Origin of the sequence: Kribbella sp. NPDC000426, assembly GCF_040300265.1 — a bacterium.
Taxonomy (GTDB): Bacteria; Actinomycetota; Actinomycetes; order Propionibacteriales; family Kribbellaceae; genus Kribbella.
The window spans coordinates 1-109,749 of the sequence record NZ_JBEPDK010000006.1; the positions used below are offsets into that span (position 1 = coordinate 1).

A 109,749-nucleotide genomic window follows, 5' to 3' on the forward strand; every position below is an offset into this window, starting at 1 on the left:
CCGGTATTAGACCCCGTTTCCGAGGCTTATCCCAAAGTTGAGGGTAGGTTGCTCACGTGTTACTCACCCGTTCGCCGCTCGTGTACCCCCGAAGGAGCCTTACCGCTCGACTTGCATGTGTTAAGCACGCCGCCAGCGTTCGTCCTGAGCCAGGATCAAACTCTCCGTTGAAATCTATATGTCAACCACAACCCCAAAAGGCCATGGAAAACAGACTACTTTGAGTGATCCTTTGAATCAGAAACAAAACCATTACTGGCTTGTCATCCGTTATATTTCAAAGGAATCCGCCATAGACATTGAATGCCTATAGACGGGGTTAATGCATCTTTCGGCATTGACTTTCGGCACGCTGTTGAGTTCTCAAGAATCGGACGCACACCGCGCTTCAGACTTTCGTTTGAAGCTCCGGGGCAACTCGCCCAACTTTACTGTTTCGCTTCCAGCCGGTCAAATCGGCCTTTTTCGATCCAGCCTCCCTGCGTGACTCAGTGTCCGAAACCCGCCGAGGCGTGTTTCGGCTTCCGAGACCTTCAGGGAGTTTGTTGAAGGGCCGGCCGCTTTCGCGTCCTGCGCCTCGCTCCAACAAGAAGAACATTACTGACATTCATGGTGCGGATGCAAATCGGGGTCCCGGACCCTCGTCCGAGCTCCTCGGCACCCGTCCTCGACCCCGGCGAACCGGCGTCGAGGGAAGCAGTGCTGGTCCCTCTGGTCACATCACTCACTCACGTCTCCGCGAGCGACGCTTCCATCATGCCGCACCCACACAAGTCGTTTTCGTGGGGGTGACGACGAGGTGGGAGCCGGTCAGCCGGCTCCCACCTCGTCAAGTACCGCACCGTCCAGCAGACGCCTCTCGGCGAGTGGCCGCTCGTAGCGGCTTAGGTTGAGGCCCGGGGTCACGAACCGGACGGCACCAGGTGTAACCCGGCGGCCTCAGCACCTATTCCCGGACGCAGTCGAACACGACGCCCTCCTGCTCGAAGACCAGCGCGCCGTCGCGCACCTCGAACCCCGACTCGGTCTCCATCGCTGTGAACGTCGTCGCCGACCGCGCCATGAACAGCTGCGCGGGCTGGCGATCGAACCTCACCTCGAGCCCGCTCCCCCAGCGCTCAACGGTGAACGGCAGCCGGCCCGCTAGCCGATAACCACCGGCCAACTCCGCAAGTACCTCGTCGCTCGGCAGATCCAGGGTGTTCACCTCAGCTGGGTACCCCTCCCAGCCGTACTCCGCAGCCACCGCGGCGAAAACTCTCTGCACAACCCAGCCACCGTTGTCGCTGTTCGTCATGACCACGGCGCCCTGCCCAGTGTCGCGATCTGCCAGCAGGTGGCAGCTGAACCCGGCGTTGCCCCCGCTGTGCCCGAACCGTTGGCCGGAGTCATCCAGGAAGAACCCGAGTCCCAGGTGCCCCAGCCCACCGATCCGCTGCCCCGCGGGGATCTGGTGCGTCAACATCTCCCGGGCGAGCTCCTGCGGCAGCAGCGCGTCCTCGGCACCGGCGTACATCCTCTGTACGCCGATAGCGGCCTTGGCGAGGTCTGTTGGAGTCGTCCAGAGTCCGGCTGCCGCCAGCTCGGGGTACGCATGCCAGCGGCCTTCGATGGGCCGACCACGTTCGTCGTGCGCGACGGCGGCTCTGCCGTGGAGCTCTGGCGGCAGTGGTTGGGCGTAGTCGCTGTCGGACATGCCGAGAGGTTCCAGGACGAGTTCACGAGCCAGTTGACGGAACGGCGTACCCGTCACGTCCTCCAGGAGTTGCTGCATGACGATCGTGCCGCCGCCGGCGTACCGGAACTGGGTGCCGGGCACGAGGTCGACGCGTACGCCGAAGGTGTTGGTCGGTCGAACGCCGTCGAGGATCTGCACCGTTGTGGGCAGCGAGGCGCCCTCGGCGTACCCGGGGAAGCCATGCACGGTCAGCCCGGCACTGTGGCTCGCCAACTGCCGCAATGTCACGACAGGTTGCCACGCCCCTGTCGGTGGGACCTGCCACGACGTGAGCTTCTCGTTGACATCCTCGTCGAGGTCGAGCAGGCCGCGATCGACCAGCCGCAGCATCGCCAGTACGGCGATCGGCTTGCTGATCGACGCGGCCTGGAACAACGTGTCCGGTGCGATAGCGCGCGATCCTCCGGCCTCCACAAGCCCCGCCGTACCGGTCTCCTGGATCACGCCGTTCTCGATCACGACCCAGCTCACGCCAGGCACGTTGAATTGCTCGAGGTCGGCCTTGACGCCCTCATCCAGCATGTCCGTGTCCCCTCCCGTTCCAGTCCTGTGGCTGGAACGGTACGGCGGGCACGGTTCGCCGGCTCGGGATTATCGCGACGGCTGCGGGGCGTTGCAGTCGATCTTCGGGTTGGCGCCGACGTAGTTCAGTGGGCCGGCGACAATCGTCACGAGCACCGTCCCGACCTTGGCACACGAGGTGCGCGAACTTTCGAAGTAGTGACGCTGGGCCGCAGCTGCCAAGCCGATCAGCAGCCAGATGACGACGAGGATCGAGATTGCGCGGGAACGGGTGGCAGAAGCTCTCCGGGTAGCCATGTCCATCTCCTGGTTCGGCGTGCCCCCGTGCTGCGCTCCCCCGGTGCCCGCCGCCAAACTGACAGAAACTCAGATCTCGCGGAACTCGTAGTTCGGCTTGATGTGTCTGTTGATGTACGCGCCGATGCTGGACGCGGCCAGGAGCGCGGCGTATGTCGGCTGTGGGACGTCGAAGTACTGGTAGACGTAGCCGTTCACGTACTCGAGCTCCAATGTGCCGTCGGACCATCCGACCGACCGCACACTCGACGAATTCACCGGGCGTCGCCTCATGCGTCGCTCCTTCCGCACCTCGCGCTGCGGCGCCCAGTCTGCCGGTTGTGTCAAGCGGTGCGAGATCGCTCCGGATCATCGGTCTGCAGCCGTGCCAGGGCGCGGGCGAGGTCGCCGAGAGCCGTGTTGAGCTGGGTCAGCACGGTGTCGTCGATCGGCAGCTGTCGCTGGTCGAGGCCGAGGTTGGCGGCGAACCGGAGATGGGCGTCGGGCGGCGCCTGTTTGAGGAACGTGTCGAGTGCCTCCTGGAGGAAGGGACTCGGCACCACCTCGGGTCTCTCCCGCCATTTCGTCAATGTGCGCGGCGAGATGCCGAGGTGCTCGGCGAAGGCTTCGTTGGTCATGCGCAGCGCCGTACGCAAGGCGTGTGCGTGCCGACCGGTCCACTCGTCGATGATTGTCATGCCTGTCGCTCCCTTGCGTGTCGTTACTCCCTGCTATCAGAATATGGCGATTCGGTGACCGCCGGTGGGCAGAATTTGTTCGCTGTGGATACCGGTTGAGTTCCTGGTGAGGACACCCGGTCACGCGTTGACTTGGCGCATGGACGAGATCAGCGGAAGAACCGCAACGCTGCCGCGAGCCAGACGGCGGCGCCATCTGAAGGTCGCGAGCACGACCGGGCCACGCTGCTTCGTGCTGGACCGCCACTCCGACCCGTCCGGCGTCAGCGGGACGGGCGTGGTCGCCGAAGGCGTCGAGTGGAGCGACGGGACGGTCGCACTGCATTGGGGCGGCAAGTACGCAACGACGACTGTGTGGCCGGACGGGATCGAGGCCCTTCTGACGATCCACGGCCACAGCGGATCGAGCACGATCCGTTGGCTGGACGAGTAGCTATGCGTAGCCGATCTCGGTGGGGCGGGCCAACCCTGCAGCCGGCCCGCCTCACCGGCCTACTCCGAGTAGAACTGCTCTCGGTAGGGCGCGTGCCGTGGGACAGGACGCTGGTGCGACTCATCCGTGGGGCTCTTCGCGCCGTTCTGTTCCGGCTCCGGGCCACCCGAGTCGTCCAGGTCGGTCAGATCGTCGACTGCCGTGCTGAAGGCGAGTTCGGCACGGGTCGGCCGCCGGCGTTCGATCTCCTCCGCCGAGGTACGGATGGGGAGATCGTTCGCCGCGGCCGACAACTCGGCGAGCGTGTCGAGGAGACCGAGCGCCGTCTCGACGTCGCCCGGGTGGTTGACCAGCCACCAGACTGCGGCCGAACCAGGCGTGGCGAAGACGTCGTCCTTCAAGTAGGCGCGTTTGTCCTGCTCCATGCGGCGTTCGAGCAGGGTGGTCTGCTCCCGCCGATGCAAGGCAGCCAGATGCAGGAGGTGCTTGTGGTCCGCATCCGGCAGTCGCAGTCGCACCTCGGTCGCCCAGCTGCGCACCTGCCCTTTCTCGTCGAGCGCGGGCTCGCCGAGAAGCGCGGCCAGGCGGTGCTGGTTGAGCGACTCCTCCGTCACCTGTTGCCTCGCGGTCAGCGACCGCGCCCGCTCCAGCAATGCATCGACAGCCACCGCGCCGAGGTCCGCGTGGCGCGAGCCCGACAGGACGGTCGACCACTGGACGACGGCCGAGAAGCTGAATTGGAAGTCGGGCGAAGCAGACGGCAGGCGTACGTCGCTCACCGTCCGCGACGGCGGACCGGTGAAGACGGGATCGGGATCCGGCAGCACAACCGAGGGCGGCGCCGGCTTGGTGACGACTGGACGGGGTTCGTCGGGCTGCTTCCAGACGACGGCCAGGAGGACCAGGAGCACCACGGTGAGGACCACGGCCGACCAATCCGGCAGGCCGATCACCAGCGACACGAGGTACAGCACCAGCACAATCGCGGCAGCAGTCAGGAGGGAGTTCCGGTGGAGCTTCATGGGCGCGTTCCTTCACCGCGTCGGGCGGAGGTCAGCAGGTCGGCCACTGCGGATCAGACGGCTTCCCCGTCCTCACACCATCCGAGCCACCGGCAACCCAGACCACAGACTGCGCCACACGACGAGTCCACAAAAAGTCTTCCATGCCTCACCCAAAGTAGTCGCCGAAAGCGTGTCGCCGCCCACGACCTGGACGCGCCGGCGCCTGACCGACGGCGAGGGACAACCGGGTCAGCCGGTCAGGGAGCGGAGGGCTTGACGGGACGGGGTGAGGAGGACCGGCTTGTAGGGGCACCGTTGGTCGGTGAGGGTCTCGTAGGCCCGGATGGCTCGGTTGGCGGCGTCCCAGCCCTGCTCGGCCGGCGTGCGGCCGAGGCCCCGGTTGCGGACCAGGGCGCCGTAGAACGCCGAGCAGAAGACGGTCGCTTCGTACCAGCCGATGACGGTGCTGGTGCCGATGTAGGTGATGTCGTCCTGCAGGCAGTCGCGGATCGCGCGTTGCCACTTGCCGATGCCGGTCTTGCAGCCGTCGGCGATGACGACACCGCTGGCGATTCCCCATTGGCGATCCAGGAACCAGTCGGCCAGGGATCGGAGCGAAACCTGGGTCTGGCCGTCGGTGGAGAGAAACGAGGGCTCCTCGCTGTGGTCACCGTGTGCCATCACGTGCAGGACCGAGGACGGGGTGGTCAGGGCGGAGAAGGCGGTCTCGTGATCGCGGCTGCGGATGAAGTTCACGTCGATCACCGGCCGGTTCCAGCCTGCGTTGATGTTCCCGGTGATGCCCTGGACGAACGTCATCGACGCGTCGAACGAGCTGTCCAGACCGAGGTCCACCAGAGTGATCAGACGGTTCTTCATTTGCCCACCCCTCCAACGTGTTTCGAGGCCCCACGGGACCATCATGAACCACGGCTCCGACAGTTCGCAGGGTGGTTTCCCGGGGCTGAGACAGGTCGTCCCGGCCGTACGGCGTACGGCCGATCCGGATGGTTCCGGACGGTCTGCACGGAGGGTGCGGACTGTGATCGGCGTACGGTGTCGGGGCAGCGTCAGCCGAAGGAGGAGTTGGATGAGCCAGGCCCCAACCGTCACTTTGAGTCACGGATCTGCGATGCCGCGGATCGGGCTCGGGACGTCGCCGATGAACGATGCGGATGCCGAGCGGGCCGTGAGTACGGCGCTCGAGCTCGGGTATCGGCTGATCGACACGGCGGAGAACTACCGCAACGAGGTCGGCGTCGGGCGGGCACTGAAGGGCGTGCCACGCGACCAGGTGTTCGTGACCTCGAAGTTCAACAAGAAGTGGCACAGCGTCGAGGGCGCGCGTACGGCGTTCGAGGCGAGCGCGGAGAAACTCGGCGTCGACTATCTGGATCTGCTCCTGATCCACTGGCCGAATCCGGACCAGGATCGGTACGTCGAAGCCTGGCAGGGGCTGATCGCGCTCCGGGACGCCGGACTGGTGCGCGCGATCGGTACGTCGAACTTCAAGCCGGCGCACTTGCAGCGGCTGATCGACGAGACCGGTGTGGCACCGGAGGTGAACCAGGTACAGCTGAGCCCGGTCTGGGCGAAGGTGGCCGAGCGCGAGTTCCATGCCAAGCACGGGATCGTTACGGAGGCGTGGAGCCCGCTGGGCAAGGGCACCGACCTGCTGAGCCAGCCCACGGTGCAGCAGCTCGCGAAGAAGTACGAGCGGACGCCGGGTCAGGTCGTACTGCGATGGGAGACCCAGCAGGACGTCGTACCCATCCCGAAGTCAGCCGACCGCGGCCGGCTCGCGGACAACCTGGCCGCGTTCGACTTCGACCTCACCGCCGACGAGCTGGCTGCGCTGTCGGACCTCGACGGTACGGCGAAAGCCGCCGCCGACTCCGATCGTGCCGGCCACTGATCAGGTGGTGAAGGAGCCTGTGACGACCGAGTAGGACTCGACGCCGCCCTTGGAGGACCACAGCCGGATCCGCACGAGGGTGCCGTCGGGCACCGAGAAGTTGCAGAAGCTCCAGCCCTGGTAGTCGGCGACGGTGGTGTCGTCGAAGCACTCGTGCGCGTCGTACCAGAAGCCGACCTGGCTTTGGTACAGCTGGATCGCGGCGCGGGCGCTGTAGCCGTCTGCCTGGTCGTCGTGGACGCCGAGCCATTCGCCGTCCGTGCAGTAGACCGCGGCGCTCAGGCGCGAGTTGAGCAGTTCCTTGGTGTGGTTGGCGTAACAGTTGGCGGCCGAGTTCGCGTACGCCGGAGCCGCGGTCAGCACGCCCGCGAGCATGAGCCCGGCCGCTGCGGCCGCAAGCACGCGTCGAAGCGAGGACAGAAACAGCACAGGGCGGCTCCAGGCTCGATGTGGTCGCGGATGCGGTTGCCAGTGAGCCTAGGGAGAGGGCGGGTGCGCTTCGAGCCCTCCAGCTGAGCAACACGTGAGCAGACGCACCTCGGCCCCCGGGGAAAGTGGGAAGTTCCCGGAGGCCGTGGCGCTATCAGCTAGTGAGGCCAACTTCTGAGGCCAGCTACAGAGCCGCCGCCGACTGGTGAGTCGGCGGCGGCCGTTGGAGATCAGCTGCAGCCGGAGGTGCTGCCGCAGCCTTCGCAGACGTAGCAGGAGCCGCTCGGGCGCATCTTGGTGCCGCAGGTGAAGCAGAGCGGGGCGTCGACCGAAGTGCCGGTGATCAGCTCGAGCATCTCCGCGGTGGTGTGGGCCTCGCCCTTGACCGGCTTGGCCGCGGCCGCGTCGACCGACTTGTCGCTGATCTCGGTGACCTCAGCGGCCTCGGTCGGCTCGACCGACTTCAGGGACTCGGCCTCGGAGACCTCGACCGGGGCCGGCTCGTAGGAACCGGTGTCGAGCTGCCGGGACCGCTCCTCCGCCGAATAGATGCCCAGTGCGGCCCGCTCGTCGAACGGCAGGTAGTCCAGGGCCAGGCGGCGGAAGATGTAGTCCATGATCGACTGCGCCATCCGGACGTCCGGGTCGTCGGTCAGACCGGCCGGCTCGAACTTCAGGTTGGTGAACTTCTGGACGTAGGTCTCCAGCGGCACGCCGTGCTGCAGGGCGATCGAGATCGCGATCGAGAAGGCGTCCATCACACCGGCAAGCGTCGAGCCCTGCTTGCCCATCTTCAGGAAGACCTCACCGAGACCGTCGTCCGGGTAGGAGCCGGCGGTCATGTAGCCCTCGGCGCCGCCGACCGAGAAGGACGTGGTGCGCGACGGACGCGACTTCGGCAGACGCTTGCGGGTCGGCCGGTACTCGATGACCTTCTCGACGATCTTCTCGGCGACCGCGGCTTCGGCAGCTACCGCAGCCTCGGCCGCAGCAGCCTTCTTCGCCTTCGCGTCCGCCAGCGGCTGACCGACCTTGCAGTTGTCGCGGTAGACCGCGAGCGCCTTCAGGCCGAGCTTCCAGCCCTGGAAGTAGACGTCGGCGATCTCCTCGACCGTCGCGGTCTCCGGCAGGTTCACCGTCTTCGAGATCGCGCCGGACAGGAACGGCTGCGCCGCCGCCATCATCCGAACGTGGCCCATCGGCTTGATGGCCCGCTCGCCCATCGCGGTGTCGAAGATCTCGTAGTGCTCCGGCTTCAGGCCCGGGGCGTCGACGACGTGGCCGTTCTCCGCGATGTACTCGACGATCGCCTCGATCGTCTCCTCGGTGTAGCCGTACTGCCGCAGCGCCCGCGGGACGGTCTGGTTGACGATCTGCATCGAGCCGCCGCCGACCAGCTTCTTGAACTTGACCAGCGAGAAGTCCGGCTCGATACCGGTCGTGTCGCAGTCCATCATGAAGCCGATGGTGCCGGTCGGTGCGAGCACCGAGGCCTGCGCGTTCCGCCAGCCGTTCTTCGCGCCGACCTTCAGGACGCCGTCCCAGGCCGCGGCCGCGTGCTTGTGGACGTCCTTGTCGATCTCGTGGATCGTCCGGATCGCGTCGTTGGCCGCCGCGTGCTTGCGCATCACCCGGGTGTGGGCGTCCTTGTTCCGCTCGAAGCCGTCGTACGCGCCGACGATGCCGGCCAGCTCGGCGGACCGCTTGTACGACGTACCGGTCATCAGCGAGGTGATAGCGCCCGCCAGTGCGCGACCACCGTCGGAGTCGTATGCGTGACCGGTTGCCATCAGCAGCGCACCGAGGTTTGCGTAGCCGATACCGAGCTGCCGGTACGCGCGGGTGGTGACGCCGATCGCCTCGGTCGGGAAGTCCGCGAAGCAGATCGAGATGTCCATCGCGGTGATGATCAGCTCGACCGCCTTGACGAACCGCTCCGAATCGAAGAGGTCGTCGTCGCGGAGGAACTTCATCAGGTTCAGCGAGGCCAGGTTGCAGGACGAGTTGTCCAGGTGCATGTACTCCGAGCACGGGTTGGACGCGGTGATCCGGCCCGTCTCCGGCGTGGTGTGCCAGTCGTTGATCGTGTCGTCGTACTGCAGGCCCGGGTCGGCGCAGGCCCACGCGGCCTGGGCGATCTTGTCGAACAGGTTCCGCGCGTCGACGGTCTCGATCACCGAGTTGTCGAGCCGCGCCCGCAGCCCGAAGTCGCCCTTCTCCTCGACCGCGCGCATGAACTCGTCCGAGACCCGGACCGAGTTGTTCGCGTTCTGGTACTGCACGGAGGTGATGTCGCGACCGCCGAGGTCCATGTCGAAGCCCGCGTCACGCAGGATGCGGATCTTCTCCTCCTCGCGCATCTTGGTGTCGACGAACTCCTCGATGTCGGGGTGGTCGACGTCGAGCACGACCATCTTCGCCGCGCGCCGGGTGGCGCCGCCGGACTTGATCGTGCCTGCCGACGCGTCCGCGCCGCGCATGAACGAGACCGGGCCGGAGGCCGTACCGCCGCTGGACTGCAGCAGCTCCTTCGACGAGCGGATCCGGGACAGGTTCAGGCCGGCGCCCGAGCCGCCCTTGAAGATCAGGCCCTCTTCCTTGTACCAGTTCAGGATCGACTCCATCGAGTCGTCCACGGCGAGGATGAAGCAGGCCGACACCTGCTGCGGCGAGGACGTCCCGACGTTGAACCAGACCGGCGAGTTGAAGCTGAAGTACTGGTGCAGGAGCAGCCAGGTGATCTCCTGCTCGAAGACCTCCGCGTCGGCGGGCGAGGTGAAGTAGCCGTGCTCCTCGCCGGCCCGGCGGTAGGTCTTCACGACCCGGTCGAGCAGCTGCTTGAGGCTCCACTCCCGGTTGTCGTGGCTGACCGCGCCACGGAAGTACTTCGTGGTGACGATGGTCGAGGCGTTGACGCTCCAGAAGTCGGGGAACTCGACCCCGCGCTGCTCGAAGACCGTCTCACCCGTCTTCCAGTTCTGCTGCACGACGTCGCGACGCTCCCACGTCACCTCGTCGTACGGGTGGACGCCTTCGGTGCTGAAGACGCGCTCGATGGTGAGTCCCGCGGGCGCGTTCTTCCGCCCGCGGAACCCGGCCGCCGACCGCTTGGTCGACCCCGAGTGGCCGGTCACCGTCTCTGTCATGGTTGCTCCTCGCCCTGTGTCTACTACCGCGGTCTGTCGGGACCGCCCCGTTGGAGTACTGCGTGAACGCCACATACCGCCTGTACTTCGTGGAACTACCGTTCCCCCGGTTTACGTCTGTTGGGTCGGCTTGAGCTGGCCCGGCTCGGTGCCCTGCGGCTCCTTCTCGGCCCGCAGCAGCGCGATCTCGGTCTCGAAATCGTCCGCGGACTCGAACTGCCGGTACACGCTCGCGAACCGCAGGTAGGCGACCTCGTCCAGCTCCCGCAGCGGCCCGAGGATCGCGAGTCCGACCTCGTGCGCGGGAACCTCCGGCGAGCCGCTGCCCTTCAGCGCGTCCTCGACCTTCTGACCCAGGCGGGCGAGCTGGTCGGCGTTCACCGGCCGGCCCTTGCACGCCTTGCCGACCCCGTTGATGACCTTCTCCCGGCTGAACGGCTCGGTCGCGCCGGAGCGCTTCACGACCGTGAGCTGCATCTGCTCGACAGTGGTGAACCGCTTCTCGCAGACCGGGCACTGACGCCGGCGGCGGATCGCTCCGCCGTCCTCGGCCACCCGGCTGTCGACCACCCGTGAGTCGGCGTGCCGGCAATACGGACAGTGCACGACGAATCACTCCTCCCGTGACCACCCCCGAGGGGGCAGGTTGTGGATCAGCCTGGGGACAACTTGTGTAGAACCTGTGTGCAACCAACCACTACCTGTGGAAAATTACACCCGTGTAACCACTACATCTAGGGATCCTAGATCGCTGCTCCGACAGTTTGCAAGCACGCCCCGATCGCCCGCGCGTGTCTAGGTTCCAACACTCGCGCGGGCTCGTGTACTCCCGCGTGGCGTCGCCCGAATGACCCTTTCGAGGAGCAAACTACGGCCTCCGCAGCGGGCCGATCCGAGAGAGGTTCGGAGGCGGTTCGAGGGCGGCGGGCAGCCCGGATCCGTCAGCCGGCGAGCGCGAACCGGCCGGCGTTCCAGCCGGCGAGTTCGGCCGGGCAGTTGGTGATGATGCCGTCCACGCCGGCCCGCTCGAGCGCGTCCCATCGGTTCGGGTCGTCGACGGTCCAGACGTTGACCGCGATGCCGGCCGCGTGCAGTTCGCGGACGATCCCGGGCCGGGTCTGCAGTGCCGCGTCGGACGGGTGGTACGACGTCAGTTCGAGGTCCTTCGCGACCGCGACCGGATCCGGGTCGAGTGCGAAGCGGAGCAGGCCGAGCGGCAGTTCGGGCGCGAGTTCGCGGACCCAGCGCAGGTGCTGCGGCTCGAAACTCTGCACGAACACCCGGCCACTCATCCGGTGCACCTGGATCTCCTGCACGATCCGTACCACGGAAGCTCGTGCGTGCTCGCCTTTGATCTCGAGTAACAGCTTGCCGCCGCGGGTCTTCAACCCGTCGAGCTGAGCCGCCAAAGTCCGCACCCGCTGCCCCGCGAACGCCGGTGCGAACCACGAGCCTGCATCCAGCTGCGCAACCTCGGCAGCCGTGAGCGACTGGATCGGACCGGTCCCATCGGTGGTGCGGTCGACGGTCTCGTCGTGCAACACGACCGGTACGCCGTCCTTCGTCGTGCGTACGTCGTTCTCGATCCACTCGACGCCGGCGCGACGGGCGGCCTCGTCCGAGGCAGCGGTGTTCTCGGGGGCGGCGGACGAATTGCCGCGGTGTGCCCAGATCCGCAACTGCGTGCCGGGCGCGCGGAGGAACGACTCGGTCCGAGACATCACCACGCAGGTAAACCGGCCGAGACGAACGGCGCCCGAGCCGACGATGAAGCGACGGCCAACGCCGGATGTGAGGATGTCGGCATGAAGCCGGTGATTCTCGACGTCGACACGGGTCTGGACGACGCCTGTGCGCTGCTGCTCGCCGCTCGGCACCCCGAGCTCGACCTCAAGGCCGTGACGTGTGCCGGCGGCAATGTCGGACTTGATGACGTCGTCCGGAACACGCTCACGGTTCTCGATGCCGCGGGCCGTCCGGACGTGCCGGTCGCGCGCGGGGCCGCCGTACCGCTGCTTCAGCCGGTGCGGATGGCGCGGCACGTCCACGGGGCCGACGGGCTCGGGGACCTCGACTGGCCGCGTTCGACGCGGACCACGGATCCGCGGCATGCGGTCGAGTTGCTGCGCGACGTGCTGCGGGAGGCCGCGGCCACCGGTGAGTTGATCACGCTGATTCCGCTGGCGCCGCTGACGAATATCGCGTTGCTGCTCCGGACGTACCCGGATGCGGCGGCCGGATTGCGCGAGATCGTATTCATGGGCGGCGCCGCGGGCATCGGGAACGCGACCGCATCGGCGGAGTTCAACATCTGGACCGATCCGGAGGCGGCCGCGGTCGTGCTGACGGCGGCCGGCGAGCTCGGCGTACCGACGACGATGTACGGGCTGGATGTCTTCTACGACGTGGTGGTCACGTTGGAGCAGGCGCACGGATTGAGCGGATCGCCGTCGGCCGACCTGGCGCGGAAGCTGATCGAGAAGCGGAGCAGCCTGTACCAGTCCGACGGAGCGAGCATCGGCGACGGCGGCGCGGTCTGTGCGGTGATTGACCCGTCGGGCCTGACGACGCAGTCGTTCCCGGTGCGGATCGAGCTGTCGGGAAGCTGGTCACGGGGACGGACAATCGTCGACACGCGGGACTGGTCGGCTGATCTGACCAGCGATCCGCATGGACTGTCGCCAACCACGGTTCAGGTCGCGACCGCGGTGGACAGCAAGCGGTACGCCGAGATGTGGCTCGCGACCGTCAGCTGACCAGATCGACCAGGCGGGCGCGTACGCCGTACAGGAACAGGTCGAGGCCGTCGGTGAAGACATCGGGCCTGTCGGCCGACTCCGCGACGACGGCGGCCAGGCTCCAGCGAGCCGTGACCTCGAACAGGTGACGCGCTTCGGGCCCCGGTACGCCGAGGCGGACGAGGGCGTCGATCTGGGCACGGATGAGTTCGGCGCGGGACCCGTCGCCCTGGTCGCGATCCGGCGTGGCCTTTGACTGGATCAGTCCGGCCAGACCGGGGTGGTCGGCGTAGAAGGCGCGCAGCTCGAGCGAGCCTGATCTCGTCAGCGCGATCCATTCGTCGATGGTCCGCAGCTTCTCGTACGCCGCGTTGTCCGCGGTGAACTGGTCGAACGCGTTGCGCGCCACCAGGTCGAGCAGGTCGGACTTGTTCTGGACGTGGTGATAGAGCGTCGGCGCACGGACGTGGAGGCGTTCGGCGACGGCTCGCATCGTGAGGCCGTCGACGCCGTTCGTGCGGATGACGGCCAAGGCGGCGTCGGCGATCGCCGCGACGGTGATGCCGGCCGCGGCGTGGGACGACGGGTCGCGTCTGGTCATGAAATCTCGTTGTCGGAGTGGTCGGGGCGCGGGTACTGTCTAACGTTATTAGACAGCGTAGCCGAGGATGGTGCCGTGACTGGATTCCGACCCGCGTACCCACTGCGGACCGAGCGGCTGGAGTTGCGTCCGCATCGGATGGACGACCTGGACGACCTGTACGCGTTCCACTCCCGGCCGGAGGTGGTGCGGTACACGCCGTGGCCGGTGCGCGATCGCGAGGAGACGCGGGTTGCGTTGGAGAAGAAGCTCTCGCAGGGCGAGCTGACGGAGTCGGGTCAGTGGCTGGTGCTCGCGATCGAGCTTCACGAGACCGGGACCGTGATCGGCGAGGTCCTGCTGAAGTGGGAGAGCGAGATCGATCGTCAGGGCGAGATCGGGTTCGCGCTGCACACGGCGTACCAGGGGAAGGGGCTGGCAGCGGAGGCGGCGCGGGAGATGTTGCGGGTCGGGTTCGAGGAGCTCGGGCTGCATCGGATCGTCGCGGTCCTGGACGATCGGAACGACGCGTCGGCCCGGTTGCTCGAGCGGCTGGGGATGCGTCGGGAGGCGCATTTCATCGACGCGCTCCAGTTCAAGGGCGAATGGGCGAACGAGTACGTGTACGCATTGCTGGAGGACGATTGGCGTGATGCCGATTGACAACGCGATCTACGACCGGCTGGGCAGCGGCTGGTGGGACGAGTCGAATCCACTGAATGCGCTGAACGGCAGCTTCACGCCTGCGCGGTTCGCGTACTTCCGCGACATCCTCGACCGGCTCGGGCTCGATCCGGCCGGTCTGCGGGCGATCGACATCGGCTGCGGCGGCGGTTTCCTGGCCGAGGAGTTCGCGCGGATCGGATGCCGGGTCGTCGGCGTCGATCCCTCGGAGGTCTCGATCCGCACCGCGCGGCAGCACGCTTCGGCGTACGCCCTGAAGATCGGGTACGTCGTGAATGCGGGCGAGCGGCTTGCCCTGAAGGACGAGAGCGTCGATATCGCCTACTGCTGTGATGTGCTCGAGCATGTAGCCGACCTGGAGCGAGTGATCGCGGAGACGGCCCGGGTGCTGAAGCCCGGCGGGGTCTACCTGTTCGACACGATCAACCGGACGCGGGCGTCGAAGCTGTTCTTCGTGAAGCTGCTGCAGGAGTGGCGGTTGACGCGGGTCGTCGACACCGGCGTCCACTCGTGGGCGATGTTCATCAAGCCGCTCGAGCTCGAGGAGCTCCTGCGACGGCACGGGCTGCGGCTGCGCGAAATCGCCGGGCTCGGTCCGCGAGCGGGTCTGACGTCGCTGGGGTTGAACTTCGTGCGGATGCGACTCGGACAGCTGTCGTTCGGCGAGGTGAGTCTGCGAATGGATATCGGTCAGGTGCGGCGGACCGACCTGTCCTATCTGGGCTACGCGACGAAGCTCAGCCGGCGATCGGGATCTGGAGCGTCTCGCCAGGGGTGATGTCGGCCGGGCTGGAGAGCTTGTTGAGGTCCGCGATCTTCTCGACGATCGTCGCCGGGTCCTCGGTCGGGTTGGTGTTCTGCGCGATCGACCAGAGGGTCTGACCGGGCGCCACCTGGACCGGGACGGTATGGGTGAAGCGCGGGCCAGGCTCGAGGACGCCGGTGACGCGGAGACCGAGGACGACGATCGCCGCGCCGAAGATCAGGACCGACACGGCGGTCAGCAGCACGCGGCCGCGGCGGGTCAGGCGGAGGGCGGACGGCTCGACCTCGGGGCGCCGACGGATCGGCGTCACGTGCCGCCCGAGCGCCTCGCCGGAGCATGCCCGGACCGGAAGCGAGTCGGTGGCACCCTCGATCCGCGGCCGGCGGCGCGGCGCGGTCACCGGTGCGGTCACCGGCGCCACGGCGGGCTCGGGTGAACGTCGTGCCAGTGGGTTTGCCGCCAGAGCTGCTGTGCTCATCGGGTCCTCCAGACCTCGGTCAGTGCGTGTCCTGCGGTGTTGAGTCCTGTCTACCGGCCGCCTCCGACAGTTTCTGCAGAGCGGCCCGTCCAATCTCGACCGAACACCTGTTCGATCGAACGTCTGTACGAATGATTAACCGACAGGTACCCGTCGCGCAACCACTTCCAACCAGGACACGCCAGTGAAATTCCCTGACGCCAAAGTTGCCCGCGTGCGGCTTATAACCTGACACACGAACAGATGTGCGAACCGACACGCCTTCGAACAGATGTTTGAAGAATCTCAGGATTCGGTCTACGGTCATGACTGTCGAGCAAGCTTCGGCCGGTGGTGCGATCGCCGGCCCGACCTGAGGAGCAATCACCGATGGCCAGGACGCCGAGCGGTTCCAGCAAAGACAACCGGGGCGGCGGGGCGGGTCCGGATGCGGCGGACCGGACCGTGACCGAGCTGCCCGACGGGCCGGCCGACGCGACCGGACTGACCCCGCGCCAGCGCCGTGTGCTGGACGTGATCCGCGATTCGGTGGACAGCCGCGGTTACCCGCCCTCGATGCGCGAGATCGGCGAGCGGGTCGGCCTGACCAGTTCCTCCTCGGTGTCGCACCAGCTGCGCGTGCTCGAGCAGAAGGGCCTGCTCCGCCGCGATCCCAACCGGCCAAGGGCGATCGAGGTGCGCTACCCGGGTGAGGTCGACGCGGCGGCCCGCCGTTCCGCGCTCGGCTCGGTGCGCCAGACGACGTACGACGAGACCGGTGCCGGCGACGCGCATCCGGACGCGGTCTACGTGCCGGTAGTCGGCCAGATCGCCGCCGGTAACCCGATCCTGGCCGAGCAGGAGATCGAAGAGGTCTTCCCGTTGCCCAAGGCAATGGTCGGCGAGGGCACGCTGTTCATGCTGAAGGTCAAGGGCGAGTCGATGATCGAAGCGGCGATCTGCGACGGCGACTGGGTCGTCGTCCGGCAGGAGCAGACCGCGGAGAACGGCGACATCGTGGCCGCGATGATCGACGGCGAGGCCACCGTGAAGACGTTCAAGAAGACCAAGACCGAGATCCTGCTGCTGCCGCACAACCCGGCCTTCGAGCCGATCGACGGTAAGGACGCCGTCATTCTCGGAAAGGTCGTAACAGTTCTGCGCCGAGTCTGACATGTCAGACGGCGAGCGAAGTCCGGCGTGTCGTGTCAGCATTGAGCTATGACGACTGTCTATGACTTCAGCGCCACGCGGATCGAAGGCAATGAACAGTCTCTTGCCGATTTCCGCGACCAGGTGCTCCTGGTGGTGAACACGGCGTCGCAGTGTGCCCAGACTCCGCAGTACACCGGTCTTCAGAAGCTCTACCGGACCTACCGCCGGCAGGGCTTCTCGGTGCTCGGCTTCCCCTGCGACCAGTTCGGCCACCAGGAGCCTGGTGACGAGAACGAGATCGCGAACTTCTGCTCGACGATCTACCACGTCACGTTCCCGATGTTCGCCAAGATCGACGTCAACGGATCGAGGACGATCCCGTTGTACAACTGGCTGAAACGCGAGCAGGGCGGCCTGCTCGGCGGCCGGATCAAGTGGAACTTCACCAAGTTCCTGGTCGGCCGCGACGGTGGGGTGATCGCGCGCTACGCGCCCACCCATTCGCCCGAGAAGCTGGCCGACAAGATCGAGGCCGCACTGGCGGTGCCGGCACCGTCGAGGGAAACGAACGACTGACCCTGACCCTGCGACGACCGGGATTCGGGGCCGTACGCAACTGTCGGTTTGCTGAATTCCTGCGACAGGTGAACAGACGGCGTCGCAGCACCTCAGATTCTTCTCCGCATTTCGAACATTTCCTGCTGCTGTCTGCATGTCGCGAGGTCCTGCAAATGCAGCTGCACAGTCAGTTTCGTGCGACGAGAACCGTTTCCGGGTCGATGTCGAGGCGCAATCCACGCCAGACCGGATGCCGGAGCCGGCCGTCGCCGCCCCAGCCGGAGAAGGTGACCTCGGCGACCAGGACGGGATCGAGCCAGTGCGCCCGCCGCCGGTCGGTCATCGGGATGCTCGACGGGTCGAACGACGGGCGGTCGATCTCGAGACCCGCCAGCTCGGCACTCAGCATGTCGAGGGTGGCGAAGTCCAGGCCGGATCCGACCTTGCCGATCAGCACGAGCTCGCCGCCGGGTTCGGCGTACGCGCCGCAGTAGAAGGAGCCGATCGTCCCTTCGCGGTTGCCCTCCCCCGGATGCCAGCCGCACAGCACTACGTCCCTGGTCTGCACCGGCTTGATCTTGATCCAGTCGGAGCTGCGCCGGCCGGGAAGGTACCGGGATTTGCGCCGCTTCGCCACGACGCCTTCGAGTCCTTGCGCGGCGGACTGGTCCAGGGCTTCCGAGCCGTCCTGGAGCGCGGGCGGGACCTCCCAGAACGGGTCGCCGATGTCGAGCGAGTCGAGCAGTCCGCGCCGGTCGTCGTACGTTGCCTCCAGCAACCACTCGCCGTCGAAGCGGAGTACGTCGAAGAGCCGGACCGAGACCGGCACCTCGGTGATCAGATGCCTGAGCTGCCGTGGATCGCGGACATGCATCCGCCGCTGCAGCAGACCGAACGACGGTGCGCCCTTCTCGTCCAGCGTGACGATCTCACCGTCGAGCACGGCGGGCAGGCGCAGGCCCGGCGCTTCGGCGAGACCGATGAGCTCCGGGTACCCGCCGGAGACGTCGTGGCTGTTGCGTGACCAGAGCCGGCACACGCCGTCGTCGACCTCGGCGATGACGCGGATGCCGTCCCACTTCAGTTCGTACGACCAGCCTGAACCGGACGGCATCTGCCCCAGCGACGCCATCATCGGCAGCACGGGCGGACCGGCCGGACTCATGTGGACTGCAGTCGTTTCAAGGCACCGAGCACCTTCTCACGATCGGCGGTCGGCCACATCGGGGGCAAGGAGGCGCGCAGGAACGCGCCGTACCGCTGGGTGACGATGCGGGGGTCGAGGATCGCGACGACGCCTCGATCGGTACTGCGGCGGATCAGCCGGCCGGTCCCCTGCGCGAGCAACAGCCCGGCGTGGGTGGCGGCGACGGCCATGAACCCGTTGCCGCCGGCTTCGTCGACCGCGCGCTGACGGGCCGCCATCAGGGGCTCGTCCGGCCGCGGGAACGGGACGCGGTCGATGATCACCAGGTTGCAGGTCGAGCCCGGCACGTCGATCCCCTGCCACAGCGAGAGCGTGCCGAACAGGGAGGTCTCCGGGTCGTCGACGAACTCGCGGGCGAGCTCCCCGAGCTGCGCATCACCCTGGCACAGCACCTTGAGGTCGGTGGCCTCACGGACCGCGGCTGTCGCTGCCTCGGCGGCGCGGCGGGACGAAAACAGGCCGAGGGTCCGGCCGCCCGCCGCGGTGATCAGGTCGATGATCTCGTCGAACTGCTTCTTGCCCAGCCCGTCACGGTGCGGCGGCGGCAGGTGCTTCGCGACGTACAGAATCGCCTGCTTCTCGTACTCGAACGGGGAACCGACGTCGAGACCGCGCCACGGCAGCGGGGCGGTCTCGTCGTCGGAGTCGAGCTCCGGCATCTCGTCGTCGTCCGCGAGTTTGTCCGCGGGCCGGAGACCGACCTGGCGGGCGATCGCGTCGAAGTCACCGCCGAGCGTCAGCGTCGCGGACGTCAGGATCGCGGTGCGGTCGCGCAGCACCAGCTCGCGGAGCAGACCGGCCACGGTCAGCGGGGCGATCCGGAGCTCGCGGCCGAACCGGTCGCGGTCGATCATCCAGACGACGTCGAGGTCGCTCAGCGCGGCGACCCGCTCGGCGACGTCGAAGATCTCCTTGACCGCGCCCTTGGACTGCCGTTTGGCGCCGTCGGGGTCGTCGTCCTTGTCGTCGGACTTCTTGTTGAGATCGGAGTACATCCCGCGGGCGGCGTCGCGGACCAGGGCGGCGGCCTCGAGGACCGGCCCGTTCGACGCCTCGATCCGGCCCTCGCGGGTGCCGTCGAGGGCGGCGCGGAGGGCGTCGGAGGCGTCGATCAGGTCGTCGGCCTTGTCGTCGTCGACGAACCGGCGGGCGCGCTTGGCGGCGCGCTCGACCATCTGCGGCGACAACTCGTCACCCGCGGCACCGGTGACCCGGGCAGGCAGCTCGTGCGCCTCGTCGACGATGACGACGTCGTGCTCGGGCAGGACGGTGCGGTTCTCGAAGGCGTCGATCGAGAGCAGCGCGTGGTTGGTGATGACGATGTCGGCCTTGCGGGCGTGCTCCTTGGCCTTCTCGGCGAAGCACTCCTCGCCGTACGGGCACTTCTGCGCGCCGAGGCACTCCCGCGCCGCGATCGCGACCTGCTGCCAGGCCTGGTACTGATGTGAGGGCGCGTGGTCGCGGTCGCCGGCCGCCCCGTCGGCCAGCTGCTGTTCGGCCCAGTCGCGCAGCTCGAGGACCTGGCGACCGACCTCACCGGGCGGCGGCACGTCGACGAGCATCCCGTCGTCGTCCGGCGCGCCCTCGCGGATCCGGTGCAGGCAGGCGTAGTTGTTCCGCCCCTTCTGGATCGCGTACTTCGGTCTGCGCGGCAGCAGCTTCTCGGTCGCGTCGAGGAGCGCGGGGACGTCGCGGTCGACGAGCTGCGACTGCAGCGCGAGGGTCGCAGTTGAGACGACCACGCGGCGGTCCTCGATCGCGTGCAGCAGCGCGGGCACGAGGTACCCGAGGGACTTGCCGGTGCCGGTGCCGGCCTGCACGAGCAGATGCGATCCGTCGTGCATCGCGGTGTCCACGGCTTGCGCCATCTCCACCTGCCCCGGCCTGGTCTGACCGGCGATCCCGGCCACGGCAGCTTCCAGCAGATCCCGCACATCAACACCCACCGCCACACCCTAGCCCGCCGGGCCGACAGATTTCCGGTCCGGCGGGCAGGGTGTGGATAACCCTGCCAGTACGTCGGCTCAGACGACGGCGCCGCGATCGGGCTGGGCGTCGCGGTCGACCTGGGGACGCTTGGGACGCGGTGGCGGGGCCGGGTAGCGGCGCTCGAGCTCGAGCAGCAGGGGCGCTGCGGTGAGGTTCGAGGAGTAGGTGCCGACCAGGATGCCGAGCAGCAGCGCGAGGGCGAAGTCGGCCAGCGAGTCACCGCCCAGGAACAGCAGTGCGCTGAGGATGAACAGTGTGGAGATTCCGGTGTTGATCGTCCTCGGCAGGACGTTGATGATCGCGGTGTCGATGACCTTGCCGAGGTTGTCGGTCGCGCGGGCACTGCGGGTCTCGCGGATGCGGTCGAAGACGACGACCGAGTCGTTCACCGTGTAGCCGATGATCGTCAGGATCGCGGCGAGGAAGATGCCGTCGATCGGCTTCCCGGTCCAGGCGAAGACGCCGACGACCACCGCGACGTTCTGCACCAGCGCGAGCACTGCGCCGGCGCCGAAGGTCGAGCGGAAGCGTGCGGCCAGGTACGCCAGTTGGGCGAGCAGGGCGATGCCGAGCGCGATCAGGCCCTTGTTGCGCAGCTCCTCACCGAGCGACGGGCCGATGCTCTCGTTGCGGAGCACCTCCGCGCCGCCGCCGATGCGCCCGATCGACTCCTTGATCTTCTCGGCTTCGTCGTCGCTGATAGTCCCGGTGCGGACGGTGATGTCGTCGGTCCCGGACGCCTGGACGACCGCGGTCGGGTACCCGGCCTCGCCGACGGCGGCACGCGCCTGGTCGGGAGTGACGGGTTGCGTCGTACTGACCTCGATCAGCCGGCCGCCGGTGAACTCGATGCCGAGGTTCAGGCCGCGTACGGCGACGCCGGCCACGCTCACGATGATGGCGACGGCTGTGATCACCAGCCAGCGGCGGCTGTGCTTCATCAGCGCCGGCTGCTTCGACTCCAGCCAGGTGCGGACCCGGCCGTGACCGGCGATGCCGCTGAGGGCGGGGCGGCGCAGGACGAAGCCACGCGATACGGCGAACTCCGCGAAGACCCTGGTGACGACCAGCGCGGACAGCATCGAGGCCAGGACACCGATCGACAGCGTGACGCCGAAGCCGCGGACCGGGCCAGCGGCCAGGAAGAAGAGCAGACCAGCGGCAAGGAGCGTGGTGATGTTGGAGTCGGCGATCGCGGACAGGGCGTTCTGGAAGCCGCTGCGGAGTGATCTTCGGAGTCCGTCCGTGCGGCCGGCTGTGTAGTCCTCGCGGGCGCGTTCGAAGACCAGGACGTTCGCGTCGACCGCCATACCGATCGCCAGCACGAACCCGGCCAGGCCGGGCAGAGTCAGGGTCGCGCCGAGCGCGGTCAGGGCGGCGTACGACATCGCGGCGTACCCGAGGAGGCCGAGGACTGCCATCAGGCCGACGAGGCGGTAGACCACGATGATGAACAGCGCGGTCAGCGCGAGGCCGATGATCGCGGCGAGGGCGCTGGCCTGGATCGCGTCCTGGCCGAGCGAGGGGCCGACCGTCCGCTGGTCGATCACCTGCACCGGCACGGGCAGCGCGCCGCCGGAGATCAGCGCGGCGAGGTCCTTCGCCTCTTCTTCGGTGAAGGCGCCGGAGATCGTCGTGGTACCGCCGGTGATGCCGATGTTGCAGAGCTGGTTGCCGCCGTTCGGGTCGACCTGCGGCGAGCTGATGATCTCGTTGTCCAGCACGATCGCGATCAGCCGCGGCGGGGTGTTGACCGGGTTGCAGGCGGCCTTGCCGGTGATGTTCGACCAGATCTTGCCGCCGTCGCCCTTGAAGTTCATCTCGACGAACCAGCCCTGCGCGACCTGCTGCGGATCCAGCCGGCCCTCCGCGCCGCTGACCAGCTCGCCGGTCATTGCAGGTTTGGCGAGCTTCAGGAAGCCCTGACCGCTCTCGCTGGGCAGGTAGAGGTCGCCGGCCGCGGGCTTCGCCGGCTTCTCCGCGACCTGGTCGAGGACCTCATGGAAGGTGAGCTGCGCGGTCTTGCCGATCACCTTCGCCGCCTCGCGCGGATCCTGCACGCCGGGCAGCTCGACGATGATCCGGTTCTCGCCCTGGCGGGTCACGTTCGGCTCGCTGACCCCGAGCGCGTCGATCCGCCGGTGCAGCACCTGGGTGGCCTTGTCGGTGGTCTCCCTGGTCGCCTTCACGGTCGGGGAGTCCTTGGCCTCGAGCACGATCTGCGTCCCGCCGCGCAGGTCGAGACCGAGCTGTGGTTTCGCGGTCAGCGTGACGTACGTCGACGCCGCCAGGACCAGGAACGCGAGGACTACGCGGACAAGGGACGACCGGTTCACCGAAGCCTCCGGAGGTGGGCACCCGCGGTGCGGATGTCGTGACAGAGAGCACCCACGCGAGCGTGGACGCACAGTGTACGAAGCCATTCAAGCCACGAACGAACAAATGCACAAGCGACCGGGTCGCGGGTGCGGCCGTCCCCGCGGCGAGACCTCCGGGTCATCGTTGCCCAGGGCATCCGTTTCGCAAACGGGATTCGGTTGGGATCGAATCGATTGCCCGGCTGCCGAAAGCGGTACTAGCGTGACGGAGAGTTGCATTGGGCAACGATCTATATCAACCCGAAAGGCGGATGCTTGATGAGATCGATCGGGCGAATGGTTGCGATGGGCGCGGCCGCGGTGGCTGTCGTCGCCGGTGGGGCGACGGTGGCTCAGGCGCAGACCGAGGCCGTCCACACCGTCACCTGCGCGACCCAGGACGAATGCATCCAGAAGCAGAACATGTACCGGCACTACGGGTACGCCGTGTCCGACGTCTGGTACCACGATCCGAACTCGACCTGCGCACCGGAGTGGCCCTGCGCTCCGGGCTGGCAGTTCCAGTGGGAGGAATGAGTTGGCCGAGTAGGCCACTGTGACATGGCGGGTGGCATCCCCTCTCGGAGGTGGGATGCCACCCGCTTCTCAGTTGTGCGGGGTGGGGCGGTAGATCAGTTCCTGCGTGTGACCGTCGAGGGTGTTGCTCTCGATCAGCTCCAGATCGAAGTCGCCGGTGCCGTCGAAGATCCGGTCCTCTGCGCTCTGGCCGCGGCTGTTGATCACCGGGAAGATCGTCACCTGGACACGGTCGACCAGGCCGGCGGCGAGCAGTGCCCGGTTCAGCGTCAGGCTGCCGTGGGAACGCAGCGGCAGGTCCGACTCCTCCTTCAGACGCGCGACGGCCTCGATCGGATCGCCGCTCAGAACGGTCGCATCCGGCCAGTCGAGCGGTCCTTGGAGGCTGTTCGACACCACGGTCGTCGGCAGGCTCGTCATCCGGCTGACCCAGGAGTCGTGCACCTCGGCTCCTGCCGGGTGCGAGGCCAGCATCGACGCCATCAGCCGGTAGGTGTTGGCACCGAGGACCATCCGCTGCTTCTCGCCGAACTGCTCGAGACGGTGCGCGAGGAACTCCGGCCCTTGCTTGCCCCAGTAGCCGCCGAACGTGCCGGTGGGGGAGCCGTAACCGTCGAAGCTGGAGAAGATGTCGAAGGTGAAGGTGGCGCTCATTGTGCTCTCCTGGAGTTCGGTGGGCGCCGTTGTCGGCGGCCTTTCACATCTACCACGAACCCGTTGCGCTCGATCCGACATTGAGTCCGACAGGTTTTGACGGCCCGTTGTTGATGGCCCGTTGTTGTTGGTGGTCGGGCTCGGGTGCAGACTCGGACCGGGGGTACTTCGTGGCGTAAGGCGGACGTCGGTGCCTGCAGCCGGGCCTCGACGGGGAGGCGGGATGGACGAGTCACGGGCGCTGCGGCGCGCGGGGTGGGCGGGGGTTGGTTCGCTCGTACTGCTTGCTGGTGCGGTGGCGTTGGGGTACTTGGTCGGCGTTGACGACCCGAGCATGTCGGACGCGGACATCATCGCTCGGTTGAACGACGACACGCGGCAGGCCGCTGCCGGCTTCGCGCCGCCGGTGCTTGCTGCGGGGGTTGCGTTGCTGCTGTGGTTCGCTGCTGGGCTGCGGCGGGTGCTGGATCGGCTGTCGGGCGGGGATCCGCTGGCGCATGTGATCGTGCCGGCGGTGGCGATGTTCGGTGGGCTGATGGTTACGGGTGTTTCGCTTGATGTGTCTAGCGCGTTCGCGGCGTGGTCGGCGGAGTTCACGCCTGATCCGAATACTGTGCGGGCGCTTGGGATGGCGGGCCAGGTGCTGGCGCTTACTGGGTTGATCGGTGGCGGTGTGGTGATTGCCGTTACGACTCGGATCGCCCGGCAAGCCGGTGTGTTGCCGGCGTGGGCGATGTGGGCTTCGTGGGTGGTTGTTGTGTTGTGTCTGTCTGGGTTCTGGAGTGGAGGGATAGCGTCTGTTGCGTTCGGGTTGTGGTTGATCGGCGCGGTCGTCGGCGTACTGCGGGCCGCGCGGGGTGCTGCAGCTACGGAGGACGGGGTCGCGGCGACGGCGCCACCTACTCCGACCAACAACTGACGAAGCACGCCGGCGCGGTGACGAAGAAGGCGGCCGCGAGCACGGGTTTCGCTGCCCCACTCCCCCAGCACCACCTCCTCGCCGCCACGCGCACCCCCGCTCGCAGCCGACCCGCGGGCGCCAGCAGACAACACACCCGGCGACAGCCCGCAGTACGGCGAGAGCCGGAAAGATCCGGCGATAGCCGCCAAGTACGGCTATCGCCGGCGCACACCTGGCTCACGCCGCCAGGCCCGCCTCGCCGTCGCTGGCGGCAGCTGCAACATCCGGCGGCAGCACGCGCCGTACTGGCCACCCCCGAGCAGCACAATTGGCTCACCCCGCCATGCCAGCCCACCGCCGACCGCGGGCAGCAGCATCCACCGATAGCAGGAAGTTCCGGCGACAGCGGGAAGCTCCGCCGGTAGCCGCGAAATAAGGCGTTAGCCGTGGGCGGCAGCCCGCAGCATCCAGCGACAGCCGGCAAGTACGGCGATCAGCCCAGGGCCGGCCTGGCTCATCGCCGCCAGGCCCGCCGCGCCGTCGGCTGCGGGCGGCAGTCGCAACATCCGGCAGCACGCGCGGTACGGCCACTCCCCTAGCAGCACCGTCGGATCACGCCGCCACGCCCAGACCCCGCCGAAGTCGACCGCGGCCGGCAGCCCGCCACACCAGCGACAGCGGGAGGAGCCCGCGGCAGCCGGCAGTACGGCGGCAGCCGGAGCACCCGGCGATAGCCGGCAAGTACGGCGATGAGCCGGGGGCGGGTGGGAGCGTGCGGAGCGGACGCGCTGAGGAGCGCAGCGACGAAGGAAGCGGCTGCGCAGCACGCGTGGGGACGAACCCCACTCCCCAGCAGCACACCCGGCGATAGCCGGCCAGTACGGCGGCAGCTGGAACACCCGGCGATAACCGGGAAGTACGGCGATGAGCCGGGGCGGGTGGGAGCGTGCGGAGCGGATGCGCTGAGGAGTGCGGCGGCGAAGGAAGTGGCTGCGCGGCACGCGTGGGACGGACTTCGCCAGGCGCCTGGGCTAGCTGTCGAGGCCGTGTTCTATGGCGTAGCGGACGAGTTCGGCTCGGTTGTGGAGTTGGAGTTTGCGGAGGGTGTTTTGGACGTGGTTCTCGACGGTGCGGTGCGAGAGGACCAGGCGGGTGGCGATCTGTTTGGCGGTGAGGCCGCGGGCTACCAGGCGGAGGACTTCGGTTTCGCGGTCGGTGAGTTGCGGGACCTCGGGCCCGGTCGCACCCAAGCGGCGATACTCGCCCAGCAACAGCCCGGCCAGGCCGGCGCTGAAGATCGCGTCCCCTTCGGCAGTACGCCGTACTGCGTCGTCGAACTCGTCGAGCGACGCGGACTTCACCAAATACCCCGACGCCCCGTTCTTCACAGCCGCGAGTACGTCGTCCTGCTCCGCGCTCGCCGACAGCACCAACACGCGCGTATCAGGCAAGGCCGTAGTGATCTCACGCGTCGCGTCCACGCCTGACCCGGAGCCCAGCTGCAGATCCATCACCACCACATCCGGACGGGTCGCCAGCGCAATCTTCACCGCGCTCGCAACATCCGACGCGGTCGCGCAGACGTCGTACCCGCGACTTCCCAGGTCCCGGGCGACGCCTTCGCGCCACATGGGATGGTCGTCGACGATCATCACCCGTGTCATACCTTCAGCTCCCATTCGGTCCCCTCACCGGGGGCGGTGCGGACGGTGACGGTGCCGCCCAGATCGGCGATCCGTCCGCGGATCGACTGGCTGACGCCGAGATGCCCGTCGACGCGGGCCTGCTCGAGCCGGGCAGGCGTCGTACCGACTCCGTCGTCACGGATCGACACGACTACCTCCTCGCCGAGGTCCTCCACGGCAACCCAGCTGCGGGCGTCGGGGCCGGCGTGCTTGGACACGTTGCTCAGCGCTTCCTTGACCGCAGCAACCAGTTCGCCGGCTGTGGCTGCCGGCAACAGTACTTGCGCGGCTGGTACGACGACATCTACCCGCGTCGTGGCCAGCGGCAACAACAACCCGCACAGATCAACGCGATCTCCATCGGCAACGGCCGGACGTGTAGACATCAAGGTGCGGAGGGCAACTTCTTGCTCGGCCGCGAGGTGAGCCAACTCCAGCGCGTCGCCGCCGATCGCCGTACCGCGGCGCTGGACCTGCGCCAGCACCTGCAGTACGCCGTCGTGGATGGACCGACTCAGCCGCAAACGCTCGGCGGTAGCGCTCTCCGCCGCGATCGCCGACCGGAGCCGTTCACCCGCCCGCCGCATGGTCGAGGCGGCGTACCCGACGACCAGTCCGGCCACCAGCAGCAGCTGGACGTTACTGAGGATCTTCGACGCGTTGTCGACGCCGCGGAGGGACAGCAGCGCGAGGCTGATCGTCGCCGCGCCCAGCAGACCGCCGTCGCGGCCGCGGGAGATTGCCAGCGCCAGGACCGGGCCGGCCACCCAGAGCGAGGTCAGCACGGACGCTCCCCCGCGGATGTCGATCAGCGGCTGCGCCCACAGGGTCGCGTACATGCAGCCGACCGTGACGACCAGGTCCGCAAAGGCGAGCCGGGTGTTGCGGCGGCCCCAGCGCCGGCTGTAGCCGAGCGAGGAGATCAGCGTCCAGATTCCCATCACGGCCAGCTGGAGCAGCGCACCAGACGGCCGCGCGATGCCGTCCCAGCGGGTCCACACGCCGAGGCAGGCGAAGCCCCAGGTGATGACGCGGAACACCACCAGCGCACGCCACAGCGGCTGCAGCAGGTCGACCGTCTCGCGCTCCACGCGTCACAGTCTGCCAAGGACCGCGACCGCGCGGCGTGAGCCCTACTACTCAAACCGAAAGGTGCAGGTTTCCCCGCACCTTCACAGCTTTTCCTCAGTTTCTCCTTCAGCTGAGCGGATTTTCCCCGTACTCTCGCGCAAAACACGCTCGGGGGAGCTTCGATCACACTGCGTTACCAAGACACGGAGGGGAATCGTGCGCAAGCTACCCGCCGGGCTGTTCAGCCTGGCTCTGGCGGCGACGACCGGGCTCGGCTTGGCCGCCGCCTCGGCAACCAACGCCGCCACACCGCCCAAGCAAGGGTCGGCGCCGATCGCCAGCGAGGCCGCGCCGGGGCCGGACGAACTGTCCAGCCCGCAGGAGGACAAGCGTCGCGAGCTGCGGCAGGAAGCCCTGACCCAGGTCATCAACGGACAGGCCAAGCCCGAGCAACGCAACGGCAGCACTGTCGTCAAGGTCGGTACCAAGGCCGCCGGCGCCAAGGGCACCAAGAACGCCAAGGGCAAGGTCGACCAGTACGTCGAGCTCAGCCGGGAGAAGACCGACCGGATCTTCGTCGTACTCGCGGAGTTCGGCAACGAGCGCGACCCGAGGTACCCGGACCAGGACACGGCACCGGCCGTCCCGGGCCCGGCGCGCTTCGACGGCCCGCTGCACAACCAGATCCCGGCACCGGACCGCTCGGTCGACAACTCGACCGTCTGGCAGGCCGACTACACCCAGAAGCACTTCCAGGACCTGTACTTCGGCAACGGCAACTCGGTGAAGAAGTACTACGAGAAGCAGTCGTCCGGCCGGTACTCGGTCTCCGGCGAGGTCACCGACTGGGTGAAGGTGAAGTACAACGAGGCGCGGTACGGCCGCTCGAACGGCTACCCGTGCGCCGGGAACGTCTGCAACAACACCTGGAACCTGATCCAGGACGCGGTCAACCAGTGGGTCACCGACCAGGAGGCCAAGGGCCGGACCAAGGCGCAGATCACCGCGGACCTGAAGACGTTCGACCAGTGGGACCGCTACGACTACGACGGTGACGGCAACTTCAACGAGCCGGACGGCTACATCGACCACTTCCAGATCGTGCACGCCGGCGGCGACCAGGCCGACGGCGACCCGTGGCAGGGCGAGGACGCGATCTGGTCGCACCGCTGGTACGCGGGCTTCCCCGGTGGTCCGGTGAACCAGCCGAACCGCGGCGGCGCCCAGATCGGCGACACCGGCGTCTACGTCGGTGACTACACGATCCAGCCGGAGAACGGCGGCATCAGCGTCTTCGCGCACGAGTACGGTCACGACCTCGGTCTGCCAGACGAGTACGACACCTCCGGCGCAGCGGTCGAGAACGGCGTGAACTGGTGGACGATCATGTCCCAGAGCCGCGTCAGCAAGCCCACCGACGGCGGTATCGGCGAGCAGGCGGCCGACTTCAACGCGTGGGACAAGCTGCAGCTCGGCTGGCTGGACTACGAGATCGTCAACGCCGGCCAGAACCGGACCGTCGACCTCGGCCCGCACGAGTACAACTCGAAGAAGGCCCAGGGGCTGGTGGTGACACTGCCGAAGAAGCAGGTCGAGCACCAACTCGTCCAGCCGCCCGTCGGGACCAAGGACTGGTGGAGCGGACAGGGCAACAACTTCACCCACACGATGAGCCGGCAGGTCACACTCCCGGCCGGTCAGCCCGCGAGCCTGACTTTCCAGGCCAACTGGGACATCGAGGACTGCGGTCCGGACCCGTGTGACTACGCCTACGTCGACGTCAACGACGGCAGCGGGTTCAAGACGATCAAGGGCAGTATCACGAAGGATGCCGAAGGCAACGGTATCGACGGGACCAGCAACGGCTGGGTGCCGGCGACCTTCGACCTGTCGGCGTACGCCGGCAAGACGATCACGCTGCAGTTCCGCTACGCCACCGACCCGGCGGCCGGCGGGATCGGGTTCTTCGCCGACGACATCAAGGTGACCTCGGGCTCCACCACGGTGGTCGCCTCCGGTGCGGAGACGTCGCCGGACGGCTGGACGCTGAACGGCTTCGCTTCGGCGGGTCCGTCCTTCACCACCCAGCACGACAACTACTACCTGGCGTCGAACATCAACTACGTCGACTACGACAAGAACCTGCAGACCGGCCCGTACAACTTCGGGTGGGCCAGCACGCTCGGCGACAAGGTCGAGCACTTCCCGTACCAGGACGGTCTGCTGATCTGGTACTGGGACACGTCGCAGGAGGACAACAACACCAACGAGCACCCGGGTGAGGGCCTGATCCTTCCGATCGACTCGCATCCGGTGCCGATCAACCGGCTCGACGGACAGATCTGGCGCCCGCGGGTGGCGGCGTACGACGCTCCGTTCAGCCTGGAGAAGGCGGACTCGTTCAGCCTGCACGTCAACGGGCAGGCCAGCTACATCCGTGGTCAGAACGCCGTTCCGACGTTCAACGACAGCAAGTCGTACTGGACCGCGGACCAGCCGACGAGCAGCGTCAAGGTCCCGAACAACGGGGTCAACATCAAGGTCATTTCCAAGACCGGCACCTCGATGAAGGTCCAGGTCTCGAAGCGTAAGTGAACGAGAAGAGCCCCCGAGGTCAACCGACCTCGGGGGCTCTTCTACGCGTTAGGCCGTCTGGTACGGCGTCAGGTCGCCGGCCAGCGCCGGATGGACCCGGGCCGTGACCCGCGTGCCGTCGGCGGTGTGCTCGAGTTGCTCGACCGAGCCCTCGGAGTGGATCCGGGAGACCAGGTCACCGCGGTCGTACGGCAGCAGGACGTCGAGTGCGACGTGCGGCTGCGGCAGGCCGCCTTCGATCAGCTCGCGGAGCTTGTCGATGCCTTCACCGGTGCGGGCCGACACGACGATCGCGTGCGGCTCACGGTGCAGGATCGGCGCCAGCGTCATCGGGTCGGCCAGGTCGGCCTTGTTGATGACGATGATCTCCGGTACGCCGAGCGCGTTGATCTCGGCCAGCACCTCGCGCACGGCCTGGATCTGCGCCATCGGGTCGGGGTGCGAACCGTCGACCACGTGCAGCAGCAGGTCCGCGTCCGCGACCTCCTCCAGCGTCGAGCGGAACGCCTCGACGATGTCGTGCGGCAGGTGCCGGACGAACCCGACGGTGTCGGTCAGCGTGTACACGCGCCCGTCCGCGGCCGTCGTCCGGCGGGTGGTCGGGTCCAGGGTCGCGAACAGCGCGTCCTCGACCAGCACGCCCGCGCCGGTGATCTTGTTCAGCAGCGAGGACTTGCCGGCGTTGGTGTACCCGGCGATCGCGACCGACGGGACCAGGTTGCGGTGCCGCTCCTGGCGCAAGGTCGAACGCTTGCCCTTGAGGCTCTTCAGCTCGCGGCGCAGCTTGGCGATCTTGGTGTTGATCCGGCGCCGGTCGGTCTCGATCTTGGTCTCACCGGGACCACGGCCACCGATACCGCCACCGGCCGCGCCGACGCGTCCACCGGCCTGGCGGGACAGGTTGCCACCCCAACCACGCAGGCGCTGCTTCATGTACTGCAGCTGCGCCAGCTCGACCTGGGCCTTGCCTTCCTTGCTCTTCGCGTGCTGGGCGAAGATGTCCAGGATCAGCGCCGTCCGGTCGACCACCTTGACCTTGAGCTTGTCCTCCAGGTTGCGCAGCTGCGCAGGGGCCAGCTCACCGTCGGCGATCACCGTGTCCGCGCCGAGCGACGCGACCAGGTTGCGCAGGTCGGCCACCTTGCCGGAGCCGATGAACGTCGCGGGATCCGGCTTCTTCCGCCGCTGGATCACGCCGTCCAGCACCTCGGAACCGGCGGTCTCGGCCAGCAGCTTCAGCTCGGCCAGCGAGTTCTCCGCGTCGTCGGCGCTGCCCTCGGTCCAGACGCCGACCAGCAGCACCCGCTCGAGCAGCAGCTTGCGGTACTCGACCTCGCTGATGTCGGTCAGCTCGGTGGACATCCCGACCACGCGGCGAAGCGCTTGGCGCTCCTCCAGGTCGAGGCCCTCGGTGCTCAGCTCGTGGTCATACTCATCGTGACCCGTCAACGAATCGCCGGAGTCCTCGCCCTCGATGAGGTCAAGTTCGACGTCGGTGGTCTCGTCGTATGCATGTGAATGGGTCGTCATATACCTTCCATGGTGGCACGGGCCTCCAGTACAGGCGACCCGTTTACCTACGTCAACGCCCCACGCGCGAGCAGGATTCCCGCGCTAGACCGGAAGCCACGAGCGGTCGAACTCCCCGCGGGCGTGCAGAACGGCCGGTCCGGTCAGTTCCAGGTGGTTGTCCGCACGCCACGTCACGCTCACTTCACCGCCTGGTACGCCGACGCGGTAGGTGACCGGCAGCTCGTCGCGGGCCTGCCGCGCCGCGGCCACGGTCACCGCGCAGGTGCCGGTCCCGCAGGACCGGGTCTCCCCCGAACCGCGCTCGTGGACGCGCATCTGCACGTCGTGGGCGTCGCGGCGTACGACGAACTCGACGTTGACGCCGTGCGGGAATGCACCGTCGGGTGACCAGGTCGGCTGGTCGCAGAGGTTGCCGGGCTCGTCCAGGTTGTCGACGAACGCGACGGCGTGCGGATTGCCCATGTCGACGTGAACGGCCGGCCACTGGTGACCGTTGGCCTCGACCACGATTCCGGCCGGACCGGGTAGCGTCGGCTCGCCCATGTCGACGGTGAGCGTGCCGTCGTCGTTCTGGGAGACCGCCTTGATCCCGGCGCGGGTGCCGACGCGGACGGGCTTGTCGTCGATCAGCCCGGCGTCCGCGAGGTACTTCACGAAGACGCGGACGCCGTTCCCGCACATTTCCGCGATCGAGCCGTCCGCATTCCGGTAGTCCATGAACCAGTCGCCGCCGTCCTCGACGTACGCCTGCTTGTCGCCCCGGATCACCCGCAGTACGCCGTCCGCGCCGAGGCCGGCGTGGCGGTCGCACAGGAACCGCACCAGGTCCGCACCCAGCTCACCGTGCAGGGAACCGTCGGGATCGGGCAGGATCACGAAGTCGTTCTCCGTGCCATGACCCTTCAACCAGGGAAACGTGCTCATGGGAGCAGCGTACGGCGCGGACCTCCACCACTCACCAAGCATCCGCCGAGCGGGCACCACACGCTAAGCAGTCAGCCTGCGGCGCCGTTGGTGAGTGGTGGGCGTCCGCGCCGTACCGTGTGGGCATGATCGCCTACTTCTGGGAGCGGGAGGACGCCGCCGCGGTGGCCTCGCGGCTGGGTGGGGACGTTCGGCGTGGGCGGTTCCACGGGGAGGACGACGACGAGGACCATCCGTGGGTTCTCGAGCTCCAGGACGTGGATCGGGGAGCGCTGGACCAGCTGTTGGGTGAATACGGCGGCTGGCTGGAGGTCGAGGTCGATGAAGAGCCGCCCGCCCCTGCTCCGTTGCCGCAGGAACCGAAGCGGTTCAAGCGATAACGCGGCCCGCGAAGCTCCCGGTAGGTCTGCCGTCCGAGAGGGCTGGTTGGCCGGCGACCAGGACGTGCTGGACGCCGACAGACAGCTGCCAGGGGTCGTCGTACGTCGATTTGTCGGCGATCGCCCTGGGATCGAGGACCACCAGGTCGGCGATCGCGCCCGGCCTGATGACGCCGCGGTCGGTGAGGCCCAGGCGGGAGGCGGGGAGGGAGGTCATTCGGCGGATGGCCTCCGACAGGGACATCAGGCCGAGGTCTCGGCTGTAGTGGCCCAGGACTCGGGGGAAGGTGCCGAAGTTGCGGGGATGGGGGTGGCCGGGACCGGTCGCGTCCATGATCCAGCCGTCGCTGGCGATCGCTGTGCGTGGGTGCTCCAGGACCGTGATGACGTCGTCCTCGCTCATGGCGTGGTTGACGACGCTGACCGCGGCCTGATGGTTCTCGAGGATGCGCAGGACGATCTCGGCGGCATCTACCCCGTCGCGCCGGGCGATCTCGGTGAGGCTGAGGCCGCGGCTGTCCTCGTACGGACCAGGTGGGAGCGAGGCGATGACGACCGAGTCCGGTGACAGGAGGTTGTCGGAGCGGAGTGCCTCGGCGATCCGCTTGCGTTCGGTCGGATCCGCCAGGCGGTCGAGCAGCGCGCCGTCGGCCAAGGCCCAGGTGGGCAGGCGGGTGGTGAGCGTGGTGCTGGTCGCTGTGTACGGGTAGGCGTCCCAGCCGATGTCCAGATCGTCGGCCTGTTCCAGGCGCTCGAGCGCCGCGGAGACCAGTCCGTGGTTGGCCTTGCCGACTGCCTTCAGGTGGGAGATCTCGAGGCGCGCTCCCCCGGCACGGGCCGCGGAGATCGCCTCGTCCAGCGCCGCGAGCAGGCCGGAGCCTTCGTTGCGGATGTGGGTCGAGTACAGCAAGTCGCACTCAGCGGCGGTGGCGACGAGCGCGGCCACCTCTTCCGGCGAAGCGTAGGCGCCAGGCGCATAGATCAGCCCGGTCGAGAACCCGACCGCGCCTTGGTCGGCGGCCGCCCGGAGCAGATCCTGCATCTGCCGCAGCTCCGCCGGCGACGGCGCCCGCCGCGCGTTCCCCATCACCGCGATCCGCAGCGTGCAGTGACCGACCTGGAGAGCCAGGTTCACCGCGGATTCCAGGGTTGCACCGAAGCCGGCGAGATCGGTCCAGGACCAGTCGTGCAACGGCGCGAGGAACGCCGTACCCGCCCGGAGGGTTTCGAGGTCGGTGATCGGGAACGGGGACCAGCCGCAGTTGCCCGCGACCAGCGTCGTCACGCCCTGCGCGAGTTGCGACTCGGCGGCCGGACTTGTGCGCAGACTGAAATCCGCATGTGAGTGAAGATCGACGAACCCCGGTGCGACAATGTTGCCTGTGGCATCGATGACCTCTGCCCCGGACGGCATCGGACCGGGTGGCAGTACCGCGGTGATGCGATCGCCGTCGATCAGCACGGTCCCGGGCACCGGGTCCGTGCCGGTGCCGTCGGCAACGAGGCCGCCGGTCAGTGCCACCCGCATCCAATCACTCCTGTTCTGGCCCGAGGGCGAGCTCGGCGACAGTGTTCGCCTCGATCAGCGCCCGGTCCACGGCATGGCCGAGGCCAGCCCCCGCAGGCACCTGTACGACGCCTTCGACGGCGACCACGGCGGGTTCGACGACGTCCCGGGCGTAGTACTTCTCCGAGGCGGACACATCCGATGGGAGGGTGAAGCCGGCGAGACTGGAGAGTGCGACGTTCGCGAGCCGGCCGATGCCGAACTCGTGCATGCCGCCGCACCAGACCGGGATGCCGGCGGCCCGGGCCCGGTCGTGCGCTTCACGCGCTGGGGTCAGCCCACCCATCCGCGACACCTTGATGTTGAGGACCTGCAACGCTTCTAGCTCGAGCGCCGTCTGCAGGTCGTCGACCGTTTCGATGCTCTCGTCCAGGCAGATCGGTGTCTCGATCATCCGCTGCAGTCGCGCATGGGTCAGCAGGTCGCGAGGGGCGAACGGCTGCTCGATCATCGTCAGGCCGAACTCGTCCAGCTCCTGCAAGAGCTTGAGGTCGTCGGCGGTATAGATGCCGTTGGCATCCACATGGAGATCGAGATCGGGGTACGCCGTACGCACCGCGCGGACCGGTTCGACGTGCCAGCCGGGAGCGATCTTCAACTTCACCCGTGGATAGCCGGCGGCCACCTGACTGGCGACCTGGGTGAGGAGATCGTCGATCGTCGGCTCGATTCCCAGCGAAACACCTGCGACGACCGCGGTCCGCGTTCCGCCCAGAACCGTTGCCAATGGCATTGATCGGGCCTCGGCCCAGAGGACCCAGGCGGCGGTGTCCACGCCGGCCTTCGCGAAGTAGTTGCCACGAACCTTCGACCAGATCGCCGCCAGCTGGTCGGGATGCGTCCACGGACGACCGAGGATGGCGGGCAGCAGGTACTGCGAGGCGATGTGCCAGCAGGACTCGACGGTCTCGGGCGCGTAGTACGGATCGGAGGACGAGGCGATCTCGCCCCAGCCGATCGCGCCGGACGCGTCCTCCAGCTCGACCAGGATGTGGTCGAGGAACGCCTTGCGGTGCGAGCTGGTCTGGAACTCGTGCACCAACGGCATCCGCACCCGGTGCAGCCGGGCGGCGACGATCTTCAGCTCAGTTGACATACAAACCCAGCTCCGTGTTGAGCCGGTCGCGCTCGAGCAGCCGTCGCCGCGCGCCCTTCGCGCTCGCCGTCGTCAGCGTCGCGAGCACGTGCAGGACGGACGCGACGACGGTCGGCGAATCGACGTACGACGCGCTCCCGGTGGCGACGTAGATGCACTGGTCGGCGATCTCGGCCAGCGGCGCGTCCTCGAAATCCGTGACCGCGACCAGCTCACCGCCGGCCTCGACGAACCGGCGCGCGATCTCGACCGTGTCGCGACGGTACCGGCGGAACGAGAACGCGACCATCAGATCGTTCGACCGGACGTCTGACAGTACGTCGACACCGCGGACGACCGTGCCGTCGATCAGCGTCACCTGCGACAGGCCGGCGCCGAGGTCGAACGCGAGCAAGGACGCGTACGAGAAGGACTTCGCCGAACCGACGATGAACCGCCGCCGGGCGGCGACGATCCGCGCGGCGGCCTGCGCGATCGACTCGTCGGCGAGGATCTGGTCGAGGGCCTCGTCGATCGAGGCGCGCTCCTGCTCGACCACGCGACGCTGCAGGAGCGTCGACGATCGCCGTTGCAGGCGAGCGTCGTACCGCTCGTGAGGGCTGGTGAGCTCGCGGTTGCGCGGATCGTCAGGCATCGTCGGCCGGCCCGAAGTAGTACGCGCCGTTGCCGTCCGGAAGGCGGCGGCACGAGACGGCGACGAGTCCTTGCGCGAGCAGACCTTCGAACGAGCTGCGGAGCTCGGCCGGGTCGCTCGGCACGACCAACTCGGTCATGTCGGCGGGGACAGCGGGCTGATCGCGGGTCAGGTCCCACTCGACGATCACGCGGTCGGTGCCCGGACCGTACATGTCCGGGGCGAACCAGCGGCCGCGGGCGCCGAGCACGTCGAGGTTGAAGTGCGCATTGCGGACCTGCATCGGGTCGTAGGTCCAGCGCATCCGCGACATACCGTGGCTGAGGGCAACTTCTCGCTGGGCGTGCTTGAGCATCCGGCCGAGGCCGTGCCCCTGCTGGTCGGCGGCGACCACGGCCGACTGCGAGTAGTGGTAGAAACCGCGCCGGTCGGTGCCGCAGAAGCCGTACGCGAACGCGACCAGTTTGTCGGTCTCGTCGAGGATGCCGACCACCGATCCGCCGTTGCTCGCCAACGCGCCGAGCAGTCGCGGATTCAGCCCGTATGCCGGGTCGAGGTAGCCGAAGACCGCGCGGTACAGCTCCGAGGCCTCGGCGAACCTGGCGGCCGTGGTGAGCGAGACCGCACGGAAGCTCACCTCGGAGATACGATTCATATCTTGAGTAGATCTCATGGTTCTCAAGGCAGTCAAACGGTGATCAGATGATGATACGTTGACTATCCATGATCATCGAGCGACTCCAGGAGTACGTCGGCGCCGAGACCCCGACCGGTGACGCGGCCGCGCTGAACGCCTTCGCCGACCGCCTCGCCGAGCGGTACGCCGCCCTCGGCGCGACCGTCCGCCGGGTGCCGGCGCCGACCGGCGATCACCTGGTCGCGGACTTCCCGGGCCGGGCCGATCAGGCTCCCCTGCTGTTCCTCGCTCACCACGACACCGTCTGGCCGATCGGCCAACTGGACGATGCGATGCCGTGGCGCGAAGAGAACGGTGTCATCTACGGCCCGGGCGTCTTCGACATGAAAGGCGGACTGGTCGTCCTCGAAACCGCCCTGGAGCAAGTGCAGGACCGCCGACCGGTGCGCGTGATCGTGGTCGCCGACGAAGAAGTCGGTTCACCCTCAGCCCGCGAACTCGTCACGGCCGAGTCGGCCGGCGTGTACGCCGCCTTCGGGCTCGAGCCGCCGCATCCGAACGGCGACCTGAAGACGTCGCGCTGGGGCAGCACCCGGGTCCGCATCGAGGTCACCGGACGCGAGGCGCATGCCGCGCTGGATCCGGACAGCGGAGTCTCAGCGATCGACGAGCTCGTCGACCAGCTGATCGCGGTGCGGGGCATCGTCGCGCAGTACGACGAGGTGTTGTGCAACGTCGGCACGATCACAGGTGGCGGGCGGACGAACGTCGTACCGGGGTCGGCGTCGGCCGATATCGGGTTCCGTTTTGTCGATCCGTCCACAGAGCAGGCCGTGCTGAAGGCGGTTGGCGAGTTGCAGCCGGTGCGGGACGCCCAGCTGCAGGTGCGCGTGATGTCGAATCGCCCGGCGTGGCAGCCGTCGGCGGCGACGGACGAGCTGTTGGCAAAGGTGATCGAGGCCGGGCGATCTGTCGGTCAGGAGGTCGGCGGTGCGGCCGCGTCCGGTGCGGCCGACACCAATCTGACCGGCTGGCTCGGCGTACCGACCCTGGACGGCCTGGGGCCGGTCGGCAAGGGCGCGCACGCCGTCCACGAACAGGTGATCGCGGCGAGCCTGGCCGAGCGGGTCGCCCTGGTCGCCGCGATCATCAGCACCATCTAGAAGCTATCTGGGCCACACGACTCCGGCCGATCCGCCGCCGCGTCGCGTCGGTTCTGCGGCGGCGAGGATTGCGCCGCCAGGCAGGAATTCCAGACCTTCCAGAGCACCGATCTCAGCGGCCGACGATCCCGGAGCACCGGCGGGCGTGAACGTATGGCCGTAGGCCCCCAGCGCCGCGCCGTACTTGTCGATGAACGACTGCTCCGCCGTCACCGACGCGGTGTTGCGCTGGGATGCCCGCGGTGCGGCGATCGCCTCGGGCAGCGTCATACCGCGATCGAGGCGGTTCGTCAGCGTCTGCAGGACGGTCGTGATGATCGTCGAGCCACCCGGCGAACCGAGCGCCAGCAACGGCTTGCCGCTGTGCAGCACGATCGTCGGCGAGATCGACGACCGCGGCCGCTTGCCGGGCTGGATCCGGTTCGGGTCGGCGGGGTCGTAGACCGCGGAGAAGTCGGTCAGCTCGTTGTTCAGAATGAATCCACGGCCCGGAACGGTGATGCCGCTGCCGCCGGTCTGCTCGATGGTCAACGTGTACGAGACGACATTGCCCCACTTGTCCGCTGTCACCAAGTGCGTGGTCGACTTGCCCTCGGTGTCCGGCCGCTGCGCCGTCGCAGCGCCCTTCGCGCAGTGCTGGTACTTGCCGTCCGGCGATCCGGCCGGCACCGGCTTGACCGCCGCCTTCGCCGGGTCGATCTGGCAGGACCGCTCGGCGCCGAACCCGCGCGACGTGAGCTCCTTCGTCGGCACGTTCACGAAGCCGGGATCACCGACGTACGCTGCTCTGTCCGCGAACGCGAGCGCGGACGCCTCGAGGTAGCTGTGCAGGTACTGCGGGGTGCTCAGCTGCTTGAGGTGCAACGGCTGGAGGATGTTCAGTGCCTCGCCGACTGTGGTGCCGCCGGACGACGACGGGGCCATGCCGTAAACGTCCAGACCGTCGTACCGAACCTTCGTCGGGACGCGGTCCAACGGCTTGTACTTCTGCAGGTCGCCGGTGGTCATGTAGCCCGGCATCACCGGCAGAGTGGTCGTCGCGGTCTTCGGCGGGTTCTTGACCACCGCGGTCATCTCCGCGCCGAGCTCTCCGCCGTAGAACGTCGAAAGGCCCTTCTTGCCGAGCATCCGGTAGGTGTCGGCGAGCTCCGGGTTCTTGAACACCGTGCCGACCTTCGGCGCGTCACCGCCGGGCAGGAACAGCTTGGCAGTCGGGACGATCGCCGAGAACCGGGCCTTGTTCTCCTGCGTCTGCAGGTTGAACGTGCTGTCCACGACGAAGCCGCGGTCGGCCAGATCGGCGGCCGGGGTCAGCGCCTTGCCCAGCGACAGCGAACCCCATTGGCGCAGGGCCGAGTCCCAGGTCGCCAGCGTGCCGGGGATACCGACGGACACACCCGACGTGACGAGCTCGGGCGTGAAGTTGTAGGGCTTGCCGGTCGCCGGGTCGATGAACGCGTCCGACGGCATCGCCGCGGGCGCGGTCTCGCGGCCGTCGATCGTGTAGACCTTGTGGTTCTTGGCGCTGTAGTAGACGAAGTACCCGCCGCCGCCGAGACCTGCGGAGTACGGCTCGGTCACGCCGAGGGCGGCGGCCGTTGCGACCGCTGCGTCGACCGCGTTGCCGCCGCGCCGCAGTACGCCGAGACCGGCGGCCGTCGCGTCCGCGTCGACCGAGGACACCGCTCCGCCGTACCCGATCGCGGTCGGTTGCTTCACCGGAGGCTTCGGTGGGTTGGCGGCGGCGCTCGAACTCAGGCCAGCCAGAACAAGGGCACCTGCAGACAGCGATGCGACCAGTTTCTTCACCAGTACTCCGCGGGGCGTCGGCGACAGGGACATGCCCTTGTTATCCCACCTACAGTCCGAACGCCAGTGCTAACGAACCGTGCAAGAGTCCATGAAGCGTCGCAGTACGTCGTCCGGCCACTCGACCGTGCCGGTCGGGAGCTCGACCAGCAGCCACTGGTCGGACAGCTTCACCTGACCGGTCAGGCGGCCGTCGAGAGTGCCGATGTGGAAGGTCTTGCCGCTGCCGTCGGTGACCCGGACCGCGGACAGGCTGCGCGCGTCCGGGGCTGCCTGCAGGACCACCTTCGCGGCGGCGTCCGCCGTACGCATCGTCGGCTGGGAGAGCACGACGCGGTTGGCGGCGATCGGAGTCTCGGCGCTCCAGCCCTTCGGGGTGAGGGTGCAGTCGATCGTCCGCCACGGCTGGTTGTTCGCGACCAGCTCGACGACGGACGCCCCGAACATCGACATCGTCTCGCCGCTCGACGGCTTGGCGGCGGGTGCGGTCGCGGGGGTGGCCGCGGTCTTCTCCGGCTCGCTCGTGCCGCCGGCGACCTCGCTGGTGTTCCCCCACCACTTCACCTGGTTGCCGATCGCGAGCGCGAGAGCCGAGACAGCGGCAACGCACAACACACCGGTGACGCGACGCCGGCGCTTGATCCGGCGCAGCGCGCGGCGGCCGCGGCTGACATCGGCCTCGATGTCGGCATCCGGCAGCGCCTCGGCCGCGCGGTCCGCGAAGCCCTCCAACAGCCTCTTCACGTCATCCATTGGTGTTCTCAACCACTCCCCGTCGTACGATCCGTCTCTTCCGTCATCAGGTCCTTCAGCCGCTTCAGCGCCTTCGCTGTCTGGCTCTTCACCGTGCCCTCGGTGCATTCCAGGATCCGGGCGCAGGTCGCGACATCCAGGTCCTGGAAGTACCGCAGGACCAGCACCGCCCGCTGCCGCGGCGCGAGATCCAGCAACGCGTCCCGGATGGCGAGGGTGTCGGCCTGATCAGGTACGTCGGTCAGGCGCGGCTCGAGCGTCTCCGCGGTCACCACCTCGGGGTGGCGGCCGGCCCGGCGGCGCTCGTCCAGGAAGGCGTTGACCAGGATGCGGTGCGCATACGGGCCCGCGCCTTCGTGCTTGATCCGGTGCCAGTGCACGTAAACCCGCGTGCAGGCGGTCTGGACCAGATCTTCGGCAGTGTGCACGTCACCGGCGGTGAGCAGCAACGCCGTTCTCATCAGCCTGGTGCGGTCCGCGAGCAGGTACTCACGGAACTCGGCCTCACGGTCACCCCCTCGCATTCGATTCCACCCCGACTACGCCGCCGGTCCCCCTGCGGTTGCCCTGGGCTATCACTCGAATTGCCTTCTCCACCAGATCGGGTGCGTCGTACGGGAGCCAAGTAATGCGTTGGTCCTTACGGAACCACGAGTCCTGCCGCCGCGCGAACCGGCGCGTGGCTTGGGCGGTCCGTTCCCGGGCCTGCGTTTCGTCGATCTCACCGTTCAGCAACGCGATCACCTGCGAGTACCCGAGTGCGCGGTTGGCCGTCCTCCCCTCAATCAAACCCTTGTCCAGCAGTCCGCGCACCTCGGCGACGAAACCCGCGTCGAACATCCGGTCCACCCGGAGGTCGATCCGCGCGTCGAGTTCGGGCCGCGGTACGTCGAGACCTAGCTGGATCGCGCCCGGATACACATAGCGGTGCTCGGGCAGCGTGGCGACGTACGGGCCGCCGGTGATCTCGACGACCTCGAGCGCACGCACGATCCGCCGGCCGTTGCTCGGCAGGATCTGTTCGGCCGCCTTCGGGTCGATCGCCTGCAGCCTGCTGTGCAGTACGCCGGAGCCGTGCGCTTCGAGCTCGGCCTCCAGGCGGGCGCGGACGACCGGGTCGGTGCCGGGGAAGACGAAGTCGTCGAGGATCGCGCGAATGTAGAGGGCGGAGCCGCCGGCGAGGATCGGCGTACGGTACCTGCCGATGCAGTCGTCGATGGCCGCTCGGGCCAGTTGCTGGAACTCGGCCACGGTCGCGGTCTCGGTGACGTCGAGGATGTCGAGCAGATGGTGCGGTATGCCAGCGCGCTCCGCGGTGCTGATCTTCGCCGTACCGATGTCCATGCCGCGGTAGACCTGCATGGCGTCCGCGTTCACCACCTCGCCGTCCAGGCGCTCGGACAGCGCGACGGCCAGGTCGGACTTCCCGGCCGCGGTGGGACCGACGACCGCGACGACGAGTGGTTCAGGCATCGGTCCAGTCTGGCAGTTGCTGTTCCAAGACTTCGCCAAGAGGTACCAGCCGGCCTTGTGGATGACCCTGAGTATTCGGTAGGAACGCCTGGGAGTTGGAAACATTTCTACGGGAGGAAACCACGTGACGAATGGGTTCGAAGAAGAGTCGGACGCGGCCAAGGACGCGCTCGGCCTGGGGGAAGAAGTCGACGACCTGGCGGCCGCGAAGCGCAGCGGCGGCGATGTCGAGGCGAAGAAGAGCGGCGGCGACGTCGAGTTCAGCGGTGGAGACGTCGAATCCACCGGTGACGAGAGTGAAGACAGCGGCGGCGACGTAGAGTCGGAACCGTCGGGCGACGGCGTCTGAATGGTTGTCTGACACCCGTTCGACGCGCGTCAGCATGGCGCTCGCGGAGATCCCACAGTTCCGGCGTTGCAGGTGCGAAGATCACCGCTAGCTGTCTGTAAGCACTCAACTACGCAGGAATGGGAGCCCCCGAGATGGGCATCTTCGACAAGTTCAAGGGCAAGGCCGAGGACCTGAAGGACAAGGCCACTGACCTGGTCAACGAGCACGGCGACAAGGTCGGTGAAGGTCTGGACAAGGCCGGTGACTTCGTCGACGAGAAGACGGGCGGCAAGTACGGCGACAAGATCGACACCGGCGTCGAGAAGGCCAAGGAAGGGTTGGACAACCTGGACGGCCAGAACGACGACATCCCGGACAAGCCGAACCAGTCCGCCTGATCCCCCGAAGGGCCGCAAGCACCAGCTTGCGGCCCTTCGCCATGCCCGGACATTGATCGAGTTCCGGAGGCGGATCGTCCGGATAGCGTCGTACGCTCAGCTCATGGTCAAGGTGGACGTGGGGCAGTTGACGGTTCGGGCGCTCGGGCCCGACACGTGGGATGCGTTCGCGGCGCTGGCGGAACGCCACAACGGGGTGTGGGGCGGGTGCTGGTGCACGTACTTCCACACCATGCACGAGGAGAAGACGTTCGAGGCCGACAGCAACCGCGAACTCAAGCACCGCCTCGTGATGGAGGGGCGCGCGCATGCGGCGCTCGTGTTCGACGGTGAGCTCGCGGTGTGCTGGCTCGAGTACGGCCCACCGGTCGAGCTGCCGAACATCAACCACCGCAAGGAGTACGAGGCCGGCATGGACCGTCCGCCGGACTACCGCCTCACCTGCTTCTTCACCGATCGCAACTACCGTCGCCAAGGCGTCTCAGCCCTGGCCCTCCAGGGCGCCCTCGACCTGATCGCCCAGGCCGGCGGCGGAGTCGTCGAGGCCTACCCGCAGGACACTGCGGGCAAGAAGATCACCGCGTCCTTCCTCTACAACGGCACCCGGTCCCTCTTCGAGCAGGCCGGCTTCACCTACCTCCGCCCCAAGGGCAAGAACCACACTGTCATGAGCAAGACCGTCAAAGCGGTCTGAGTCCTCAACCGAGGGTGAGGCCGAGGCCGCGGCGGCCGGTGGTGTTGAGATCGGCCGGCTGGAAGCGGTTCGGCCACGTGCGTTCGTAGTGTTCGGCCGGGAAGTCGCTCGGACTCGAACCGGTGCTGAACGCATCGCGGACGTTGGCGGCGTACCGCTCGTTGCGCGGGCACCAGGGCGCGGCGGGGATGTAGATGACGTTGCCCCAGCCCTTCTGATCGGTGACCGGCGCGACGCTGTGGATCATGTCGCAGTGCCACCAGACCGAGTCGCCGGCCTGGACGTCCGGGATGCCGGTGAGTGCCTCGAGCAACAACGGGTGCCATCTCTCACTGACAGGGAACACCTGGTTCACCATCACGCCGCACATGTCGTCGTCGGGTACGTCGGACAGCAGCGGCCGCAGCAACAGGTACGCCATCGCCTTGGCGATCGGCACCGTATGGAGAACGCCCTGGTCGTGCTCCATGTCCGACAACGCCGTCCAGCCCTGGAAGGTGCGGAACGCCGAGCACATCGTCGTACCTGGGTACTGCTCCCCCGCGGTCCGATGGGCCGCCTGCCACGGGTCGTACTCCTCGACACTGCCGTCGAACAGATGCGAGAACGCCTGCTGGTTGAACCGCGTCATCCACAGGTCGAGCGTGCCGGGGTCCAGGTGCGCGCCGAGGCCGCCAGAGTCGGTGCCGGGCGGACGGCGCCGGATGCGGTCCGGGTACAACGAGTCGCGATCGGGGTCGAACCACTCGACGCCGCCGGAGCTGTACGTCCATCGATGGTTCAGGAAGGACTGCACGCGCGCCATCCGGTCGCTCTGCCGGGCCTGCATCTGCGCGGGCGACCAATAGATCGGGTAGATCTCGGGCTTCGAGCCGACACTGCCGAAGAAGTCGTCCCCGGGACCACGGTACGTCGCGGCGAAGTCGTTGCTGTCGACGTACTCGACGACATCGCGGTCCCAGGACAGCGCCTGCTCGCGGTCGAAATGTCCGCGGATGACGACGCAGCCCCGGCGCTGTAGCAGGGCGAGCTGCCCCGCTGGGACGGTGCCGGCGGCGATATCGGCGTACTCGATCACCGGCCAGACCTGCTCGCCGTTCTTCTTGACCCTCGCGATGTCGTCGACCTCGGCGCGGATCTCGGGTTCGACGACCGCGAAGACCTCCTCGACGGTCCGCCCGGACTCTGCGATGCGAGCGCGGAGGGCGGCCTTGACCTGCCGGATCGCAGCCGGCAGATCGTCGGGCGTGTGGTCCCAGTACGGCAGCTCGGACATGGCGACTCCTTCTAGTCACGACTCCTTACTTGTATCGGACTCTAGGCGTTGCGCCGCCTTCTAGGCAAGACTCCTGACTAGAATGCTGGGCGTGGAACCGGTGAAGCCTTCGCTCGAGCTGCTGCGCGGCCTGACCGATGAGCACGTGCTGTCGGCCTTGATGCGGCAACATCGGATGACGCGGGCCGAGCTGGCCACGGAGACCGGGTTGTCCAAGCCGACCACCGGCGAGAGCGTGCGGCGGCTGTCGGAGTCGGGCATCGTCGTCGACACCGGCGAACGTAGCGCCGGCGGTCGTGGCCGCGGGCGGGTCGCGTCGTACTACGCGCTCGCTGCCGACACCGGCGTGGCGTTGGCGCTGAGCATCGCGCCCGAGGGGATCGTCGCGGAGTGCGTGGACGCGTACGGCGACGTCGTGGCCCGCGCGGAACAGAAGGTCGAGCGCCCGGCCCGCCCACAGGCAGCCGCGACCGCGGTCAGCCGCGCGCTCGTCGGCGTACGTCGACAGGTCACCCAACCGATCCGCCTGGCCGTGGTCAGCGCAGCCGGTCCGGTCGATCGCACCACCGATCGCCTCATCGAGGTCCCCGACCAGGCCTTCCTGCTGGGCGAGCTCGATCCGGCCGAACTGCTCGCGGCGGACGTCGCCGGCCCGATCGCGGTCGACAACGACGTGAACTGGGCCGCCCGGGCCGAACGGGACAACGCGCCGGAACTGCGGGATTTCGCGTACGTGTTCCTCGGCGAGGGTCTCGGCTGCGCGATCGTCAGCGACCGCCAGGTCCGCCAGGGGTACGCCGGGATGGCGGGCGAGATCTCCCATCTCATCACCACCGGACCGGACGGCTCCGCGACCCGCCTGATCGAGGTCTTCGCACAACTGGGGCTCCGTCAGCCGGACTCCACCGCCATCGACGTCGACCGTCTCCTCAGTCGGATCCGCGCAGATGAACCGGCCGGCTCCGAGCTGCGTCGCGCGCTGGGCGACGCCGTCCGCGGGACCCTCGCGGCGATCGTCGCGCTGACCGACCCCGAGACGGTGATCGTCGGTGGGCCGTGGGGATCCGATCCAGTTGTGCTCGAAGCGATCGTCGATGCCGCGAGTGATCTCCCCCGGCCGGTGCCGGTCCGCGCCGCCGCGCTGACCGCCGAGCCGGCCCTCACCGGCGCCCGATCCGAAGCCCTGCAGCAACTCCGCGCGGCAATCATCGCCGGCGCGACCCCCACCTCCACGTAGTCGCGCCGCCGATGGTTGTCGGCGGGGGTGGCTAGGGTTTGGGGATGGATCGGTTTCGGGTGGTGCCGGCGGCTTATGTGGTGGTGCGGCGGGGGGACGAGGTGTTGTTGTTGCTGCGGGCCAATACCGGATACATGGACGGGCATTGGGCGGTGCCGGCGGGGCATGTCGAGCAGGGCGAGTCGGTGATCGCGGCGGCGGTGCGGGAGTTGAAGGAAGAGGTCGGGATCGACGTCGACCCGGCCGAGCTCGTGCCGGTGACGGCGATGCATCGGACGGGCGGGAACGGGGATCCGATCGACGAGCGGGTGGACTTCTTCTTCATGGCGTCGAAGTGGTCGGGCGAGCCGCGGTTGATGGAGCCGGAGAAGGCGGCCGGCCTGGAGTGGTACTCGCTGGACAAGCTGCCGGAGCCGCTGGTCCCGCACGAGGCGCGGGTGCTGGCGGCGGTCGCCGACGGGCGTGGGCTTCCTGCGGTGATCGCCCAGGGTTTCGCCTGAGTTCACCGTTGTTAGCCTCGCTTCGCTCTAGTGTTCGCTGCGGTGTCAGCGAGCTTGGGAGCGTGGGCGATGAACGAGCGATACGACGGGACGAGCCGGCGGAAGCTGTTGCAGGCAGGAGCGCTCGGCGCGGGCGCGGTGTTCACCTCGGGTGCCCTGAGCGCGGGGAACGCGGCGGCCACGGGCAGTACCGGCAACACGAGCGAAGCAGCCGGCAGCAGGGCGGCCGGGCGGATCGACACGGAGCACCCGCGGTTCACGCTCGCGGTGGTGCCGGACACGCAGTACCAGTTCGATGAGGACCGGGGCGATCCCGCGCCGTTGACCGCGACGTTCGACTGGCTGATCGACCACCGGACCGACGAGAACATCGTCTTCATCGCGCATCTCGGCGACGTGGTGCAGAACGCGCTGGCGTCGGAGTTCGCGCAGGCCGACCCGGTCTTCAAGATCCTCGACCGTGCCCGCTTCCCGTACTCCGTGCTGGCCGGCAACCACGACATCGACGGGTCGAAGGACGACACCCGCGGCGCCTCGCCGTACCTCGACACGTTCAACCCGCGGCGGTTCCGCTGGATGCCGACGTACGGCGGGTCGACGGCGAACGGGTACAACTCGTACCACGTGTTCCGCGCGGCCGGCCGGCAATGGTTGCTGCTGGCAATGGACTGGCGCCCGTCGGACGCGAGCTTCGCCTGGGCCCGCGACGTGATAGCCAAGCACCCGAAGCTGCCGGTGATCCTGACCACGCACGAGATCGTGTACGCCGACGCGGGCGACCCGACCGCCTACTTCAGCGACCAGGGCAACCGCGTCTGGGACCAGCTGATCGACGGCAACGACCAGATCTTCATCACGATGAACGGCCACTACTGGCCGCCCGGCCGGGTGACGCGGAAGAACGCGGCCGGCAACGACGTACACCTGCACATCACCAACTACCAGGACCGGTACTACGGCGGGTCGGGCATGGTCCGGCTGTACCACTTCGACCTGGCCCGGAACACGATCGACGTCGAGACGATCTCGCCGTGGATCATGGGCCAGAACCCGGCCCGGCGCAACGAACTCGAAGAGCTCGAGATCGAGCTGACCGACGACGTCAACCGCTTCAGCATTCCGATCGACTTCGACGAGCGGTTCGCCGGATTCGCGCCGGTGGCGGTCCGCCCGGCGCGGCCAGCGTCCCAGCTCGTCATTCCGGGTACTGCGGCGTACTGGCGCTTCGACGGACCGGTCACGGATCAGGTGATCGACCAGTCGGGCAAGGGCAACCACCTCACCCGCAGGCAACTGTCGGCCGACGCACCGACGGCGAGCAGCGAGTTCCACCCGGACCAGCCGGGGCACGCGAGCTGGCTGTTCCCGGGCAACAAGAACCCGGCCCGCGGCGGATACCTGCAGACCGCAGACAACGCGCCGCTCAACGCGCTGACGTTCAAGGGCGGCTACACGATCGAGGCGTTCGTGAAGCTGGCCGACGACGGGCAGGACCACTCGTGGGAAGGGCTGTTCACCCGGCTCGGCACCGGCCGCGACGCGGGCAAGACCGGCAGCGACCCCGACGAGCCGACGGTGAAGCTCGGGTTCTCCGGCGGGCGCGAGCTGCAGTGGGCGGTCTACCCGTTCGACAAGAACGACACCTTCACGAACTGGGGCCACGAGATGGTCGCCGGCCGCTGGTTCCACCTGGCCATCGTGAACGACGGCCGCCACACCATCGTGTACGTCGACTCGTCGGAACTCCTACGCAACCCCGCAACCCCGTCCAACGGCCTAGCAACCGCCGGCAAACCCTGGCTCGTCGGCGCCGGCCACTACGCCAACACAGTCGACCAAGGCTTCGCCGGCCACATCGGCGAACTCCGCATCGTCACCCACCCCCTCAAACCCACCCAGTTCCTCAACGCCTAGAGGTACGAGCGGATCAGCTTTTCCTGGGCGGGGAGGAGTGATAGTTCCTCGGGGGTGAGGGTTGGGTTGTTGCCGCGGTATTCGAGGGCGTCGGGTAGGCCGGGGGTTGGGTCGATGGAGTTGGCCAGGTAGACGGCGAGGGACTCGCGGAGGAGGGTGGCGAGGTCGGCGTACGCCGGGTCCAGGGCTACCTGGGCGAAGATGATTGCGGTCAGGGCGACGTCGAACTCCGCCATGCCCTCGCGGGCGTTGCGCCAGTCGATGACGACCGGGCCGTCGGCGGTGGCCATCACGTTGAGCGGGTGCAGGTCGCCGTGGACGACGACGAGGCCGGGTGTGCCGCTGGGGACCGGGATCGCCTGCAGCCGGTGGTGGAGGTCGGCGTGGATGCGGCCGATCTCGTCCGCGCTGAGGTCGCCGGTCATCGCCGCGTCGCCGAGGGTCCGGCCGTCGAGGCGCTGGACGACCATGTCCGCGCCCTCGATCTCGCGGACGACCGGGACCGGGTAGCCGTACGTCGCCACGTGCCGCATGAAGTCGGCTTCGTCGCGCACCGGGTGCCCGTCGCGATACCGCCGCAGCACCCACTGGTCGTCGATGTCGTACACGTCTGCATCACGGCCGAACGCGAACGGCTCGGCGCCGGGCGGAAGCAAAGAGGACACGGCGGAGATGTCGGGCTGCCGCTCGCCCGGGGCGGAGGTCTCTGTCATCCGAGCTGGCAACCTCCGGCAGCAGGTTCGAGTGGCTTCGCGCCGATCGTCGGCATCCCCAGCATCACGCCGGGCGCGTCCTGGCCCCGCTCCCACGCGTCGCCGGCGCGAGTACGGCGTACGGCGCCGAACACGTCCGCGTTGAGGTGATGGGGCGCTGCATACGTGACCTCGACCGTGACCACATCACCAGGCCGCGGCGCCTCAACCTCGGCCGGCAACGCGAAGTGCACCAGCCGGTTGTCGCGTGCGCGCCCGCTGAGCCGGTGGGTGGTGGCGTCCTTGCGCCCCTCCCCTTCGGCGACGAGCACCTCGACGGTCCGGCCGACCATCAACTTGTTCTCGCCCCAGGCCATCTCGTCCTGCAGAGCGACGAGCCGCTCGTACCGATCCTGGACGACGTCGCGCGGGATCTGGTCCGCCATCGACTCGGCCGGCGTACCGGGACGCTTCGAGTACTGGAAGGTGAATGCGCCCGCGAACCGTGCCTGCCGGACCACGTCGAGCGTGCCCTGGAAGTCCGCTTCGGTCTCGCCCGGGAACCCGACGATGATGTCGGTCGTGATCGCCGCGTCCGGCATCGCCGCCCGGACGTCTTCGATGATGCGCAGGTACCGATCCCGGCGGTACGAACGACGCATCGCCTTCAGCACCGTGTCGGAGCCGGACTGCAGCGGCATGTGCAGCGAGGGCATCACATTCGGCGTCTCGGCCATCGCCTCGATCACGTCCGCGGTGAAGTCCCGCGGGTGCGGCGAGGTGAACCGGACCCGCTCGAGGCCCTCCACGGACCCGCAGGCGCGGAGCAGCTTGCCGAACGCGAACCGGTCGCCGAACTCCACGCCGTACGAGTTCACGTTCTGGCCGAGCAGCGTCACCTCGAGGACGCCTTCGGCAACCAACGCCTCGACCTCGGCCAGCACGTCGCCGGGCCGGCGGTCCTTCTCGCGGCCGCGCAGCGACGGGACGATGCAGAACGTGCAGGTGTTGTTGCAACCGACGCTGACCGAGACCCAGGCGGAGTACGCCGATTCGCGGCGCGTCGGGAGCGTCGACGGGAACACGTCGAGCGACTCCAGGATCTCCACCTGGGACTCCTCGGCGACCCGCGCCCGCTCCAGCAGCACCGGCAGCGAGCCGATGTTGTGCGTGCCGAACACGACGTCCACCCAGGGTGCCTTGCGGACGATCGACGCCTTGTCCTTCTGCGCCAGGCACCCGCCGACGGCGATCTGCATGCCGGGCTTGCGCGCCTTCACCGGCGCCAGGTGGCCGAGATTCCCGTACAGCTTGTTGTCGGCGTTCTCGCGGACCGCGCAGGTGTTGAAGACGACCACGTCGGCCTCGTCACCCTCGGGCGCGCGGACATAGCCCGCATCCTCCAGCAGGCCGCGCAGCCGCTCGGAGTCGTGGACATTCATCTGGCACCCGTAAGTGCGGACCTCGTAAGTACGCATAACAGCCACCAAGAGTACGTGCCGGGGTAGACAAAAACCTACCGGGGACCGGCTGCCTGCGACCCCTGACCGGCGGGAGCCCGCCGACAATAGTGAGGGGCATGAACAGTTCTCGCCGTCAGTTCCTCGCCCGCACCGCCGCCGGAGCCGCCGTCCTCGCCGGTGGAACCTTCGCCACCGGCGCAACTACCAGCAGCGCCTCCGCCCTGACCAAGCCACGCAACATCACCGCTCTCACCAACGTCACGGTCATCGACGTCGCTACCGGTCGCCGCGACCGGCACCAGACCGTGCTGATCAGCGACGAACGCATCATCGGCGTCGGCCGGCTCCCGGTCCCGCGCGGCGCCGTCGAGCTCGACCTCACCGGCAAGTACGTCATCCCCGGCCTCGCCGACATGCACGCGCACAGCCTCGGCGACGAGCGGGTCTCTCCCCCGCTGTACCTGGCGAACGGGCTCACAACGATCCGCGAGATGGCCGGCACCGACCCGCGGCTGTACGGCTGGCGCGACCAGATCGAGGCCGGCACCCTGCTCGGTCCGCGGATGGTCGTCGGCAGCCAGATCATCGACGGCGACCCGACGTTGTGGGACCCGAACCTGCTCAAGGTGCTCGTGGTGGACGACGAGGCCGGCGCCCGGGCCGCGGTCCGGCAGGTCAAGTCCGAGGGAGCCGACTTCGTCAAGGTGTACTCGCGGCTCAGCGTGACGGCGTACCGCGCGATCGTCGATGAGGCCCGCAAGCTGGGGCTGACCGTCCACGGCCACGGGCCGGACAGTCTCACCTCGAAGGAGGTCAGCAACGCAGGGCAACGCAGCATCGAGCACATCCACTCGCTCGGGCTCGCCGTTTCCACCCGCGAGGCCGAGGTACGGCGGATGGTCCGCGAGATCAGCGTGCAGACCGGCGACTACAACGCCTGGTTCCGGCAGATGCACCCGATCGAGTGGATCGCGGCGAACAGCTTCAGCCGGTCCCGCGCGGCCGACGTGTTCGGCACGCTGCGGCGCAACCGGACCCGGGTGACGCCGACGCTCACCATGCACCGCGTTCTCGACATGCCCGACTACACAGCCATGGACTCGGCGCTCGCGAAGTACATGAGCGCGGACGAGCTCGATGTTTACGACTACGCCCTCAACACGCTCTACAAGCCGAACCGGACCGCCGAGGAGATCTCGCACCAGCGGGAGATGTGGGCGTGGCGGCAGCGCTTCGTCCGGGAGCTGTTCGCGTACGACGTCCCGATCATGGCCGGCACCGACACGGGAACGCCGTACTCCGTGCCGGGGTTCGCGCTGCACGACGAACTCGAGCATCTGGTCGGCGCCGGGGCCACGCCGCGTCGGGCCCTGTACGCCGCGACCGCCGAGCCGGCCAAGTTCCTGGGGATGTCCGCGGACCTCGGCTCGGTCGAACCGCGGAAGATCGCCGACCTCGTGGTCCTGGATGCCGACCCGCTGACCGACATCCGCAACACCCGCAAGATCCACACGGTGGTCACCCGCGGACGGGTCATCTCTCCCGCGCAGCGCCGGCAGATGCTCGCGGACGTCGAGGCAGCAGTAAAGGAGCCGCCAACCGTCGCAACCATCGCCGCAGGCGGCTGCTGCGGCAGCAGGCCGGCCAACTAGCCAAGACTCCCGGGCCGGGCCGGCCTGATCCGGCCCCGGGAGCCGCTCGTATCCGTCACGACTATCCGTGGCGACCGAGGCGGCCGATCCAGCCGGTGAGGGCTCGTCGGGGTGGGTCAGGTGCGAGGGTGCCGTCTGGCGCGACATGCTCGAAGATCTGCTCGACGAGGGCGACGACGTGGGGGTCGTCGACGGTGTAGAACTGCCGCCGGCCCTCGCGTCGTGCGCTGACCAGCCCGGCCAGGCGGAGCTTGGCCAGGTGCTGGCTCGCCGTCGGCACGCTGACACCTACCCTGGCCGCCAGCGTGCCGACGTCGTACTCACCGCAGCTCGCCAACGCGACCAGGTGCAGCCGGACCGGCGCCAGCAACAGGCCGAATGTCCTGGCCGCGGTGGCGAGCTGCGGCGGAGTCGGCTCGATCACACCCGCACCCTGGGCTGGATCGGCTCGCCGAACGGGTCGTGCGCCGGATACCCGAGCGCCGCGTCGATCAGCTCCTCGAGCCGATCACTCAACCCGTACTCGAGCCGGAGCGCTTCCCCGTGCACCTCGTCCAGGGGTACGCCGAGAACCCGGTGCAGGAAGGTCTCCAGGAGTTGGTGCCGTCGGTTCACGGCCGTTGGAGTCATGGCCGGCTCCTCAATAGATGTTCGACGGACGGACCATGCCCTCGGCGAGATCACCGAAGCCGGGCGCCATGATCGCGCCGGGGTTGCCGATGATCTCCTCGACGACCGCGGTCTCGGTGGTGAGGATCAGCGCGGCGATCGATGCCGCGCTCTCCAGCGCCGCCCGGGTGACCTTGAGCGGGTCGATGACGGCGTCCTCGACGAGGTCGCCGTACTGACCGGTGAGGGCGTTGAAACCGTGCCCGGCCGGCAACGACGTGACCTGCGCGACGACCTCGTCACCGTCGTACCCGGCGTTGATCGCGATCCAGCGCAGCGGTTCCGACAGCGCACGCCGGACGACCTCGCGCCCGATCGCCTCGTCGCCGCTCAGCCCGAGGTCGGAGAAGGCGGCCTGGGCCAGCACCGTCCCGCCGCCGGCCACGACGCCTTCCTCGAGTGCCGCCCGGGTCGCGGCCAGCGAGTCCTCGACCCGCAGCATCCGTTCCTTCAGCTCGACGCTCGTCGCGCCGCCGACCCGGATCACCGCGACCTTGCCGGCCAGCCGCGCCATCCGCAGCTGCAGGCTGTCCTGGTCGGCGTCGATCTTCGCCCGCTCGAACTGCTTGTCCAGTTGAGAGATCCGCGCCTCCACCAGCGACGCGTCCCCGTGCCCACCGACGATCGTGGTGGTGTTCTCGGTGATCGTGATCCGGTCGCAGGAGCCGAGGTGCTCGCGGGTCACGTCGGTCAGGTCGAGCCCGGTGTCCTTGGCGATCACCGCACCGCCGAGCGCGGTGGCCAGGTCCTCCAGCTCGGCGATCCGCCGGTGCCCGAACCCGGGCGCCCGGACGACGACCGACCGCATCGTGTTGTGCATGTTGCCGCCGACAAGCAGTTGCAGCGCCGGCCCGTCGACCTCCTCGGCGAGCACCACGAGCGGACGGTCCGCACGCTGCGCCACCTCGAGGGTCGGCATGATCTCCTGCACCTGCGTGATCTTCTTGTTGGTCAGCAGGATCAGCGGGCGGTCGTAGACGGTCTCCATCCGCTCCCGGTCGGTGACCATGTACGCCGACACGTAACCGTGGTCGAACTCGATGCCGTCGACAACCTCCACCGACATCCCGAGCGTGTCCGACTCCTCGGTCGTGACGACGCCGTTGCGGCCGACCCAGTCGACCGCGTCCGCGATCACCTCGCCGATGATCTCGTCGTCGCTGGCCGCCAGCGTCGCGATGTGCTGCAGTTGCTCGCGGCCGCGAACCTCGACCGCCCGGCCGCGCAGCGCCTCGACGACCACGGGTACGGTCCGCTCGATACCGCGGCGCACCCGCATCGGGTTGGCGCCCGCGTCGACCTCGCGCAGTCCTTCGCGGACCATCGCCTGGGCCAGCACGGTGGCCGTGGTGGTGCCGTCACCGACCACGCCGTTGGTCTTCATCGCGACTTCCTTGACCAGCTGGGCGCCCATGTTCGCGAAGGGTTCGCGCAGCTGGATCTCGCGGGCGATCGTGACGCCGTCGTTGGTGATCGTCGGCGGGCCGGTCAGCTTCTCCAGCACCGCGTTGCGGCCCTTGGGCCCGAGCGTCACCTTGATCGCGTCGGCCAGCGCGTTCACGCCGGACTCGAGCAACCGCCGGGCGTCGGTGTTGAACCGCAGTTCCTTCGCCATCGTCTGCCTCCTGCTGGGGGATTGCTACGGGATGAGGATCGCCCGGCCGCGGACCTGGCCGCGGTCGAGGTCGTCGAGGGCCTGCTGGAACTCCTCCAGCGGGTACTTCGTGGTGTGCAGCGCGACCTTGCCCTGCGCGGCGAGCTCCATCAGGTCCTGCAGGTCGTTGTACGACCCGACCAGGTTGCCGATGAAGTTGATCTCGGTGGAGATCACGTCGATGGTCGGTACGTCGAGGTTCTCGCCGTACCCGACCACGTAGTAGTTGCCGGCCCGGCGCAGCATCTCGATCCCGTCGGCGGTGGCGCCGCCCTCGCCGACGAAGTCGATCAGCGCTTCCGCGCCGTGCCGTCCGGTCAGCGCCCGGACCTGTTCCACCTGGGTGCCGTCGGCAACGATTCCGTGGTCGGCGCCGATCGCGACGGCCAGGTCGACCGCCGCCCGGTTGCGGTCGACGACGACCAGCGTCGCGGCCGAGATCGCCTTCATCACCTGGATCCCGATGTGCCCGAGCCCGCCCGCGCCGATGATGACGCAGACCCCGCCCGGCCGCAGCTCTCGCGCTGCCTTAGCGGCCGCGTGGTACGCCGTCAGGCCGGCGTCCGCGAGGGCGGCGACGTCCGCGGGCTCCAGCGAGTCGTCGATCTTGACGACGCTGCGGGCCGTCGTCCGCAGGTACTCGGCGTACCCGCCGTCGGTGTCGATGCCCGGGAACGCGGACGCCTCGCAGTGCACGTCGTCGCCGGACCGGCAGGCCCGGCAGAGTCCGCAGGTGATCAACGGGTGCAGGATCACTTTGTCGCCGACGGCAACGTTCGTGACGGCGTTGCCGATCGCGTGCACCCAGCCGGCGTTCTCGTGCCCGATCGTGTACGGCAGCAGTACGCCGCTCTTCTCGGCCCACTGCCCTTCGAGGATGTGCAGGTCGGTCCGGCAGACGCCGGCGCCGCCGATCCGGACGACCACGTCGAGCGGACCGGTGATCTTCGGTTCGGCGATATCGGCCAATTGGAGCTTGCTGTGGTAGCCGACGACCTGTACGGCCTTCATCGATTCCTCCTCGTGTTGGTGATCCGGGTTGCCAGCGGCTCGTCGTCGTACCGGGTCTGGAGCAGGCCGCGGCAGAAGTGCGCGTTGCCCTCGACCGAGATCCGGACCGCCTTCGCGAACCGCAGTCGGATCGGCGCCGCGTCCGGCGGCACGGGTACGCCGTCGTCGTCGACCAGCACGAGATCCTCCGGCCGGATCCCGAGCCCGATGTCGGCCCGGCGGCGCAGCAGCGCGTCCTTCTGCGGACCGCCGGGCAGGTGCCAGAGCGTGAGCCCCGGCAGCTCCTCGATCGTCTTGCCGGTGGACCGGAGCAGCGCCATCACGCACCGCTCCATCGCCGCCGTGTGCGCCTTGCGCTGGAACGTACGGCGCAGTTCGTCGAGGTCCTGCTCGGCCTCGTGGCCGAAGGTGCCGACGTAGCCCGCGTTCGCGGCAAGGCCGGCGTTGATCTTGTCCGAGTCGTGGTGGTCGTCGAGCAGCACGCTCACCGCACCCACGCCCGGCACCCGACGCAGGGCGTCAACTGCGTCGGATGCCATCAGATAGGCGAAGTTGGGCGCACAGAACGACGTCGGCAACCGCAGGTGCACGGTCACGCCGTCGTCGTCGATCCGGATCGACCGGACGAAGCCGAGGTCGGTGATGGGCTGGTCGAGCTCAGGGTCGATGACGGTCGCCAGCGCCGCTACGACCTCGGCCTCCAACTCCAGCGATGCGGCGACCGCGATCATGACGCCACAGCCGGATCCGGCATGGACAGCCGCAGTTCCGCCGGTACGTCGAGCCCGTACAGGCTCGCCGCGTTCAGGCCGAGGATCTTCTTCTTCTGCGCGACCGTCAGCGGCGCGTACTCGGTGTCCGCCGGGATCTGGAAGTCGACGAACTGCTCGACCAGCCACTTCGGCGTCCAGAGCGCGTAGTCGGACGAGAACAGGATCCGGTCCTCGCCGATCCAGTAGAGCAGCTCGCCGATGATCTGCGCGAAGTACCCGGGCCGGGTGTGGATGAACGGCATCGCGACCGCGAGACCGCCGTACACGTTGGGCTCCTGGGTGGCGATCCAGCAGAAGTCCTCGAGCCGGGGCAGTCCGACGTGCTCGACGATGAAGTTCAGCTCGGTGTAGTCGGTCGCCACCTGGTCGATGTCGGCGACGTCGAAGGCGTCGCGGTCCAGCGGCCTGATGGTGGGGCCCTTGTGTACATGGATGTTCTTGATGCCGAGCTTGATGCACTCCTCGAGATAGCGCCGCGACCACAAGCTGTCGAGCTTCCAGCCGCGGGAGTCGCCGTTCCACTCGGCGGTGTAGAGCTTGACGCCCTTCAGGCCCATCCGGTCGGCGTCCTTGCGGAGCTGCTCGAGGCCGGCCTCCTCGTGGCGCGGGTCCCACGCGTGGTTGTAGGTCAGCTTGTCCGGATGCGCCTTCGTCAGCGCGAGCGCATCCTCGGTCTGACCGAACCCGCGCTTGTAGAAGTCGCCGAGGATCGCGGGCTGGAAGATCGCGTGGTCGACGTACCCGTCCTCGAACAGGTCCTTCAGCAGGCGCTGCTCGCCGTAGTACGTGTAGGTGTCGTAGTCCCACACGACCTCGGCCGGGCTGAGGTTCTTGTGGTAGTCGTAGAAGCAGTCGATGAACTGCTTGCCGTGGATGTTGCGCTGGTTCTCCGGTCGCGCGTCCCACAACGCGATGTGCGCGTCGCAGACGTAGTACTTCTCACCGTTCTTCTCGTACATGCGCGCTCACTTCGTGGTGAGGTCGAAGCCGATGTACTCGGCGGCGTCCTCGGGGCTGGCGAACAGGATGGTCTTGTCGTCCAGGTGCACCATCCGGCCGTAGTGCGTCGAGGAGATCTCCTCGAACACCGACCCGTCGAACTCCATCCCGAGTGCGTCGGACAGTTCCGCGTAGTCGAAGTCGAGCAGCCCGGTGCCGTCGACCCGGATCATCGACGGGTACTCGGTCAGCTCGACGCCGTCCTTGGCGCCCATCACCTGGGCGACGACGCGGCCGATCGGCGTGTTCATCAGCGTGACGCCGGTCTTGTTGGAGAACGAGGCTTCAGATCCGAACTGCATGCTCACTGGTCCAGCTCCTTCGGAGTGTCGAGCCCGAGGTCCTCGAGCAGGGAACGGAACTTCTGCTTGGCCGCGTCCAGGCTGTCCGCGAACGTGACCGACTTGTCGGCCGGCTGCGACCAGATCGGCTGCAGGGCGTGCGCGGCGTCGAGGCAGCGCGGTACCCAGGTCGCGAGCCACTCGCCGAACAGCACCTTGTTGCTGTCGCCGTACTCCGCGTCCCGGGTCAGCAGCCGGTACAGGTTGCGGCTGTAGGACAGGTCGCGGTCGTAGTCGTGCTCGCCGGTACCGACGATCGTCGGCGTGATGTAGTCGCCGTTGCGGGCCGCGATCTGCATCACCAGCTCGGTCCGGAACAACGACCCGACCAGCTGCTCGAACACGATGTTGGTGGCGAACAACAGCTCGCACCAGTCGCCGACGGCGGTCAGCCGCTCGACCACCTCACGCGTCGGCTGCCACTCCGGCGCGCTCTGCCAGACCTCCTTGTGCGCCGACCCGTCGAACGGTACGTCGGCCTCCGCGAGATCCAGGTTGAACAGCGCGAGGTCCTGGGCGAACCGCATCTTGTGCGCCGCGTTGACCGCGACCGCGGTGTTGATCATGTTGGTCGGGCCGGAGCGCTGGATGCTGGTGAACACGTGCAGCGCGAGCCCGTTCTCGGCGTGCATCCAGGCGCCGAGGTTGCGCTCGACGAACTTCAGCCAGGCCGGGTTCCAGGCGTCGTACGCCCTGGCCCGCTTGGCGTTCTGCAGGCCGAGGTCGACCTGGCGGACGACCGCGGAGTTGTTCCGGTAGATCGTCTGGTTCCATTCCTCGTTCGGGTCGAGGAACGCGTGCCAGTTCGACGACTTCGCGGCCGTCCACTCCTTCGGATAGCCGCCGGGGCCGTTCCCGAAGCCGTAGATCCAGCCCTGGCTCAGGTGCCGATCGGGGTCCGGCTGGACGTCGACCGTGACGTCCTCGTACATCGTCGCGCGCAGCTTGGCCGGCTTGTAGTAGTTGTACGAGCGGCTCTGCGAGCTCGGGAACTCCAGCGCGCCGGCCTCGGAGTCGGTGAACTCGATCGTCGGGAAGCTGCGCTGTTTCGTTTCTGTCATCTCAGGCTCCATCGGTAGCTGGGCTGGTGAACTTGTCGTAGAAGACCTGGTCCTTCGGCACGCTGCTTGCCTCCAGCAACGTCAGGGCGGCGTCGACCATCGGCGGCGGGCCGCACAGGTAGACCTCGCTGCGATGCAGCTCGGGCTCGCGCCGTTCGACGATCTCGGTGACGTTGCCCTCCTCCACCTGGAGCCCCTCTGAGTCCTGAGCCGACTCGGACAGGCAGGCGATGAACTCGAAGCCGGTGAGATCCGCACCGAGCTCCTTGATCGCCTCCAGGTAGAACAGGTCGGCCGCCGTCCGCGCGCCGTAGTAGAAGCGCACCGGCCGGGTGCTGCCGGTCTCCTTCAGGTGCCGCAGGATCGACAGGATCGGCGCCATCCCCGCCCCGCCGGCCACGCAGACGACCGGCAGCACGTGGCCGTCCTTCAGGGTCGACGAGCCGTACGGCCCGGTCATGGTCAGCTCGTCGCCGACCGCGAGGCCGTCGTCGAGCAGGCCGGAGAACCGGCCGCCGGGGTACTTCTTGATCAGGAACTCGATCTCGCCCGACGGTGCCGGGGTCGTGGCCATCGAGAACGACCGGTGTTCCTCGGTGCCGGGGATGGTCAGGTCGACGTACTGCCCCGGCTTGAAGTCGAACTGCTCGGCGGGTTCCAGCCGCAGCGACACGATGTCGCGGGTAACCGGTTCGATCGCCGCGACCCGCGTGCTCACGGTCCGGATCGGGATACCGCCGAGCAACTCGTCCTCGTCGTAGTTCAGCAGCTCGATCGTGCAGTCGCTGTACGCGTGCGACTTGCAGAGCAGCACGTACCCCTCGGCCACCTCCGCGTCGTTGCAGGCGAACGTCGAGTAGCGCTCCATCTGGATGTCACCCTCGAGCAGGTACGACTTGCACGCCGAGCACTGCCCTTCCCGGCAGCCGTGCATCAGATGGATCCCCTGCCGGAACGCGGCGTCGAGGATCTTCTCCTCCTCGCCGACCTCCATCTCGATGCCGACCGGTTCGAACTGGATACGGTGTTTGTCGGCCACCGGGACCTCCTCAGGCTGCCGTGTGGGTCGAGGCAGTGCCGTTGGCCTTGTAGGCCGCGATGTGCGCCTCGCGCTCGGCGTCGGACATCTCGTTGAGCAGCACGTTCGGGCTCATGAACGTGTTGCCGCGGACGTCGTCGAGGGTCCACATCTTCTTCGGGTCGTCCAGGTCCAGGTGCGGCTGGCCGATCAGCGTCTTGCCGTCGTCGCGGACGTACCCGAGGTCCTGCACGATGTCGGCCAGGTCCTTGTTGTGGTGCAGGGTCTCCCACTCGCGGAAGCCGGTCAGGCGGCCCATGTTCGGCGTCGGCCGGCCGTCGTACTCACCGCGGAAGGCGACCGCGTCGGTCCAGTAGCAGGTCTCCGAGCAGTACGTGCGCCACTGGTCGTCGACCTTCTCGGTGACCATGTCCTCGCGGATCAGCGCCGGCACCATGCAGGTCCAGCAGCGGTGCGGGTACTGGTAACCGACCTCTTCGAAAGCGATCGGCTTGTTCTTGCCGGGGTAGGCGAGCCGGTTGTAGTTCTCCCACCACTTGCCGTACTTCGAGTACCAGCCTGGGTACTTCTCCTCGAACCACTCGAAGTCCTTGTCGGTCATCGCGTCGACCCGCCAGTAGTTCACCGGCCAGCCGGTGGCGAAGAACCGCGCGACCTCGTGCACGTAGCCCTTGTTCGTGATCCGGTTCCACGCTTCCTCGACGAGGTCGTGCGGAATCGTCAGGCCGTACTTCTCCAGCGGCAGCAGGTAGCTGCGGTAGTAGTCGTCGTAGATCCACCGGCGCCACATCTCGGCGTACGACTCCCGGTCCTTGCGGCGGTCCTTCGTGCCGTACTCGATGAACGTGCCGATGGCCGCGTCCACGACACAGTGGTTGTTCCACCACGCGTACCGCAGGTCGCGCTCCAGCAGCGGCCGGTTGCGCTCATCGGCCAGCGCCATCAGCAGGATCGAATACCCGTTGCTGATGTGCCGCGACTCGTCGGACTGAACCGAGTGGAAGACCGTCGGCAACAGGTAGTCGCCGTTGGCCGCGGCCTCGTCCGGCATCGCCACGAACAGCGTGTTGGTGAAGGCGGTCTCCGCGACGACGGTGAGGTAGATGTTCGCCGCGGTGATCGCGTCACCGGTGATGAACCCCTCGCCGAACTGCCGGCCGATGGTGCCCGCGTAGTTGTTCGCGAACGCCTTCTCGGTCATGTCGAAACCGGCCGGGTCGATGTAGTTGTTCATGTACAGGCGCTTGAGGTTCATCTGGATCGTCGAGTGCCTGACCTCGTCGATCATCTGCACCGCGAGCCCGTTGTGGATCTCCGGGTTCGGTACGGCGTCGATCGCCATCGGCATCGCCCGGGCCGCGGAGATCTCCGGGAACGGGATGATGCTGAGGAACAGCTTCTGCCATTCCAGCCAGCGCTGCTGCACCTGGCGGAACATGTTGCCGCGGATGGCACCGTCCATGGCGCCGTACACGCGGTTGTCCTTCTCCTCCTCCATCGGGAAGTAGGACCGCATGATCTGCTTCAGCGGATCCTTCTTCGGCGCCTTCTCGAAGGTGTAGTCGGTGCCGAACCGGGTCGCCGGGGTCGCGAACGTCGGTTCCCAGGACAGCTCGGTGATCTTGGCGTGGGCCTTGGTGAGACTCTGCCTGCTCAATGTGGGCCTCCATCATCGGGGTTGATAGGAGATGAAAGCCGCCTGCTGGACGTCTCCGTGTCTCAATGTGAGATGGCGGTCACAGCCGGGGGAGCTACCGTTGGTCGCAGTTCCGCTGGTGACGGACGTGAAGGAGACCGCTATGGGCGCTGCACCGCCGGTCAGAGATCCGATCCGAGTGTCGTGGGAGCGCTCACAGGCGTCGCAGGTCGATGTCGACCGCCCCGCCCCGAAGTACTTCGACCGGATCGACCGCGAGACCACCTTGATGCGGGCGGCCCGCCCGGTCATCGACGCGCTGTCGTCGGAGCTGCACAACGAACCGGTCTGCATCATCCTGACCGACGCCAAGGGCGTCGTCCTCGATCGTCGCGGCGGTGATCCGTCCCTGCTCCGGCGGCTGGACTCGGTCGACCTCGCACCCGGCTTCCAGTACGCCGAGTCCGCCGTCGGCACGAACGGGATCGGTACGGCGCTCGAGGTCGGCGGCCCGATCCAGATCGACGGAGCCGAGCATTACAACGGGAAACTGCGGATGTTCTCGTGCGCCGGCGCGACGATCACGCATCCGGTCACGGGCGGGCTGCTCGGCGTACTCGACATCACGACGCAGGCGAAGAACTCGAACACGATCCTGCTGTCGTTCGCCAAGCTCGCCGCGCGGCGGATCCACGAACGCGTGGTCGAGGAAGCGAACGCGCTGGACCATGCCCTGCTGAGCGACTACTACGCGGCCTGCCGCCACAGCGGCGGTCCGGTGCTGGCCCTCGGCGACGAGGTGTTCATGATGAACGCCTACGCGCAGGCACGGTTCGACGCCATCGACCAGGCGGCTCTCATCGACCGCACGCGGGACGCGCGCGGCGGGACGAAACCACTTGTATTCCTTACCGATCTACCTAGCGGGACCACCGCACGGCTGGCCTATCGCCCAACCTTCCTCGGCGACACCTTGGCCGGCGGCGTCATCCAGATCAAGGAGCAACGGGCACCGGTCCGCAGTCCGCAGGTCGCCCGGGCGCCCTTGATTCCCGGGACGACCGGGACCAGCGCCGTGTGGCAGCACGTCACGCAGGAGCTGCTGGAGGCGTGCAGCCGGTCCGAGTGGCTGATCGCCGACGGCGAAGCGGGGACGGGCAAGCTGTCCATGCTGCGCGCCGTACGCCGGCACGTGGCGCCCGAGCGTCGCCTCGTCGTACTCGATCCCGAGGCGATGGGCGACGACCTGCTGACCGAGGCACGCGCCGAGCTGGATTCCGGCGCCGACCTGATCATCCGGCGCGCTCATCTGTTGACCCGCGAGGTCCTCGACGGGCTGACCGAGTTGCTGCAGAACGCCCGTGACGGCGCGATCGCCGGGGACGCCTGGGTCGCGCTCACGTTGCCGGCCGACCGGTCCGAGATCGCCGACGAGCTACTGGCGTTCTTCCCCCGGACCGTCGAGGTGCCGCCGCTGCGGCATCACGTCGAGGACGTTCCGGCCCTGGTCCGGTCATTGCTGGCAAAGGCAGGCATCAGCGGGCTCACCTTCTCCCCTGCCACGATGAACCAGCTCATGCGGCTGCCGTGGGCGGGAAACATCACCCATCTGCGCGCCGTCCTCACCGCGGTCGCCCGGCGCCGCCGCTCCGGAGTGGTCGAGCTCGCGGACCTGCCGCCCGAGTGCAGAGCCACCACGCGCCGGCAGCTGACCCCGATCGAGGCACTCGAACGGGACGCGATCGTCGACGCGTTGTCGACGTACGACGGCGACAAGAAGGCCGCGGCGGGAGCGTTGGGAATGTCACGCGCGACGATCTATCGGAAGATCCGCGAGTACGGAATCGTCACCTGAGCGGGCGGGTCGCTCACAAACGAACAATCGCCAGCGGTCCGTGATCATCCGGCTACGGTCAGCGCCGGTATATTGCAGATCGTTACCAAGGGGGAACCACCCGGGCCTGCGACCGCACCCCCGGCTCCAGTAGGTTCTGGCCATGAGCGATTCCGGCACTCTCACGAAAACCGGGTTGGTAGCACTGTCGGGTGTCAACAAACACTTCGGCGAACTGCACGTCCTGAAGGACATCAACCTGTCCATCGCCAAGGGCGAGGTCGTCGTCGTGATCGGCCCGTCGGGATCCGGAAAATCAACGCTCTGCCGCGCGATCAACCGGCTGGAACCGATCGACTCGGGCAGCATCCTGCTGGACGGCGAGCCGCTGCCCAGCGAGGGCAAGGCCCTGGCCAGGCTGCGGGCCGACGTCGGCATGGTGTTCCAGTCGTTCAACCTGTTCGCGCACAAGACGATCCTGCAGAACGTCACGCTCGGCCCGCTCAAGGTCCGCAAGACCGACCCGAAGCAGGCCGAGAAGCGGGGCATGGAACTGCTGGAGCGGGTGGGGGTGGCCAACCAGGCCTCGAAGTACCCGGCTCAGTTGTCCGGCGGCCAGCAGCAGCGCGTCGCGATCGCGCGGGCGCTGGCCATGGACCCCAAGGTCATCCTCTTCGACGAGCCCACCTCGGCGCTCGACCCGGAGATGATCCAGGAGGTCCTCGAGGTCATGATCGATCTGGCCAAGCAGGGCATGACGATGGTCGTGGTCACGCACGAGATGGGCTTCGCCCGTACCGCGGCGAACCGGGTGGTGTTCATGGCCGACGGCGAGATCGTCGAGCAGGCCGACCCGGAGACCTTCTTCACCAACCCGACCTCCCGGCGGGCCCAGGACTTCCTCGGCAAGATCCTGAAGCACTGAGCTCCCGCCGGCGGCTGTAGCTGTTGTTGTAACCAACGAAGGGGAACCAGATCATGAGAATGCGCAACCTCGTCGCCACTCTCGGCGTCGGTGCGCTCGCGCTGACCGCTGTTGCCTGTGGCAAGGACGAGCCGGCCGCCAGCGGCGGCGGTGGCGGTAACGCCTCCGACTCCTGCGGCGACCTGCACAAGTTCACCACCGCGAGCGGCGTGGACGTGGCCGGCAGCCCGACCTTCACCAAGATCAAGTCGGCCGGCAAGCTGACCGTCGGCGTCAAGGCCGACCAGCCCAACCTCGGCTACAAGGACGCGAACGGCAAGCGCTGCGGCTTCGACATCGAGGTCGCGCGGATGGTCTCGGCCGGCCTCGGCCTGGACCCGGACAAGATCGAGTACAAGGAGATTCCGTCCGCGAACCGCGAGACCGCGATCGCCGGCGGCGAGGTCGACTACTACGTCGGTACGTACTCGATCACCGACAAGCGCAAGAAGCAGGTGTCGTTCGCCGGCCCGTACTTCATCGCCGGTCAGGACCTACTGGTCCGCAAGGACGACACCTCGATGGACGCCGGCAAGACCGCGCTCAAGGGCAAGAAGGTCTGCTCGGCGACCGGTTCGACGCCGATCCAGAAGGTCAAGGACGAGCAGCTCACCGAGGCGAGCAACATCTCCGAGTTCAAGACCTACTCGGAGTGCGTCTCCCAGCTGCTGGACAAGAAGACCGACGCGGTCACCACCGACGACGCGATCCTCAAGGGCTACGCGGCCACCGCGCCTGACGACCTCCGCGTGGTCGGCAAGCCGTTCAGCACCGAGAAGTACGGCATCGGCCTGCCGCTGGCCGACAAGGCGCTGCGCGACAAGGTGAACTCGATCCTGGAGACCTCGGCCTCCGACGGCACCTGGAAGGCGATCTACAGCGAGACGCTCGGCAAGTCGGGTTCGGACTCGACCCCGCCGCCGCTCGAGAAGTACTGACCCACACCCGGCCGCGGCGCCCTGCGAGGTGCCGCGGCCGGTCTGTGCAGTGAACCAAGAGGAAGGTCGCGATGTTCTCGGTTCTCACCGACAACTGGGATCTGTTCGGACACGGGTTCTGGACCACGATCAAGTTGTTCCTGATCTCCGGTGTGCTGAGCCTGGTGCTCGGCACTCTGCTCGGAACGTTCCGGGTCTCGCCGGTACCGGCCCTGCGCGGCGTCGGCACCGGATACGTGAACGTCCTGCGGAACACCCCGCTGACCCTGGTGTTCGCGTTCCTGGTCTTCGGTGCGCCGAAGATGAACATCGAGCTCCCGTCGTTCTTCTGGTCCGCGGTCGTTGCGCTGACGATCTACACCTCGGCGTTCATCTGCGAGGTCGTCCGGTCCGGCATCAACACGATCCCGCCCGGCCAGACCGAGGCCGGCCGCGCGATCGGCATGTCGTTCATCCAGGTGCTGTCGGTCATCGTGCTGCCACAGGCCTTCCGGGCGATCGTGCCGCCGCTGATGAGCGTGCTGATCGCGCTACTGAAGAACACCACGATCGCGGCCGGCTTCTCGGTCGCCGAGGCCGGCGCGATTCCGGCGGCGATGAACGAGCGCGGTGAGAACCAGATGCTCACCCTGGTGTGGATCACCATCGGCTTCCTGGTCCTGATCGTTCCGCTGATCTTCCTGCAGCGGTACGCCGAACGAAAGACGGCGGTGGCCTGATGAGCGCCCTGTACGACGTCCCCGGACCGCGGGCGAGGCTCCGCAACCGGACCCTGAACGTGGTCGTGATCCTGCTGGTGCTCGGCGCGGTCGCCTGGATCATCTACCGGCTGAACGCGACCGGCCAGTTCGAGGGCCGCCGGTGGGCCCAGTTCCAGTACACGGCGATCCAGAACCAGTTGCTGGACGGTCTGCTGAACACGCTGAAGGCGGCCGGCCTTGCCGCGGTCCTGGCGATGCTCATGGGTGCGGTGTTCGCCGCCGCCCGGATCAGCGACCACAAGTGGGTGCGGGTGCCGGCGACGTTCGTCGTCGAGCTGTTCCGGGCCATCCCGCTGCTGATCCTGATGTTCTTCTTCTACTACGGCAGCCTGCAGTTCCACCTCGGCCTGACGCCGTTCTGGGCGGTGGTCTTCGGACTGACGCTCTACAACGGCTCGGTGCTCGCCGAGATCTTCCGGGCCGGCATCGCCGCGGTGCCGAAGGGCCAGCGCGAGGCGTCGTACGCGATCGGACTGCGGAAGAACCAGGTGGTCCGGCTGGTGTTGTTGCCCCAGGCCATCAGTTCGATGCTGCCGGCGATCGTCAGCCAGCTGGTCGTGTTGCTCAAGGACACCGCGCTCGGCTTCATCATCACCTACGCCGAACTGCTGTACGTCGCGAAGCAGATGGGCGGCCGGCTGCAGTACGGATTCCCGTACATCCCGACATACATCGTCGTCGCCGTGATCTACATCGGTCTGTGTTCGCTGCTGTCGCTGCTGGCCCGCTACCTCGAGGGCCGCTCGCGGCGCCGTCGCAAGGTAACCGGCGCACCACCGCCCTCGGCCGCCGAGGCCGCCACGTCGGCGGAGGCCCCGCTCTGAGTTGAAGGCCCCTCTCAGGTGAGAGGGGCCTTCTTCGTTGCTCAGCGCAGGGTGTTGAAGGAGTCGCGGATGATTTCCAGGGCCTCGGCGGCTTCTTCTTCGGTCAGCGTCATCGGCGGGGCCATCCGCAGGACGTTGCCGTAGAGGCCGCCCTTGCCGACCAGGAGGCCGCGGTTCTTGGTCTCCTGCTGGAGTTTGGCGGTGCTCGCGGCGTCGGGGGTGTTGTCGTCCGGTTTGACGATCTCGGCGGCGAGCATCAGGCCCTTGCCGCGGACGTCGCCGAGCTCGGGGAACTCGTCGGAGATCCCGCGCAGGCCGTCGACGAGCTGGGCGCCGCGCTTGGCGGCGTTCGCCTGCAGGTCCTTGTCGAGCAGGTAGTCGATCGTCGCCTTCGCCGCGCTGGTCGAGATCGGGTTGCCGCCGAACGTCGACAGCGAGTTCGCCTTGACGCTGTCCATCAACTCAGCTTTTGCGACCACCCCGCCGATCGCGAACCCGTTGCCGAGCCCCTTCGCGAACGTCATCGCATCCGGGACCACGTCGTGCGCCTGGATGCCCCAGAAGTGGTCACCGGTCCGGCCCCAACCGGTCTGCACCTCGTCGGAGATGAAGAGGATCCCGTACTCGTCCAGCACCTCCTTGAACGCGGCGTACAGCCCGTCGGGCGGTGACGAGAACCCGCCGACGCCCTGGATCGGCTCCGCGATCAGGCAGGCCACGTCGCCGGCGGTCGTGGTCTCGATGACGTTGCGCAGATCGTCGACGCAGACCTTGACGTAGTCGGCGTCGGACAAGTCGCGGAACGGGCTGCGGTACCGATACGCCCCCTGCACGTACTGCACGTTCACCGGCGACAGGCTGCTCGCGGACCAGCCCCGGTTGCCGGTGATCGCGACCGTGCCGAACGCGCGGCCGTGGTAGGAGTTCCGCATCGCCAGCACCTGGTTGGAGCGGCGGTTCTGGGTTGCGAGCAGCAGGGCCGTCTCGTTCGCCTCGGTGCCGGAGTTGGCGAAGAACACCTTCGCGTCCGGGATCCCCGAGAGTTCGGCGATCTGCTCGGCCAGCTCGATCTGCTTCCGGATCAGGTACACCGTCGAGGTGTGCGCGATCCCGGTGCCAAGCTGGTCACGCACCGCGTCCGAGATCTCCGCGATGTCGTACCCGATCGCGTTGGTCAGGATGCCGGCGAAGAAGTCGAGGTAGGTGTTGCCCTCACCGTCGGTGACCCGGCGGCCGGAACCTTCGACGATCTCGATCGGCTCCTCGTAGTACAACGCGAGCCAAGCCGGCATGACGGCCTTGTGACGCTCCCAGAGCTCCGCATGTGTCATGCCTAAGCATTACCTCAGGTGAGAGTTGGCGTCTATTACTGTGCTCTCCGTGACGTTGCCGAGCATCCCGCATGTGGACATCGAGTCCTTGGAGCACTTCGACCGGCTGCTGGCCGCCGGGGCGACCGCGATGGCCGGATGGCGGGTGCAGTCGGTGGATCTGAGCCGCCGTACCGCGGAGATCACCGGGCTGAAGCCGATGGGCTCGCTGTTCCTCGGCTGCGTGCTGGAGGAGAAGGCCGACGCCTGGGTCCGCGACGGCGGCGGACTGGTGTTCCCGGCGATCCCGGCACTCCCCTTCGACGCGTACCGCGGGCGCCTGTACGACGCCGACGAGCTGTACGCCGGTCTCGAGCACGGGTACGACGCCACGCCGGACGCCCGCATCTACGCCTGGTCCCGGCAGCAGGACGAGAAGGGCGACACCAGCCGCACCCTGGCCGCCGCGCTCCACGACCACGCCATCGCGGACGCCCTGTCCGAGCTGCCGTCCGACCGCCCGTGGGTCGGTGTGATGGGCGGGCACGGCCTTTCGCGTGGCAGTGACGACTACCGGTCGGCCGTCCTGCTCGGCCGCTCCCTTGCCCGCGCCGAGCGCATGGTCGTGACCGGTGGCGGTCCGGGCGCGATGGAGGCGGCCAACCTCGGCGCCTCGCTAGCGGCGTACGACGATGCCGCTGTCGACGCCGCGTTGGCCGAGCTGGCCGCCGTACCGTCCTTCCGCCCGTCGATCGGCGCGTGGGCGACCGCCGGGATGAACGTCCGCTCCCGCTTCCCTGGCGATGGCGGAGTGTCGATCCCGACCTGGTTCTACGGCCACGAGCCGCCGAACGTGTTCGCGTCGGCGATCGCGAAGTACTTCTCGAACGCTCAGCGTGAGGACGTTCTGCTGGGCCGGGCCCGTGGCGGCATCGTCTACCTGACCGGCGCCGCCGGCACGGTCCAGGAGGTCTTCCAGGCGGTCACCCCGAACTACTACGGCGACGCGGCCACTCAGATCCCGCTCATCCTCGTCGGCACGGACTACTGGACGACCCAGCTCCCCGTCTGGCCCCTGCTCCAGTCCCTCACCGCCGAGCGACACATGCAGCTCCACCTGGTCGATGACATCGACCAGGTGGCCAGTCTGGTCAGCTGACGGGCCACGCCCCGATTGTCGGTGGTGGGGTCTAACCTCCGCCACATGGCGAACTTCGTGTTGGTACCGGGGGCTTGGTTGGGTGCGTGGGCGTGGGACGAGGTGGCCGCTGTCCTGCGGGCCGAGGGGCACGACGTGTATCCGGTGACGTTGAGCGGGCTGGCCGAGCGGCAGGGCGCGGATGCCGGTCAGCAGCAGCATGTGGATGACATCGTCGCGGTGGTCGAGTCGCAGGATCTGCGGGACGTCGTGCTGGTCGGGCACAGCTACTCCGGGATCCCCGTGGGGCAGGCGGCGGGGCTGATCGGTGAGCGGCTGCGGCGGGTGGTGTACGTCGATTCGAACATCCCGACCGACGGGAGGTCGTTCGTCGACGGCTGGTCGGAGGAGGGACAGGCGTGGGTGCGGGACCAGCTGGAGAAGTCCGGCGGCTTCTGGCCGCCGCTGACCGCTGACGACTACGCCGGCCAGGACCTCTCCGAGGAGGCCGTCGCGGTGATTCTGCAGCGTGGTACGCCGCATCCCGGTCGCGCGATCACCGAGCCGGCCCGGTTGACCCGCGCGATCGGCGAGCTGCCCACGACGTACGTCAAATGCCTCATGGACGGCCCCACTCCGTCGTCGGACGTCGCCGAGCAGCTCGAGTCACCGCAGTGGCAACTCGTCGAGCTGCCCACCGGCCACTGGCCGATGTTCTCGCAGCCGACGGCACTCGCGAAGATCCTCGCGACCGCCTAGTCAGCCGACCTGCTGCGGCTTGAACTGCATCTGCGGGTTGGCGTACGCGTCCTGCGACTCGACCAGCTGCAGCTCGCGCTCGCCGGACTCGTGGGTGCGGGTGAGCAGGTCGAAAACGCTCGACGTCGTACGGGCCAGCGCTTCCGCGAGATCGCCCGTACTGCGGTAGTGCGCCGTGAAGAGCGCGGCCGTCACGTCGCCGGAGCCGTTCGCCTTCATCGGGATGTACGGCGTCTGCACGAGCCATGCGCCGCTGTCGTCGACGGCCAGCATCTCGATCGTGCCGTCCTCGCGGTCGGGCCGCTCGACGCTGGTGACGAGCACCGTCCGCGGGCCGGTCGCCCGGACGAGCTCCACCGACGCCAGCGTGGACTCGAGCGTGTCCGGCTCGGTGCCGGTCAGGAAGCCCAGCTCGAACTGGTTCGGCGTGATGATGTCGGCCGCCGGAACCACCCGGTCGCGCAGCAGAACCGGGATGGCGGGCGCCACGAAGCACCCGGACTTGGCGTTCCCCATCACCGGGTCGCAGGAGTACACGGCTGCCGGATTGGCCGCCTTGACCCGCTCCACCGCCTCGAGGATCACGTCGGCGATCCCCTCGCCGCCCTGGTAGCCCGAAAGCACCACGTCGATCTGCGGAAGGACCCCGCGGTCCTCGATCCCGCGCAGAACCTCCCGCACGTCGTCCGGGCTGATCATCGGCCCCCGCCACGCCCCGTACCCGGTGTGGTTCGAGAAGTTCACCGTGTAGACCGGCAACACCTCCACACCGATGCGCTGCAGAGGAAAGACAGCTGCCGAGTTCCCCACATGCCCAAACGCCACAGCCGACTGAATCGAAAGGATCTTCACCCCCCGATCATCCCATCAAGCCTCATCGTCAACTTCACGTCCTCTTCCTCGAAGCCGAGGCGCCGGTAGAAGGCTCGTGCGTTGGCGTTGGCCGCACCGGTGTCGAGGGTGATGGCCTTCAGGCCCAGCTGTCTGGCGTGGTCGCTGACGGCGTCGATCAGCGCACGCCCGACGCCCCGGCGTTCGTACTGCGGGTCGACGGCCAGTTCGCCGACGTACAGCTCGGGGTCGCCGGACCAGTGGGCGCGTTCTTCGCCGGCTGCGAAGCCGGCGAGGGTGCCGTTGTCGTCGGCGACCAACACGAAGCGGCCTGGTTCGGTGGCTCGGGCCAGGGCCTCCACGACCCAGCCGGTGACCGCGGACAGCACCAGTTCCTGTGAGCGCCACGAGGCCACCCCCTCGGCGAGCCGGGGTGCCAGGGCGAGTACGGCTGAGTGGTCCGCTTCTTCGTACCGCCGTACGCGCATGTGCCTAGTCTGGCGGCTACTTGCTGGCGGCGGCGAGTTGGCCGCAGGCGCCGTCGATTTCCTGGCCCCGGGTGTCGCGGACGGTGGTGGGGATGCCGGCGGCCTCGAGGCGGCGAACGAACTCGCGCTCGTCGGCCGGGTCGGAGGCGGTCCACTTGGAGCCGGGGGTCGGGTTCAGCGGGATCAGGTTGACGTGCACCCAGCCCCAGTCGCCGCGTGCGTTGAGCTTCTCCGCGAGCAGGTCGGCCCGCCAGGCGTGGTCGTTGATGTCGCGGATCATCGCGTACTCGATCGAGACGCGGCGCTTGGTCTCCCTCGCGTACCCCCAGGCCGCATCGAGGACCTCGTCGACCTTCCAGCGGTTGTTGATCGGCACCAGCTCGTCGCGCAGCTCGTCGTCCGGCGCGTGCAGCGACAGCGCGAGGGTGACCGGGATGCCCTCCGTCGCGAGCTGGTTGATCCGCGGCACCAGCCCGACCGTCGACACGGTCACGCCGCGAGCCGAGATTCCTAGCCCCTCCGGCGACGGATCGGTGAACCGGCGGACGGCGCCCATCACGGCCTTGTAGTTGGCCATCGGCTCGCCCATCCCCATGAACACGATGTTGCTGACCCGCCCGGGCCCGCCGGCGATCTCGCCGCGCGCCAGCGCCCGCGCACCGTCGACGACCTGCTCGACGATCTCCGCGGTCGACATGTTCCGGGTCAGTCCGCCCTGGCCGGTGGCGCAGAACGGGCAGGCCATCCCGCAACCGGCCTGGCTCGAGACACACATGGTGGCGCGACCCGGATACCGCATCAGGACCGACTCGACCAGCGAACCGTCCAGCAGCTTCCACAGCGTCTTCCGGGTCTCCCCGTTGTCGCACTCGAGGTCGCGGACGCGAGTCAGCAGCGGCGGCATCAGATCGGCGACCAGCTTGTCGCGGGTCGCGGCCGGCAGGTCAGTCATCTCGGCCGGGTCGGACACCAGCCGGGAGAAGTAGTGGTTGGACAGCTGCTTGGCCCGGAACGCGGGCTCGCCCAGCGCGGCAACCGCCGTACGGCGCTCCTCCCCGGTGAGGTCGGCCAGGTGCCGCGGCGGCTTCTTGGCGCGGCGGGGCTCATCGAAAACCAGGGGGAGATTCGTAGTCATAACCGATCTATTGTCGCAAGGCCGGTCTACCGTTCACAAATTCACATCCCATGACCCGCGTCACCAGCAGGCTTGCGGTCGGAGTGGCCGAGCTTGCGGTCCGGGGCGATCCGGTCCCGCACCATCTGCTTGAGCAGCGGAATCTCGGCGAACCCGCCCTCCGCCTTCCGCGACCACAGCAGCTCACCGTCCAGGCTGACGTCGAACACACCGCCGGTGCCCGGGACCAGCGCCACCTCGCCCAGCTCCTGCGGGAACGTGGTCAGCAGCTCCTGTGCGGTCCAGGCCGCCCGCATCAACCAGCGGCACTGGGTGCAGTACTCGATCTCCAACCGCGGTTCCCTCGTCACGGCGACCAAGGTATCTCGCCGTGACGAGGGACTGTTGGTGTGTCTCAGGCCGAGTAGCCCTTCGGCGGGATGAGGGTCGCGAGCTGGTTGAAGGTCAGCCAGTACGTCGCGGTCGGCGCGAACCCGGCCGGGTCCGCGATCAGGACGGTCTGGTCGCTGTCGTCGTACCCGATCACCGTGAAGTAGTGGTAGATCGTGTAGTTCGGGTAGCCCGGCGGGTGGTTGCTGGCCGGGGCGACGATGTTGGCGACGATCGGGTAGTTGTTGTTGATGTCGAGGACGACGTCCCGCCAGAGCAGGTCACGCTGCGCCTGGGTGGGCGGGTCGTTGGGCATCTCCTTCGTCTCGTACCAGCCGGTGCCGAGGTGGTTGTTCAGCACCCGGGTGACCTGGCCGATCCAGTCGGTTCCGTTGGTCGTGGTCGGCAGCTCGTTGGCCAGCTGCTGCTGGCTCGGCGGCGAGATCCGGGCCGAGAGCGCGATCCGGGTCGCGGCCGGCCCGCACCAGTAGCCGGTCTGCTGGTACTGGAACTCGATGTTCAGCGTCCTGACGGTCTGCGTCGAGAAGCCGAGCTTCGGCACCGGCTTGATTGCGGCCGCCACCTCGGCCGACATCGTCTGCGGTGCGGCCGGGGCGGCGATGGCCGGGGCGGCAGCCATCGGGAGGACGGCGGCGGCAAGGAGGGCGAGACCGCTCAGGGCGGCCTTGAACTTCGTCGTGGGGGTCATGTCAGCTCCTCACTGGACGACCGGGGCGGATCGTCCTGTGTTTGATACTGACACAGGTCTTGGAGGTGTGGTGAAAAAATCACCGACCCTTTCCAGCTCAGTGGAAAGGCTCGATGATTTCGCGCACCAGCCAGCGCACGGCGCGGTCCGGGTACGGGCGCGGCAACGACAGCACGATGTGGTCGAACCCGAGCCCGACCGCCCGTTCCACGATCGCGCGCGTCACGGCCGGGTCGTCGTACGACACGATCTGCTGCAGCGATCGGCTGAGCGTCGCCGGGTCGCGTCCGATCCGTTCGCATTCAGCGTCCAGGCGGCGTACGCGGTCGGCGAGGGCGTCGAAGTCGGTGTGCGGCGGACCGCTGATGTTCCACACGTCCGCGTACTCCGCGACCAGGCGGAGCATCCGGTTGCCCCAGCCGCCGATCAGGAGCGGCGGGCCCGCAGGCTGGATCGGTTTGGGCTCGTTGCGGTTGCGCTCGAGCTGGTAGTAGCGGCCGTGGAAGTCGAACTCGTCCTCGGTCCACATCCGGCGGAGGATCTCGATGGTCTCGCGGAGCCGGTCGACGCCCTCCCCCGGCGGCACGAGTGTCAGCCCGTACGCGGCGTACTCCTCGATCGCCGGGTTCGGGCCGGCGATGCCGCTCAGGCCGGCCGGCTGATGGGTGCCGCCGGCACCGAGGCCCATGATCAGCCTGCCGTCGGAGATCACGTCGAGCGTGCTGGCGATCTTGCCGAGGACGGCCGGCGGGCGGATCCGGTTGCTCGTGACGAGTAGACCGAGTCGGAGCCTCGTCGTCTGTGCGGCGAGTGCGGTGAGCAGGGTCCAGCCCTCGAGGACGTCGCCGTTCTTCGGGCCGGCCAGCGGGAGGAAGTGGTCCCACAGCCAGGCGTCGCGGATCTGCGGGGTCTCGTCGGCCTCGAGCCAGACGCGGCGGATCTCGGCGTACGGGACGTGCATCGGGGTGGTCTTCAGGCCGAAGGTCGGTTGCATAATCATCAGGGTAACTGATGATCAGCCTTCCTGACGATCAGTTGCCCGGTAGATTTGGGGCATGTCTGATCGGCTCGGGTATCTGCTGAAACACGTCCTCGCGCAACTCACCGAGGCGCAGACCAAGGCGCTGGCTCCGCACGGCCTGAACGGTCGCGACCTGGCGGTCCTGTCCGCGATCGTTTCCGGTGAGCCGCTGTCCCAGCTCGAGGTCGCGGCCCGGCTGCGAGTGGACCGTACGTCGATCGGCGATCTGCTCGACGGGCTGGAGGAACGCGGGTTCGTCGAGCGCCGGCGCAGCCCGGAGGACCGGCGGCGGAACGTCGTCGTACTGACGTCTCTTGGTCAGTCGACCTTTGAAGCGGCGGAGCGGATCCGGCTGGAGGTCGAGCGCGAGTTCCTCGCTCCCCTGGCGGCGCCGCAGCGTTTCCGGGACGACCTGCAGTCGCTGCTCGGGGAATGAGGGCTCCGGCGGACCCGTTGGACTGAACATGCTCTCCGTCCCGCTGTCAGTCCTTGACCGTTCTCGGACGCGTGTTGGCGAGACGGAGCCGGAGACGTTGCGGGCGACGGTGGAGTTCGCGCGGCAGGTGGAAGACCTTGGCTACAAGCGGTTCTGGGTGTCGGAGCATCACAGCGTTCCCGGAGTGGTCGGCTCGGCGCCGACAGTCCTGGCTGCGGCTGTCGCTGCTCGCACCTCGCACATCCGGGTCGGCACCGGCGGAGTGATGCTGCCGAACCACAAGCCGCTCGTGGTGGCAGAGCAGTTCGGCGTACTCGAGTCGCTGTACCCGGGCCGGATCGACATGGGCCTCGGGCGCTCGGTCGGCTTCACCAACGGAGTACGGCGTGCGCTCGGCGTCGAGAAGGACGCTGCGGACGACTTCGGCGCACAGGTCCAGGAACTACTCGGCTATCTCGTCGGTACGTCGGACGTCCACGCCCGACCAGGCGAGGGACTGCGGATCCCGCCGTTCATCCTGGCCGTGGGCGAGGGTGCGGCGATCGCAGCCTCGCTAGGCCTACCTGTGGTGCTGGCTGCTCGCCCTGACTCTGTGGAGCTGGTCTCCGAGTATCGATCGGCTTTCCAGCCGTCAGCTTGGGCGCCGGAGCCCTATGTCATCCTCGCCGTCACCGCCGCAGTTGCCGATACCACTGAGGCGGCCCGTGAGCTGTTGTTGCCCGAGGCATGGGCCAGCGCCTACTCGCGTACCCGCGGCGTCTTCCCGCCGTTGCAGCCTGACGTCCCTGCGACCATGAACGCCCGCGAGCAAGAGTTCTTCGAGAACGCGTTGCGCGGTCAGTACTACGGAACCTCCGACGAGGTGCACGCCGCACTGGAGGATCTCGTACGGCGCACAGCCGCGGACGAGGTCCTGATCACGACCAACACCTACGACCGGGACGATCTCCTCGCCTCGCTGGCGAAGCTCATCGGTTGATCCGGGCCTCGAGCCGCTTCCGCACATCCGGCCACTCGTCGGCCAGGATCGAGAACACGACCGTGTCGCGGAACGACCCGTCGGCCATCAGCATGTGCCGCCGCAGCACGCCCTCACGGGTCGCGCCGAGCTTGGCGATCGCCGCCTGCGAGCGGGTGTTCTTCGAGCCGGTCTGGATCTTCACGCGGCCGAATCCACAGGTCTCGAAGGCGTGCTCGAGCAGCAAAAGCTTGGCCGCCGGGTTGACCGCGGTCCCCCAGACGGCCGGCGCGTAGCCGGTGTAGCCGAGGTGGATCCGCTCGTTCACCAGGTCGACGTCGGCAAGGCTCGACGTACCGACAACTGTGCCGTCGGCAACCATCCGGACGACGTACGCGAACCGCTTGGCCGCGGCCGGCATCCACTTCGCCCGCATCTCGTCCGCGCTCTTCGGCATCGCAGCGGGACCGCCGGCGAAGCCTCCGGCGTACACCTGCTCGTTCGCGATCGCGGCGTACAGCGCGTCGATGTCGGACGCCTGCATCCGGTCCAGTCTGACGACGTCGCCGACCAGGGGGCGTCCGTCCGGTGCCAGCGTCATGCCTTCACCAGCAGGTGCAGCAGGAGCCAAACCACCGGGGCGGTCGCGAGCAGCGAGTCCAACCGGTCCATCACGCCTCCGTGGCCGGGCAGGAGGTTCGACATGTCCTTGATGCCCAGGTCGCGCTTGATCATGGACTCGCCGAGGTCGCCGAGCGTCGCGGTCAGTACGGCGACCGCGCCGACGATCGCGCCGACCCACCAGTCGCCGTCCAGCAGGAAGACCACCGCGGCGATACCGGCGCCGATGCAGAACAACGCCGAACCGGCGAAGCCCTCCCAGGACTTCTTCGGGCTGATCGTCGGCGCCATCGGGTGCTTGCCGAACAGCACCCCGGCGACGTACCCGCCGACGTCACTCGCGACAACGACCGCGAAGAACGTCAGCACGCGCCCCGGGCCGTCCGCGTCCGGCTGGACCAGCAGAATCGCGAATCCCGCCAGCAGCGGGACGTAGCCGATCAGGAACACTCCCGCGCTCACGTCGCGGACGAACCCGATCGAACCACCTGGCATCCGCCAGAAGATCGTCCCCAGCACCGTGAGCCCCAGCGCAACCAGCAGCGCCATCGGTCCCCCGAAGTACGCCGCGGTCAGCATCGCCGTCGTACCGGCGAACAGCGGGATCCGCGGGATCTCCGCTCCGCCGGTGCGCAGAGCCTTGATCATCTCGTCCACGGCGATCAGGACGACCGCGAGCACCAGGACGGCGAACAGGACCTTCTGCCAGTACAGCGATCCGAGGATCAGCGCGATCAGTCCCACCCCGACCGCGATCGCAGCGGGCAGATTTCGCCCGGCGCGGCTCGGAGTAGGACTCGGCGCGGGCGTGCTGTCGACGCCCATCACACCTCGAGCAGTTCGGCTTCCTTGTGCTTGAGCAGGTCGTCGATCGAGTCGACGTACTTCTTCGTCAACCCGTCGAGCCGCTTCTCAGCACTCTTGCCCTCGTCCTCGCCAGCCTCGCCGTCCTTGACCGTCTTGTGCACCTGGTCCATGGCGTGCCGGCGGATGTTGCGGATCGAGACCCGGGCCTCTTCGCCCTTGGTCTTGGCGACCTTGATGTACTCCTTGCGCCGCTCCTCGGTCAGCTGCGGCATCACCACCCGGATCACCGCGCCGTCGTTGCCCGGGTTCACACCCAGGTCCGAGTCGCGGATCGCCTTCTCGATCGCCGCCATCGCACCCTTGTCGTACGGCGAGATCAGCACGGTCCGGGGCTCAGGGACCTGGAAGCCGGCCAGCTGCTGCAGCGGCGTCGGGCTGCCGTAGTAGTCGGCCAGGATGCCCGCGAACATCTGCGGGTGCGCCCGGCCGGTGCGGATCGCGGCGAAGTCGTCCTTCGCGACCTCCACGGCCTTCGCCATCTTCTGCTCGGCTTCGCGGAGAGCTTGGTCGATCACGACATTCCTCGCTTCCTCTGGGCCGCGTCGATGCGGCCACTCCTACTGCGCCTTGTGACAACCGATCCTAGTGGTACGCCGCCGTGGCCCTGGTTATTGCCCCCGGGAGACGACCGTGCCGATCTTCTCGCCGTGGATCACCCGGGCGATGTTGCCCTCCTCGAGGCCGAAGATCACGATCGGTAGCGCGTTGTCGCGGGCCAGGCTGATCGCGGTGGCGTCGGCGACCCGGAGGCCGCGGGCCAGGAAGTCGTCGTACGACAGCTGGTCGAACTTGACCGCGTCGGGGTTCTTCTTCGGGTCGGAGTCGTAGACCCCGTCCACGCCCTGCTTGCCCATCAGCAACGCCTCGGCGCCCACCTCGAGGGCCCGCTGGGCGGCGACGGTGTCGGTGGAGAAGTACGGCATCCCGGAGCCGGCGCCGAAGATGACCACGCGGCCTTTCTCCAGGTGCCGCTCGGCCTTGCGCGGGATGTACGGCTCGGCGACCTGACCCATCGTGATCGCGGTCTGCACCCGGGTCTCGATGCCGAGCTTCTCCAGGAAGTCCTGCAGCGCCAGGCAGTTCATCACCGTGCCGAGCATGCCCATGTAGTCGGCGCGGTTGCGCTCCATCCCGCGCTGCTGCAGCTCGGCGCCGCGGAAGAAGTTGCCGCCGCCGACCACCACGGCGACCTGGACACCGGCCCGGGCCACCTCGGCGATCTGCTTGGCGATCGAGTTCACCACGTCGGGGTCGACGCCGAGCTTGCCGCCGCCGAACACCTCACCCGACAGCTTGAGCAGCACCCGGTGATAGGCCGGGGCGAACGGCGAAGAGGCCGGATTCGTCTCGGTACCCAGGGTTTCCGTCACGATTCCGGCCTCCTCGTTCGTTGCTGTCGCTGTCAGATCCTCGTCGGGATCAGGCGCCGACCTCGAAGCGGGCGAACCGCTTCACGGTCACACCGGCCTCGTCGAGCACGGCCTTCACCGACTTCTTGCTCTCTTGGACCGACGCCTGCTCGAGCAGCACGACGTCCTTGAAGAACCCGTTCACCCGGCCCTCGACGATCTTCGGGAGCGCGCCTTCCGGCTTGCCCTCCTCGCGGGCGGTCGCCTCGGCGATCCGCTTCTCGTTCTCGACCGTCTCGGCCGGGACCTCGTCGCGGGTGGTGTAGAGCGGACGCATCGCGGCGGCCTGCATGGCGGCACCGCGGGCGGCCTCGACGTTGTCGCCCTCGAACTCGACCAGCACGCCCACCTGGGCCGGCAGGTCCGCGGCACGCTTGTGCATGTACGCGGTCACCTGGCCGTCGAACACGGCCACCCGGCCGAGCTCGAGCTTCTCGCCGATGACCGCGGCCAGGGCCTCGATGTTCTCGGCGACGGACTTGCCGTCGGTCAGCTTCTCGTTCAGCAGGCCCTCGACGTCGCCGACCTTGCTGGCCGACGCGTGCGCGACGATGTCGGCGGCGAGCTGCTGGAACTGCTCGTTCTTCGCGACGAAGTCGGTCTCGCAGTTCAGCTGGATGAGGGCGTTCTCGGCGGCGGCGACCAGGCCGTTGCTGGCGGACCGCTCGTCGGCCCGCTTGGCGGCCTTGGCGGCGCCGTGGATGCGCAGCTCCTCGATCGCCTTCTCGAAGTCGCCGTCGGTCGCCTCGAGCGCCTTCTTCGCGTCCATCATGCCCGCGCCGGTGGCGTCGCGGAGCTTCTTCACGTCAGCGGCGGTGTAGTTCGCCATTCCTCGTTCTCTCGTCTTGTCGATACGGCTGGATGGGCGGGGCAGGCCCGATTGCGGACCGTGCGACGCAGCAGGTTGCCGCCCGGCGGGACCGGGCGGCATCCGTGGCTGTCAGGCCTCTTCGGCCTTCGGGGCCTCGTCGGCCTTCGCCTCGGCCGGGGTCTCCTCGGCCGGGGTCTCCTCGGCCTTGGCTTCGGCGGCTTCCGGCGCGGTCTCGACGACGGCGTCGGTCGCAACCGGCTCGGTCAGGACGTCGGCGGCCGGGGCAGCCTCGGCCTTCTCCTCGGTCTTGGCGTCGGTCTTGGCCTCGGTGGTGCCGTTCTGGCTCTCCAGCAGCTCGCGCTCCCAGGCGGCCAGCGGCTCCTCCTGGCCCAGCTCCTCGCCGGACGCGGCCGCGCCCTGGCCGGAGCGGCCCATCAGACCGTCGGCGACGGCGTCGGCGACGACCCGGGTCAGCAGGCCGACCGAGCGGATCGCGTCGTCGTTCCCCGGAATCGGGTAGTCGACCTCGTCCGGGTCGCAGTTGGTGTCGAGGATGCCGATGATCGGCAGCTTCAGCTTGCGCGCCTCGTCGACGGCGAGGTGCTCCTTCTTGGTGTCCACGATCCACACGGCGGCCGGAACCCGGGCCATGTCGCGGATACCGCCGAGGGTCTTGAGCAGCTTGTCGTGCTCGCGACGCTTCTGCAGCAGCTCCTTCTTCGTGACACCGGAGGCGGCGACGTCGTCGAAGTCGATGAGCTCGAGCTCCTTGAGGCGCTGGAGCCGCTTGTTGACGGTCTGGAAGTTGGTCAGCATGCCGCCCAGCCAGCGCTGGTTCACGTAGGGCATCCCGACGCGGGTCGCCTGCTCGGCGATCGCTTCCTGGGCCTGCTTCTTGGTGCCGACGAACAGGATCGCCCCGCCCGACGCGACCGTGCTGCGGACGAATTCGTACGCGCGGTCGATGTAGGACAGCGACTGCTGCAGGTCGATGATGTAGATGCCGTTGCGCTCGGTGAGGATGTAGCGCTTCATCTTCGGGTTCCAGCGTCGGGTCTGGTGCCCGAAGTGCACGCCGCTTTCCAGCAGCTGCTTCATGGTCACGACGGCCATGAGTGGTCTCCTTATTGCGACCCGGCGGCTCGTCCGGGTCTACTCGGTTGTCATGCCGCGGATCGGATGATCCGCTGCTCCTGATGCCCGTCGTACGGCTCCGCCCGGATCGCCCCGGGACCGCTGGAACCGCACACTTGTGCGGGCATGCGTAGTCGTCCCACTCACATGGGACGCCACCGGAAGTGTACGTGACCGGCGGCGGGCAACGCGAACCGGGCCCCGGTTATCCACAATCGCGTGGCTGAGGGTCCCAGGCAGCCTCTGACGACGGCATCTTCCCTGGCATGAACCTCGCCTTGCTGTCTCTCGCCATCCTGCCCGGTGCCACCTCCGACTGGCCGCTCCAGCCCCGTCCGGAGGTGGTGCACGGCTTCGAACTACCCGCGAAACCGTGGCTCCCCGGCCATCGCGGCGTCGATCTCGCCGGCCGCCCCGGTCAACCCGTCCTGGCCGCTACCCCCGGCACGATCACGTACGCCGGTCCGCTGGCCGGCCGCGGCGTCGTCACGATCACCACGGGGGCGCGCCGTACGACGTATGAACCGGTCGTGCCGGCGGTCTCGGTCGGGGCCACGGTCCGTGCCGGGGTCGTGATCGGGCGGCTGTCGGCCACCGGCTCGCACTGCTTGCCGAGGGCCTGCCTGCACTGGGGTCTGCTTCAGGGCAAGCAGTACCTGAATCCGCTGACCCTCATTCCAGACCGGCCGGTCCGCCTACTCCCGCTCACCGATCTGCCTGCCCGCGGTCCGTCCCCGGCGCGGCCAACGCCACGCGCTGCGGACGCGTCACCCGACCCGCCGGACAGCAACCAGCGAACGGCCAAGCTCATCATCGCCGCCACCGCAGCGCTGACATTGACCGCCGGCCTACTGATCAGGCGCGAGTAGCCGCACCTGACCCACTCCCGCTGCGTGCCCTGCCGCCGCGCCTTGCCGCCGTCCGCCGTGCCCAGCTGGGCACGCCTTTCGGAATGCCGGGTTCAGCTGCCGGGGACGCGGGCCTGCCAGGCGTCCTCGTCCTTCGAGCGGCGCTCGACGCCGGCCGGGAGCTTGTTCTTGGCGAGATCGATCAACGTCGTGTTCTCGAGTACGTCGCGCAGGCTCGCGCGAGCCGCGATCCAGACCCGTTGGAGGACCACCGCATGCTCGTTGTACGAAACGCTCTCCGGCCGGACACCGGAGATGCTCACGATCGGACCGTCCACCGCGCGCATCACGTCGGCGACCGAGATGTCGTTGGGGTCGACGGCCAGCCGCCATCCGCCCGACTGCCCACGCTGGCTCGACAACACACCGGCCCGACGGAGGTCGGCGAGGATGCCCTGCAGGAAGCCGTGCGGAATGCCCTGCGCCCGGCTCAGTTCCTCGGCCGACACCACCGAAGGATCGTTGGCCACCCACCGTTGGGTGATCTCGATCAGAGCTCGCAACGCATAGTCAGACTTCGCCGAAACCCGCATGTCCCGCAGTCTGCCGCATTCGGCCACCCACGCGCCGCATCCCCCGCACAGAGACGCCCGCTCACGCCCGCGGATGCGCCTGCTGATAGGCCTTCCGGAGCCGATCGCTGGAGACATGCGTGTAGACCTGCGTCGTCGCCAGGGACGCATGCCCGAGCAACTCCTGCACGCTCCGCAGATCCGCGCCGCCTTCCAGGAGATGCGTGGCCGCCGTATGCCGCAGACCATGCGGGCCCAGATCCGGTGCGTCGACGACCGCGATCCGCTCGTGCACCAATCGCCGTACCGCTCGCTGGTCGATTCGCCCACCACGCGCGCCGAGGAAGGCAGCCGGACCGCTACCCTCCCGCGCCAGCTTGGGCCGCGCTTCGGCCAGCCACCGCTCGAGGGCTTCCGCGGCCGGCACGCCGTACGGGACGGACCGTTCCTTGCGGCCCTTGCCGAACACGCGGACCACGCGGCGTGACCGGTCGATGTCGTCGACGTCTAGCGTGCACAGCTCGCCGACGCGGATCCCCGTCGCGTACAGGAGCTCCATGATCGCGAGATCTCGCAGCCCGACCGGACTTCCGTCGTCAGCGGCAATGGCTGCCGCGTCGAGGACAGCTCGGGTGTCGGCCTGGCCGAGAACGCCCGGCAGACTCTTGTGCGCCTTGGGGCTGGCGAGCAATGCTCCCGGATCCGTACCGATCCGCCCGGTCCGCTGCGCCCACGCGGTGAACACCCTTGCGGCCGTGGCCCGCCGAGCCATCGTGCTGCGGGATTTCCCCAGACTTTGCTGTTTGGCCAACCAGGACCGCAGCCCCCGGATGTCCAACCCGGCAAGATCATCGTGACCAAGCCGAATCAAATGTTCGAGTAAATCCGCGACATCTCCGATGTAGGCTCTGACCGAGTGAGTGCTGAGGTCTCTTTCCGCCGTCAGATGCCGTTCGTAGTCAGCCAGTAACTGAGTGAAACCTTCCGGCCAGGAAGAGTTTCTACTGACATCGTCCGGCGCCATGTGTCGACGATGCGTGAGGCGGCCCGGCATCGCAAGCCACCGCGCGGAGACCGGCGAGAGGAGGTCTGGTCGATAACCCGACGGTCGACTACTGTTCGGCCCGATTGCCCTAGTAGCAACGGAGGCACCCCTGACCATGGCCCCCTCAGCGAACGGACAGACCGTAGGCCGGCGCCTGCCGGTCGAGTCGGCGTTCACTCGAGTCGAGGACGCGCGGCATCGTCTGCCGCGCTTGTTCGGTCGTCGCGACCTGGTTGTACTCGGCCTGGGCGTGATGATCGGCTCCGGCATCTTCAGCATCAGCGGCGTCCAGGCGGCCAATGTCGCCGGACCGGCAGTGATCCTGTCGTTCGTCATCGCCGCGATCGTCTGTGTGCTGGCCGCGGCCTGTTATGCCGAGCTGTCCTCGACGATCCCTGTCTCCGGTAGCGCGTACACCTTCAGTTACGTGACTTTCGGTGAGATGTGGGCCTGGCTGGTCGGCTGGGCGCTCGTGCTCGAGCTCGTCACCGCGGCGGCGATCGTCGCCCGCGTCTGGTCGGCGTACTTCCTGGCCACGCTGGACGGATTCGGCGTCACGCTGCCCAGTGGAGTGGCGCAGTTCTTCGGTCCCGAGGCCAAGATCAACCTCGTTGCCCCGCTGCTCCTGCTGGTCCTGACCGCGCTGATCGTCACCGGCACCAAGCTGTCGGCCCGGGTGCTGACCGTCGTCGTGATCGCGAAGGTCGCGGTGATCCTGCTCGTCGTGATCGTCGGTGCGGCGCACGTGACCATGTCGAACTACCACCCGTTCGTGCCCCCGGCGCGGGCCGCACCCGCGACCGCGAGTCCGACGTTGCTGGGCTGGATCCTCGACTCGTCGTTCGGTTCGTTCGGGACGATGGGCATCTTCACGGCGGCCAGCACGATCGTGTTCGCCTACATCGGTTTCGACCTGATCGCGACCGCGTCCGAGGACGCCCGCAGCCCGCGGAAGACCGTCCCGCAAGGGATGCTGCTCGGCGTCGGCGCGGTGACGATCCTGTACATCGCGATGGCCGTCGTCCTGGTCGGCATGCGCCCGTACGGCAAGCTGGGCGGCGCCGCACCGGTCTCCGAGGCCTTGGCCGCCGTCGGAGTCGGCTGGGCCGCGAAGGTGGTCAATCTAGGCGCGTTGCTCGCGTTGATGACCGTGATCATGGTGGTGCTCATCGCGCAGAGCCGCGTCCTGTTCAACATGGGTCGTGACGGCCTGCTGCCGAAGAGCCTCGGCCGGGTCAGCCGGGTGTACTCCTCCCCCGCCCGCGCCGCCGGCTTCGCCGGTCTCGCCGCGCTGGCACTCACGCTGTACCCGAAGGTCCTCGAGCTCGAGGAGCTCCTGGTCATCGGCGCCCTGTTCTGCTTCGCGTTCTGCGCAGTGGGCGTACTCACGCTCCGCCGCTCGGAGCCCAACCTCGAGCGCGGCTTCCGGGTGCCGATGGTCCCGCTGATCCCGCTCCTGTCCCTCGCGGCCACGGTCTGGCTGATGCTGAACCTGAAGACCAGCACCTGGACCAAGTTCGGCGTCTGGATGGTCATCGGCATCGCGATCTACGCCCTCTACGGCCGCTGGCACAGCCGCCTCGCCAACGAGGACAGCTGGGACTTCGACCTAGGCGACACCGACCCCGGCACCGGCGGCCTCCAAGCCATCCGCACCGACCAAGACCGCCCACCCGAACTCCGCGCAATCCGCACCCCACCCGACCAACAACCCCAAAAACCCACCCGCGGCAAACACATGCGCAACTAGCCCAACCCCACGCGCCCGTCACCGACGTCAGCGCGCGGGTCGATCGCGACCAGTCCGCAGCACCGCGACCTGGCGCGCAGCCGCCCAACAAACCTCCTCCTCAGGCGCGCGACCCGCGACAACCCGACGCACTCGGCAGAACAAGCGGTTCCGCACCTCGCACGCCAGCGCCAGCACGTCACTCCCCGGGCGAGCCGAGCCCGCCCGACGTACTCAACCCCTCGGGCCGGCCGAGCCCGCCCGACGTACTCAACCCCTCGGGCGGGGCGCGATCGCCCGACGTACTCGTCGTCTCGGCGCCACCTGATCCCTGTTTACACCCGGGATGCGCTGCTCGTGCGACAAACTGGGCACGACCGCGCGTCCGCCGACCTCGACCACCAGCTACGCGCTTGGGGCGCCGAGGGCCGCATTGCTGATCGGCGACATCTGGTCCCGGGCATCGCCGGAAGGCGCCGCTCGGGCGACGGAGCCGGGGACGACGGTGCGGCCGCCGATGTCGACCGCTGGCTGCGTGTTTAGGCACCGGCGGGCGGGCGGCTGGTCGGGGCGGCGCTGGCCTGCGTTTGCCGGCGGGTGGGTGCGCAGGAACCCACGCGTTACGAGGGGCGCAGGTGCTCGATTCTGACGTCGTGCTGGTCGGCCAGCCGGTTGGCGATCAGGGAGCGGTGGCAGGCGGTGGGCTCGAGTTCGACACAGAGCAGGGCGGCGATGCCGCTGCTCGGCAGTGCCGACACGATCGAGGCTAGGTCAGCGTCGTCGAGGATTTCGGCTGTGTAGCGCCGGACGTACTCGGTGGCGAGTTCGCGGCGCGAACGCTTGCCCACGCCTCGCCTGTCGTCCTCGGCGTACTGCAATTCGCGGAGTTCGGTCGTCGGCGCGAGCTCGGGGTGATGCTCGTAGGCGATTCGGGCATCAGCGAGAGCGGCCTGCAGCCGAAGCGAGTTGGCCCAGGCGTACCCGGGTCCGCGCACACCACGCCGCTGCCGTACGTCGAGCACCAGCCGAACATCGGCGTCCCGCAGACGCCGCAGGAACGACTCAACGTCGAACCCATAGATCCCGATCGTCGCCACCCCCGAACTCATACCACCGCCGTCCCTTCCAGTCCCACCAACAGCGTGGGGACCGCGAGTCGCGTCGCCCCGAGCATCGCGGTCGGCGGCGCAACCCCGCACACCGATCGTCGCCAACACCGAACTCATCCCACCGCAGTCCCTTCCAGTCCCACCGACAGCGTGGGGACCGCGATTCGCGTCGCTCCTAGCATCGTGGTCGGCGGCGCGATCTCGGACGCCGATCGTCTCCGGCTCCGAGCTCATCCGACTGCGGTCGCTTCGAGTTCGACCAGGAGGGTGGGGATGGCGAGTCGGGTGAGCCCGAGTAGCGTCGTTGGTGGCGCGACCTTGGAGGCGGCCAGGCGCGATGCCACTGCGTAGTGCTGGACGAGGAGATCGACGTCGGTGGTGTACACGTTCAGGCGGATGAGGTTTGCGAGAGACATGCCGGCGGCGCCGAGGACGGCCTCCAGGTTGTCGAGGCTTAGCGCCAACTGCGCGGCCATGTCGCCTGCGTGTTCGGGTTTGCCGTCGGCGCTCATCGCGGTTTGCCCGGCGCAGTACAGCGTCTGGGTCTGGCCGGAGACGATCTCGCCCTGGTTGTAGCCCAGGTCCAGCGACCAGGTCCACGGGTTGACCGTCGTTCGCTCCACAGCCACAGCCACATCAGCTCCATTCGATTGATCGACAGGTACGTCGGCGGCGCGGCAGCCCGGCTCGACGTCGTACTGAAAGCCTCCCAACGAATCACGACATCTTGTGTCGTGTATGGCGGTAGAGTCGTCGGAGCGCGCCGACCGGTTGGTCTCACTGGTCCTGCTGCTGCGCCAACGCGGTCGCCTGTCCGCGCCGACGCTGGCCCGCGAGCTCGAGGTGTCCACTCGCACCGTGCTCCGCGACATCGAGGCCCTGTCGGCAGCCGGCGTACCGGTGTATGCCGAGCGTGGGAGGTACGGCGGGTTCGAACTGCTGCCCGGATTCCAGACTGAGCTCACGGGGCTGAACAACGACGAGGCGCTCGCCCTGCTGGTCGCCGGATCGCGCCGGGGAGCGCAGGTGTTCGGCCTTGGCTCAGCGCTCGCCTCGGCCATGCTCAAGGTAGTCGATGCCCTGCCAGCGGGTTATCGGGACACTGCGGCCGGTGCCGTACAGCGGTTGCTGATCGACCCGGAGACCGACCTGCTCTCGCGTCGGCAGGTCGCCGAGTAGGTACCAGACGCCATCGCAGCCGAGATCCGGAGCGCCGTATTCACCGGCCATAAGCTGCGAATCCAGTACGCGGCCATTGATCAACCTCCGAGATGGCGCACGGTGGACCCGATCGGCTTGGTCACCGTACGAGACCAGGGTTACCTGCTGGCGAAGAAGTCCGGCGAGGACCGCACGTACCGGCTGTCCCGTGTGCTGGCCGCTGAGGAACTCGACGAACCCGCGCAAAGACCCGACCGGGTTGATCTGCGCCGGACCTGGCAGGAGCGCAGCACAAGCTTCCGAACCGGAGGCGGCCAGGCCGCCGTCCTGCTGCGCCTGAACCCCGTGCGGCGAGAAGACCTCATGGCCACGGCACTAGCCGTCACCACCGAAGAAACCGACCCTGACGGCTGGCTCCGCCTGGAGGTCGCCTTCCAGGACACCCGCCACGCCGAATGGGCGCTCTGGCAACTATCCACGAACGCAGAAGTCCTCGCCCCTCAATCCCTACGCACCACCCTCCACACCCGAGCCACCAGACTCGCCACTCACTACGCCCCGCCCTCCTGACCACGACCAAGAGCTACGTGGGCGGGTGGGAGGTGCCAGCCGGTTGGGGTTTGGGTTATTAGGGATAGGGCTGTCAGGGCTTCTAGGGATTGGTGGGTGGTGGGGAGGTCGAGGCCGGCGGTGACGGCTATGCGGGTGGCGGGGGCTGGGGTGTGGACTGGGACGGCGTCGAGGGTGCGTTGGAGGTCGGGGTCGAGGGTGTCTGTCAGGGATTGTGGGGCTCGTGGGGGTTGGGTGAGGCCGGTGCCGTACGGCGAGATTGCTTCGATGATGTCGGCGACGCTGGTGGCTAGTACGGCGTTGCGTTCACGGACGAGCAGGTGGCTGCCGGCGGACATGCGGGAGGTGACGGGGCCAGGGACGGCCAGTACGGCGCGGCCGCATTGCTCGGCCCAGCCGGCGGTGTTGAGGGCGCCGCTGCGGATGGCGGCCTCGATGACGACTGTGCCTTGGGTGGCGGCGGCGATGAGGCGGTTGCGGGCCAGGAAGCGGAGCTTGGTCGGTGAGCAGCCGGGTGGGAGTTCGGCGACGACCAGACCCTGCTCGGCAACGCGGCTGAGCAAGGCTGCGTTGCGTTTCGGGTAGCTGACGTCGACGCCGCACGCGAGGACCGCGATCGTCGTACCGCAAGCTGCGAGTGCGCCGCGATGGGCGGCTGCGTCGATGCCGAAGGCGCCGCCGGACACTACGGTCACGCCGGAGTCGGCCAGGCCGGCGGAGAGTTCAGCGGCGACGTGTTCGCCGTACGACGAGCAGGCGCGGGCGCCGACGACCGAGGCGGAGCGCGTCAACGCCTCGCGGAGATGGCCGCGGCCGCGGACCCATAGGCCGAACGGGACGCCGGCGCGCCGGGTCAACTGACCGGCTTCGGCGAGAACCTCCACGTCGTCGGGCCATTCGTCGTCGCCGGGGATCACGAACCGGGCTCCGGCGGCAGCGGCGCGCTCGAGGTCTCGTTGCGGGTCGACCTCGGCCAGGCGGGTCGACCAGCGCTCCAGGCCGGACGACTTTTGGCGAAGGCGGTCCCAGATCTCCAGCGCGGACATGCCGTCGAAGGCTTTCAGCGCGGCGAGGTCACCCGGCTCGACGACGCGGGACAGGCCGGCGCGCGCGAGGCGTTCCCGATCGTCGTTGCCATCAGCAAACACCTCGGATCCACCTGTTCCTCCCCCGGAGCCGACGACATCGCTCGTCATGGCCAGGTTCATCAGGGCGAAACTTGGACGGGCTGAGTTGGTCAGCGCATAGTTCGTCATCAGGCAAGTCCTCTGGGAGAGCGGAGGTCGGAGGGCTCGTCGGCAGAGCTGCGCTCGGGCGTGCCGGAAGGCCCTAGCTGGCAGGCAATGTGGGTTGGCTGGAGGATCGGCGTGCGTGCGTCGGGCACGCGTTCTCGATGTCCGTGGCGGTTGGCGATCACCTCGGGGTTGCCGGAGGTGGTCGTGTCTGTCTGTGGTGCGTGGTCGGTCATTAGACGATTCCTCTGAGGGGGCGGGTGTCGGAGAGGTGGGTGAGGGGCTCGCCGGCGCGGAGTTGGAAGGCTTCGTGGGTCAGGTCGACGGTTGGCTGTTTGGTGTCGGCCAGGTCGGCCAGGGTCCAGGCGAGTCGGACGACCCGGTCGAAGCCACGGGCGGTGAGGCGGCCGGTGGCGTAGTGGTCCTCCAGGAGTTTGTTGCTTGCGGCATCCAGGGGGTGCTCGCGACGGAGGATCGGGCCGGGGACCTCGCTGTTCAGGATCCAGGCGGTGTCGCGGTAGCGGTGGGCCTGGCGGTCGCGGGCGAGCTGGACCCGGGCGGCGACGACGGCGGTCGATTCCGCGGGCTCGCCGTCGGTGATGGTGCGGGCGGCCGGGAGGATCTGGCGCTGGATGTCCAGGCGGTCCTTGATCGGGCCGCTGATCCGCTGGCGGTAGCGCGCCAGGACCTGGGGTGTGCAGCTGCAGATGCCTTGATTGGTGCCGGAGAGCCCGCAGGGGCAGGGATTGGCCGCGAGCACGAGCATGAACCGGGCCGGGAACTTCGCCACCGCAGCGGCCCGATGGACTTCGACGAACCCGGACTCGAGTGGTTGGCGCAGCGTGTCGAGGGTGAGCGGATGCATCTCGGGCGCCTCGTCGATGAACAGGATGCCTCGATGCGCGCAGCTGATGGCACCCGGCCTGGGCACGCCCGAGCCACCGCCGACGAGGCTGGCCAGGGAGGCGGTGTGGTGCGGCGCGATGAACGGTGGCCGGACGACTAGCTCGGCGTCGTTGGTGAGCAGGCCGGCGAGCGAATGGACGGCTGACACCTCAAGCGAGTCGTCTGTGCTCAGATCGGGCATCAGACCGGCCAGGCGCTCCGCCAGCATCGTCTTGCCCGAACCCGGCGGGCCGTGCAGGAACAAATGATGGCCACCGGCGGCAGCGGCCTCGATGGCGCGGCGGCCCTCGCGTTGGCCGATGACGTCGTCCAGGTCCACGGCTGGAACCCGGGTCAGCGACTCCGACGCCAGGCGTGGCTCGGCCCGAGGCGGCGCCTCGTCCGGGATCTCGACTCCGCGGAGCAGAGCGAGGACCTGACGGAGCGAGCGAGCGCCGTACACCTCGATGCCTGGGACGAGGCGTGCTTCGCCGACGTTGAGGTCGGGGACGACGATGCGGTGGAAACCGGCTCGGGCGGCGGCCAGCGTCATGGCCAGCGCGCCGCGGACCTCCCGGATGCGACCGTCGAGGCCTAGCTCGCCGATGATCGCGGTTTGGCGGAGCGAACCGGGATCGACGACACCGGCTGCGGTCAGCAAGGACAGGGCGATAGCGACGTCGTAGTGCGAGCCGGTCTTGGGCAGGGTGGCGGGTGACAGGCCGATGGTGACCTTGCGGTCGGGGAATCGCTCACCGCTGTTGACCACGGCGGCGCGGACGCGGTCGCGGGCTTCGGACAAGGATGTGTCGGGCAGACCGATCAGAGTCGTCTTCGGAAGGCCTTGGGCGATGTCGGCCTCGACTTCGACCAGGTGGCCCTCCAGACCGACCAGCGCGACGGACCAGGTTTGTGCGAGCGCCATCAGGCCACACCTCGCACGTGGTCGACCGTCGGCGGTGTGTTGTGGTCGAACAGGACGCCGACGACGTCGATCCGGATCTCCGCCGGTCTGAGCTGATGGGCCTGTAACCAGCGGCCGGACAGCTTCCGGAGCGTGGTCAGCTTCCGGTAGGTGATCGACTCGAGCGGGCTGCCGTAGTTGAGCCCGCGCCGGGTCTTCACCTCACAGACGACGAGCGTGTCGCCTTCGCGCGCGACGATGTCGATCTCGCCGAGCTCGCAGCGCCAGTTGCGCTCGAGCACCGCGAAACCGTGCTCGCTGAGATACCTCGCGGCGAGATCCTCGCCGTACCGTCCGACGGTGTTCCTGGTCCGCATCGTTGACCACCTCCGGCAGAGAACATGCCGGGATCAGGCCTTGATGCGGGCCGCCAATTTCGAGGTTGTGGAAAACCTCAGCGGCCGAAGTCGGAGTCCTTGGGGACTTCCAGGTCGGACTTGGCGAGCTCTTCGATGTTGACGTCGCGGAAGGTGACGACCTTGGCGTTCTTCACGAAGCGGGCCGAGCGGTAGACGTCCCACACCCACGCGTCGGCCATCGTCACCTCGAAGTACACGTCGCCGCCCTCGGTCCGCACCTTCAGGTCGACCGCGTTGCACAGGTAGAACCGCCGCTCGGTCTCCACGACGTACTTGAAGATCCCGACGACGTCCTTGTACTCCCGATAGAGCTGCAGCTCCATATCGGTCTCGTACTTCTCGAGGTCATCGGCACTCATCGATTGCTCTCCACTCCGGTGGGACTGGTCACATTCTGTCCCATGTCGGGCCGCAGACTGCGGCGGACATTCTCAAACCGCCGTCGATGTTGCGGGCACGGGCCGTATTCGTCCAATGCCGCCTGGTGTTCAGGCGTGCAGTACCCCTTGTGGATCGCGAACCCGTACTGCGGGTACACGGTGTCCCAGTGCTGCATCACCCGGTCACGGGTCACTTTGGCGATCACCGAGGCGGCCGCGATACAAGCCGCCACGCGGTCACCCTTCCAGATCGCCAGCCCCGGTACGCCGAGACCATCGACGCCGAACCCGTCGGTCAGCACGTACGACGGGCGCACGTCGAGCCTGAACAGCGCCCGGCGGAGCGCCTCCACGTTCGCGACGTGCATGCCGAGCCGATCGCACTCCGCGGCCTCGATCGAGACCACCGACCAGGCCAGGGCGCGCTTGCGGATCTCCTCGTAGCAGCGGTCCCGCGCCTTGGCGGTCAGCAGCTTGGAGTCGGCGAGCTCCGGGATCTGGCCCCGTTTGCCCTCCGGCAGGATCACCGCGGCCGCCACCAGCGGGCCGGCACAGGGCCCACGACCGGCCTCGTCGACGCCGGCGATCGGGTCCAGGCCGACGCGGCGCAGGGCACGCTCGTACCCGTACAGCCCGGCGTCTCGCCGTACCGTGCTCCCGCGCGGCAACGCGCTCATCCAGCCCTCCGCATCACACAACTCACCCTAGGCGTCAGAGGCGACAGGTTCTCACTTAGGTGGTGGCGTGAGGGATATCGAAGGTTTGTTCGGCGCCGGGCCAGGGGCCGGCACCGCTTTGAACGTGTCGGGTACGCCGAGTTTGCTCCAGCGGCCCGCCGGCCAGACGATCGCTATCGCTCGCCCGGTGACCTTGTCGAGCGGCACGAACGCCGCGTCGCCCTGGTTGCCGCCGTTCGCGTCGAGGTCCTGCAGGTGCACACGGGAGTCCCCGGAGGCGGACCGGTGGTCGCCCATCACGAAGATCCGGCCGGCCGGGACGGTGACCTGGAACTCCATCTGGGACGGGGCATCCCCCGGGTACAGGTACTTCGTCTCGTCGAGCGGCTGCCCGTTGACCAGCAACCGGCCCTTGGAGTCGCAGCAGGCGACCTTGTCGCCGGGCATGCCGATCAGACGCTTGATCAGGTGGCCGTGGCTGGAATCCGGCAGCAGACCGACGATCTCGAAGAACCGGCCGATCGAACCGCGCTTCTGACCGCTCTCCTCCGGGCCGAGCCAGCCGCCCGGGTCCTCGAACACGACCACGTCACCGCGCTTGACGTCGGTGAGCTTCTCGACCACGACCCGGTCACCGACCAGCAGCGTGTTCTCCATCGACTCGCTCGGGATGATGAACATCTGCCCGACGAACGCCCGCAGGATCGACGAGACGATCAGGGCCCCGACCACGATCAGCACGAATTCCCGGGCTGCGGCTCCGAAGCCCGAACGATGGGCGGGTTTTGGGTCCGTCTTGGTCGGTGTATCGGTCACTTCTTCAGCCCCGGCTTCTTGAAGGTTTCCGGAGGACGCAGCATCGTCATCCGGTCAGACGGCCAGATTACGCAACAGGCCCGGCCAACCACGTTCTCGACCGGCACGAATCCGCCGCCGGGGCCGCCCATATGGGCTCGCGAGTCGGCGGATTCGGCGCGGTTGTCGCCCATCACCCACAGATGGCCCGGCGGCACCAGCACGTTGAACGGCACCTCGGACGGCTTGGCGTCCTTGAGCAGGTACTCCCGCTCGTCCAGCGCGATGCCGTTGACGGTGATCTGGCCCTGCTTGTTGCAGCAGATCACCCGGTCACCGCCGATGCCGATCACCCGCTTGACCAGGTGACCCTCGCCGCTGCGGGGCAGGATGCCGACGAACTCGCCGATCCGGCGGAGCGTGCCCGGCTGGGTCTGCGCCTCGTCCAGCCAGTTGTCGGGGTCCTTGAAGACCACGATGTCACCGCGATCGACGTCACGGTGCAGGTAGCTGATCTTCTCGGCCAGGATCCGGTCGTCCTTGGTCAGCGTGTCGTACATCGACTCCGACGGGACGTAGAACGCCTCCGCGACGAACAACCGCAGGACCACGGTGATGACGAGCGCGAGCACCGTGACGGTGCTCATCTCGACGAGCAGGCTGAGCAGCGGATTCCGCTGCTTCAGCCTGCGGTGACGTCCCTTGCTGCGACGTGCCCTCGTGGCTACCGGGCGAGGGCGAGCTCGAGTCGCAGTGCTCGGCGCCATCTGAGACCGTCGTCGTTACGCGGCGTCAGGAGGCCGGGATCTCGCGCTTCTCCTTGATCTTCGCCGCCTTACCGCGCAGCTCGCGCAGGTAGTACAGCTTGGCGCGGCGGACGTCGCCGCGGGTCACGACCTCGATCTTCTCGACGATCGGGGTGTGCAGCGGGAAGGTGCGCTCGACGCCGACGCCGAAGCTGACCTTGCGGACCGTGAAGGTCTCCTGCAGGCCGCCACCCTGGCGCCGGATCACGACACCCTTGAACACCTGGACGCGGGACCGGTTGCCCTCGACGACCTTGACGTGCACGTTGACGGTGTCGCCGGGCCGGAAAGCGGGGATGCCGTCACGCTTGCTCGCGTTGTCGAGCTCATTCAGGATGTTGCTCATCAGGTGTCTCTTCCTCGCGCGTGCCACAGGTCACCCACGAATGTCGGTGGTGATGAAGTCATCAAAAGGCTGCCGGTCGGTGGTCACCCCCTGTGGCAGGAGCACCGAAGGGCAGCAGCAGACAATCTTGCCACACGCCCCGCACCGTGACGAAATCCGCCCGAGCCATCAGCGCAGGGTGAGCGACCCGAACGTGACCGCCGTCACTTTCGCCGGCGGCGCTTGCTCAGGTGGACCAGGTCGACCTTCGGGGTCTGAGGCTCCCGGCGCACCTCCCGGTACCCCGCCTTCCGGTACAGGGCCAGGTTGCGGTCGCTCAGCGCGCCGGTGTTCAGCGTGTACGACGTGACCTCGGCCGGAGCCAGCTTCTCGGCCGCGCCGAGCAGGCGGGCGCCGAGGCCGCGCCCCTGCCAGTCCGGGGCGACGACGAGCCGCTCTATCTGCCCCACCGCCCCGTCGACGGCCAGCTGGACAGCGCCGACGATGCGGGCACCGGCGACCGCCTTGAGGGCGATGGAGCGCTCCAGACGGCCCGCTGTGTCCGCGACGTCCGCCGTGAGGGGCGGAATCGTGTAGTCATCGTACAGCCGGGCCTCGGAGAGGAAGCAAGCCAACTGCAGCACGTGGATCTCGCCTGCGTCGGCTGCTGTGGCCGGGAGGAGGCGGACAGCGTCGGAGTCGTCCTTGGCCGCGAGTACGTCGCCCCACGCCGCCAGCAGGTCCGGCCGGCGCTCCGCAGTACGGCGTACTGACTCGTCGTGGTGCCAGTCGGCGATCAGGCCGTGGTTCCCGGACAGGAGCACCTCAGGTACGTCGTACCCGCGCCAGCTCGGCGGCTTCGTGTACACCGGGTACTCCAGCAGGCCGTCGCCCGAGTGCGACTCCTCCGCCAGGGACTCCGGGTTGCCGATGACGCCGGGCAGGAGGCGGGCTACTGCCTCGACCATGACGAGCACTGCGACTTCGCCGCCGTTCAGCACGTAGTCGCCGATCGACACCTCGTCCACGCGCATCCGCTCACCGGCGTACGACGCCACACGTGCGTCGATGCCTTCGTACCGGCCGCAGGCGAAGGCCAGCCACGGCTCGGCCGCCAGCTCATAGGCGAGCTCCTGCGTGAACGGCCGGCCCGCCGGAGTCGGCACGATCAGCCGCGGCTGGGACGGACCGTCCGCGGGAGCGATCGCGTCGAGCGCCTGGCCCCAGGGCTCCGGCTTCATCACCATGCCCGCTCCCCCGCCGTACGGGGTGTCGTCGACGGTCCGGTGGCGGTCGTGGGTCCACTCGCGCAGGTCGTGCACGCGGACGTCCAGGAGGCCGCTCTTCGCCGCCTTGCCGACCAGCGAGACGTCCAGGGCGGCCAGGTATTCCGGGAAGATCGTGACGACGTCAAGCCTCATCGGTCGGGACCACCTCGGCACCGTCCGGGTCCAGCAGGCCGGGCCGATCGGCCACGACGACGTACTGCTTGTCCAGGTTGAGCTCCGGGACCAGCTCCTCGACCAGCGGGACCAGCACGGCGTTGCCGGCCGGGCGGCGGATCTCCAGGAGGTCCTGGGACGGGAGGTGGACCACGTCGATCACTTCGCCGACCTCTGCGCCGTCCGTGGTGCGGACGGCGAGGCCGATCAGCTCGCGGTCGTAGTACTCCTCGGGGTCCTCAGGGCGCTCGTCCTCGTCGATCTCGGACTGCACGAACAGGTTGCGCAGCAGCTCGGCGGCCGTCCGGTCCGGCACCTCGGCGAACTTCACCAGCAACCGCCCGCTGTGCCAGCGACTCGACGCCACCGTCAGCTTGCGGGACACCTTGGCATCCGTCACCAGGGTCGCGCCGTCGGCGAACCGCCGGTCCGGCTCGTCGGTCCGTACGTCGACGCCGACCTCGCCCTTGATCCCGTGCGCCCGGCCGATCCGCCCGACTGTCACCAACACCTGCACTAACCCTTCTCCGGAGGTCAACTGACTGAAGAATAGGACGAAGGGCCGCACCCCAGACCGGGTGCGGCCCTTCGAAGGACTGCTGAGCTCAGCGGCGCGGGCGCCGGTTGAACTCGTCGACGAAGTCGATGCGGAGCGAGGACTCTGCGCTGAGGGCGCCGACGACGGTGCGGATCGCGGTGGCGGTGCGGCCGTTGCGGCCGATCACCTTGCCGATGTCGTCGGGGTGGACGTGCACCTCGAGGGTGCGTCCGCGGCGCAGGTTCCGGGACCGGACACTGACGTCGTCGGGGTTGTCCACGATGCCCCGGACCAGGTGCTCGAGCGCCTCGGTCTCCATCATCGTCAGGCCTCGGTGGTCTCGGCCGCGGCCTCGTCGGCCTTGGGCGCCTCGTCAGCCTTGGCGGCCTCGTCGGCCTTCGGAGCGTCGTCGGCCTTGGCCGCGTCGTCCTTCTTCTCGGCCGTCTTCTTGGCCGCGGACTTCTTGGCGGTGACCGCCTCGGTCTTCAGCGAGCCGTGGGCCTCGGCCAGCGCCTCGTTGAAGATCTCCTGCTTGTCCCGCTTCGGCTCGGCGACCTTGAGCGGCGCCGGAGCCGGCTCGCCCTTGAACTTCTGCCAGTCGCCGGAGGCCTTGAAGATCGCCTCGACGGCCTCGCTCGGCTGCGCGCCGACGCCCAGCCAGTACTGCGCCCGCTCGGACTCGACCCGGATGAACGAGGGCTCGGTCTTCGGGTTGTAGATACCGATCTCTTCGATCGCCCGGCCGTCCCGCTTGGTGCGGGCGTCCATGACGACGATGCGGTAGTGCGGGGTGCGCTTCTTGCCGATGCGCTTCAAACGGATCTTGACTGCCACTTTCGGGTGGTCTCCCTCGGAATTACGTCTGGGTGAGCAGCACGACGCGTCGTGGGGACAACGCAGTGACGGCTCGATGGGCCGGCCAGGCAGTGGAGTTAGAGGGCTGCACGGAACCTGGACGGACTCAGCAGGCCATTGTGCCAGATCCGGCGTGTCCCGGACCAATCGGCCTCACGCGCGCAGAAAGGCGAGGTCCGGCAGGCTCTCGACGTACGTGTCCAGGAGGCTACGCGCCACCGTCACCGAGTCGATGAGCGGGTGATAGGCCAGCGCCTTCAGCGCGGCGGCGCGAGAGGAGGTGGTTGCGGCCTCGATCGTGGAGCGCTCGACAGCCTTCACCGAGCAGACCAGGCCGGCCTGGTGGTCGGTGAGCTGAGACACAGTCACCGGCAGCGCGCCGTTGGCGTCCACGGTGCACGGGATCTCCACGACGGCGTCGTCGTCCAGATGACGCAGTACGCCGCGGTTCCGCACATTCAGGATCAGCGAGGCCCGCTCGTTGTGGGCGATCGCCCGCATCAGTGACAGCGCGACCTGCTCGTAGCCGCCGGCCTCCATGTCCCGCTCGTCCCGCTCCCCCGCATCCGCGACCTCACGGCTCTCCACGCCGTACGTCGACTCGCGCTCGGCCCGCGTCTTCTGCCACAGCTCGAGCGCCTGCTCCGGGTGCTCCCCCGTCTCGGCGTAGAACGCGGACTGCTGCTCCAGGAGGAAGGTGCCACGCGTCTGCCGCACAGCCTGTACGGCGGCCAGCGTCTCCCGGGCGAAGTAGTAATAGTGCAGATACTCGTTCGGGATCGAGCCGATCGACCGCAGCCAGTCCGGACTGAACAGCCGTCCTTCCTCGAAGGAGCTCAGCGCGTCGTCCGACTGCAGCAGGTCCGGGAGTCGGTCCACACCGCCGGACCGCAGACCGCGAAGCCAGCCGAGGTGGTTGAGTCCGGCGTAGTCGTAGAACGCGGTCGACGGGTCCACACCGACCGCCAGAGCGGCCCGGCGCCCCAGCCCGGACGGGGAGTCGCAGATGCCGATCACCCGGTCGCCGAGGACCGGGATCATCGCCTCGGTCACCATGCCGGCCGGATTGGTGAAGTTGATGGTCCAGGCTTCCGGCGCGACCGCTGCGATCCGCTGTGCGATCTTCAACGCCACCGGGAGGGTCCGCAGCCCATAGGCGATCCCACCGGCGCCGACCGTCTCCTGACCGAGTACGTCGAGGCCGAGCGCGACCCGCTCGTCGATGGTGCGGCCTTCGAGGCCGCCGACGCGGATGGCCGAGAAGATGAAGTCGGCGCCACGCAGGGCCTCGTCCAGGTCGGTCGTCTCCGTCACGACCGGCGGCGGCAGCGGGTGCTCGGTGGTGGCCGCCTGCTGGCGGAGAACGGCGCCGATGGCTCCGAGCCGAGTGCGGTCGGTGTCGTAGAGAACCACCTCGGTGATCCGTCCGGCGCCGCGGTCGCCCAGCAATGCGTGGTACACGAGCGGAACCCGGAAGCCGCCCCCGCCAAGGATCGTCAGCCTCATGCCAGCACCACCTGTACTCCCGCCTCGGTCAATTGGGTCCGGGTTGCCTCGTCGGCGCCTGGCTCGGTCACCACCATGGAGAGCTCCCCCGGCTCACACACCCGGGCGACCCCATGGCCCGGGAACTTCGTCCGGTCGGCGAGCAGGACGACCTGGTCGGCCGCCTTGATCATCGCCCGCTTGACCGGCACCTCGATCATCGTGCTGTCCATCACCCGGCCGTCCGGCCGCACCCCGCTCGTCCCCAGGAACAGCCAGTCGACATGGATCTGCCGCAGGCTCTCCTCCGTCAAGTATCCGACCAGGGACCGGTAACTGCGCCGAACGAATCCGCCGAGCACGATCAGCTCGATCTGCTCGTCGTTCTGCAACTCCTCCAGCACTGCGAGGTTGCTGGTCACCACGGTCAACGAACGCCCGTGCAGATGCTGGGCGACCCGGAGCGCCGTCGTACCGATGTCCAGCAGGAGGGACTCGCCGTCGCTCACCAGCTCAGCCGCTCGGCGGGCGATCCGGTCCTTCTCCTGGGCATGGACGGCGTTGACGTCCGCGAACGGCTCGTCACCGCCGTCGACCGCGAGGGCCCCGCCGTACACCCGGGTCAGCCGGCCCTCGGCGTGCAGTTGCTCGAGGTCGCGCCGGATGGTCGCCTCACTGACACCGAGTTTCCCGGCAAGCACCTTCACGCCCCCGGCCCCATCGGCCCGGAGCGCACGGACGATCTGATCCTGTCGCTGCTTCGGCAACACACCGCAGACCGTATCACGCAAACTCCGTCATTCTCAGTCAAATCTTTGATCAGGTATTGCGGATCTTGCGCACTCGACTTTAGATTCACGAAAGAGTTTGATCGACCCTGCAGGAGTGTGCTGAACATGCACGAACTGGACGTGCCTGCTTTGGATGTCGTCGTGTCCGGTCTGGTCTTCCAAGATCTGGTGCTCGGCCTGCCCACCGCGCCCCGGCCCGGCACCGAGGTCTGGGCCACCGACTCGCACGAGAGCCCGGGCGGCATCGCGAACTTCGCCGTCGCCCTGGCCAGGCTCGGTCTGCGCACCGGGATGGCCGCCGTGTTCGGCGCCGACGACCTGGGTGACCGGGTCTGGCGCCGCCTCGTCGACGACGAGGGCATCGATCTGACTCTGTCCCGAAGACTCGCCGGCTGGCAGACCCCTCTGACCGTGGCCCTTGCCTATGACAACGACCGGGCACTGGTCACGCGCGGGTCGGACCCCCTGCTGTCGGCCGACGAGCTGATCACCACGCTGCCGACTGCCCGAGCAGTCGCCGCCCACATCGGTCCCTGGCGCAACGAGTGGCTGGCGAAAGCGAAGGCGGCCGGCAGCGTGGTGTTCGCAGACGTCGGCTGGGACCCGTCCGAGCAGTGGGACCCCGCAGTGCTCGACCAGCTCGAGCACTGCGATGTTTTCCTGCCCAACGCCGACGAGGCGATGGCCTACACCCGTACGACGTCACCTGGCGACGCACTCGAAGCCCTGGCGGAACAGGTCCCGCTGGTGGTCGTGTCGAAGGGCGCCGACGGAGCTGAAGCGCTCGACGCCAGGACCGGCGAGCGCATCGCCGTACCTGCGTATCCGGTCCCGGCGGCGGACACCACCGGGGCGGGTGATGTGTTCGCCGCCGGCTTCATCGCCGCCACGCTCTGGGAACTGCCGCTCGAGCAGCGGCTGCGGTTCGCGTCGCTCACCGCGGCGCTGTCCGTCACCCGGCTGGGTGGAGCCGATGCCGCACCGCGCTGGGAAGACCTGGCCGGATGGCAGGCGGCGCACCCCGAAGACCACCACCTCCAAGCGCTGATCAGCGCACACTCAGGAAGGTAGAACCATGGAGCTCTCACGTCGGACGTTGCTCGGGGGCTTCGCAGCCGTAGCCAGCGGCGCACTCGTCGGCTGTTCCTCCGGGATGGACACCGGGTCGACGGCCAAGAAGAACACCACCACCGAGTTGACCATGTGGTGCTGGCCAGGCGGTCTGGGCAAGTCGGTGCTCGACGACACGATCGCGCACTTCCCGGACCCGAAGATCAAGTACTCCGAGATCGGCGGCGACTTCAAGCAGAAGCTGGTCACCACGTTCAACGGCGGCACCGGCATCCCCGACATCACCGGGATCAAGGGCGAGGACATCGCCTCGCTGCTCCCCCAGGCGTCGCGGTTCGTCGACCTGAAATCGGTCGGTGCGGACTCGGTCCTCGGCGACTACCTGGAGTGGAAGGTCAACCAGGCGACCACGCTGGACGGCAAGGTGATCGGCCTGCCGATCGACGTCGGCCCGACGGGGCTGTTCTACCGCGAGGACATCTTCGCCGCGGCCGGCCTGCCCAGCGACCCGGCCAAGGTGGCCGAGCAGCTGAAGACCTGGGACGACTACTTCGCAGCCGGCGTGCAACTGAAGGCGAAGAACCCGAAGGCGCTGCTGGTCTGGGACGCGACCGACCTCTACGACATGGTCGTCGGCCAGGGCACCGAGCGGTACATCTCCAAGGACAACAAGTTCATCGGCGACCAGGACCACATCCGCAAGGCGTGGGACACCTCGGTCAAGGCGATGACGATGAAGATCGACGGCAAGACGCCGAGCGGCAGCCCGGACTGGAACGCCGGGCTCGACCAGGGCACGATCCCGACCCACATCGGCGCCGCCTGGGTCGCGCTGGACATCAAGTCCGCGGTGAAGACCAGCGCCGGCAAGTGGCGGCTCGCGCCGACGCCGAGCGGACCGGCGAACTTCGGCGGCTCGTTCCTGGCCATCACCAAGAACGCCGCCGACCCGCAGAAGGCGTTCGACGTGATCAAGTACATGCTCAGCGCCGACAACGAGGCCAAGGCGTTCACCGACGCGCAGATCTTCCCGTCCGCGCCGGCGGCCTACGACAAGCCGGAGCTGAAGGCCGCGGACAAGTTCTTCGGCGGGCAGGTGCCGATCGACGTGTTCGGGCCGGCCGCGAAGGCGATCCCGGTCGCGTACCAGAGCCCGTACGACGACTCGGTCGCCGCACCGTTCCACGACGAGCTCAAGACCGTGCAGACCGGCTCGAAGACCTCGGACGCCGCCTGGGCCAGCGCGGTCTCCAAGGCGAAGGCGATCGCCAAACGCCAGGGAGTGCAGTGACCAGTACGGCGACTGTGCCGACCGCCGCTGCCGAGCCGCTGACCGGAAAGGGTCAGCGGCCCGGTCGGCGGATCTGGTCGTACTGGCGGTTCTACCTGGCGCTGTCGCCGTTCTACATCCTGTTCGCGGTGTTCGGGCTCTACCCGATGCTGTCCACGATCGTGCTGGCGTTCCAGCGCTGGGACGGCCTGAGCGCCCGCAAGTTCACCGGGCTGGGCAACTTCGAGTTCCTGGTCCAGGACCCGACGTTCTGGACGGCGCTGGAGAACACCGTCGTACTGTTCTTCATGTCGACGGTCCCGACGCTGGTGATCGCGCTCCTGCTCGCGGTGATGCTGCAGTCGGCGGTCCGGTTCACCAACGTGTACCGGATCGCGTACTTCATCCCGAACGTCACCTCGCTGGTCGCGATGGCGATCTTCTTCAGCTCGATCTTCAGCACGAACTTCGGTCTGGTGAACGCCGCCCTGCGCTCGCTCGGCATCCCGCAGCAGGACTGGCTCGGGCAGCCGTGGGGCATCAAGATCGCGATCTCGACGATGATCGTGTGGCAGTGGGTCGGGTACAACACGCTGATCTACCTGGCCGGTCTGCAGGCGATCCCGAAGGAGCAGTACGAGGCGGCCAAGGTCGACGGCGCCGGCGCGGTCCGGACGCTGTTCTCGATCACGTTGCCGCAGCTGCGTCCGGTCATCCTGTTCACCGTGGTCATCTCGACGATCGGCGGACTGCAGACGTTCACCGAGCCGCAGGTGATGGTCGGCAACAGCGGCGGCACCGGGCAGAGCGGGATGACCGTGGTGCTGCTGTTCTACCGGACCGCGTTCCTCGACAACGACTACGGGTACGCCGCCGCGATCGCGCTGAGCATCTTCCTGCTCGTGTTGTTGTTCACGGCAATCAACTGGCGGATCTTCCGCGGACGGAGCGACGACCGATGACGCGTTACCGCTGGCGCGGGATCGCGCTGCACGCCGGACTCGTACTGGCCCTGCTGGTGTTCATGTTCCCGTTCGTGTGGACGATCATCATGGCGTCGAACACAACCGCGGACATCTACCGGTTCCCGCCGAAGTTCACCTTCGGCGGCCACTTCGGCGACAACGTCCGGCAGGTGCTCGACAACGTCGCGTTCTTCCAGTCGATGGCCAACACGGCGACGGTGGCGATCTCGACGACGTTGCTCGTGCTGTTCTTCGACTCGCTGGCGGCGTTCACGTTCGCGAAGTTCCGGTTCCCGGGGCGGAACGCGTTGTTCGTGATCCTGCTCGCGACGATGCTGCTGCCGGCACAGCTGTCCGCCGTACCGCAGTTCCAGACGATGGCGTTGCTCGGGTGGGTCGGGTCGCTGAAGGCGCTGATCATTCCGGGAGCGGCGAACGCGTTCGGCATCTTCTGGATGCGGCAGTACTTCCAGAACTCGATCCACGACGAACTGGTCGAGGCGGCGACGCTGGACGGCTGCGGGTTCTTCGGCACGTACTGGCACGTCGCGTTGCCGTCGGCCCGGCCGGCGCTGGCGTTCCTCGGGATCTTCACGTTCGTCGGTTCGTGGAACGACTACATGTGGCCGCTGATCGTGCTGACGAACCCGGACCACCTGACGCTTCAGGTCGCGCTGTCGACGCTGAACCGCTCGCACGGCGTCGACTACAGCATGGTGATGACGGGTGCCCTGATGGCGATGGTGCCGCTGGTCATCGTCTTCGGGATCTTCGCCCGCCAGTTCATCAAGGGTGCGACGGAAGGCGCCGTCCGAGGCTGATCAGCACACCGATCGCGACCAGTGCATTGCCGAACAGGCCGGTGAGGAAGTCGGCCGCCGAGTGTCCCTGGGTCAGAGCGGGTACGCCGCCCAGGACGCCGATGGCCGAGTAGGTCACCACGGCCGCGGTCAGCCAGGTCTTCGTCCTGGCGTCGACCGCGGCCAGGGCCGGCCAGGCGATGGCGACCGCCACGATCGGGTCGAGGAGCGCCAGCGGGGTGACCTCGAAGAACGAGATCCCGTCGCCGTGCGGTACGACGGCGCTCAGCACCAGCAAGATGCCCCCAGCAACAACCATCCCGGCAGCCGGCGGCCAGACCGGCTGCAGCCGGATCTCGGGCTTCAGCGCGATCACCAGTACGACGAGCGCCACGATCGCGATCGCGGCCGTGAGGGACCAGGCAGAGGTCTCGTCCGCCGAGATCCCGCCGCCGACGATCAGCATGGCTCCCTCGATCGCGGCCACCGAGCAGCCGGCGACGACGCCGAGGGCGATCGTGCCGGCCCAGCGCGCGATGAGTGCGGCGAACAAAGCGACTAGCGCGCCCCAGATGGCGGGGTCGTACCAGGTCCGGTACAGATACCAGCCCTGGTTGGAGTCGTACCAGAGCTTGCGGGAGTAGGCCGTGCCGGGCCAGTTCAGGAAGACGAGCAGCCCGCTGCCGGCGACAAGCACGGCCACCAGCCACCACGGCGGAAGAGGCGGCCTGTCGGCCATGGACGCCGCGACCGGTTGTGCGGCCGGCCGCCCGGCCCGCGCCGGGGCGGCTGACACCGGTCCGGCTAGCGCCGACTCAGCCGACACCGGCTCAGCCGACACCGGCTCAGCCGACACCGGCTCAGCTGACGCCGGTTCAGCTGACGCCGGTTCGGCTGGCGTCGGTTGGGTTCGGGGTGGTTCGGGGATGGGAGCTGGTGTGGGGTCGGGTTGGGGTTCGGGTTCGGGCGGTGGGGCCGGCGGTTCGGACTCGGTGTCGGGGACTGTCAGACGAACCGGTACGACGCACTCCCCGGCCGGCCCCGCGAGGGCAACCGCCCCTTCGTGGACACCGGGGTCGGACTGCTCCGCGTGGACCCTGATGACGTCGCCTTCCTGGGCGAGCTTCAACCACGGATCGCTGGGTGATGCGGCCGCCGTCAACGCGATCGGCGGGCCGGACAGGAGCAGCTCGGCGGGCGTCGAGCCGACGAGATCCACCGACGACGGAGTGACGCGCAACTCCGCCGTCGACAGCGCCTCGGACGCGGCTTCGGAGACCTTCCGGCTGTCGTCGTCGGTCATCTGCTTTAGCGCCTGCCACGCGGCGTACGCCTGCCCGAGGTCCGCGTCGTACAGACGTTCGCGCAGGTAGTCGACCACGCCGAACCTTGCCGCCGGCAACGGGCTTTCCATCGCCTGGGTCAGCTCAGGCGCAAGTGGCGCCCGCGTGATCCGGCGTACCCGGCTGCGGGCGATCAGCAGTTCGCCCTGCGAGCCGAACGTCCACATCTGCGGGTTCTGGTTCGGCGTGACCCGGTGGATCCGGTCGGTGACGAACCCGACCAGCTCGGTCAGACCGACCCAGCCGTCACCGTCCCGATCCGCCTCCCCGGTCGTCAGCCCGTCCACCACGGCGCCGGTGAAGACCGACGGCGCCGGCTTGGACGCGTCGGACGCCAACTGGCCACCTTCGAAGGCGTACTCCATCGCGCTCGATGCGGTGATCACCACCCGCCCACGCCCGCCGCCGACATCGGCCTGATTGGCAAAGGCGTCCTGCACCTGCGCCTCACCGGCCGCCCGGACGATCATGCCGCGCGGAAACGCGCCGCCGTAGCAGCAGTCCAGGAACAACGCGATCCGCTGCGCTCGGCTGTCCGCCATCTGCCGGTTGACGAAGTCCGCGGCTACCGCGGTCGACGCGAGCCGCGCGGGCTTGGTGTCGGCGACCGCGAGGAACAGCTCACCGGCCGAGTTCTTCAACCCGTGGCAGGAGAAGTGCAGCAAGAGCAGGTCCTCCGGCCTGCGGTCGGCGAAGAAGTCCTCGACCGCGAACCGGATGTCCTGCGCCGGCGCGTTCCGCAGTACCTGCACTTCGAACCCGCCGACCGCCGGATCCGCGAGTACGCCGGCCAGCGCGGCCGCGTCCTGCGCCGGTGCGACGAGCCGCTTCAGACCGGGATCGTCGTACTGATCGTTAGCGACCACGAGCGCGTGCCGCGTGCCCTCCATTTCACGCCCCGGTGTGCCGTCGGACGAAGGCATCGACCAGTTGCTGCTGCATGTCGTCGCTCGCACGGGTCAGCTCGATCACGTCGCCGTCGATCGTGAGCTTGACCGTCCGACCGTCGCCGACCCTGCCGAGCCACTCCCGGACGACGGCGACGACCGAACCCAGCACCTGCAGTCCGGGCGCGAGCGAAACGCTCAGCACACCGGCCACCGCAGCAAGAGCACCGCGGGTGCCCTCCGGCGCCTCACCGTCGCGGACCGGTTCGACCGCACGTACGTCGAGCACCAGCAGCTCCTGCCGCAGCAGCAGTGCCAGCTCCTCGAGCCGCGCGTCGTCCGCCCCGTCCTCGGCGACCCCGACCAGGACCCCGTGTACGTCGCTGTCCCCCATCGCCCCTCCCACCCCCAGGCCGACGTCTCCACAATGCCGCCGCACCGCGTCGGCGGCAAGGACCAGCAGCACCCGGGCATCACAACGTAGGCTTCGGGAACTGGATCGTGCGCTGCGACGTCGGAGGGGCAACATGGTAGGCAAACGGGGGCGGGTGATCGGCAGGATCGCACCCGGGATCGTCGGCGAGGTGATGCTTCCGGTCCGCGGTGCCACCGAGGCCTTCTACGCTTACCCCGCGACCGACGAGGTGCTCGAGGTGGGGACGCAGGTTGTTGTCGTCGACTACGACCCACCCCGGACCGTCTACGTCGCTCGCGCCATCTAATTGAAGTTCCCTTGGAGGGGAAATGCTCTGGACGTACGTGGCCGTCGCCGCAGTCGCGGTGGTGGTCCTGCTCATCGTGTTCCGGATGGTCTGGCGGGTGGCGGAGCCGAACGAGGCGCTGATCATCTCCGGCCTCGGCGCGCACTCCAGCACCGAGCAGGTCAACGAGACCCTCGGCTTCAAGATCGTGGTCGGCCGCGGCACCGCCGTACTGCCCGGCTTCCAGACGGTACGGCGGTTGCCGCTGGACATCCGGGCCACGCCGCTGACCGTGACGTGCGTGTCCAGCCAGGGCATCCCGCTGCACATCAAGGGCGTCACGGCGTACAAGGTCGGTGACGACTACGGCTCGATCGCGAACGCGGCCCGGCGGTTCCTGGAGCAGAGCGACGAGCAGGTGATGAGCACGATCCACGAGCTGTTCGCCGGTCACCTCCGCGCGATCGTCGGTTCGACCACGGTCGAGGAGATGCTGCACGACCGGGAGACGCTGACCACGAACATCCGCGGCTCGCTGGCCGGCGACATGGAGAAGCTCGGCCTGGTGGTCGACTCGCTGCAGATCCAGGAGATCGACGACGAGTCCGGCTACATCCGGAACCTGGGCCGCCCGCAGGCCGCCGCGGTCGAGGCCGCGGCCCGGATCGCGCAGGCCGAGCGGGACCGGGAGGCGACCGAGCGCGAGCAGGTGGCCGCCGCCGCCAAGGCGGCCGCGATCCGGGAGAGCGAGATCGCGAAGGCCGGCTACCAGGCGGAGGTCGACCAGGCCACGTCGAAGTCGTTCCAGGCCGGACCGCTGGCGGCCGCGCTGGCCAAGCAGGAGGTCGTCGTCGCCGAGACGGAGACCGCGAAGCTGAACGCCTCGCTGGCCGAGAAGCAGCTGGAGTCGTCGGTGCTGAAGCCGGCCGACGCCGAGGCGTACAAGCAGCGCACGCTGGCGCAGGCCGCCCGCGACGCGCAGATCGCGGCCGCCGAGGCGAACGCCCGGGAGGTCCAGCTGCGCGGTGAGGCGCAGGCGAAGGCGACCGAGCTGACCGGTAAGGCAGAGGCGTCCGCAGTCCAGGCGAAGGCGATGGCCGAGGCGGCCGGTATCAAGGCGCGCGCCGAGGCGCTGGCCACGAACACGGACGCCGTTGTCGCGCAGCAGCTGGCCGAGGCGTACCCGGAGATCGTCCGGGCCGCGTCGTCGTCGTTCGACAAGGTCGGCAACATGGTCGTGCTGAACGGTGCGCAGGGCATCGAGGACACCCTGGTCAAGACGATCACGATGGGCGGCTCGGGCTTCGCGCTGGCCAAGCAGCTGATCGAGTCGCTGGCCACCAAGACTCCCGAGGACCAGAAGCCGGTCCTGGAGCCGGTCCCAGACAACCCAGCCTGATGGCAAACCTGTGGATCCCCTTGCGTGCAAGGGGATCCACAGTCTTTTCTAGGCGGTCTGCAGCGTCAGGCCGTACGCCTGCAGGATCTCGTTGACCGGCTGGAACCACGTCTCGCCGCCGCTGGTGCAGTTACCCCAGCCTCCGGACGTGACGCCTTGCGCCTGGTCGCCGGTGATGAACGACCCACCAGAATCGCCACCCTCGGCACAGACGTTGGTCTTGGTCGCGCCGTAGAACAGTGCGCCGTTGCCGTAGTTCACGGTCTCGTTCTTGGCCAGGATCGTGCCGCAGTGCCAGTGCGACGTCGAACCGCTCCGGCACACCGACGACCCGATCGGCGCCTCCCACGACCCGCGGACGAGTTGGTCGCTCACCTGTCCCCAGCCGAGAACGACCGGGACGGTCCACCAGCCATAGCCGGTCGCCACCCATGCATAGTCGTTGCCCGGGAAGGACCAGCCTTGGAACGAGCCCTGGTCCGTCCCGTCCCAGCCGCGCACCATGCCGCTACGACCACAGTGCCCGGCGGTGACGTAACCGCCGTACACCGAGAAGCCGATCGAGCAGCGGATGTTGCTGACGTAGTACGGGTCGCCGCCGACCGTGCCTGCGGCGTACGTGCGTGGCGCTTGAGCAGCGACCTCCTTGACCGTCACCGCACCGGTCTTGGCGACCTTGGCCACGAACGCGTCGACGGCTGCGGATCGCTTACCTGCTTGGACGTTGATGACCACGCTGCCGGTCTTCGGGTCGGCAGACCAGCCGCTGACCGCATTCGGCACAGCCTTGCCGGCCAACTTGTCGACGGCAGCCTTCCGGTGGTCCAGCGTCTTGGCCGTCACCGGTACGGCGGTCACCGCGGCGCCTGTTGCCCGTACGGCGGCCGCTCGGTCGGGCCCGACGACGCCGACGACCAGCTTCCGCGTGGCCGCGTCGTACCAGGCCCCGCCGAACGCGGCGCCGGCTGCCTTCTGGGCCGCGGGCAACAGCTTGGCGGCCGACGTCTCGGCCTGGAGCCGTTGCTGCAACTGCTGGTCGGTCAGCCCGAAGTCTCGCTGCATGGCGGCCGATTGGCCGGCCACAGCCAGTGGTTCGGGCGCGGCTATCGCTTGTGCGGGCACGGTCAGTACACCCGCCGTGATCACGGCGGCCAGTAAGACCTTCATCTGAACTCTCCTCACCTAGGGGCGGTTCGGTGGATGAGAGCGCTCTCGCGATCGAGCGTGGCCTACTGGAGACGGTCCGTCAAGGGCGAATGACCGACGTTGTCAGCCTGCGAGCGCCTGGAGGGTCGACTGCTCGCGCTGGACGACCACTGGCCGCGCCTTGGCGAGAGCTGCCCGGATGACGGCAGGCTCGGCTGCCCCTGACCCGTTCCAGTTGGACCACAGAACGACCAGCAGTTGGTTGCCGACAGGTACGGCGTACGAGTCTCCGCCTTGCCCGGTGCCGTGCGACGAGACCTCCATCGAGCCGGCCGGCAGCTTCGCGCTCGCGGGCGCCGGCTGTACGCCGATCCGATCCGGGCAGATCGTGCTCAACGTCCGCACATCCTTCAGCGCAGCCTGTACGCCGCCCTGACGGTAGACGATCCGCTCCTCCGACACGAACTCCGACGGACCCGCGCTCCAGACCAGCTGACGCCGCGCCATCCGCAACTTCTCACTGGTCAGCCCGGCCGCGGTCGTTCCGCACAAGCCCGCGACTGTCGGCGAGGTGAGCGTGGTGATCGGCGCACCCAACGGCTGCATGCCCGGCACGTCATGGACCCCGAGCCCGCCGGTTGCGAGAGCGGCAGCCGCTCGGGTCGCATCCAAAGGCGGCGGCGACGGCGTGGACGGGGTGACCACCACCGGCGACGGGTCAGCAGCGTCCTTCTTCGGACCGCCGCAGCCGGCAACAGCTGCGATGCTCGCTACGACAACCACGCCTCGGACCACGGTGTTCTGCATCTTCACCGCGTGAAGATAGCCGACCGCAGGGTTCATAGACCGAGGTAGGCGAGGACGGCGAGGACGCGGCG

At 68.1% G+C, this 109,749-nt stretch carries 116 protein-coding genes and 1 rRNA gene (1 of these 117 only partly in view); 38 read left to right on the forward strand and 79 right to left on the reverse strand.

What is annotated here, in order from left to right; all coding sequences use genetic code 11:
- From ABT313_RS28605 to ABT313_RS28625, 5 genes are all read right to left on the reverse strand, one after another.
- Positions 1-171: ribosomal RNA gene (locus ABT313_RS28605) — 16S ribosomal RNA — on the reverse strand; the annotation flags it as partial.
- 775 nt (positions 172-946) lie between these two features.
- Positions 947-2,260 carry a serine hydrolase domain-containing protein gene (locus ABT313_RS28610; protein ID WP_350860240.1) on the reverse strand — a complete coding sequence of 438 codons (1,314 nt, stop codon included), beginning with the start codon at positions 2,258-2,260 and terminating at the stop codon, positions 947-949.
- Between the two features lie 69 nt (positions 2,261-2,329).
- Positions 2,330-2,557, reverse strand: a complete 228-nt coding sequence (locus ABT313_RS28615; RefSeq protein WP_350860242.1) for a hypothetical protein — start codon at positions 2,555-2,557, stop codon at positions 2,330-2,332.
- Between the two features lie 69 nt (positions 2,558-2,626).
- A complete protein-coding gene (locus tag ABT313_RS28620; RefSeq protein WP_350860244.1) occupies positions 2,627-2,830 on the reverse strand; it encodes a KTSC domain-containing protein in 204 nt (67 codons plus the stop codon).
- A gap of 50 nt (positions 2,831-2,880) precedes the next feature.
- Entirely contained in the window at positions 2,881-3,234 is a 354-nt protein-coding gene (locus ABT313_RS28625; RefSeq protein ID WP_350860246.1) for a helix-turn-helix domain-containing protein, read from the reverse strand.
- A gap of 139 nt (positions 3,235-3,373) precedes the next feature.
- Here ABT313_RS28625 and ABT313_RS28630 point away from each other — a divergent pair, with 139 nt between their 5' ends.
- Positions 3,374-3,667, forward strand: coding sequence for a hypothetical protein (locus ABT313_RS28630; RefSeq protein ID WP_350860248.1), 294 nt, complete (start codon positions 3,374-3,376; stop codon positions 3,665-3,667).
- 59 nt (positions 3,668-3,726) lie between these two features.
- Here the strand turns inward: ABT313_RS28630 and ABT313_RS28635 are convergent, their stop codons facing one another.
- Together ABT313_RS28635 and ABT313_RS28640 are read right to left on the reverse strand one after the other, a co-directional pair.
- Positions 3,727-4,689: a hypothetical protein gene (locus ABT313_RS28635; RefSeq protein ID WP_350860250.1), complete on the reverse strand. Its 963-nt coding sequence runs from the start codon at positions 4,687-4,689 to the stop codon at positions 3,727-3,729.
- Positions 4,690-4,920: 231 nt separating this feature from the next.
- The gene (locus ABT313_RS28640) at positions 4,921-5,550 is read right to left on the reverse strand and encodes a hypothetical protein (RefSeq protein ID WP_130449426.1); all 630 of its coding nucleotides are present in this window, start codon (positions 5,548-5,550) and stop codon (positions 4,921-4,923) included.
- A 211-nt stretch (positions 5,551-5,761) separates the two neighbouring features.
- On the opposite strand from ABT313_RS28640, the gene ABT313_RS28645 reads away from it, so the two are divergent.
- A complete protein-coding gene (locus tag ABT313_RS28645) occupies positions 5,762-6,586 on the forward strand; it encodes an aldo/keto reductase (protein ID WP_350860253.1) in 825 nt (274 codons plus the stop codon).
- On the opposite strand, the gene ABT313_RS28650 is transcribed toward ABT313_RS28645, so the two are convergent.
- From ABT313_RS28650 to ABT313_RS28665, 4 genes are all read right to left on the reverse strand, one after another.
- Positions 6,587-7,015: a hypothetical protein gene (locus ABT313_RS28650; RefSeq protein WP_350860255.1), complete on the reverse strand. Its 429-nt coding sequence runs from the start codon at positions 7,013-7,015 to the stop codon at positions 6,587-6,589.
- Positions 7,016-7,245: 230 nt separating this feature from the next.
- Entirely contained in the window at positions 7,246-10,161 is a 2,916-nt protein-coding gene (locus ABT313_RS28655) for a vitamin B12-dependent ribonucleotide reductase (protein ID WP_350860257.1), read from the reverse strand.
- A gap of 111 nt (positions 10,162-10,272) precedes the next feature.
- On the reverse strand, positions 10,273-10,767 hold the full coding sequence (gene nrdR / locus ABT313_RS28660) for a transcriptional regulator NrdR (protein WP_130449420.1): 495 nt from the start codon (positions 10,765-10,767) through the stop codon (positions 10,273-10,275).
- Positions 10,768-11,102: 335 nt separating this feature from the next.
- The gene (locus ABT313_RS28665) at positions 11,103-11,882 is read right to left on the reverse strand and encodes a glycerophosphodiester phosphodiesterase (RefSeq protein ID WP_350860259.1); all 780 of its coding nucleotides are present in this window, start codon (positions 11,880-11,882) and stop codon (positions 11,103-11,105) included.
- 84 nt (positions 11,883-11,966) lie between these two features.
- Between ABT313_RS28665 and ABT313_RS28670 the strand changes: the two genes are divergently transcribed.
- A complete protein-coding gene (locus ABT313_RS28670; RefSeq protein ID WP_350860261.1) occupies positions 11,967-12,917 on the forward strand; it encodes a nucleoside hydrolase in 951 nt (316 codons plus the stop codon).
- Here ABT313_RS28670 and ABT313_RS28675 read toward each other — a convergent pair.
- Positions 12,910-13,500 (reverse strand): TetR/AcrR family transcriptional regulator, encoded by a 591-nt coding sequence (locus tag ABT313_RS28675; RefSeq protein ID WP_350860263.1) that lies wholly within the window; start codon positions 13,498-13,500, stop codon positions 12,910-12,912. The two genes, ABT313_RS28670 and ABT313_RS28675, sit on opposite strands and share 8 nt — an antisense overlap.
- 75 nt (positions 13,501-13,575) lie before the next feature.
- On the opposite strand from ABT313_RS28675, the gene ABT313_RS28680 reads away from it, so the two are divergent.
- Both ABT313_RS28680 and ubiG read left to right on the forward strand, forming a co-directional pair.
- On the forward strand, positions 13,576-14,142 hold the full coding sequence (locus ABT313_RS28680; RefSeq protein WP_350860266.1) for a GNAT family N-acetyltransferase: 567 nt from the start codon (positions 13,576-13,578) through the stop codon (positions 14,140-14,142).
- Complete coding sequence (ubiG, locus tag ABT313_RS28685; protein WP_350860268.1) at positions 14,132-14,941, forward strand: bifunctional 2-polyprenyl-6-hydroxyphenol methylase/3-demethylubiquinol 3-O-methyltransferase UbiG; 810 nt, start codon at positions 14,132-14,134, stop codon at positions 14,939-14,941. The genes ABT313_RS28680 and ubiG overlap by 11 nt, the downstream gene beginning before the upstream one ends.
- Here the strand turns inward: ubiG and ABT313_RS28690 are convergent.
- Positions 14,901-15,407 (reverse strand): LysM peptidoglycan-binding domain-containing protein, encoded by a 507-nt coding sequence (locus ABT313_RS28690; RefSeq protein ID WP_350860270.1) that lies wholly within the window; start codon positions 15,405-15,407, stop codon positions 14,901-14,903. The genes ubiG and ABT313_RS28690 overlap by 41 nt on opposite strands.
- 369 nt (positions 15,408-15,776) lie before the next feature.
- On the opposite strand from ABT313_RS28690, the gene lexA reads away from it, so the two are divergent.
- Positions 15,777-16,559 (forward strand): transcriptional repressor LexA, encoded by a 783-nt coding sequence (gene lexA / locus ABT313_RS28695; protein WP_350860272.1) that lies wholly within the window; start codon positions 15,777-15,779, stop codon positions 16,557-16,559.
- 48 nt (positions 16,560-16,607) lie between these two features.
- The gene (locus ABT313_RS28700) at positions 16,608-17,117 is read left to right on the forward strand and encodes a glutathione peroxidase (RefSeq protein WP_350860273.1); all 510 of its coding nucleotides are present in this window, start codon (positions 16,608-16,610) and stop codon (positions 17,115-17,117) included.
- Between the two features lie 169 nt (positions 17,118-17,286).
- On the opposite strand, the gene ligD is transcribed toward ABT313_RS28700, so the two are convergent.
- From ligD to secD, 3 genes are all read right to left on the reverse strand, one after another.
- Positions 17,287-18,264: a non-homologous end-joining DNA ligase gene (gene ligD / locus ABT313_RS28705; RefSeq protein ID WP_350860275.1), complete on the reverse strand. Its 978-nt coding sequence runs from the start codon at positions 18,262-18,264 to the stop codon at positions 17,287-17,289.
- Positions 18,261-20,258 carry an ATP-dependent DNA helicase gene (locus ABT313_RS28710; RefSeq protein WP_350860277.1) on the reverse strand — a complete coding sequence of 666 codons (1,998 nt, stop codon included), beginning with the start codon at positions 20,256-20,258 and terminating at the stop codon, positions 18,261-18,263. The genes ligD and ABT313_RS28710 overlap by 4 nt, the downstream gene beginning before the upstream one ends.
- Before the next feature lie 72 nt (positions 20,259-20,330).
- The gene (secD, locus tag ABT313_RS28715; RefSeq protein WP_350860279.1) at positions 20,331-22,631 is read right to left on the reverse strand and encodes a protein translocase subunit SecD; all 2,301 of its coding nucleotides are present in this window, start codon (positions 22,629-22,631) and stop codon (positions 20,331-20,333) included.
- 300 nt (positions 22,632-22,931) lie between these two features.
- Here secD and ABT313_RS28720 point away from each other — a divergent pair, with 300 nt between their 5' ends.
- Positions 22,932-23,189 carry a hypothetical protein gene (locus ABT313_RS28720; protein WP_350860281.1) on the forward strand — a complete coding sequence of 86 codons (258 nt, stop codon included), beginning with the start codon at positions 22,932-22,934 and terminating at the stop codon, positions 23,187-23,189.
- A 69-nt stretch (positions 23,190-23,258) separates the two neighbouring features.
- On the opposite strand, the gene ABT313_RS28725 is transcribed toward ABT313_RS28720, so the two are convergent.
- On the reverse strand, positions 23,259-23,843 hold the full coding sequence (locus ABT313_RS28725; protein ID WP_350860283.1) for a dihydrofolate reductase family protein: 585 nt from the start codon (positions 23,841-23,843) through the stop codon (positions 23,259-23,261).
- A 223-nt stretch (positions 23,844-24,066) separates the two neighbouring features.
- Between ABT313_RS28725 and ABT313_RS28730 the strand changes: the two genes are divergently transcribed.
- Positions 24,067-24,762, forward strand: coding sequence for a hypothetical protein (locus ABT313_RS28730; RefSeq protein ID WP_350860285.1), 696 nt, complete (start codon positions 24,067-24,069; stop codon positions 24,760-24,762).
- Positions 24,763-25,184: 422 nt separating this feature from the next.
- Here the strand turns inward: ABT313_RS28730 and ABT313_RS28735 are convergent, their stop codons facing one another.
- The 3 genes from ABT313_RS28735 to macS all read right to left on the reverse strand — a co-directional run bounded on the left by ABT313_RS28735 (position 25,185) and on the right by macS (position 27,520).
- Positions 25,185-25,349 (reverse strand): hypothetical protein, encoded by a 165-nt coding sequence (locus tag ABT313_RS28735; RefSeq protein WP_350860287.1) that lies wholly within the window; start codon positions 25,347-25,349, stop codon positions 25,185-25,187.
- A gap of 426 nt (positions 25,350-25,775) precedes the next feature.
- Entirely contained in the window at positions 25,776-26,408 is a 633-nt protein-coding gene (locus ABT313_RS28740; protein WP_350860289.1) for a response regulator, read from the reverse strand.
- The gene (gene macS / locus ABT313_RS28745) at positions 26,405-27,520 is read right to left on the reverse strand and encodes a MacS family sensor histidine kinase (protein WP_350860291.1); all 1,116 of its coding nucleotides are present in this window, start codon (positions 27,518-27,520) and stop codon (positions 26,405-26,407) included. Before macS ends, ABT313_RS28740 begins: the two co-directional genes overlap by 4 nt.
- Positions 27,521-27,716: 196 nt before the next feature.
- Here macS and ABT313_RS28750 point away from each other — a divergent pair, with 196 nt between their 5' ends.
- Positions 27,717-30,095 carry an immune inhibitor A domain-containing protein gene (locus ABT313_RS28750; protein WP_350860293.1) on the forward strand — a complete coding sequence of 793 codons (2,379 nt, stop codon included), beginning with the start codon at positions 27,717-27,719 and terminating at the stop codon, positions 30,093-30,095.
- A 48-nt stretch (positions 30,096-30,143) separates the two neighbouring features.
- Here the strand turns inward: ABT313_RS28750 and hflX are convergent, their stop codons facing one another.
- Positions 30,144-31,625, reverse strand: a complete 1,482-nt coding sequence (gene hflX, locus ABT313_RS28755) for a GTPase HflX (protein ID WP_350860294.1) — start codon at positions 31,623-31,625, stop codon at positions 30,144-30,146.
- 84 nt (positions 31,626-31,709) lie between these two features.
- Positions 31,710-32,552 carry a diaminopimelate epimerase gene (gene dapF, locus ABT313_RS28760; RefSeq protein WP_350860296.1) on the reverse strand — a complete coding sequence of 281 codons (843 nt, stop codon included), beginning with the start codon at positions 32,550-32,552 and terminating at the stop codon, positions 31,710-31,712.
- A gap of 125 nt (positions 32,553-32,677) precedes the next feature.
- Between dapF and ABT313_RS28765 the strand changes: the two genes are divergently transcribed.
- Positions 32,678-32,932 carry a hypothetical protein gene (locus ABT313_RS28765; RefSeq protein ID WP_350860298.1) on the forward strand — a complete coding sequence of 85 codons (255 nt, stop codon included), beginning with the start codon at positions 32,678-32,680 and terminating at the stop codon, positions 32,930-32,932.
- On the opposite strand, the gene ABT313_RS28770 is transcribed toward ABT313_RS28765, so the two are convergent.
- The 4 genes from ABT313_RS28770 to ABT313_RS28785 are packed head-to-tail and all read right to left on the reverse strand — an operon-like array spanning position 32,922 to position 36,884.
- Positions 32,922-34,460, reverse strand: coding sequence for an N-acyl-D-amino-acid deacylase family protein (locus ABT313_RS28770; RefSeq protein ID WP_350860300.1), 1,539 nt, complete (start codon positions 34,458-34,460; stop codon positions 32,922-32,924). The genes ABT313_RS28765 and ABT313_RS28770 overlap by 11 nt on opposite strands.
- Before the next feature lie 4 nt (positions 34,461-34,464).
- Positions 34,465-35,595, reverse strand: coding sequence for an o-succinylbenzoate synthase (gene menC / locus ABT313_RS28775; RefSeq protein WP_350860302.1), 1,131 nt, complete (start codon positions 35,593-35,595; stop codon positions 34,465-34,467).
- Entirely contained in the window at positions 35,585-36,229 is a 645-nt protein-coding gene (locus tag ABT313_RS28780) for a MurR/RpiR family transcriptional regulator (protein ID WP_350860304.1), read from the reverse strand. Before ABT313_RS28780 ends, menC begins: the two co-directional genes overlap by 11 nt.
- Positions 36,222-36,884, reverse strand: coding sequence for a GNAT family N-acetyltransferase (locus ABT313_RS28785; protein WP_350860306.1), 663 nt, complete (start codon positions 36,882-36,884; stop codon positions 36,222-36,224). Before ABT313_RS28785 ends, ABT313_RS28780 begins: the two co-directional genes overlap by 8 nt.
- A 68-nt stretch (positions 36,885-36,952) precedes the next feature.
- Here ABT313_RS28785 and ABT313_RS28790 point away from each other — a divergent pair, with 68 nt between their 5' ends.
- A complete protein-coding gene (locus ABT313_RS28790) occupies positions 36,953-38,029 on the forward strand; it encodes a M20/M25/M40 family metallo-hydrolase (protein WP_350860308.1) in 1,077 nt (358 codons plus the stop codon).
- A gap of 3 nt (positions 38,030-38,032) precedes the next feature.
- On the opposite strand, the gene ggt is transcribed toward ABT313_RS28790, so the two are convergent.
- The 4 genes from ggt to miaA all read right to left on the reverse strand — a co-directional run bounded on the left by ggt (position 38,033) and on the right by miaA (position 42,064).
- Positions 38,033-39,748 carry a gamma-glutamyltransferase gene (gene ggt, locus ABT313_RS28795; protein WP_350860310.1) on the reverse strand — a complete coding sequence of 572 codons (1,716 nt, stop codon included), beginning with the start codon at positions 39,746-39,748 and terminating at the stop codon, positions 38,033-38,035.
- Between the two features lie 159 nt (positions 39,749-39,907).
- Positions 39,908-40,582 carry a hypothetical protein gene (locus ABT313_RS28800; protein WP_350860312.1) on the reverse strand — a complete coding sequence of 225 codons (675 nt, stop codon included), beginning with the start codon at positions 40,580-40,582 and terminating at the stop codon, positions 39,908-39,910.
- Positions 40,583-40,599: 17 nt separating this feature from the next.
- Complete coding sequence (locus ABT313_RS28805) at positions 40,600-41,115, reverse strand: SigE family RNA polymerase sigma factor (RefSeq protein ID WP_130449374.1); 516 nt, start codon at positions 41,113-41,115, stop codon at positions 40,600-40,602.
- The gene (miaA, locus tag ABT313_RS28810) at positions 41,102-42,064 is read right to left on the reverse strand and encodes a tRNA (adenosine(37)-N6)-dimethylallyltransferase MiaA (protein ID WP_350860314.1); all 963 of its coding nucleotides are present in this window, start codon (positions 42,062-42,064) and stop codon (positions 41,102-41,104) included. The genes ABT313_RS28805 and miaA overlap by 14 nt, the downstream gene beginning before the upstream one ends.
- A 124-nt stretch (positions 42,065-42,188) precedes the next feature.
- On the opposite strand from miaA, the gene ABT313_RS28815 reads away from it, so the two are divergent.
- The 3 genes from ABT313_RS28815 (at position 42,189) to ABT313_RS28825 (ending at position 43,487) form a co-directional block, all read left to right on the forward strand.
- Complete coding sequence (locus ABT313_RS28815; RefSeq protein ID WP_130449370.1) at positions 42,189-42,413, forward strand: hypothetical protein; 225 nt, start codon at positions 42,189-42,191, stop codon at positions 42,411-42,413.
- Positions 42,414-42,547: 134 nt separating this feature from the next.
- Positions 42,548-42,793, forward strand: coding sequence for an antitoxin (locus tag ABT313_RS28820; RefSeq protein WP_137259159.1), 246 nt, complete (start codon positions 42,548-42,550; stop codon positions 42,791-42,793).
- Between the two features lie 103 nt (positions 42,794-42,896).
- A complete protein-coding gene (locus ABT313_RS28825) occupies positions 42,897-43,487 on the forward strand; it encodes a GNAT family N-acetyltransferase (protein ID WP_350860317.1) in 591 nt (196 codons plus the stop codon).
- Between the two features lie 4 nt (positions 43,488-43,491).
- Here ABT313_RS28825 and ABT313_RS28830 read toward each other — a convergent pair whose 3' ends face one another.
- Complete coding sequence (locus ABT313_RS28830) at positions 43,492-44,763, reverse strand: DUF1479 domain-containing protein (protein WP_350860319.1); 1,272 nt, start codon at positions 44,761-44,763, stop codon at positions 43,492-43,494.
- A 91-nt stretch (positions 44,764-44,854) separates the two neighbouring features.
- Between ABT313_RS28830 and ABT313_RS28835 the strand changes: the two genes are divergently transcribed.
- From ABT313_RS28835 to ABT313_RS28845, 3 genes are all read left to right on the forward strand, one after another.
- Entirely contained in the window at positions 44,855-46,000 is a 1,146-nt protein-coding gene (locus ABT313_RS28835) for an ROK family transcriptional regulator (RefSeq protein WP_350860321.1), read from the forward strand.
- Between the two features lie 44 nt (positions 46,001-46,044).
- Positions 46,045-46,500 carry an NUDIX hydrolase gene (locus ABT313_RS28840; RefSeq protein WP_350860323.1) on the forward strand — a complete coding sequence of 152 codons (456 nt, stop codon included), beginning with the start codon at positions 46,045-46,047 and terminating at the stop codon, positions 46,498-46,500.
- A gap of 69 nt (positions 46,501-46,569) precedes the next feature.
- The gene (locus ABT313_RS28845; RefSeq protein WP_350860325.1) at positions 46,570-48,414 is read left to right on the forward strand and encodes a LamG-like jellyroll fold domain-containing protein; all 1,845 of its coding nucleotides are present in this window, start codon (positions 46,570-46,572) and stop codon (positions 48,412-48,414) included.
- Here the strand turns inward: ABT313_RS28845 and ABT313_RS28850 are convergent.
- Together ABT313_RS28850 and miaB are read right to left on the reverse strand one after the other, a co-directional pair.
- The gene (locus tag ABT313_RS28850) at positions 48,411-49,127 is read right to left on the reverse strand and encodes a phosphotransferase (protein WP_350860327.1); all 717 of its coding nucleotides are present in this window, start codon (positions 49,125-49,127) and stop codon (positions 48,411-48,413) included. The two genes, ABT313_RS28845 and ABT313_RS28850, sit on opposite strands and share 4 nt — an antisense overlap.
- Positions 49,124-50,584 (reverse strand): tRNA (N6-isopentenyl adenosine(37)-C2)-methylthiotransferase MiaB, encoded by a 1,461-nt coding sequence (gene miaB / locus ABT313_RS28855; RefSeq protein WP_350860329.1) that lies wholly within the window; start codon positions 50,582-50,584, stop codon positions 49,124-49,126. Before miaB ends, ABT313_RS28850 begins: the two co-directional genes overlap by 4 nt.
- A 101-nt stretch (positions 50,585-50,685) precedes the next feature.
- Here miaB and ABT313_RS28860 point away from each other — a divergent pair, with 101 nt between their 5' ends.
- Positions 50,686-52,221 carry an amidohydrolase family protein gene (locus ABT313_RS28860; protein ID WP_350860331.1) on the forward strand — a complete coding sequence of 512 codons (1,536 nt, stop codon included), beginning with the start codon at positions 50,686-50,688 and terminating at the stop codon, positions 52,219-52,221.
- Between the two features lie 61 nt (positions 52,222-52,282).
- Here ABT313_RS28860 and ABT313_RS28865 read toward each other — a convergent pair whose 3' ends face one another.
- The 10 genes from ABT313_RS28865 to ABT313_RS28910 are packed head-to-tail and all read right to left on the reverse strand — an operon-like array spanning position 52,283 to position 61,425.
- Positions 52,283-52,645 (reverse strand): ArsR/SmtB family transcription factor, encoded by a 363-nt coding sequence (locus ABT313_RS28865; protein ID WP_350860333.1) that lies wholly within the window; start codon positions 52,643-52,645, stop codon positions 52,283-52,285.
- Positions 52,642-52,851 carry an iron dependent repressor, metal binding and dimerization domain protein gene (locus tag ABT313_RS28870; protein WP_350860334.1) on the reverse strand — a complete coding sequence of 70 codons (210 nt, stop codon included), beginning with the start codon at positions 52,849-52,851 and terminating at the stop codon, positions 52,642-52,644. Before ABT313_RS28870 ends, ABT313_RS28865 begins: the two co-directional genes overlap by 4 nt.
- A gap of 10 nt (positions 52,852-52,861) precedes the next feature.
- Entirely contained in the window at positions 52,862-54,505 is a 1,644-nt protein-coding gene (gene groL / locus ABT313_RS28875) for a chaperonin GroEL (protein WP_350860336.1), read from the reverse strand.
- 24 nt (positions 54,506-54,529) lie between these two features.
- A complete protein-coding gene (locus ABT313_RS28880; protein WP_350860338.1) occupies positions 54,530-55,555 on the reverse strand; it encodes an NAD(P)-dependent alcohol dehydrogenase in 1,026 nt (341 codons plus the stop codon).
- Positions 55,552-56,286 carry an iron-sulfur cluster assembly protein gene (locus tag ABT313_RS28885; protein WP_350860340.1) on the reverse strand — a complete coding sequence of 245 codons (735 nt, stop codon included), beginning with the start codon at positions 56,284-56,286 and terminating at the stop codon, positions 55,552-55,554. Before ABT313_RS28885 ends, ABT313_RS28880 begins: the two co-directional genes overlap by 4 nt.
- On the reverse strand, positions 56,283-57,287 hold the full coding sequence (locus tag ABT313_RS28890; RefSeq protein WP_350860342.1) for an amidohydrolase family protein: 1,005 nt from the start codon (positions 57,285-57,287) through the stop codon (positions 56,283-56,285). Before ABT313_RS28890 ends, ABT313_RS28885 begins: the two co-directional genes overlap by 4 nt.
- Positions 57,288-57,293: 6 nt before the next feature.
- Positions 57,294-57,629 carry a propane 2-monooxygenase effector subunit MimD gene (gene mimD, locus ABT313_RS28895; protein ID WP_350861319.1) on the reverse strand — a complete coding sequence of 112 codons (336 nt, stop codon included), beginning with the start codon at positions 57,627-57,629 and terminating at the stop codon, positions 57,294-57,296.
- 2 nt (positions 57,630-57,631) lie between these two features.
- A complete protein-coding gene (locus tag ABT313_RS28900) occupies positions 57,632-58,729 on the reverse strand; it encodes an aromatic/alkene monooxygenase hydroxylase subunit beta (protein WP_350860344.1) in 1,098 nt (365 codons plus the stop codon).
- 1 nt (position 58,730) lies between these two features.
- The gene (locus ABT313_RS28905) at positions 58,731-59,768 is read right to left on the reverse strand and encodes an FAD-binding oxidoreductase (protein ID WP_350860346.1); all 1,038 of its coding nucleotides are present in this window, start codon (positions 59,766-59,768) and stop codon (positions 58,731-58,733) included.
- Between the two features lie 10 nt (positions 59,769-59,778).
- Entirely contained in the window at positions 59,779-61,425 is a 1,647-nt protein-coding gene (locus ABT313_RS28910) for a ferritin family protein (protein WP_350860348.1), read from the reverse strand.
- A 142-nt stretch (positions 61,426-61,567) separates the two neighbouring features.
- Between ABT313_RS28910 and ABT313_RS28915 the strand changes: the two genes are divergently transcribed.
- The 5 genes from ABT313_RS28915 to ABT313_RS28935 all read left to right on the forward strand — a co-directional run bounded on the left by ABT313_RS28915 (position 61,568) and on the right by ABT313_RS28935 (position 66,725).
- A complete protein-coding gene (locus tag ABT313_RS28915; protein WP_350860350.1) occupies positions 61,568-63,259 on the forward strand; it encodes a sigma-54-dependent Fis family transcriptional regulator in 1,692 nt (563 codons plus the stop codon).
- Positions 63,260-63,401: 142 nt separating this feature from the next.
- Positions 63,402-64,163 (forward strand): amino acid ABC transporter ATP-binding protein, encoded by a 762-nt coding sequence (locus ABT313_RS28920; RefSeq protein WP_502884030.1) that lies wholly within the window; start codon positions 63,402-63,404, stop codon positions 64,161-64,163.
- A gap of 53 nt (positions 64,164-64,216) precedes the next feature.
- Positions 64,217-65,140, forward strand: a complete 924-nt coding sequence (locus tag ABT313_RS28925) for a glutamate ABC transporter substrate-binding protein (protein ID WP_350860352.1) — start codon at positions 64,217-64,219, stop codon at positions 65,138-65,140.
- 71 nt (positions 65,141-65,211) lie between these two features.
- Entirely contained in the window at positions 65,212-65,859 is a 648-nt protein-coding gene (locus tag ABT313_RS28930; protein WP_350860354.1) for an amino acid ABC transporter permease, read from the forward strand.
- Positions 65,859-66,725: an amino acid ABC transporter permease gene (locus ABT313_RS28935; protein WP_350860356.1), complete on the forward strand. Its 867-nt coding sequence runs from the start codon at positions 65,859-65,861 to the stop codon at positions 66,723-66,725. Before ABT313_RS28930 ends, ABT313_RS28935 begins: the two co-directional genes overlap by 1 nt.
- Positions 66,726-66,766: 41 nt before the next feature.
- Here ABT313_RS28935 and ABT313_RS28940 read toward each other — a convergent pair whose 3' ends face one another.
- Positions 66,767-68,056 carry an aspartate aminotransferase family protein gene (locus ABT313_RS28940; protein ID WP_350860358.1) on the reverse strand — a complete coding sequence of 430 codons (1,290 nt, stop codon included), beginning with the start codon at positions 68,054-68,056 and terminating at the stop codon, positions 66,767-66,769.
- A 49-nt stretch (positions 68,057-68,105) separates the two neighbouring features.
- On the opposite strand from ABT313_RS28940, the gene ABT313_RS28945 reads away from it, so the two are divergent.
- Together ABT313_RS28945 and ABT313_RS28950 are read left to right on the forward strand one after the other, a co-directional pair.
- Positions 68,106-69,194, forward strand: a complete 1,089-nt coding sequence (locus ABT313_RS28945; RefSeq protein WP_350860360.1) for an LOG family protein — start codon at positions 68,106-68,108, stop codon at positions 69,192-69,194.
- A 45-nt stretch (positions 69,195-69,239) separates the two neighbouring features.
- Positions 69,240-69,932 carry an alpha/beta fold hydrolase gene (locus ABT313_RS28950; protein WP_350860362.1) on the forward strand — a complete coding sequence of 231 codons (693 nt, stop codon included), beginning with the start codon at positions 69,240-69,242 and terminating at the stop codon, positions 69,930-69,932.
- On the opposite strand, the gene pdxY is transcribed toward ABT313_RS28950, so the two are convergent.
- The 6 genes from pdxY to ABT313_RS28980 form a co-directional block, all read right to left on the reverse strand.
- Positions 69,933-70,784 (reverse strand): pyridoxal kinase PdxY, encoded by an 852-nt coding sequence (gene pdxY, locus ABT313_RS28955; protein WP_350860364.1) that lies wholly within the window; start codon positions 70,782-70,784, stop codon positions 69,933-69,935. It abuts the gene before it with no gap.
- Positions 70,781-71,251, reverse strand: coding sequence for a GNAT family N-acetyltransferase (locus ABT313_RS28960; protein WP_350860366.1), 471 nt, complete (start codon positions 71,249-71,251; stop codon positions 70,781-70,783). The genes pdxY and ABT313_RS28960 overlap by 4 nt, the downstream gene beginning before the upstream one ends.
- 16 nt (positions 71,252-71,267) lie before the next feature.
- Positions 71,268-72,386: a dual-specificity RNA methyltransferase RlmN gene (gene rlmN / locus ABT313_RS28965; RefSeq protein WP_350860368.1), complete on the reverse strand. Its 1,119-nt coding sequence runs from the start codon at positions 72,384-72,386 to the stop codon at positions 71,268-71,270.
- Between the two features lie 41 nt (positions 72,387-72,427).
- Entirely contained in the window at positions 72,428-72,736 is a 309-nt protein-coding gene (locus tag ABT313_RS28970; protein ID WP_350860370.1) for an Rdx family protein, read from the reverse strand.
- Positions 72,737-72,780: 44 nt separating this feature from the next.
- Entirely contained in the window at positions 72,781-73,464 is a 684-nt protein-coding gene (locus ABT313_RS28975; RefSeq protein ID WP_350860372.1) for a C39 family peptidase, read from the reverse strand.
- A gap of 97 nt (positions 73,465-73,561) precedes the next feature.
- Positions 73,562-74,458, reverse strand: coding sequence for an LLM class flavin-dependent oxidoreductase (locus tag ABT313_RS28980; protein ID WP_350860374.1), 897 nt, complete (start codon positions 74,456-74,458; stop codon positions 73,562-73,564).
- Positions 74,459-74,519: 61 nt separating this feature from the next.
- On the opposite strand from ABT313_RS28980, the gene ABT313_RS28985 reads away from it, so the two are divergent.
- Positions 74,520-74,921 (forward strand): MarR family winged helix-turn-helix transcriptional regulator, encoded by a 402-nt coding sequence (locus ABT313_RS28985; protein ID WP_350860376.1) that lies wholly within the window; start codon positions 74,520-74,522, stop codon positions 74,919-74,921.
- Positions 74,922-74,949: 28 nt separating this feature from the next.
- Positions 74,950-75,900: an LLM class flavin-dependent oxidoreductase gene (locus ABT313_RS28990; protein ID WP_350860378.1), complete on the forward strand. Its 951-nt coding sequence runs from the start codon at positions 74,950-74,952 to the stop codon at positions 75,898-75,900.
- Here ABT313_RS28990 and ABT313_RS28995 read toward each other — a convergent pair.
- The 6 genes from ABT313_RS28995 to rpsB all read right to left on the reverse strand — a co-directional run bounded on the left by ABT313_RS28995 (position 75,890) and on the right by rpsB (position 80,700).
- Positions 75,890-76,480 carry a GNAT family N-acetyltransferase gene (locus ABT313_RS28995; protein ID WP_350860381.1) on the reverse strand — a complete coding sequence of 197 codons (591 nt, stop codon included), beginning with the start codon at positions 76,478-76,480 and terminating at the stop codon, positions 75,890-75,892. The genes ABT313_RS28990 and ABT313_RS28995 overlap by 11 nt on opposite strands.
- Complete coding sequence (locus ABT313_RS29000) at positions 76,477-77,325, reverse strand: phosphatidate cytidylyltransferase (RefSeq protein ID WP_350860383.1); 849 nt, start codon at positions 77,323-77,325, stop codon at positions 76,477-76,479. Before ABT313_RS29000 ends, ABT313_RS28995 begins: the two co-directional genes overlap by 4 nt.
- On the reverse strand, positions 77,325-77,879 hold the full coding sequence (frr, locus tag ABT313_RS29005; RefSeq protein ID WP_350861323.1) for a ribosome recycling factor: 555 nt from the start codon (positions 77,877-77,879) through the stop codon (positions 77,325-77,327). The genes ABT313_RS29000 and frr overlap by 1 nt, the downstream gene beginning before the upstream one ends.
- A gap of 96 nt (positions 77,880-77,975) precedes the next feature.
- Positions 77,976-78,737, reverse strand: a complete 762-nt coding sequence (gene pyrH / locus ABT313_RS29010; RefSeq protein ID WP_238160771.1) for a UMP kinase — start codon at positions 78,735-78,737, stop codon at positions 77,976-77,978.
- Between the two features lie 49 nt (positions 78,738-78,786).
- Positions 78,787-79,605, reverse strand: a complete 819-nt coding sequence (gene tsf, locus ABT313_RS29015) for a translation elongation factor Ts (RefSeq protein ID WP_350860385.1) — start codon at positions 79,603-79,605, stop codon at positions 78,787-78,789.
- A 111-nt stretch (positions 79,606-79,716) separates the two neighbouring features.
- Positions 79,717-80,700: a 30S ribosomal protein S2 gene (gene rpsB / locus ABT313_RS29020; protein WP_350860387.1), complete on the reverse strand. Its 984-nt coding sequence runs from the start codon at positions 80,698-80,700 to the stop codon at positions 79,717-79,719.
- Between the two features lie 287 nt (positions 80,701-80,987).
- Between rpsB and ABT313_RS29025 the strand changes: the two genes are divergently transcribed.
- Positions 80,988-81,590, forward strand: coding sequence for a M23 family metallopeptidase (locus ABT313_RS29025; protein WP_350860389.1), 603 nt, complete (start codon positions 80,988-80,990; stop codon positions 81,588-81,590).
- 92 nt (positions 81,591-81,682) lie between these two features.
- Here the strand turns inward: ABT313_RS29025 and ABT313_RS29030 are convergent, their stop codons facing one another.
- A complete protein-coding gene (locus tag ABT313_RS29030) occupies positions 81,683-82,162 on the reverse strand; it encodes an RrF2 family transcriptional regulator (protein WP_134111615.1) in 480 nt (159 codons plus the stop codon).
- Positions 82,163-82,223: 61 nt separating this feature from the next.
- Positions 82,224-83,165 carry a tyrosine recombinase XerC gene (locus ABT313_RS29035; protein ID WP_350860392.1) on the reverse strand — a complete coding sequence of 314 codons (942 nt, stop codon included), beginning with the start codon at positions 83,163-83,165 and terminating at the stop codon, positions 82,224-82,226.
- 136 nt (positions 83,166-83,301) lie between these two features.
- Between ABT313_RS29035 and ABT313_RS29040 the strand changes: the two genes are divergently transcribed.
- Entirely contained in the window at positions 83,302-84,936 is a 1,635-nt protein-coding gene (locus tag ABT313_RS29040) for an APC family permease (RefSeq protein WP_350860394.1), read from the forward strand.
- Between the two features lie 599 nt (positions 84,937-85,535).
- Here ABT313_RS29040 and ABT313_RS29045 read toward each other — a convergent pair.
- Both ABT313_RS29045 and ABT313_RS29050 read right to left on the reverse strand, forming a co-directional pair.
- Complete coding sequence (locus ABT313_RS29045) at positions 85,536-86,024, reverse strand: DUF488 family protein, N3 subclade (RefSeq protein ID WP_350860396.1); 489 nt, start codon at positions 86,022-86,024, stop codon at positions 85,536-85,538.
- Positions 86,025-86,254: 230 nt separating this feature from the next.
- Complete coding sequence (locus ABT313_RS29050; protein WP_350861325.1) at positions 86,255-86,647, reverse strand: RidA family protein; 393 nt, start codon at positions 86,645-86,647, stop codon at positions 86,255-86,257.
- A 115-nt stretch (positions 86,648-86,762) separates the two neighbouring features.
- Here ABT313_RS29050 and ABT313_RS29055 point away from each other — a divergent pair, with 115 nt between their 5' ends.
- Both ABT313_RS29055 and ABT313_RS29060 read left to right on the forward strand, forming a co-directional pair.
- On the forward strand, positions 86,763-87,203 hold the full coding sequence (locus ABT313_RS29055; protein ID WP_350860398.1) for a helix-turn-helix transcriptional regulator: 441 nt from the start codon (positions 86,763-86,765) through the stop codon (positions 87,201-87,203).
- A 24-nt stretch (positions 87,204-87,227) separates the two neighbouring features.
- Positions 87,228-87,755: a helix-turn-helix transcriptional regulator gene (locus ABT313_RS29060; RefSeq protein ID WP_350861327.1), complete on the forward strand. Its 528-nt coding sequence runs from the start codon at positions 87,228-87,230 to the stop codon at positions 87,753-87,755.
- Here the strand turns inward: ABT313_RS29060 and dprA are convergent.
- The 14 genes from dprA to ABT313_RS29130 form a co-directional block, all read right to left on the reverse strand.
- Positions 87,737-89,011, reverse strand: coding sequence for a DNA-processing protein DprA (dprA, locus tag ABT313_RS29065; RefSeq protein WP_350860400.1), 1,275 nt, complete (start codon positions 89,009-89,011; stop codon positions 87,737-87,739). The genes ABT313_RS29060 and dprA overlap by 19 nt on opposite strands.
- A gap of 211 nt (positions 89,012-89,222) precedes the next feature.
- The gene (locus tag ABT313_RS29070; RefSeq protein WP_350860402.1) at positions 89,223-90,797 is read right to left on the reverse strand and encodes a YifB family Mg chelatase-like AAA ATPase; all 1,575 of its coding nucleotides are present in this window, start codon (positions 90,795-90,797) and stop codon (positions 89,223-89,225) included.
- Positions 90,797-91,153: a YraN family protein gene (locus ABT313_RS29075; protein ID WP_350860404.1), complete on the reverse strand. Its 357-nt coding sequence runs from the start codon at positions 91,151-91,153 to the stop codon at positions 90,797-90,799. The genes ABT313_RS29070 and ABT313_RS29075 overlap by 1 nt, the downstream gene beginning before the upstream one ends.
- Before the next feature lie 77 nt (positions 91,154-91,230).
- Positions 91,231-91,554, reverse strand: coding sequence for a DUF2469 domain-containing protein (locus ABT313_RS29080; protein WP_012922325.1), 324 nt, complete (start codon positions 91,552-91,554; stop codon positions 91,231-91,233).
- Positions 91,551-92,252: a ribonuclease HII gene (locus ABT313_RS29085; RefSeq protein WP_134111609.1), complete on the reverse strand. Its 702-nt coding sequence runs from the start codon at positions 92,250-92,252 to the stop codon at positions 91,551-91,553. Before ABT313_RS29085 ends, ABT313_RS29080 begins: the two co-directional genes overlap by 4 nt.
- Positions 92,253-92,303: 51 nt before the next feature.
- Entirely contained in the window at positions 92,304-93,068 is a 765-nt protein-coding gene (gene lepB / locus ABT313_RS29090; RefSeq protein ID WP_137259201.1) for a signal peptidase I, read from the reverse strand.
- Positions 93,065-93,694 (reverse strand): signal peptidase I, encoded by a 630-nt coding sequence (gene lepB, locus ABT313_RS29095; protein WP_350860408.1) that lies wholly within the window; start codon positions 93,692-93,694, stop codon positions 93,065-93,067. The genes lepB (ABT313_RS29090) and lepB (ABT313_RS29095) overlap by 4 nt, the downstream gene beginning before the upstream one ends.
- 145 nt (positions 93,695-93,839) lie before the next feature.
- Positions 93,840-94,199 (reverse strand): 50S ribosomal protein L19, encoded by a 360-nt coding sequence (rplS, locus tag ABT313_RS29100; protein WP_350860410.1) that lies wholly within the window; start codon positions 94,197-94,199, stop codon positions 93,840-93,842.
- A gap of 203 nt (positions 94,200-94,402) precedes the next feature.
- A complete protein-coding gene (trmD, locus tag ABT313_RS29105) occupies positions 94,403-95,599 on the reverse strand; it encodes a tRNA (guanosine(37)-N1)-methyltransferase TrmD (protein WP_350860412.1) in 1,197 nt (398 codons plus the stop codon).
- Entirely contained in the window at positions 95,589-96,131 is a 543-nt protein-coding gene (gene rimM / locus ABT313_RS29110) for a ribosome maturation factor RimM (RefSeq protein ID WP_350860414.1), read from the reverse strand. The genes trmD and rimM overlap by 11 nt, the downstream gene beginning before the upstream one ends.
- A 94-nt stretch (positions 96,132-96,225) precedes the next feature.
- Complete coding sequence (locus ABT313_RS29115; protein ID WP_130449499.1) at positions 96,226-96,477, reverse strand: RNA-binding protein; 252 nt, start codon at positions 96,475-96,477, stop codon at positions 96,226-96,228.
- Between the two features lie 5 nt (positions 96,478-96,482).
- Positions 96,483-96,992, reverse strand: coding sequence for a 30S ribosomal protein S16 (gene rpsP, locus ABT313_RS29120; RefSeq protein ID WP_350860416.1), 510 nt, complete (start codon positions 96,990-96,992; stop codon positions 96,483-96,485).
- Between the two features lie 174 nt (positions 96,993-97,166).
- Positions 97,167-98,519, reverse strand: coding sequence for a 6-phospho-beta-glucosidase (locus tag ABT313_RS29125; RefSeq protein ID WP_350860418.1), 1,353 nt, complete (start codon positions 98,517-98,519; stop codon positions 97,167-97,169).
- Positions 98,516-99,268: a DeoR/GlpR family DNA-binding transcription regulator gene (locus tag ABT313_RS29130; protein ID WP_350860420.1), complete on the reverse strand. Its 753-nt coding sequence runs from the start codon at positions 99,266-99,268 to the stop codon at positions 98,516-98,518. The genes ABT313_RS29125 and ABT313_RS29130 overlap by 4 nt, the downstream gene beginning before the upstream one ends.
- A gap of 126 nt (positions 99,269-99,394) precedes the next feature.
- Here ABT313_RS29130 and ABT313_RS29135 point away from each other — a divergent pair, with 126 nt between their 5' ends.
- The 4 genes from ABT313_RS29135 to ABT313_RS29150 are packed head-to-tail and all read left to right on the forward strand — an operon-like array spanning position 99,395 to position 103,416.
- Positions 99,395-100,360: a carbohydrate kinase family protein gene (locus tag ABT313_RS29135; protein ID WP_350860422.1), complete on the forward strand. Its 966-nt coding sequence runs from the start codon at positions 99,395-99,397 to the stop codon at positions 100,358-100,360.
- A 4-nt stretch (positions 100,361-100,364) separates the two neighbouring features.
- Entirely contained in the window at positions 100,365-101,651 is a 1,287-nt protein-coding gene (locus ABT313_RS29140; protein WP_350860424.1) for an ABC transporter substrate-binding protein, read from the forward strand.
- Positions 101,648-102,592 (forward strand): carbohydrate ABC transporter permease, encoded by a 945-nt coding sequence (locus tag ABT313_RS29145; protein ID WP_350860426.1) that lies wholly within the window; start codon positions 101,648-101,650, stop codon positions 102,590-102,592. Before ABT313_RS29140 ends, ABT313_RS29145 begins: the two co-directional genes overlap by 4 nt.
- Positions 102,589-103,416: a carbohydrate ABC transporter permease gene (locus tag ABT313_RS29150; protein WP_350860428.1), complete on the forward strand. Its 828-nt coding sequence runs from the start codon at positions 102,589-102,591 to the stop codon at positions 103,414-103,416. The genes ABT313_RS29145 and ABT313_RS29150 overlap by 4 nt, the downstream gene beginning before the upstream one ends.
- Here ABT313_RS29150 and ABT313_RS29155 read toward each other — a convergent pair.
- Together ABT313_RS29155 and ABT313_RS29160 are read right to left on the reverse strand one after the other, a co-directional pair.
- Positions 103,382-105,628: a caspase, EACC1-associated type gene (locus tag ABT313_RS29155; RefSeq protein WP_350860430.1), complete on the reverse strand. Its 2,247-nt coding sequence runs from the start codon at positions 105,626-105,628 to the stop codon at positions 103,382-103,384. The two genes, ABT313_RS29150 and ABT313_RS29155, sit on opposite strands and share 35 nt — an antisense overlap.
- A gap of 1 nt (position 105,629) precedes the next feature.
- Positions 105,630-106,091, reverse strand: a complete 462-nt coding sequence (locus ABT313_RS29160; RefSeq protein ID WP_350860432.1) for a hypothetical protein — start codon at positions 106,089-106,091, stop codon at positions 105,630-105,632.
- Positions 106,092-106,152: 61 nt separating this feature from the next.
- Here ABT313_RS29160 and ABT313_RS29165 point away from each other — a divergent pair, with 61 nt between their 5' ends.
- The gene (locus tag ABT313_RS29165; RefSeq protein ID WP_130449247.1) at positions 106,153-106,347 is read left to right on the forward strand and encodes an NfeD C-terminal domain-containing protein; all 195 of its coding nucleotides are present in this window, start codon (positions 106,153-106,155) and stop codon (positions 106,345-106,347) included.
- 22 nt (positions 106,348-106,369) lie between these two features.
- Positions 106,370-107,725 (forward strand): flotillin family protein, encoded by a 1,356-nt coding sequence (locus ABT313_RS29170; protein WP_350860434.1) that lies wholly within the window; start codon positions 106,370-106,372, stop codon positions 107,723-107,725.
- 48 nt (positions 107,726-107,773) lie between these two features.
- Here the strand turns inward: ABT313_RS29170 and ABT313_RS29175 are convergent, their stop codons facing one another.
- From ABT313_RS29175 to ABT313_RS29185, 3 genes are all read right to left on the reverse strand, one after another.
- Complete coding sequence (locus ABT313_RS29175) at positions 107,774-108,892, reverse strand: S1 family peptidase (protein ID WP_350860436.1); 1,119 nt, start codon at positions 108,890-108,892, stop codon at positions 107,774-107,776.
- A 102-nt stretch (positions 108,893-108,994) separates the two neighbouring features.
- A complete protein-coding gene (locus tag ABT313_RS29180) occupies positions 108,995-109,684 on the reverse strand; it encodes a hypothetical protein (RefSeq protein WP_350860438.1) in 690 nt (229 codons plus the stop codon).
- Positions 109,685-109,710: 26 nt separating this feature from the next.
- Positions 109,711-109,749 carry the 3' end of a response regulator transcription factor gene (locus ABT313_RS29185; protein ID WP_350860440.1) on the reverse strand. Its footprint extends 600 nt past the window's final position, so only the last 39 of its 639 coding nucleotides appear in the window; its start codon lies beyond the right edge, outside the window; it ends in the stop codon at positions 109,711-109,713.

What these genes read in the sequence shown, in the direction of transcription:
- ABT313_RS28740 (WP_350860289.1), bottom strand. Translation starts at nt 26,408, where the DNA reads ATGACACGGGTGATGATCGTCGACGACCATCCCATGTGGCGCGAAGGC.
- ABT313_RS29125 (WP_350860418.1), bottom strand. Translation starts at nt 98,519, where the DNA reads ATGAGGCTGACGATCCTTGGCGGGGGCGGCTTCCGGGTTCCGCTCGTG.
- ABT313_RS29140 (WP_350860424.1), top strand. Translation starts at nt 100,365, where the DNA reads ATGGAGCTCTCACGTCGGACGTTGCTCGGGGGCTTCGCAGCCGTAGCC.
- ABT313_RS28860 (WP_350860331.1), top strand. Translation starts at nt 50,686, where the DNA reads ATGAACAGTTCTCGCCGTCAGTTCCTCGCCCGCACCGCCGCCGGAGCC.
- mimD (WP_350861319.1), bottom strand. Translation starts at nt 57,629, where the DNA reads ATGCAGTTCGGATCTGAAGCCTCGTTCTCCAACAAGACCGGCGTCACG.
- ABT313_RS28690 (WP_350860270.1), bottom strand. Translation starts at nt 15,407, where the DNA reads ATGAGCACAGCAGCTCTGGCGGCAAACCCACTGGCACGACGTTCACCC.
- ABT313_RS28630 (WP_350860248.1), top strand. Translation starts at nt 3,374, where the DNA reads ATGGACGAGATCAGCGGAAGAACCGCAACGCTGCCGCGAGCCAGACGG.
- ABT313_RS29150 (WP_350860428.1), top strand. Translation starts at nt 102,589, where the DNA reads ATGACGCGTTACCGCTGGCGCGGGATCGCGCTGCACGCCGGACTCGTA.
- ABT313_RS28940 (WP_350860358.1), bottom strand. Translation starts at nt 68,056, where the DNA reads ATGACACATGCGGAGCTCTGGGAGCGTCACAAGGCCGTCATGCCGGCT.
- ABT313_RS29175 (WP_350860436.1), bottom strand. Translation starts at nt 108,892, where the DNA reads ATGAAGGTCTTACTGGCCGCCGTGATCACGGCGGGTGTACTGACCGTG.
- ABT313_RS28615 (WP_350860242.1), bottom strand. Translation starts at nt 2,557, where the DNA reads ATGGCTACCCGGAGAGCTTCTGCCACCCGTTCCCGCGCAATCTCGATC.
- ABT313_RS28975 (WP_350860372.1), bottom strand. Translation starts at nt 73,464, where the DNA reads ATGACCCCCACGACGAAGTTCAAGGCCGCCCTGAGCGGTCTCGCCCTC.
- ABT313_RS29055 (WP_350860398.1), top strand. Translation starts at nt 86,763, where the DNA reads ATGGCGGTAGAGTCGTCGGAGCGCGCCGACCGGTTGGTCTCACTGGTC.
- menC (WP_350860302.1), bottom strand. Translation starts at nt 35,595, where the DNA reads ATGTCAACTGAGCTGAAGATCGTCGCCGCCCGGCTGCACCGGGTGCGG.
- ABT313_RS29115 (WP_130449499.1), bottom strand. Translation starts at nt 96,477, where the DNA reads ATGGAGACCGAGGCGCTCGAGCACCTGGTCCGGGGCATCGTGGACAAC.
- ABT313_RS28620 (WP_350860244.1), bottom strand. Translation starts at nt 2,830, where the DNA reads ATGAGGCGACGCCCGGTGAATTCGTCGAGTGTGCGGTCGGTCGGATGG.
- ubiG (WP_350860268.1), top strand. Translation starts at nt 14,132, where the DNA reads ATGCCGATTGACAACGCGATCTACGACCGGCTGGGCAGCGGCTGGTGG.
- ABT313_RS29075 (WP_350860404.1), bottom strand. Translation starts at nt 91,153, where the DNA reads ATGCGGACCAGGAACACCGTCGGACGGTACGGCGAGGATCTCGCCGCG.
- ABT313_RS28930 (WP_350860354.1), top strand. Translation starts at nt 65,212, where the DNA reads ATGTTCTCGGTTCTCACCGACAACTGGGATCTGTTCGGACACGGGTTC.
- ABT313_RS28725 (WP_350860283.1), bottom strand. Translation starts at nt 23,843, where the DNA reads ATGAGCGCCACCTTCACCTTCGACATCTTCTCCAGCTTCGACGGTTAC.
- ABT313_RS28780 (WP_350860304.1), bottom strand. Translation starts at nt 36,229, where the DNA reads ATGCCTGACGATCCGCGCAACCGCGAGCTCACCAGCCCTCACGAGCGG.
- groL (WP_350860336.1), bottom strand. Translation starts at nt 54,505, where the DNA reads ATGGCGAAGGAACTGCGGTTCAACACCGACGCCCGGCGGTTGCTCGAG.
- ABT313_RS28890 (WP_350860342.1), bottom strand. Translation starts at nt 57,287, where the DNA reads ATGTACGAGAAGAACGGTGAGAAGTACTACGTCTGCGACGCGCACATC.
- ABT313_RS28670 (WP_350860261.1), top strand. Translation starts at nt 11,967, where the DNA reads ATGAAGCCGGTGATTCTCGACGTCGACACGGGTCTGGACGACGCCTGT.
- ABT313_RS28995 (WP_350860381.1), bottom strand. Translation starts at nt 76,480, where the DNA reads ATGACGCTGGCACCGGACGGACGCCCCCTGGTCGGCGACGTCGTCAGA.
- trmD (WP_350860412.1), bottom strand. Translation starts at nt 95,599, where the DNA reads ATGAGGCTTGACGTCGTCACGATCTTCCCGGAATACCTGGCCGCCCTG.
- miaA (WP_350860314.1), bottom strand. Translation starts at nt 42,064, where the DNA reads ATGCCTGAACCACTCGTCGTCGCGGTCGTCGGTCCCACCGCGGCCGGG.
- ABT313_RS28950 (WP_350860362.1), top strand. Translation starts at nt 69,240, where the DNA reads ATGGCGAACTTCGTGTTGGTACCGGGGGCTTGGTTGGGTGCGTGGGCG.
- ABT313_RS28655 (WP_350860257.1), bottom strand. Translation starts at nt 10,161, where the DNA reads ATGACAGAGACGGTGACCGGCCACTCGGGGTCGACCAAGCGGTCGGCG.
- ABT313_RS29165 (WP_130449247.1), top strand. Translation starts at nt 106,153, where the DNA reads ATGGTAGGCAAACGGGGGCGGGTGATCGGCAGGATCGCACCCGGGATC.
- ABT313_RS28915 (WP_350860350.1), top strand. Translation starts at nt 61,568, where the DNA reads ATGGGCGCTGCACCGCCGGTCAGAGATCCGATCCGAGTGTCGTGGGAG.
- ABT313_RS29070 (WP_350860402.1), bottom strand. Translation starts at nt 90,797, where the DNA reads ATGGCGCTCGCACAAACCTGGTCCGTCGCGCTGGTCGGTCTGGAGGGC.
- ABT313_RS29035 (WP_350860392.1), bottom strand. Translation starts at nt 83,165, where the DNA reads ATGGCGCCGGACGATGTCAGTAGAAACTCTTCCTGGCCGGAAGGTTTC.
- ABT313_RS29040 (WP_350860394.1), top strand. Translation starts at nt 83,302, where the DNA reads ATGGCCCCCTCAGCGAACGGACAGACCGTAGGCCGGCGCCTGCCGGTC.
- rlmN (WP_350860368.1), bottom strand. Translation starts at nt 72,386, where the DNA reads ATGACTACGAATCTCCCCCTGGTTTTCGATGAGCCCCGCCGCGCCAAG.
- ligD (WP_350860275.1), bottom strand. Translation starts at nt 18,264, where the DNA reads ATGAGTCCGGCCGGTCCGCCCGTGCTGCCGATGATGGCGTCGCTGGGG.
- ABT313_RS28925 (WP_350860352.1), top strand. Translation starts at nt 64,217, where the DNA reads ATGAGAATGCGCAACCTCGTCGCCACTCTCGGCGTCGGTGCGCTCGCG.
- ABT313_RS28720 (WP_350860281.1), top strand. Translation starts at nt 22,932, where the DNA reads ATGAGATCGATCGGGCGAATGGTTGCGATGGGCGCGGCCGCGGTGGCT.
- dapF (WP_350860296.1), bottom strand. Translation starts at nt 32,552, where the DNA reads ATGAGCACGTTTCCCTGGTTGAAGGGTCATGGCACGGAGAACGACTTC.
- ABT313_RS28845 (WP_350860325.1), top strand. Translation starts at nt 46,570, where the DNA reads ATGAACGAGCGATACGACGGGACGAGCCGGCGGAAGCTGTTGCAGGCA.
- ABT313_RS28770 (WP_350860300.1), bottom strand. Translation starts at nt 34,460, where the DNA reads ATGCGGGTGGCACTGACCGGCGGCCTCGTTGCCGACGGCACCGGCACG.
- ABT313_RS28840 (WP_350860323.1), top strand. Translation starts at nt 46,045, where the DNA reads ATGGATCGGTTTCGGGTGGTGCCGGCGGCTTATGTGGTGGTGCGGCGG.
- ABT313_RS28610 (WP_350860240.1), bottom strand. Translation starts at nt 2,260, where the DNA reads ATGCTGGATGAGGGCGTCAAGGCCGACCTCGAGCAATTCAACGTGCCT.
- rpsB (WP_350860387.1), bottom strand. Translation starts at nt 80,700, where the DNA reads ATGGCCGTCGTGACCATGAAGCAGCTGCTGGAAAGCGGCGTGCACTTC.
- ABT313_RS28935 (WP_350860356.1), top strand. Translation starts at nt 65,859, where the DNA reads ATGAGCGCCCTGTACGACGTCCCCGGACCGCGGGCGAGGCTCCGCAAC.
- lepB (WP_350860408.1), bottom strand. Translation starts at nt 93,694, where the DNA reads ATGAGCACCGTCACGGTGCTCGCGCTCGTCATCACCGTGGTCCTGCGG.
- ABT313_RS28645 (WP_350860253.1), top strand. Translation starts at nt 5,762, where the DNA reads ATGAGCCAGGCCCCAACCGTCACTTTGAGTCACGGATCTGCGATGCCG.
- ABT313_RS28885 (WP_350860340.1), bottom strand. Translation starts at nt 56,286, where the DNA reads ATGATCGCGGTCGCCGCATCGCTGGAGTTGGAGGCCGAGGTCGTAGCG.
- ABT313_RS29170 (WP_350860434.1), top strand. Translation starts at nt 106,370, where the DNA reads ATGCTCTGGACGTACGTGGCCGTCGCCGCAGTCGCGGTGGTGGTCCTG.
- ABT313_RS28880 (WP_350860338.1), bottom strand. Translation starts at nt 55,555, where the DNA reads ATGAAGGCCGTACAGGTCGTCGGCTACCACAGCAAGCTCCAATTGGCC.
- hflX (WP_350860294.1), bottom strand. Translation starts at nt 31,625, where the DNA reads ATGACGACCCATTCACATGCATACGACGAGACCACCGACGTCGAACTT.
- ABT313_RS28985 (WP_350860376.1), top strand. Translation starts at nt 74,520, where the DNA reads ATGTCTGATCGGCTCGGGTATCTGCTGAAACACGTCCTCGCGCAACTC.
- ABT313_RS28625 (WP_350860246.1), bottom strand. Translation starts at nt 3,234, where the DNA reads ATGACAATCATCGACGAGTGGACCGGTCGGCACGCACACGCCTTGCGT.
- ABT313_RS28990 (WP_350860378.1), top strand. Translation starts at nt 74,950, where the DNA reads ATGCTCTCCGTCCCGCTGTCAGTCCTTGACCGTTCTCGGACGCGTGTT.
- ABT313_RS28900 (WP_350860344.1), bottom strand. Translation starts at nt 58,729, where the DNA reads ATGACAGAAACGAAACAGCGCAGCTTCCCGACGATCGAGTTCACCGAC.
- ABT313_RS28980 (WP_350860374.1), bottom strand. Translation starts at nt 74,458, where the DNA reads ATGCAACCGACCTTCGGCCTGAAGACCACCCCGATGCACGTCCCGTAC.
- ABT313_RS28665 (WP_350860259.1), bottom strand. Translation starts at nt 11,882, where the DNA reads ATGTCTCGGACCGAGTCGTTCCTCCGCGCGCCCGGCACGCAGTTGCGG.
- ABT313_RS28830 (WP_350860319.1), bottom strand. Translation starts at nt 44,763, where the DNA reads ATGTCCGAGCTGCCGTACTGGGACCACACGCCCGACGATCTGCCGGCT.
- ABT313_RS29025 (WP_350860389.1), top strand. Translation starts at nt 80,988, where the DNA reads ATGAACCTCGCCTTGCTGTCTCTCGCCATCCTGCCCGGTGCCACCTCC.
- ABT313_RS29135 (WP_350860422.1), top strand. Translation starts at nt 99,395, where the DNA reads ATGCACGAACTGGACGTGCCTGCTTTGGATGTCGTCGTGTCCGGTCTG.
- ABT313_RS28730 (WP_350860285.1), top strand. Translation starts at nt 24,067, where the DNA reads ATGGACGAGTCACGGGCGCTGCGGCGCGCGGGGTGGGCGGGGGTTGGT.
- ABT313_RS29080 (WP_012922325.1), bottom strand. Translation starts at nt 91,554, where the DNA reads ATGAGTGCCGATGACCTCGAGAAGTACGAGACCGATATGGAGCTGCAG.
- ABT313_RS28700 (WP_350860273.1), top strand. Translation starts at nt 16,608, where the DNA reads ATGACGACTGTCTATGACTTCAGCGCCACGCGGATCGAAGGCAATGAA.
- ABT313_RS28635 (WP_350860250.1), bottom strand. Translation starts at nt 4,689, where the DNA reads ATGAAGCTCCACCGGAACTCCCTCCTGACTGCTGCCGCGATTGTGCTG.
- ABT313_RS28805 (WP_130449374.1), bottom strand. Translation starts at nt 41,115, where the DNA reads ATGCGAGGGGGTGACCGTGAGGCCGAGTTCCGTGAGTACCTGCTCGCG.
- ABT313_RS28640 (WP_130449426.1), bottom strand. Translation starts at nt 5,550, where the DNA reads ATGAAGAACCGTCTGATCACTCTGGTGGACCTCGGTCTGGACAGCTCG.
- ABT313_RS29155 (WP_350860430.1), bottom strand. Translation starts at nt 105,628, where the DNA reads ATGGAGGGCACGCGGCACGCGCTCGTGGTCGCTAACGATCAGTACGAC.
- dprA (WP_350860400.1), bottom strand. Translation starts at nt 89,011, where the DNA reads ATGACGAACTATGCGCTGACCAACTCAGCCCGTCCAAGTTTCGCCCTG.
- ABT313_RS28785 (WP_350860306.1), bottom strand. Translation starts at nt 36,884, where the DNA reads ATGAATCGTATCTCCGAGGTGAGCTTCCGTGCGGTCTCGCTCACCACG.
- ABT313_RS28790 (WP_350860308.1), top strand. Translation starts at nt 36,953, where the DNA reads ATGATCATCGAGCGACTCCAGGAGTACGTCGGCGCCGAGACCCCGACC.
- ABT313_RS28870 (WP_350860334.1), bottom strand. Translation starts at nt 52,851, where the DNA reads ATGACTCCAACGGCCGTGAACCGACGGCACCAACTCCTGGAGACCTTC.
- miaB (WP_350860329.1), bottom strand. Translation starts at nt 50,584, where the DNA reads ATGCGTACTTACGAGGTCCGCACTTACGGGTGCCAGATGAATGTCCAC.
- ABT313_RS29085 (WP_134111609.1), bottom strand. Translation starts at nt 92,252, where the DNA reads ATGAGCGCGTTGCCGCGCGGGAGCACGGTACGGCGAGACGCCGGGCTG.
- ABT313_RS29030 (WP_134111615.1), bottom strand. Translation starts at nt 82,162, where the DNA reads ATGCGGGTTTCGGCGAAGTCTGACTATGCGTTGCGAGCTCTGATCGAG.
- ABT313_RS29000 (WP_350860383.1), bottom strand. Translation starts at nt 77,325, where the DNA reads ATGGGCGTCGACAGCACGCCCGCGCCGAGTCCTACTCCGAGCCGCGCC.
- ABT313_RS28920 (WP_502884030.1), top strand. Translation starts at nt 63,402, where the DNA reads ATGAGCGATTCCGGCACTCTCACGAAAACCGGGTTGGTAGCACTGTCG.
- ABT313_RS28820 (WP_137259159.1), top strand. Translation starts at nt 42,548, where the DNA reads ATGGGCATCTTCGACAAGTTCAAGGGCAAGGCCGAGGACCTGAAGGAC.
- lexA (WP_350860272.1), top strand. Translation starts at nt 15,777, where the DNA reads ATGGCCAGGACGCCGAGCGGTTCCAGCAAAGACAACCGGGGCGGCGGG.
- ABT313_RS28825 (WP_350860317.1), top strand. Translation starts at nt 42,897, where the DNA reads ATGGTCAAGGTGGACGTGGGGCAGTTGACGGTTCGGGCGCTCGGGCCC.
- ABT313_RS28675 (WP_350860263.1), bottom strand. Translation starts at nt 13,500, where the DNA reads ATGACCAGACGCGACCCGTCGTCCCACGCCGCGGCCGGCATCACCGTC.
- ABT313_RS28960 (WP_350860366.1), bottom strand. Translation starts at nt 71,251, where the DNA reads ATGCGCGTACGGCGGTACGAAGAAGCGGACCACTCAGCCGTACTCGCC.
- tsf (WP_350860385.1), bottom strand. Translation starts at nt 79,605, where the DNA reads ATGGCGAACTACACCGCCGCTGACGTGAAGAAGCTCCGCGACGCCACC.
- ABT313_RS29045 (WP_350860396.1), bottom strand. Translation starts at nt 86,024, where the DNA reads ATGAGTTCGGGGGTGGCGACGATCGGGATCTATGGGTTCGACGTTGAG.
- ABT313_RS28850 (WP_350860327.1), bottom strand. Translation starts at nt 49,127, where the DNA reads ATGACAGAGACCTCCGCCCCGGGCGAGCGGCAGCCCGACATCTCCGCC.
- rplS (WP_350860410.1), bottom strand. Translation starts at nt 94,199, where the DNA reads ATGAGCAACATCCTGAATGAGCTCGACAACGCGAGCAAGCGTGACGGC.
- ABT313_RS28765 (WP_350860298.1), top strand. Translation starts at nt 32,678, where the DNA reads ATGATCGCCTACTTCTGGGAGCGGGAGGACGCCGCCGCGGTGGCCTCG.